The organism is Kaistia defluvii (assembly GCF_026343955.1).
In the GTDB taxonomy this organism is placed as follows: Bacteria; Pseudomonadota; Alphaproteobacteria; order Rhizobiales; family Kaistiaceae; genus Kaistia; species Kaistia defluvii.
Map to the genome: position 1 here is coordinate 1 of NZ_JAPKNI010000001.1, position 113504 is coordinate 113504.

The window sequence follows — 113504 nt, forward strand, 5'->3', positions numbered from 1 at the left end:
GTTGCGGCGAGGCACGCATGCACAGACGCAGATCCTATCTGACGACGGCACTCTCCGAACTTGGCGAGGTCGCGGATGCCGCCGCGCTCGAGCCGGGACGCTGGGCCGACTTCATCGACCTGCTTCGCCGGAAGACGCTGGATTCGAAGATCATTTTCCAGGTCCTCGACCATGAGGCGTCCAAGTGCCTGCCGATCCACAGCATCGGCTTCATGGACAGCACGCTTCGCAACTACACCAACTATTATGCCGGGATATCGCCCTGGCGCGACCTGATGATCCGCTCTACCGTCAAGCGCGCCGTCTGGTCCGACCACCTGTTGCCACAGGACGAACTCCGCAAGACCGAGTTCTACAACGACCTGCTGCGCCCGGAAGGGCAGATGGATGGCGCCACCGGCATTTCCCTGATCAGCGAGGGAAGCCGCGCGGCCGTGCTGGCAGTGCATTACGACGGAAGATTCGGTCAGGAGATGCACAGCTTTGTCGGGTCGATCCTGCAGGGCATCGCCGGACGAATGCGTCAATCGCTGGATGTGAACCGGGTGATCGCGCAGGCGACGCCCCGCTTCAGGGGGGATGTTTCCTTGCTGCACGCACTTGAAACGCCCGCCCTGATCGTCACGGCCAGCGGCAGGGTCATGGCGTCGAACCAGGCGCTGGCCGACATCCTGGGCCGCAACGACGCCGTCGCCATCGGCAGTGGCGACCTGCTGCGCTTCGGGCTGCCCGAGGTCCAGGCGCTGTTTCTCGAAAGGCTGCGCCACCGCGCCGACGGCCTGCGCTATCAACCGCCGCCCGACGACCTGGTGCTCAACCATCCCGAGACGCCGATGACGATCTCGATCCTGCCGATCGCCGGCCCTGTTCCCGATACAAGCGGCGTGGCCGTGCTCTTCCCCTCACCCGCCAGCTTCCTGGTCGTGCTGCGCCCTTACGGCAAGGCCGATTCCGTCGACGAGGCGCGCAGGCGGCTGGTGTCGGACTTCCGACTCACCCAGGCCGAAATCCGTCTCGTGCTGGCGCTGGAACGGGGCGACAGCCTCGGCGCCTTCGCCGAAGCGAACAACCTGTCGCTCCACACCGTGCGGACGCATCTGAAGTCCATCTTCTCCAAGACGAACACGCATCGCCAGCATGAACTCGTGGCGCTGACGGGTCGCCTCCGGCGATAGGGCCGGCAGGGCCGCCTGCGACCCGAAGGGCGGCGATACGACCCAGCCCGACATTTGACCTTCAAATCCCCTCCCTCCCGCTGCTACATCGGCATGGGGGAATCGTGGCACCACGACGGCTCGCCCAAGCTTTGCAAGTCGAGCCATAAAGGGTGCTCCCATGACCGATCCCGTTTCGCATCGCCAGGCCCTGGCGATGGAACCTTTTGCTGTCCTGAGCCGCGTGCCGGCCCTCGGCAATCTCATTCTCGGCGTGCGCGCGGATGGCGCCTTGCTGGAAGGCATCGGCGCGATCGATACCGCCACGCTGGAGGATGGCTACGCCGTGCTGCGCGGACCCGGCCGCGAAACGCGGCTCCAACTGGCCGCCATCGCCCAGATCATCACCGACCAGATGGTGATGAAGAACGTCCTGCCCTTCCTCGAAATCCTCGATGGCGGGGGCAACACGATCGCGAAGCTGACCGCGCTCGACGGGCTGGAGGGCTTCGACGCCGCGCTCGATGGCCTTGCGCGCACGCCGCTCGACGCCGCCCCGACCGCCCCGCGCCCCGGCCCGGGCGATGAGCCGGCCGATGGTCCGCTCAAGGCCGCGGAAGCCGCCGGCAAGCCGGTCACGCTCCAGGCCGTGAAGACCGGCATCGTCCACCGCTGGACCGGCATCCTGACCAGCGTTTCTTTCAGCCATGGCTTCCTGAATGCCATGCAGCCCGACATGCACCTGCATATCCGCGCCGGGGCGATCGCCGCGTGGAACAAGGAAAGCATCGACGGATCCGACGTGTTCAGCGCCATCGACGACGCGGGCAAGGCGATCGGCCTGACGCTGACGGCCGAGGCCGGCGCGCTCGCCGGCTAGCCGACATCAGGCGGCGCGCGCCAGGCCTTCCCGTTCGCAAAAGGCGATGACGAGGTCGGCCAGGTCCCGCACGGGACGGCGCGCGCCGGATGCCACCCGCAGCGCGAGCTCGGTGGGCGGCACGGGCGGAAAGCCGTCGCCCGACAGCACCGCATAGGCAGCACGCACCGCCCGCGCCTCGACCAGCGCGACGCCGAGACCGCCTGCGATTGCCGCCTCGATGCCGATCAGGCTGGCGCTTTCATAGGCCAGCCGCCAGCGCCGGCCGGACGATTCCAGCGCGTGCACGGCGCGGTCGCGATAGCGGCAGCCCTGCGGAAAGACGATCAGCGGCACCGGATCGGCGCGTTTCCAGTCGAGATCGCGTGCGCCGACCCAGACCAGCCGCTCGGGCCAAACGCCTTCGGCCGGGCCGCCGCCGGCATCGCGCTTCATCAGCACGATATCGAGATCGCCGCGTTCCAGCCCGCGCTCCAGTTCCGCGGAAAGGTCGCAGCGAACGTCGAGCCGGCAGTCCGGGCGGAGCCGCGCGAATTGCGCCACCAGCCCGGTCAGTTCGGCCACCGCGAAATCCTCGGTCAGGCCGAGGCGGACATGCTCGGACGCCAGCGAGGCGCCGACGACGCTGCGCGCCTCGTCCGACAACGCCAGGATTCGGCGGGCGTAGCCGACCAGCCGCTCGCCTTCGCGCGTGAGCGTCACGCCCCGTCCCTCGCGCAGCAGGAGCGGCGTTCCCGCGAGGTCCTCGAGCTTGCGGATCTGCTGGCTGATCGTCGACTGCGTCCGGTGCACCCGCTCGCCGGCGCGGGTGAAGCCGCCGGCATCGACCACCGAGACGAAGGTTTTCAGGAGATCGAGATCGAACATGGCGCACCTCGAAGCAGGCATTCGATTATCGAATGCATAGCATCCGAACATTGAATTTCCAAATGATCCGCCACGCGCCTATTCCATGCCTTGCCCGGCTCCGGCCGGATGTTGAAACAGCAGGCAGGCGAAAATGACGGATCGAGTGACGATGGCAGCGGCAACGCCGGGGGCGCGAGTGGAGCGGGGCAACAGCCTGGCCGATCTCGGACTCATCGCGCTGTTCTGCCTGATCTGGAGCTCGGCTTTCGCGGCGGCGAAGTTCGCGCTGCCGGATTGTCCGCCGCTGATCCTGCTGTCGAGCCGCTTCCTGGCGGCCGGGGCAATCCTGCTCCTCCTGGCCAAGGTCGCCTGCCGACTCGAACGGCTGGATCGGCGCACGGTCGCGCGTTGGGCCATCCTCGGCGCCTTCAACAGCGCGCTCTATCTCGGGCTCAGCTATTCCGGCATGGCGACGGTGTCCTCCGCCTTCACGGCCGTGCTGATCAGCGCCAACCCGCTGCTCACCGCCCTGGTCGCGGCGCCGGTGCTGGGCGAAAAGCTTTCCGCGCTCAAGCTGGGCGGGCTGATGCTCGGCATGCTCGGCGTCGCCATCCTGCTGCGCTCGCGGCTCTCGGGCGGCATCGAGGACGGACACGGCACGCTTCTGGTCCTGGCAGGCCTGGTCGCGCTGGTCGCCGGCACCATCCTGTTCAAGAAGCTCAAGCCCGGCGGCGACCTGTGGACCGGAACGGCGATCCAGTCGCTGGCAGCGGGCATCCTGCTGCTGCCCGTTGCGCTCGCGACCGAGAGCCTCGCCGACCTGCGCCTGACGCCGGCGCTCATCGGCGGCTGGAGCTATCTGGTGGTCGCCGCCTCGATCGGCGGCTATCTGCTCTGGTTCCGCCTGCTGCAGAAGAAGACGGCGACGGAAGCCTCGTCGCTGCATTTCCTGATGCCGCCGCTCGGCCTCTTCTTCGGCTGGCTGATCTTTCGCGAGCCGGTCAGCCTCGTCGATTGCCTTGGGATCGTGCCGATCGCCATCGGGATCGCCATGGTGACGCGCGGCTAACCCGCAAAAAGAAAAGGCGGCGGCCCCGAGGGGAGCCGCCACCCTGATCTAGCAGCGGGTTCAGCGCCGGTCAGGCGTTGGGCTCGCCGCCCTCTTCGCGCGAAGCCTTGACCTCGGCGATGAAGTCCTCGGCGTCCTGCTTGGCCGAACGGGCGTGTTCCTCGGCGTCCTTGTTGAAGCGGTCGAGCTCCATCTTCAGGCCGCTGACCGACGGTTTCTCGACGCTGTTGGCATAGGCGATCATGCGCAGCGAGACGGCGAGATCGAGCACCATGGCGGCGAGCAGGCCGTCATCGAGCTGCTTGTCGTCGGCATAGTCCGAGATCAGGTCGTAGAGGGCGTCGCGGTGTTCCTCATATTCCTCGGCAAAAGCCTCGAAATCCTCGTCGTCGACGGGCGGGTTCGGATCGGTCATTTCGCTGTCTCCTGAGCGTGTTCGAACGAAGGGCGTGCAGTTCGCGTGAAGAAGACGCGACCGGTCGCGCTTCTAGCCGACGATCGGCGGTTGGAAGGTGAGACCCATGTCCCAGGGGAAATAGATCCACGTATCCTGTGACACTTCGGTGATGAAGGTATCGACGATCGGGCGCCCCATGGGCTTCGAATAGAGCGTGGCATAATGCGCCTTCGGCAGCATTTCACGCACCAGCCGGGCCGTGCGGCCGGTGTCGACGAGATCGTCGATCACGAGCACGCCGGCGCCCTCGCCGCCGCCGAGATCGATGATCTCCTGGCTGACTGGCTTCAGGACCTTGAGCGAGCCCTGATCCTTGTAGTTGTGATAGGAGGCGACGCAGATCGTCTCGATCATGCGGATGCCGAGCTCCCGCGCCACGATCGCCGCCGGCACCAGGCCGCCGCGGGTCACGCAGACAATGGCCTGCCACTTCTGGTCGCCGGAGAGGCGCCAGGTCAGCGCCCGCGCATCCCGATGGAACTGGTCCCAGGATACGGGAAACGCCTTGTCGCTGCGAGCGTCCACCATCAAAGTCTCCTGCGCGTGTTGGAAGGCGAACCCTTGGGATGCGGCTCCGCGCCTGGCAATCCGCACATCGGGCGATCCACAGAAATTCCGGTCATGTCAGCCATTCGCCTGCATCATGCCTGCCACCATCGCCTCGACGGCGCGGGCGGCCTCGTCGAGCCGGGCTTCGTCGCGCGAACGCAGCACGATGTCGGTGGCGAAGGCTCCGTCGAGCATCTTGGGATAGCTGCCGATCGAGACATCCGGGTAATCGAGCTGGATCTCGCCGAGCTGCCTGGCGATGCGGCCCTCGCCCATGCCGACCGGCACGGTGCGCGACAGCATCTTGGCGCCCGTCGGGATCTTGGCGGCCACCTCGTCGAACATCGCCTGCATGATCGACGGCACGCCGGCCATCACATGCACGTTGCCGAGCGTGAAGCCGGGCGCCTTCGACACCTTGTTCAGGATCAGGTCGGCGCCGGCCGGAATGCGCGCCATGCGCATCCGCGCCTCGTTCAGCTGGCCGGTCGCATAGTGGTCGGTCAGGATGGCGACGGCGCGCGGATCATGGTCGATCGTCACGCCGAAGGCCTTGGCCATCGAATCCGCGGTGATGTCGTCATGCGTCGGCCCGATGCCGCCAGTCGAAAAGACGTGGTCGTAGCGGGCGCGTAACGCGTTGACCGCAGCGACGATTTCATCCTCGATGTCCGGCACGATCCGCACTTCGCGGATGTCGACGCCGATCTGGGTGCAGTATTCGGCGATGTAGCCGATGTTCTTGTCCTTGGTCCGCCCCGAAAGGATCTCGTCGCCGATGACGAGGATCGCTGCGGTGACGACGACAGGCGCCGCTTCAGTGGCAGTTTCGGCCATTCACAAACTCCATCGGTCTGGAATGGGTTTAGCCTTCCCGCGCCGGGCGCTCAAGGGCGAGAGCACGATGCCGGCCAGGACTGCCTTCCAAATTCGATCATCATCCTGAGGTGCCCGGCGTAGCCGGGCCTCGAAGGAGGGTTCAGGAACTTGCTTGCAGGAAAGCATCAGCCTGCTGGATGCTCTTCGAGGCTTCGCTCCGCGAAGCGCCTCAGGATGATGACAGAGGGTGGCACGTCGCCCGGACGGTGTGGCACTGAGGCCGCCTGACGCGAATCCTCTTGTAACTCGCGGCCCGATACGCCAGATCGGGGGCAAATCTCATATTCAGGCTTGTCCCCGCGTCCACTCGATGATGTGCTGGCGGGGCACGGAGTACACTCATGGTCACTTATGTCGATGCCGATGCCACCCCGCTGAAGAACACCGGGCAGATCCGTCTCTACGGCCCGGAAGCCTTCGCGGCGATGCGGCGCGCCGGCCAACTGGCGGCGGCCTGCCTCGACGGCCTCGCCGACATCGTCAAGCCGGGCATCGCCACCGACGAGATCGACCGCTTCGTCTACGAATTCGGCGCCGACCATGGCGCGCTGCCGGCGACGCTTGGCTATCGCGGCTATACCAAGTCGACCTGCACCTCGATCAATCATGTGGTCTGCCACGGCATTCCCGACGACAAGCCGCTCAAGGATGGCGACATCGTCAATGTCGACGTCACCTATATCGTCGATGGCTGGTATGGCGATTCCAGCCGGATGTATCTGGTCGGCGACGTCAAGCGCGCTGCCGTCCGTCTGGTCGAGGTCACCTATGAATCGCTGATGCGCGGCATCGCGGCGGTGAAGCCCGGCAACACCACCGGAGACATCGGCTACGCGATCCAGTCCTATGCCGAAGCCGAGCGCTGCAGCGTCGTGCGCGATTTCTGCGGCCATGGCGTCGGCAAGGTGTTCCACGACACGCCGAACATCCTGCATTACGGCAATCCCGGGGAAGGCGTCGAACTGCGCGCCGGCATGATCTTCACCATCGAGCCGATGATCAATCTCGGCCGGCCGCATGTGAAGGTGCTGCGCGACGGCTGGACCGCCGTCACCCGCGACCGCTCGCTCTCGGCCCAGTTCGAGCACACGGTCGGCGTCACCGACACGGGCTGCGAGATCTTCACCCTGTCGCCGCGCGGCTATACCTGCCCGCCCTATCCGACCGGGGAATGAGCGGGTTCGACGAGAACCTCGAAAATGTACCCCACTATGCGGGGCATCGGGAGCGGCTGAAGGCGCGCTTCCGCGAAAGCGGCCCCGAGGCCGTCGCCGACTACGAGCTGCTGGAACTGATCCTGTTCCAGGTCGTGCCCCGCCGCGACACCAAGCCGATCGCCAAGGCGCTGCTTAGCCGCTTCGGCACGTTTTCCGACGTGCTGGCGGCGCCGGAAGCCCGGCTGGTCGAAATTTCCGGCGTCGGCGCCTCGGTCGCGACCCATCTGAAACTCGTCCATGCCGCCGCGACCCGCTACGCCCGGGGCGCGGTGCGCCAGCGCCCGTTGCTCGGCTCCTGGAGCTCGGTGATCGATTATTGCCGCGCCGCCATGGCCTATGAGGAAAAGGAGCAGTTCCGCATCCTGTTCCTCGACCGCAAGAACGTGCTGATCGCCGACGAAGTACAGCAGGTCGGCACCGTCGACCACACGCCGGTCTATCCGCGCGAAGTGGTCAAGCGCGCGCTGGAGCTGTCGGCCACGGCCATCGTCTTGGCGCATAACCATCCTTCCGGCGACCCGACGCCCTCGCGCGCCGATATCGAGATGACCAAGACCATCGTCGACATCGCCGGCCCGCTCGGCATCGCCGTGCATGATCACATCATCGTCGGACGCAACGGCCACGCCAGCTTTCGCGGCCTCAAGCTGATCTGACGGCGGCTTTCGGATCGGTCGGCCTCGACGCGATGGCGTCGCCATGCCGGTCCTCAAGGCTTGCCGCGCCGCCCAGTTCCTCGACCAGCCATGCCGTCACCAGCGCGCCGGCGAGGCTGACCACCGCCACCAGCAACAACACGGCTTCAAGCCCGTATTCGGCGCGGATGATCGGCAGCAGGAATGCGCCGAGCGCCGCGCCGACCTTGGCGGCCGCCGATGCGAAGCCGGAGCCGGCCCCGCGCAGCTGGGTCGGAAAAAGCTCGGCCGGCAGCGCAAAGGTCGTCGAATGCGGCCCGATGTTCATGGCGAGGTTGAACAGGACGAAGCCGAGGAACACCGCCATAGCGCCGGGTCCCGCCGTTCCGCTGGTCCACAGCACGCCGACCAGCACCAGCATGCCGACCGCCATGCCGAGGAAGCCCAGCACCTGCGGGCGAATGTGGCCATAGCGCGGGACGACCCAGAACGCGACCAGGAAGCCGATCAGCAGGAACAGATCGATCAGCGACGAGCCGCTGATATCGGAGAAGTCCGCCGCAACGGGGCCGCGCGCAGCCTTGCCGAAATGCAGCTCGGCCAAGAGCAGCGGCGTGAACAGGCCGATGCCGTAGGACGCGATATCCATCAGGAACCAGGGCACGCAGGCCAGCGTCGTGCGACGGCGATAGCTGCGCCCGAACAAGGCGCCCATGCCCTGCGCCTTCACCGCCTCCGCGTCCTTGGCGACGAGATGCACGTTGGCGGCGGCGGCCTTGCCAAGCGCCTCCAGCTTCGCCCTGTCGGCGACAACCACGGCGCCGATGGCCCGGGCCGCGTCCAGATTGCGCCCCTTGCCCATCAGCCAGCGCGGGCTTTCCTTCAGCGGCAGGCGCAACACGAGATAGAGGAGCGGCAGCGCCGCCAGCGCCAGCATGAAGCCGCGCCACGCCGAATCGCTTTCGACCCACCACAGCACCGAGCCGGTCATCGCCGCCGCCAGGACGAAGCCGACCGCCTGGAATGCGATGGTCGCGACCATCATCCGGCTGCGCGCCTCGATCGGCATCCATTCGGCGACATAGGCGCTGCCGACCGGATAATCGATGCCGACGCCGACGCCGAAAATGAACAGCCCGACCAGCAGCATGTCCGCGCTGCCGGCAAAGACGCAGATCAGCGCGCCCAGCGTGATCAGCGCCATGTCGAGGATCATCAGCGGCTTGCGGCCGAAACGGTCGGCCAGCGGTCCGCCGAGCAGCGAGCCGGGCACGGCGCCGAACAGGAGGGCTGCGCCCAGCAGGCCCTGCATGGTCGCGTCGATGACGAAGGTCTGCATCAGAAGCGGCAGCGCGACCCCGAGCGTGAAGACCGAGAAGCCGCCCAGCGTGGTGCCGCCGGTCGACAGCAGCCAATACCAGCGCTGCGCAAATCCCATCGGCGCGCGATCGAGCACAGCCAGCATCGCCTGCTGCTCTGGCGTCTGAAGCATATTCCCGGATCCCTGTTTTCCGCCTGCGAAACGGCGTGTCGCCGGACCGAGAGTGTCGCCCCGGAGCGGCCTTTGCAACCGCCGGGTGGCCTCTATCCCGTCTTGCCGCCGCGCCGTGCGGGCGAACGCCAGGAGATTCCGGCACGGCTCGCTTCCGAAGTCCAATTTTGAGAATGAGTTGCAATTGCGATCCGGCCATGACAGCTTATTGCGAGTAAGTCGCAATTGCATAGACAGGATCCCGTCATGTTCGACCGCCCCCGCCGCCGCTTCCTTGTCGCCCTTTCGGGAGCGCTGCTGGCCGCGTCGATATCGACGGCAGCCTGTGCGGGCGACGCCGAGAAGAAGTTCAAGGCCGTCACGACCTTCACCATCCTGGCCGACATGGCGCAGAACGTCGCCGGCGACGCCGCGATCGTGCAATCGATCACCAAGCCCGGCGCCGAGATCCACAATTACCAGCCGACGCCGCGCGACATCGTCAAGGCGCAGGACGCGCAGTTGATCCTCTGGAACGGGCTCGGCCTCGAACTCTGGTTCGAGAAGTTTTTCGCCAATTTGGACGGCGTCCCGCAGGCGACCGTCTCGGCCGGCGTGACGCCGATCGGCATTGGCGAGGGTCCCTATTCGGGCAAGCCGAACCCGCATGCCTGGATGTCGCCCGCCGCCGCCCTCACCTATGTCGACAACATCCGCGACGCCTTTGCCGAGCACGACCCGGCCAACGCCGCGACCTATGCCGCGAATGCCGAGGCCTACAAGGCCAAGATCACCGGCATCGTGGCACCGATTCGCGCATCGCTCGACGCGGTCCCGCCCGAGACGCGCTGGCTGGTGTCGAGTGAAGGCGCGTTCAGCTATCTCGCGCGCGATTTCGGCCTGAAGGAACTCTATCTCTGGCCGATCAACGCCGACCAGCAGGGCACGCCGCAGCAGGTGCGGAAGGTAATCGACGCGGTGCGCGCCAACGCCATCCCGGCCGTGTTCAGCGAAAGCACGATTTCGGCCAATCCGGCCAAGCAGGTGGCGCGCGAAACCGGCGCGGCGTATGGCGGCGTCCTCTATGTCGACAGCCTCAGCGAGGCCGGCGGGCCGGTGCCGACCTATCTCGACCTGCTGCGCGTCACGTCGGAGACGATCGCCAGGGGCATCGAACGGCCGGAGGCGGCCACGGAATGAACGCCCCCATCCCCGCCCACGCCCGGCTCGCCGGCGGCATCTCGGTCGCCAACGCCACCGTCACCTACCGCAACGGCCACACCGCGCTGCGCGACGCCAGCTTCCACATCCCGACCGGCACGATCACCGCGCTGGTCGGCGTCAATGGCAGCGGCAAGTCGACCCTGTTCAAGGCGATCATGGGCTTCGTCCGCATCTCGCGCGGCGAGATCACCATTCTCGGCCAGCCCGTCGAAAAGGCGCTGAAGCAGAACCTCGTCGCCTATGTGCCGCAGAGCGAGGATGTCGACTGGAACTTTCCCGTCCTGGTCGAGGACGTCGTCATGATGGGCCGATATGGCCACATGAATTTCATGCGTATCGCCTCGGCGCGCGATCAAGCGGCGGTCGACAAGGCGTTGGAGCGGGTCGGCATGAGCGCCATGCGCAAGCGCCAGATCGGCGAGCTTTCCGGCGGCCAGCGCAAGCGCGTCTTCCTCGCCCGCGCTCTGGCGCAGGATGGCCGCGTCATCCTGCTCGACGAACCCTTCACCGGCGTCGACGTGCAGACGGAAGGCGCGATCATCGAGCTGCTGCGCGGGCTTCGCGACGAAGGCCGGGTAATGCTGGTCTCGACCCACAATCTCGGCAGCGTGCCGGAATTCTGCGATCGCGCCGTACTGCTGAACCGCACGGTGCTGGCCTATGGCCCGACGCGCGAAACCTTCACCCGCGCCAATCTCGAAAAGACCTTTGGTGGCGTGCTGCGCCATATCGTTCTCGATCCGGCCGTCGATGGCGGAAAGATCGACATCATCAGCGACGACGAGAGCCCTCTGCTGCTGGACACCACCCCGGACGTCCACGCCCCCGACGAGAACCGGGAGGCCAGGCGCTGATGGCCCTGCTGCTCGAACCCTTCGGCTACAGCTACATGCTCAATGCCATGTGGGTCAGCGCGCTGGTCGGCGGGGTCTGCGCCTTCCTCTCCGCCTATCTGATGCTGAAAGGCTGGTCGCTGATCGGCGACGCGCTCTCCCACTCGATCGTGCCCGGGGTCGCCGGCGCCTACATGCTCGGCCTGCCCTTTTCCATCGGCGCCTTCTTCTCCGGCGGCCTCGCCGCCGCCGCCATGCTGTTCCTCAACCAGCGCACCAGGCTGAAGGAAGATGCGATCATCGGGCTGATCTTCACCGGCTTCTTCGGCCTCGGCCTGTTCATGGTGTCGCTGTCACCGACCGCGGTTAATATCCAGACGATCGTGCTCGGCAACATCCTGGCCATCACACCGGAGGACACGCTGCAGCTCGCCATCATCGGCTTCGTCTCGCTCGCGATCCTCATGGTCAAATGGAAAGACCTGATGGTGACCTTCTTCGACGAGAGCCACGCCCGCTCGATCGGCCTCAATCCCACCGCGCTGAAGGTCCTGTTCTTCACCCTGCTGTCGGCCTGCACCGTCGCGGCGCTGCAGACCGTCGGCGCCTTCCTGGTCATCGCCATGGTGGTGACCCCGGGCGCCACCGCCTATCTGCTCACCGATCGCTTCCCGCGACTGCTGGCGATCAGCGTTACCGTCGGCGCGATGACCAGCCTGGTCGGCGCTTATGCCAGCTATTTCCTCGATGGCGCCACCGGCGGAATCATCGTGATGCTCCAGACGATGATCTTCCTTGGCGCCTTCGTCTTCGCCCCAAAGCACGGCCTGCTCGCCGCCCGCCGCCGCGCCGCCGAAGCGCTGGAGACATCCGCATGACGCTCGTCGAAACGCTGCTCCAGCCCCTGCAGTTCGAGTTCATGCGCAACGCGCTGATCATCTCGGCGCTGGTCGCCGTGCCGACCGCCCTGCTCTCCTGCTATCTCGTGCTCAAGGGCTGGTCGCTGATGGGCGACGCCATCTCGCATGCCGTGCTGCCGGGTGTCGTCATCGCCTATATCGTCGGCGCCCCGCTCGCCGTCGGCGCCTTTGTCGCCGGCATGGGCTGCGCGCTCGCCAGCGGCTATCTCAAGGCGAACAGCCGCATCAAGCAGGATACGGTGATGGGCATCGTGTTCTCCGGCATGTTCGGCCTCGGTATCGTGCTCTACACCAAGATCGAGACCGACGTTCACCTCGACCACATCCTGTTCGGCGACATGCTGGGCGTCGGATGGCGCGACATCGCCGAGACGGGGATCATCGCGCTGGTCATCACCGGTATCCTCGCCCTCAAATGGCGGGATCTGCTGCTGCACAGCTTCGATCCGGTGCAGGCCAGGGTCGTGGGCCTGCGCGTCAACTGGCTGCATTACGGGCTGCTGGCGATCCTGTCTCTCGCCATCGTCGGCGCGCTGAAGGCGGTTGGCATCATCCTGGCCATCGCCATGCTGGTGTCGCCGGGCGCGATCGCCTTCCTGCTGACGCGAAAGTTCAGCACCATGCTGTGGCTCGCCACCGCGATCGCAGTAGTCGCCTCACTTTCCGGGGTCTATCTGAGCTTCTTCCTCGACAGCGCCCCGGCGCCGACCATCGTGCTGCTGCTGACGGCGAGCTTCATCGCCGCGTTCATCGTCTCGACGCGGCGCGCCGCGCGCACCGAGACGAAGGAAGTTGGGCTACCGTAGCGAAGTCCCGCCGCGCCACATCGTCGATCGCCGCAAGGCTACGCCCTCACCAGGCCAGGGCCTTGCCATCGAGGGCGGCGAGCAGCTTGGCGTCCTGGCCGTAAATATCCTTGCGGAAATTGACGCCGTCCTCGTCCACCCAGGCGGTCAGGTAGGTCAAGTGGATGGGAAGCGGCGTGGCCAGCTTGACGACAGTGTTCTTCTCCGTCGCCACCACCTTGTTGATCCGGTCCATGTTCCATCCGGTGACCCCGCCGGCAGTCAGCACCTGCAGGGCCAGCTCGAGCGGCCGGCTCAGGCGGATGCAGCCATGGCTGAAGGCGCGCTCGGCCTTCGAAAAGGCGGCGCGCGACGGCGTATCGTGCAGATAGACATCGTGCTGGTTGGGGAACATGAACTTGACGCGGCCGAGCGCATTCTTCGGCCCCGGCTGCTGGCGCAGCTGGAACGGAAAATTGCCTGGCCCGTAATTCGCCCAATTGATCGAGGTGAGGTCGTAGACGTCCTTGCCGCGGACGGCCTGGAAGCCCTGCGCGGCGAGCCCGCCGGGGTTGGAGCGCAGTTTGCCGAGCTGTTCCTTGACGGCGATGCCGGACGGCACCGTCCAGTAGGGATTGATCTCGATGTAGCGGACCTGGTCGCTGAAGACCGGCGTGCGGCTATAGGGCTTGCCGACGACGACCGACATGCGCTCCTCGGCGCGGCCGTCCTTGACGCGGCGCAGTTCGAAGCCGGCGATGTTGACCATCAGGTACTGTTCGCCGAGGTCACGCGGCATCCAGCGCCAGCGCTCCATGGCCAGCTCGATCTCGGCAATGCGATCTTCGATCGGCACGTTCATCGCGACCAGCGCCGCCGGCCCGACCACGCCGTCGACATCGAGACCGTGACGGGCCTGGAAACGTTCAACCGCCTTCACCAGTTCGGCGTCGTAGACTTCCGCGCCGCCGGCCGGCGCCGGATCGGCGCCATCGGTCGTTGCCAGCCGCTCGCGAATGTCGGCGACGCGCGGATCGCTCATGCCCGGCTTCAGCGTCGGGCCGAGGGGAACGAGGTCCCACCCGCCCTCCACCGCGAGTTCGCGGTACTGCGCCAGCGCGCCGCGCAGGGACGCGTAATAGGTGGTCGGCGGCTGCAAGGCGTCGAAGAACTCGACGAGATCATCGGCCTTGGCGACCTCCTGCAGGGCCGCCGCCTGATCGAAGGTGCGGGTCTTCAGGAAGAAATTCGGGTCGACCTTCGCCGGCAGGAAGCGTCCGACCGACAGATCGCCGCTATATTCGAGAAAGGCGGCCGAGAAGAACAGCTCGATCAGGGCAAGACCGCGAACGTCTTCCGGATCGGTGTTCTGCATCAGCGACATCAGCTGGCGCGTCGGATAGTCGTCCGGCCGCAAGCCGTCCGAGCCGGCATCGTTGAGGATGGCGACCAGCGCCTCGGCGCGGTCGTCGCGCAGCCAGAGCAGGTCTCCGGCCTGCTCCTCGTAATAGGCGCGCAGCACCTCGCGGCGCTGCTGGATCGGCAGGGGCAGACGCTTCTCGCGCGCCAGGAGGTCGATCGCATTGATGCGGATGACGGCGAGGTTGCGCTGCTGTTCCTGCACCGTGGCGGCCTCGGCGGCGGCAAGGGACGGCAACAGGGAAGCGAACGCCAGAAAGGCCCCCGCGCAGAGGCGGATCGAGACCTGACGGATCGGGGCGTTACTGAATGGGCGGCGCATAGAGGATCCCGCCTTGTGTCCAGAGTGCGTTGATGCCACGGCTCAATTGCATCGGCGTGTCCTCGCCGAGATTGCGCTCGAAAATCTCGCCCATATTGCCGACCCCGCCCAGCACCTGGGTGAGCCAGCCATCCGGCAAGCCGAGGGACGGCCCGCTCAGCGAACCGAGCATGGCCGCCTGCTGCGCCTTGTCGGCGGCGATGGAATCGGACGTCAGCCCGACCTCCTCCGCGTCGATCAGGCCGAACAGCACCCAGCGCACGAGGTTGACCCATTTCGGATCGTCATCGCGCACCACGGGTCCGAGCGGCTCCTTCGAGATGACATCCTTGAGAATCACATGGTCGTCCGGCTTCGGCAGGTCGGCCCGCTCGCCGGCGAGCGCCGAGCGATCGGCGGTATAGGCGTCGCACTTGCCGTCCGCATAGGCCTTGCGCGCATCCTGCCGCTCGGCGAAGGGCAGGAACGAAACCTTGAGTCCGGCCCGCTCGAAATAGGCGCTGGCGTTGTCCTGGGTCGTCGTTCCGCTGACCACGCAGATGGTGGCCCCGTTCAGTTGCAGCGGGCTGGTCGCGCCATAGAGCGCCGGCACCATGAAGCCCTGGCCGTCGAAATAGCTGACCCCGACGAATTCCAGCGACTGTCCGGCATCGCGCGAAAGCGTCCAGGTGCTGTTGCGGGAGAGCAGGTCCACCTTTCGGTCCGTCAGCGCCTGGAAGCGGTCGGATGCCGACAACGGCACATAGTCGACCTTGCCGGCGTCGGCGAAGATGGCGAGCGCGACCGCCTTGCAGAAGTCGACGTCGAAGCCGCGCCAGGTTCCCTGCTCGTCCTTCTCCGAGAAGCCGCCGAGCCCCTCGCTGACGCCACACACCAGCGTGCCGCGCGCCTTGACGTCCTCCAGCGTTCCCGCCGTGGCGGCGGAGCCGGCGGCCAGCAGCAGGCCGAGGGCCGTGGCGCACGCCGACAGGCGCGGGAAAAGGATTGGCAACTTCATCGACGGACCCCGGATATCGCTACGGCAGTGCGGCCATGATACATCCCCGCGCGCGCTCAACAAGGCCACAACCAAAGATGTCGGCGGCGCGGCGTTTCCCGCCCGGAACGTACATGGCCGGGACAAGCCCGGCCATGCAGCCATCATCGCGTCGGTCGGGCGGACTGGTCCGCCTAGTAGCGGGCCGGCGCCGCCGGCTTGTTGCCGAGAATCGCGTCGATCTTGTCGAGCACCTCGGGCGTCAGCTTGTCGCGGCTGTCGAGGGCGGCGAGATTGTCCTGCAGCTGGCTCTTCTTCGATGCGCCGAGGATGACGGTCGAGACATTCTTGTTGGCGAGGCACCAGAGCAGCGCCATGTGGTGGATCGGCAGGCCGATCTCCTCGGCCAGCGCCGCCAGCTTCTCGACCTGGGCGATGCGCTGCTTGCCCTTTTCGCCCTGCCACAGTTCCTTGAGCCACTCATAGCCCGGCAGGTCCAGGCGGCTGCCGGCCGGAATGCCCTTGTTGTACTTGCCGGTCAGGATGCCGGAAGCGAGCGGCGACCAGATGGTCGTGCCGAGACCCATCAGCTCATAGAGCGGGCGATAGTCGCCCTCGACCTTGTCGCGCTCGAACAGATTGTACTGCGGCTGCTCCATGGTCGGCGGCGTGATCTTCAGATCCTTCGCCACGGCCCAGGCCTCGGTCAGCTGCTGCGCCGACCATTCCGACGTGCCCCAGTAGAGCACCTTGCCCTGCTGCACGAGGTCGTGCATGGCGCGCACCGTTTCCTCGATCGGGGTATCGATGTCGGGGCGATGGCAGAAATAGAGGTCGAGATACTCGACCTGCAGGCGCTTCAGCGCCGCATGGCAGGCGTCGGTGACGTGCTTGCGCGAAAGGCCGCGCTGCGTCGGCTTCGAGCCGCCCCAGAACACCTTGCTGGAGACGATGTAGGAATCGCGGCTCCAGGCGAGCTTGGCGAGCGCCTCGCCCATCAGCGTCTCGGAGACGCCGGCCTCATAGCCCTCGGCATTGTCGAAGAAGTTGATTCCGCTGTCATAGGCCAGCGTCATGATGTCGAGCGCGTCGCGCTGGTCGACCTGCTTGCCGAACGTGACCCAGGAGCCGAGCGAAAACTCGCTGACCTGCAGGCCCGACTTGCCCAAACGGCGATACTGCATCTTGAATCCGATCTTTCTGGAAATCTTTGTGCGGCGCACGCGCCGCGACTGCAAACTAGTGGAGTTGCTCGCGCCGCGCCACCATCCGCCCCATGAGGGACGTCACGACTCGACCGGCTGGCCCGCGAAGGCCTGCTCCAGCGTCGCAATGTCGATCTTGGTCATTTTCAGCAACGCCTCCATGACGCGCTGCGATTTCCGGGCATCCGGATCGGTCAGCATCGGCGTGAGCGTGCTGGGCACGATCTGCCAGGAAATGCCGAACCGGTCCGTGACCCAGCCACAGCGCCTTTCCTGTCCATCCTCGGAGAGCCGCTCCCAGAGATCGTCCAGTTCCGCCTGCTCCTCGCATTTGACCACGAAGGAGATCGCCTCGTTGAACTGGAAGTGGGGACCACCGTTCAGAGCCGTGAACTCCAGCCCCTCCAGTTCGAAGGACGCGGCCATGACGCTACCCTTGGGGCCGGGGCCCGCCTCGCCATAGCGAGCGACCTTGCCGACCTTCGCACTCTTGAAGATCGAGACGTAGAAGATGATCGCCTCTTCGACCTGGTTGTCGAACCAAAGAAAAGGAGTGATCTTTTGCATGGCGATATCCTCTTTTCCGATCGGGCTGTTCCAAGGGTCCGCGTCCAAGGGTCCGCGCCGAGCCGGCCGCACTTCGGCGCGCGATGACTGGCTAGGTCGGCCCGGCGGGGCGTGTCCCGAGATCGACGCGGCAAGGTCGCCCTGGCGAGAAACCGGAAAACGCCATCACCGCCTTTGCGTTCCCTGCGAGGCAAGGCGGCCTCTCGCCCCGGCCGCCTGCCTTCTAATTAGGCAAATGGTGCCTTCCGCGCCGCGTCAATGCGGAACTGCCGAATTTGGCAGATAGCCCCTAGCCAAGAATGCCCGGCTCATATGCAATGGTGCTCGCGCTCCCATGCTGGATGCGCCGTGGCACCCGGGAGAATTCCTGTTGGCACGGGGCTTGCGGTTGGGGAGTGACGGCAACCAAAGGGGGATAGCGCGCAATGGTCGTCGCCTTCGATGAGATGAGCGCGAGCCGCGAAAGCTGCCGGCCCGGCTACGAGATCCTCAAGCGCTGGCTGGATGCGACGCCGCCGGATCTCCTTTCGACCCGCCGCGCCGAGGCGGAACTCCTGTTCCGCCGCATCGGCATCACCTTCGCCGTCTATGGCGACAATGATGGCGAGGAGCGGATCATTCCGTTCGACATCATTCCGCGCATCATCACCGCGCCGGAATGGACCAAGCTTTCGAAGGGACTGGAACAGCGGGTCAAGGCGCTCAACGCCTTCCTGACCGACATCTATTCCAAGGGAGACATCCTGCGCGCCGGCATCGTGCCGCAGGACCTGATCTACCAGAACCCCTACTACCAGCCGGAAATGGCCGGGGTGAAGCTGGCGCATGACATCTATGTGATGATCGCCGGCATCGACATCGTCCGCGTCGACCCCGACACCTTCTACGTGCTCGAGGACAATGCCCGCACGCCTTCCGGAGTCTCCTACATGCTGGAGAACCGGGAAGTGATGATGAAGCTGTTCCCGGACCTGTTCGCCGAGCACCGCATCGCCCCGGTCGAGAATTATCCGGACGCGCTGCTCGCCACGCTGAAATCGGTCGCGCCGCGCTCGGCGCCGGGCGACCCGACGGTGGCCCTGCTCACGCCCGGCCCGTTCAATTCGGCCTTCTACGAGCACTCGTTCCTGGCCGACAAGCTCGGCATCGAACTGGTCGAGGGTCGCGATCTCCAGGTTCGCGACAATGTCGTCTACATGCGCACGACCGAGGGGCCGAAGCGCGTCGACGTGCTCTATCGCCGCCTCGACGACGACTTCCTCGATCCCCTCACCTTCCGCCCCGATTCGATCCTCGGCGTGCCGGGGCTGATGAACGCCTACCGCGCCGGCAACATCACGCTGTCCAACGCCGTCGGCACCGGCGTCGCCGACGACAAGGCGGTCTACTCCTACATGCCGGAGATCGTCCGCTTCTATCTCGGCGAGGAGCCGATCCTGAAGAACGTGCCGACCTGGCGCTGCCGCGAGCCCGACGCGCTGAAATACGTCCTCGAGCATCTCGATACCATGGTGGTCAAGGAGGTGGCGGGCTCCGGCGGCTATGGCATGCTGATCGGCCCGGCCGCCGACAAGAAGACCCGCGAGGAATTCGGCGCCAAGCTGCGCGCCAATCCGGACGACTTCATTGCCCAGCCGACGCTGGCGCTCTCCACCTCGCCGACCTTCGTCGATGCCGGCATCGCGCCCCGCCATGTCGACCTGCGTCCCTTCGTGCTTTCGGGCAAGGACAAGGTCCGCATCGTTCCCGGCGGCTTGACCCGCGTCGCCCTCAAGGAGGGCTCGCTGGTGGTCAATTCGAGCCAGGGCGGCGGCACCAAGGACACGTGGGTGCTCGATGCCTGAACTGGATAGCCCCCGGCCCCATCCCTTCTCCCGTCATCGGGCGAGGCATGCGGCGCGCGGGCTGGATCGACTTGCGACAGCCGCTCCCTCCCTCCCCCTCGCGGGGCGGGATCGGAGCGAGGGTCTTACCATCCGGAGTTGTTTTCCGTGCTGAGCCGTACCGCCGATAATCTGTTCTGGCTTGCCCGCTATGTGGAGCGCGCCGAAAACACCGCCCGCATCATCGACGCCGCGAACCGCCTCGCCGCCATGCCGATCGCCTATGCCGGCGGTTCGAACGAATGGGAATCCGCCGTCGCCGCCACCGGCGCGCTCGGCCTCTTCAAATCGCTGAACCGCGAGCCGACGGCCGAGAACATCATCGATTTCCTCGCCTTCTCGCCGGAAAACCCCTCTTCCATCCGATCCTGCCTTGAGCGCGCCCGCGTCAATGCGCGGACCGTGCGAACGGCGCTGACATCGGAAATGTGGGACGCGATCAACGGCGCCTGGCTCGGACTGCGCGATTTCAACGGCGCCTCGCGCGACCGGATGAAGCTCAACGAATTCCTCGTCTATGTGAAGGAAGCCTCGCTGCGCTTCGATGGTTCGGCCTACCGCACCATGATCCGCAATGACGTCTATTTCTTCTCCAGCCTCGGCACCTTCATCGAGCGGGCCGACAACACGGCGCGCATTCTCGACGTCAAATACCATCTGCTGCTGCCGGCGGAGGAAAGCGTCGGCGGCGGCCTCGACTTCTTCCAGTGGTCGTCGATCCTGCGCTCGGTCTCGGCCAACACCGCCTATCACTGGGTCTATCGCGAGAGCCTGAAGCCCTGGCTGGTCGCCGATCTCCTGGTGCTGAACGACCAACTGCCGCGCTCGCTCGCCTCCTGCTACGACAATATCTGCGCCTTTCTCGACGAGCTCTCGCTCGCCTACGGCCGGCAGGGCCAGGCCCAGCGCGTCGCGCGCTCGACCCGAAACCGGCTGCAGAACGCCAGTATCGACGACGTGTTCAGCGGCGGCCTGCATGAGTTCCTGACCGAGTTCATCGCCGATAACGGTCGTCTTGGACAGGCGATCACCGACCAGTATCTGGCCTGACGGGAACGGTTCATGCGCCTCCGGATCGTTCACGAGACCGCCTACAGCTTCGATCCGCCCGCCCTGGGCGCCATCCAGACGCTTCGGCTGACGCCGCGTGGCCATGACGGCCAGTTCGTCGTCAACTGGCGCATCGAGGTCGATCACGACTGCCGGCTCGATACCGCTACCGACCCGTTCGGCAATGTCGTGCAGTCCTTCACCACCCAGGGAAAGCTCGACGGGTTGGTCATCACCGCGCTCGGCGATGTGGAGACCCATGACATGGCCGGCATGGTGCGCGGCCAGACCGAGCGCTTTCCGGTTGGCGTCTTCCTGCGCAGCACGCCGCTGACGGTGCCCGACGCCGGGATCCGCGCCTTTGCCGAGGATGTCGCCGCCTCCGCGCCAACCGACCGGCTGTCGCGCCTGCACTGGCTGATGAACAGCCTGCACGAGCGGATCCTGCCCGGCGAGACGGCCGATGACAGCGCCAGGGCCACATTCGCCGCCGGCAAGGGCGACGCCCGCGCGATGGCGCATGTCATGATCGCCGCCGCCCGTCATCTCGGTATTCCGGCGCGCTATGCGAGCGGCTATCTGTTCCGGCCCGACGCAGAGACGCCGGCGACCCACGAGCATGGCTGGGCGGAGGCCCATCTCGACGGTGTCGGCTGGGTCGGATTCGATGTGGCAACGAATCTCTGTCCGACCGATACTCACGTCAGGCTGGCCATCGGTCTGGACCGAATCGGTTCCTCTCCGGTGCGCGGGGCGGCCTATGGCGACGGGGTGACCGCGCCCACGGTCTCGATCAGCGTATCGGAAGCGCGCTCGGCCCGAAGTTAGTCCGGCGTCGATTTTTCACTTGCACCTCAATTTTTGCGGCCTAAAACTCCGGCCGGGGTGGGGCAGGATAAAGAGTCTATGACTTATTGCGTTGGAATCCTGGTTCGCGAAGGCCTTGTGATGTTGGCCGATACGCGCACCAATGCCGGCCTCGACAACATTGCGACGTACCGCAAGCTGCACCTCTACCAGACCGAGGGCGAGCGCGTGATCGCGATCGCCACGGCGGGCAACCTTGCCGTCAGCCAGTCGGTTCTGAACGTCCTGACCGAAGGCCTGGAAAACCCGGAAACGGGCAAGATCGACACGATCCACACCATCCCGACGATGTTCAAGGTGGCGCAGTTCGTCGGGCGGGCGATCCGCGAGGTCTACCGCATCCATGGCAAGTCGATGGAGCAGCAGGCCGCCAGCTTCGACGTCACCATGCTGCTCGCCGGCCAGGTCAAGGGCGGGCGTCTGCGTCTGTTCATGGTCTACTCCGCCGGCAATTTCATCGAGGCGACGACCGACACGCCCTATCTGCAGATCGGCGAGCACAAATACGGCAAGCCGATCCTGGACCGCGCCGTCACCGCCGACACGCCGATTTCCGAAGCGCTGAAGCTCGGGCTGGTGTCGATGGATTCGACGCTGCGCTCCAATCTCGGCGTCGGCATGCCGATCGACGTCGTGGTCGTCCGTCGCGACGAGCTGAAGATCTCGATCTCGCACCGCATCGATGACAACGACGCCTATTTCGCGGGCCTGCGCGAACGCTGGTCGGCAGCGCTGCGCGCCGCGCACCAGGCAATCCCCGATCCGCCATACGGCCCGATCTAGCGGCGGGCCGCGCTCCGGCCCCGGAATCGCCTCCCCTGCCGGGCCGAGGCGCCCCGGCGGCTTCGATTGACAGGCGGGGTGGCGGCATCGATACCAGCGTCGAGGGCGGCGCCGTTCGGCCGTCCCGACGATTTCGTGGAGCACCCATCATCATGACCGACAAGCCCAGCCTGACGCTGAAGCGCCAGTTGAAGGCGTCGCCCGCCCGGATCTTCAAGGCCTGGACCGACCCTGCCAAGCTCGTCCATTGGTGGGGCCCGCATGATACCGAGGAAGGCAGCGTCGAGGCCGAGACGGATCTCCGCGTCGGCGGCGCCTTCCGCATTCGCCTCAAGACGTCCGACGGCCGGTCGCACGAGGCCAGCGGCACCTACCAGGAGATCGCCCCCAACGAGGGGCTGGTGATGACCTGGCTTGCCTCGGCCGACGCGCCCGGCCTCGTCACCGTGACGTTCCGCGGTGAAGCAGGCGGCACCATGCTGACGCTGACCCATGACGGCCTTGCCGACGAGGCAAGCCGCGCCAGCCACCAGGCCATCTGGGCCGGCGCGATCGAACGGCTCGAACGGTTCGTCACCCGCGGCGGCAAGAAATAGCGGCGGCCTGCCGCCCGCGATCACCAGCGCGCGCGACGTTCTGTACCGTTTCCTCGGGCTTTAGGAGGCCCGGGGGAGATCGGGTTGGCAGGATGGCCCGATCGATCCAGCCTCTTGGCCGAACCAGTTCGCTTATATAGGCTGGCGCCAGCACGGCTCTTGTCAGGAGCGTGCCGCCATCCTGCGGGCCGACCCGATCCGCTGGCAAGTTCGACGGGGTTTCTCATGCCACTGATCGCTATGGACGATCGCATCCGACTGAATGTCGAGGCAGATCCGGACAATGGCAAACCACCACTCCTCCTGACCAACGCCCTCGGCACCAATCTCGGCATGTGGGAGCCGCAGCTCCCGGCGCTGCGCGAGCATTTCCGCGTGATCCGCTTCGACGACCGGGGCCATGGCGGGTCGGACGTGCCCGATACGCCCTACACGATCGACCGGCTCGGGCGCGACGCGCGCGGCGTGCTCGACGCGGTCGAGGTCGAGACCGCGCATGTCGTGGGCCTGTCCAAGGGCGGCATGGTCGCGGCCTGGCTCGCGGCCAACAAGCCGGATTATGTCGAGAAGCTCGTGATCTGCGCCTCGGCGCCGCATCTGCCGCCGCGCGACATGTGGGAAGGCCGGGCCAAGACGGCGCGCAGCGAGGGCCTGTCGGCGCTCGTCGACGCCGTGATCGGCCGCTGGTTCCAGGAAGGTTTTCGCGCCGCCCACCCGGAGACGGTAGCCCGTATCCGCGAGATGATTCTCGATACGCCGGCCGAGGGCTACGCCGCCTGCTGCGAGGCGCTGGGCGAGATGGACCTGCGCGAGGACATCGCCCTGATCCAGACGCCGACGCTGGTGATCTGCGCCGACCATGATGCGACGGTTCAACCGGCCAAGGCGCGGGAATGGGTGGCGCATATCGACGGCGCCCGGATGGAGGTCATCCGGAACGCCGCGCATCTTTGCAATGTCGAGCAGCCGGAAGCGTTCAACCGCGTCCTGCTCGACTTCCTGCTGGCCTGATCAGGCGCGCTCGCGCTTCAGCAGCGCGTCGACGCTCCAGCGGCCGGGGCCGGCGAAGACCAGATACAGGAAGATGAAGCAATAGAGGATGGCGGCGTCGCCGCCGTTCAGCACCGGGTAGACGCTCCGCGGCGCGTGGGCCAGCCAGTAGGCGAAGGCCATCAGGCCGGACAGCACGAAGGCGACCGGGCGCGAGAACAGGCCGATCAGCAGCAGGAAACCGCCGACCAGTTCCAGCATGCCCGCGGTCCAGGAAAGACTGAACATCGCCGGCGCTTTATCCGAGGCCGGGAAACCGAGAATTTTCTGCGTTCCATGCGCCATGAAGATCAACGAAGAAACGATGCGCAACAACCCAAGCGTATAAGGCTGAAACTTAGAAACCTTCTCAAATAGCACTGTCAACATCTCCATGTGATCGGTGCGGCCCTGCTAACACAGCATCAGGGATCGCGCCTAGCACAGGGCGACATCGAGACGGGGACAGAAGATAAACTTATGATCACGCAAACGTGATCACATATTGGGGTAGTTGGGTCCCCCGGCGCCCTCGGGCGTCGTCCAGTTGATGTTCTGGTTCGGGTCCTTGATATCGCAGGTCTTGCAGTGGACGCAGTTCTGCGCGTTGATCACGAAGCGCGGCCCGCCCGGCTCTTCGACCCATTCATAGACACCGGCCGGGCAATAGCGGGCCGAGGGACCGGCATAGACGTCATGCTCGGACGTCTTCTGCAGCGCGGGGTCCAGCACCTTCAGATGGATCGGCTGGTCCTCCTCATGGTTGGTGTTCGACAGGAACACCGAGGAAAGGCGATCGAAGGTCAGCACGCCGTCCGGCTTCGGATAGGCGATCTTCTGGCACTCGGCCGCCGGACGGGTCGCGGCGAAATCCGGCTTGCCGTGCTTCAGAGTGCCGAAGATCGTGAAGCCGAGCGTGTTAGCCCACATGTCGATCCCGCCGGCGAGAATGCCGCCCAGCGTGCCGAGCTTCGACCAGAGCGGCTTGACGTTGCGCACCTTCTTCAGGTCGCGGCCGATCGGCCCCTTGCGCCAGTTCGCCTCATAGCCCAGCAACTCGTCGCCCGAGCGGCCGGCCGCCAGCGCTTCGGCGACGTTCTCCGCCGCCTCCATGCCGGAGAGCATGGCGTTGTGGCTGCCCTTGATGCGGGGCAGGTTGACGAAACCGGCCGAGCAGCCGATCAGCGCGCCGCCGGGGAAAACCAGCTTCGGAACCGACTGGTAGCCGCCCTCGGTGATCGCGCGCGCGCCATAGGACAGCCGCTTGCCACCGGCGAAAACGGGCGCAATCGCGGGGTGCGTCTTGAAGCGCTGGAATTCCTCGAAGGGCGACAGATAAGGGTTCTTGTAGTTCAGGTGGACGACGAAGCCGACGACGACCTGGTTGTCCTCGAGGTGATAGAGGAACGAGCCGCCGCCGGTCGAGAAATCGAGCGGCCAGCCGAAGGAATGCTGGACCAGACCCGGCTTGTGCAGCTTCGGATCGACCTGCCAGAGCTCCTTGATGCCGAGGCCGTATTTCTGCGGCTCGCGGCCTTCCGCCAGGCCGAACGAGCCGATCAGCTGCTTGGCGAGCGATCCGCGCGCGCCCTCGCCGATCAGCGTGTACTTGCCGCGCAGCTCCATGCCGCGCTGAAAATTGGGGCCCGGCTCGCCATCGCGGCCGACGCCCATGTCGCCGGTCGCGACACCGGCGACGGCGCCCTTCTCGTCGAAAAGCAGTTCCGCGGCGGCGAAGCCCGGATAGATCTCGACGCCCAGCGCCTCGGCCTTGGCCGCCAGCCAGCGGCAGACATTGCCGAGCGAGACGACATAATTGCCGTGATTCGACATCAGCGGCGGCATCATAAAGTTCGGCAGCCGAACCGATCCGCCGGGCCCCAGAAACAGGAACTGGTCCTCGATCACCGGCGTCTTCAGCGGCGTGTCGCTCTCCTGCCGCCATTCCGGCAGCAGCTTGTCGAGCGCGATCGGATCGATCACGGCGCCGGACAGGATGTGCGCGCCGACTTCCGAACCCTTCTCGACCACGACGACCGAGACGTCCGGATCGAGCTGCTTCAAACGGATGGCCGCCGCGAGCCCGGCCGGACCGGCGCCCACGATCACAACGTCAAATTCCATCGCTTCGCGATCGGGAAGCTCTGCCGAGATTGCCATGCGTGCCCATCCGGTTCGGTTGTCGGCCCCTCTTTAGAAGAGCAGCAAACCTCAGGCAATGCCGAAAATATAGTGAAGCGAAGGACTTGATGAGCCTCGTGCATCAACATGATGCCCATCGGACAAGGTTCGCTCCTGCCTGCCGGCGGCCGGCCCAGCACTCGCGGCAGGCGTCGAATTATTTCACCTTCCGAACCCGCCACACCGATCCATTGGCGTCTTCCGAGACATAGAGCGCGCCGTCCTTGCCGGTGGTAACGCCAACCGGGCGGCCCCACAGGCTGTGATCGGAGAGAACGAAGCCGGTCATGAAGTCCTCGTAGGCGCCTGTCGGCTTGCCATCCTTCATGAGCAGGCGGACTACCTTGTAGCCTGTGGGCTTGCCGCGATTCCACGAGCCATGCAGGGCGACGAAACCGTCGCCGCGATAATCCTGAGGAAAGGCCTCGCCCTCATAGAAGGTGATGCCGAGCGGCGCCGAATGCGGCTGGATCAGCACGTCCGGCACGGTCACCCGCGCGCCCAGATCGGCGCGCGCGCCGTCATGCCGCGGGTCCTGGTTGGCGCCGATATAGAACCAGGGCCAGCCATAGAAAGCGCCCTCCTCGACGCTCGTCGCATAGTCGGGCGGAAGATTGTCGCCGAGGCCGTCGCGCTCGTTGGTGGCGCACCACAGCGCCCCGCTGGCAGGCTCGATCGCGAGCCCGGAGCAATTGCGGATGCCGGTCGCGAAGCTGCGGAGATTCGCGCCATCGGGATCGGCGGTCAGGACGGCGGCGCGCCCGGCCTCCGGCCCCCAGGCGGCGCCCATTCCGTGCCGTGCCTCCCATTCGGCGATCGCCGGCTTGTCCTTCTGCCCCATCCGTTCGCCGGCATTGGAGGCCGAGCCGACGGAAACGAACAGCTTGCTGCCATCCGGCGAAAAAGCGATGTCGCGCGTCCAGTGCGAGCCGCCATTCGGCAATCCCTTCACGATGACCGCGCTCTTGCCGCGCGCCTGCCGGTCGCCGGCCCCATAAGGGAAGCGCACCACCTTGTCGGTCTCGGCGACATAGACGAAGTGCGGGTCCGGACCGGGCGGGTAGAAAGCGATGCCGAAGGGCCGGTTGAGGCCGCTGGCGAAGACGGCGGGCTCGCCGCCCCCGGCCGGCAGAACCCGTATCTGCCCGGCGCCGCTTTCGGCCAGGAAGATATCGCCGTTCGGCGCCGTGCGCAGGACGCGCGGGATCCTGAGCCCTTCCGCGACCCGTTCCGCCACGAAACCGGGGGGAACCTGCGGCACCCGGTTCTTCGGCCGCGCCACGACATCGGGCTGGGTGGCGACCGATTCCGTCGCATAGGGGGCCGGCAGGTCTCCGGGGCGGATCCAGCGCTGCGCGCCGGGGCGGTCGGCTCGCCAGTCGCCAAAGGCTGCCGCTCCCGTCTTTGGCGCATCGGCAAGGGCCATGGCGGGAACGAGGATAAGGGCGGCGGCCCACAGGCGTCGGATCACGGCGGCATCTCCTTGAAACATGCTATGCTGAGGCGGCTCCCCAGGGTCGACATCGGCGACGGATACGCCTACTCAAGAACGATATGATGGCTCCCGAGTTGCAATCCCCGTCCCCCGAAGCGCTGGCGGCGCTGCTGGATTGGTACGTCGCCAATGATGTCGACGTGGCGATCGAGGAGGAGCCTGTCAATCGCCTGGTGGCGAGGCTAGCCGAGGAACCCGCGCCGGAGCCGGCTCATCGCCCCCTGCCAACCTTCGAGCCCGCCGCCCGCCCCCACCCGCAACCGACCGTCGCCACGGCGATTGCCACCGCCCCGTCGCCGGAGGCGGACGCGCTCGCCGCCCGGGAAGCCGCAGCCAGCGCGGATACGCTGGAAGCGCTCAAGGACGTGCTGACGCGATTCGAGGGCTGCGCGCTGAAGACGACGGCGAAGTCGCTGGTCTTTGCCAGCGGCAACCCCGCCGCCCGGGTCATGCTGGTGGGCGATCCGCCCGGCCGCGACGAGGACCTGCAGGGCGAGCCCTTCGTCGGGCCGCCGGGCCCCCTGCTCGACCGCATGCTGACGGCGATCGGCCTGTCGCGGGCCGAGGTCTGCCTGACCAACATCGTTCCGTGGCGGCCGCCGGGAAACCGGGCGCCGACCCCGCAGGAGACCGCCATCTGCCGGCCGTTCCTCGACCGCCAGATCGAACTCGTCGATCCGGACTATCTGATCTGCCTCGGGCCGATGGCCGCCAAGGAATTGCTGCCGACGAATGAAGGTCTTTTGCGGGTCCGAGGCCAATGGTTCCCCTACGACACCGGAAAGCGCAAGATCCAGGCGATGGCAACGCTGCATCCGTCCTATCTGCTGCTGCAACCGCTGCAGAAGCGTCTGGTCTGGCGGGATCTTCTGGTTTTGAAGGCTGCTTTGGCCACCGCTCCAGTCTAAAGATCTGGCGCAACGCAGGTTTTTCATTCTGTAAACCTGATATTCACCATAGAGTGCCATCTTTTGGACATGCGGGCGGCTGACAAAGTCAGTCGTCACCTCAAATCGAATTGGCCGCAATTCGGCGCCCCCGGTCAAAATGGCATCCCAGCTCCTTCCTGTCGCCGCGCTCCTCATCGGATCGGCACTTCTCCTCATCGCAGGCGGAATCCACGGCCTGCTCCTCCCGATCCGGGGAGCGATCGAAGGGTTCTCGACCACGGAACTGGGCCTGATCGGCACGGGCTGGGCGGTCGGTTTCGTGCTGGGCTGCATCATCGTCCCGCGCATCGTGCGCCGGGTCGGCCATGTCCGCGCCTATGGCGTCATGGCCTCGATCGCCGGCGTCGTCATCCTGATCAACCTGCTGTGGATCTCGCCCTGGGCCTGGATCGGGCTGCGCGCCTTTTCCGGATTCTGCTTCGCCGGCGCCCAGATGATCGTGGAAAGCTGGCTCAACGAACGCGCCACCCGCGAGAACCGGGGCACGATCTTTTCCGTCTACCAGATGGTGAATTTCGCCGCCTCGACAGCGGGCCAGCTGCTGCTCGCCACCGCCCCCGCCGAGGGCTTCTTCTTCTTCGTGCTGGGCGCCATCTTCTACTGCCTGGCGATCCTGCCTTCCGCGCTCTCGACGGCGCAGACGCCGCGCCCGCTGAAGACCACCTCGCTCGATCTGCGCGGCCTGTTTCGCAATTCACCCGTCTCGGCGGTCGGCTGCTTCCTGATCGGCCTCGTCAATGGCGCCTTCGGCACGCTCGGCGCCGTCTATGGCCAGAAAATCGGCCTTCCGACAGCGGTGATAGCCTTCTTCATGAGCGCGGCCGTCCTCGGCGGCGCCATCACGCAGGTGCCGCTCGGCAAGCTGTCCGACAAGATCGATCGCCGCCTCGTTCTGATCGGCGTCGCCGTGGCGGCGATCGTCATGAGCCTCGCCATCGCCTTTGTCAGCCCGACCCAGCCCACCGTCATCATCGGGATGATCGCCCTGTTCGGCGGCATGATCTATCCGATGTACGGCCTCACCGTCGCGCATGCCAACGACTACGCCGCGCCGGACGACTTCGTGAAGGTGGCGAGCGGGCTGCTGCTGATGTCCGGCTTCGGCACCATGATCGGCCCGATCATCGGCGCGCTCGCCATGACGCATCTCGGCCCCTCCGGTCTGTTTTCCTTCTTCTCGATCGTCCATGTCGTGCTGATCGGCTACACCGCCTATCGCATGTCGCGCCGTCCGGCGCCGCGCGACGTGCCCCGCGACGCGTTCCAGTCGATGCCGCTGTTGAAGAACGCCACGCCGGAGACCATCGCGCTCGATCCGCGCGCCGAGGAAACGAAGCCCGCCCCGACGGTGGCCCCGCCCACCGCGCCCCTGCCGGTCTTGCCGCCGGCAGCCTGAAGGGACACCGGCCTCGCGGCCGGCGAGCCCCGCGCAGGCTTCAGACCCGGTGGTAGCTGCGGTCGAGATAGACCAGCGCGCTGTCATGCGGCCCCACCCGGACCGCCTCGACGAGACCGAACAGCACGGAATGCGACCCCTGCTCGATCACTTCGGTCAGGCGGCAATCGAAGCTGGCGCGGGCCGATTCCAGCACCGGGGCGCCGGTTGCCAGCGTCACCCAGGAGCCGAGCGCGAAGCGCTCCGGCATGGTCAGGCCCGTGCGGCCGGCAAACGCCTCGGCCAGGCCCTGCTGGGTTCCGTCGAGCGTATTGATGCAGAAGCTGCCATTCAGCTTGAAGGCGGCATTGGTCAGGCTCTTGCGGTTGACGCAGACCAGCACGATCGGCGGACGGTCCGAAACGGATGTCACGGCCGAAGCCGTCAGCCCGCAGGCGCCGCCCTCGCCGGACGTGGTCACCACGTGGACCGGAGCGACAAGGCGACTCATCGCCTCGCGGAACATTGCCGGATCGACCAGATCCGTGAGCGTATCCATGCCTGTATCTATCCCAATCCTGCTGGCGCCGTCACGTCTGGTCGTATCGGGTCGGGCCGGTGACGACAAGCCAGACGGCGCTTGGCCCGGCAAAAATCGGCCGACCATTTTATATGGATGACTTACTGTTTCGACCGCGTCGCCGACAGTGTTCGGCGATGGCTTGTTGTTTTGTTCGGTTCGTGTACCTAATCGAGGTTCAATGAGAGGCTGGTCTACGGACACAACCTCCGGGAACAATAAAGCACTGCGCTGCACGCGGGGATCCACGAGATGGAAGTTTTCCTACAACAACTGATCAATGGCATCACGCTTGGGTCCATATACGGCCTGATTGCGATCGGATACACGATGGTGTTCGGCATCATCGGAATGGTGAACTTCGCGCATGGCGACGTCTTCATGACGTCCGCGTTTATCGCGCTGATTTTCCTGCTGGTGCTGACCACAGTTCTCGGCATGTCATCGATGATACTGGCGCTGATCATCGTCATGGTCATTGCCATGGTTCTGACGAGCCTGATGAGCTGGGCGATCGAGCGGGTCGCCTACCGGCCGCTTCGCGGCTCGTTCCGCCTCGCGCCGCTGATTTCGGCCATCGGCATGTCGATCGTGCTGTCCAACTTCGTGCAGGTCGCCCAGGGCCCGCGCAACAAGCCGATCCCGCCCATGCTCAGCGGCGGCATCGAGGTGATGAACTCCAACAATTTCGCGGTCACGCTCTCCTACAAGCAGATCCTGATCTGGGTCGTCACCGCCGTGCTGCTGGCCGGCTTCTGGTATCTCGTGCAGAAGACCTCGCTCGGCCGCGCCCAGCGCGCCTGCGAGCAGGACCGCAAGATGGCGGCGCTGCTCGGCGTCAATGTCGACCGCACGATCTCGCTGACCTTCGTGATGGGCGCCGCGCTCGCCGCCGTCGCCGGCACGCTGTTCCTCGCCTATTACGGCGTCGTCAACTTCTCGGACGGCTTCGTGCCGGGCGTCAAGGCGTTCACCGCCGCGGTTCTGGGCGGCATCGGCTCGCTGCCGGGCGCCGTGATCGGCGGGCTGCTGATCGGCCTGATCGAGACCTTCTGGTCCGGCTATTTCTCGATCGACTACAAGGACGTCGCCGCCTTCTCGATCCTGGCGATCGTGCTGATCTTCATGCCGCAGGGCCTGCTCGGACGACCTGAAGTCGAGAAGGTGTGACATGGCAGACGCTATCGCGAAAAGACATGGCCCGGATATGTCCGCGGCCGTGAAGGATGCCCTGTTGTCCGGGCTGATCGCCCTCGGCCTGTTCGGGCCGCTGGTCGGGCTCAGGACCGAACAGAACATGCGCAACGAGCTGGTGGTGCAGGGACGCTGGGGCCTGCTTGCCTCCGTCATCGGCGTGATCGTCGTCGGCCGCTTCCTGCTGCTGACGCTGGTGTGGCCGGCCATGGCGGCCCGCAAGGAGCGGGCGGGCCCCGCCTCCGAGACGCCCTCCGCCGTCCGCCAGGCCGTCTCCCGCTGGTTCGCGCCGACCTCGCTGGTCTTCCTGTTCCTCTATCCGGTGATCATCGTCAGCCTGCTCGGCTTCCAGGGCTCGCTGAAATGGGTCGACAATTTCGGCATCCAGATCCTGATCTACGTCATGCTGGGCTGGGGCCTGAACATCGTCGTCGGCCTCGCCGGCCTGCTCGACCTCGGCTATGTCGCCTTCTACGCCGTGGGCGCCTATTCCTATGCGCTGCTGTCGAGCCATTTCGGCCTGTCGTTCTGGATCCTGCTGCCCATGGCCGGCATCTTCGCCGCGCTCTGGGGCATCCTGCTGGGTTTCCCGGTGCTGCGCCTGCGCGGCGACTATCTGGCCATCGTCACGCTCGCCTTCGGCGAGATCATCCGCCTCGTGCTGATCAACTGGCGCGAACTCACCAACGGCTCCTCCGGCATCAGCTCGATCCCGAAGATCACGCTGTTCGGCATCAAGTTCGACGCCTCGCCGGACGGGTTCGCCAAGATCATGGATCTGCCGATCTCCTCGGCCTACTACAAGATCTTCCTCTACTACCTGATCCTGCTGCTGGCGCTGCTCACCGCCTTCGTCACGATCCGGCTGCGCAAGCTGCCGGTCGGCCGCGCCTGGGAAGCGCTGCGCGAGGATGAGATCGCCTGCCGCTCTCTGGGCATCAACACCACCAACACCAAGCTGACCGCCTTCGCGCTCGGCGCGATGTTCGCGGGCTTCGCCGGGTCGTTCTTCGCCGCGCGCCAGGGCTTCGTCAGCCCCGAATCCTTCACCTTCATGGAATCGGCGATCATCGTGGCGATCGTCGTTCTGGGCGGCATGGGATCGATGGTGGGCGTGGCGCTCGCCGCCGTGGCCATGATCGGTGGCACGGAACTGCTGCGCGAACTCGCCTTCCTCAAGACGATCTTCGGCGACAATTTCAACCCCGACCAGTTCCGCATGCTGATCTTCGGCCTCGCCATGGTTGGCATCATGATCTGGAAGCCGCGCGGCTTCGTGTCCTCGCGGGAGCCGACGATCTTCCTGGCAGAGCGCAAGACGATCTCCGGCTCGCTCGTCAAAGAGGGGCATGGCTGATGAGCGAAACCCTCACCATGACCCGTGACGCGCCGATGCCGTGGGAGAACCGCCCGGTGCTGAAGGTCGAGCATGTGTTCATGCGCTTCGGCGGCCTGATCGCCGTCAACGACCTGTCCTTCAGCGTCGGCCGCGGCGACATCACGGCGCTGATCGGCCCGAACGGCGCCGGCAAGACCACGGTGTTCAACTGCATCACCGGCTTCTACAAGCCGACGCAGGGAATGCTGCGGCTGGAGCACGCCGACGGCTCGACCTTCCTGCTTGAGCGCATGCCCGACTTCAAGATCTCGGCCAAGGCCAAGGTGGCGCGGACGTTCCAGAACATCCGCCTGTTCTCCGGCATGACCTTGCTCGAAAACCTGCTGGTCGCGCAGCACAACACGCTGATGCTCGCCTCCGGCATGACGATCCTCGGCGTGCTCGGCCTGCCGGGCTATCGCAATGCCGAGAGAAAGGCCGTCGAAAAGGCGAAGTACTGGTTGGAAAAGACCGGCCTGACGGCACGCGCCGACGACCCGGCCGGCGACCTGCCCTATGGCGCCCAGCGCCGGCTCGAAATCGCCCGCGCCATGTGCACGGAGCCGGAGCTGCTCTGCCTGGATGAGCCGGCCGCGGGCCTCAATCCGCGCGAATCGGCGGAGCTGAACGCCCTGCTGCTCGGCATCCGCGAAACCGAGAAGACCTCGATCCTGCTGATCGAGCACGACATGTCGGTGGTCATGGAGATTTCCGACCATGTCATCGTGCTCGAATACGGCACCAAGATCGCCGACGGCTCGCCGACCGAGGTGCGCAACGATCCGCGCGTGATCGCGGCCTATCTCGGCGTCGATGACGAAGAGGTGGAGGTCGTCGAGGAGACGCTGGACGAGATCATCGAGGGAGCGGCGACATGACCGGTCAGAACGGGACGCCGCTGCTGTCCGTGCAGGGCGCCAAGACCTACTACGGAAAGATCATCGCGCTGAAGGGCGTCGACGTCGACGTCCACCAGGGCGAGATCGTCACGCTGATCGGCGCCAACGGCGCCGGCAAGTCGACGCTGATGATGACCATCTGCGGTAATCCGCGGGCCCGCGAGGGCAGGATCCTCTTCGAGGGCCGCGACATCACCCAGATGCCGACGCATGAAATCGCCCGGCTGCGCATCGCCCAGTCGCCGGAAGGCCGGCGCATCTTCCCGCGCATGACGGTGCTGGAAAACCTGCAGATGGGCGCGGCGCTCGACAAGCTCGCCCATTTCGACGAGGACGTGGAGCGGATGTTCACGCTGTTCCCGCGCCTGAAGGAGCGCGTCGCCCAGCGCGGCGGCACGCTTTCGGGCGGCGAGCAGCAGATGCTGGCGATCGCCCGCGCGCTGATGGCGCGGCCGAAGCTGCTGATGCTGGACGAGCCCTCGCTCGGCCTCGCCCCGCTGATCGTCAAGCAGATCTTCGACGTGATCGGCGAGCTGAACCGCACGGAAGGCCTCACCGTCTTCCTGGTCGAGCAGAACGCCTATCACGCGCTGAAGCTCGCCCATCGCGGCTATGTGCTGGTCAACGGTCTCGTGACCATGTCCGGCACGGGCAAGGAATTGCTGCAGAAGCCGGAAATCCGCGCTGCCTACCTGGAAGGCGGTGCCCATTGATCCCCTCCCCGTCCTGCACGCCAAGGAGGCATTCCTGATGTCGGGCATCCTCTACGAAGAAGCCTCGCTGGCAACCTTTCTGTTCGTCACCGTCATCCTGGGCGGCGCCGGCGCCTGGATGACCGGGCGGGCCTGCGCCATGACATGGCGGCCCTTCTACCTGCTGCTCTTCTACCTGCTGCTGCTGTCGTTGGGCGTGCGCTTCATCCACTTCTCGCTGTTCCAGGCGACGCTGCTGTCGGTGCACTACTGGATCGTCGACGCGATCTTCGTGCTCGCCGTCGGATCGATCGCCTATCGCTACACCCGCACCAACCAGATGGTGTCGCAATATTACTGGCTTTACGCAAAGTCGGGGCCGTTTGCCTGGCGATCGATCTGACGATCGCCTGTCCCTTGCACAATTGCGCAAAGTTGAGCCAAGATTGAATTTCGAATCCGGATGACAGACCTAATGAAATCGGCAAGATAACCGACCAAGGCGACCCGTCATCCGCCGATAGGGCAGCAAGCCCACCTTCCAGATCAACCGGGAGACTTAAGAATGAAGAAGACCCTCATTTCAGGCCTGGCGCTCGCCGCGGGCCTGACACTGGCCGGACTGGCCCATGCCGACGATATCAAGATCGCCGCCGCGGGCCCGCTGACCGGTCCGAACGCCGCCTTCGGCGCCCAGATCCAGAAGGGCACCGAGCAGGCCATCGCCGATCTCAATGCCGCCGGCGGCATCAATGGCAACAAGTTCGTCCTGACGCTGGGCGACGACGTTTCCGATCCGAAGCAGGGCGTCTCGGTCGCCAACAAGTTCGTCGGCGACGGCGTGACCTTCGTTGTCGGCCACTTCAACTCGGGCGTGTCGATCCCGGCCTCGGAAGTCTATGCCGAGAACGGCATCCTCCAGATCTCGCCGGCCTCGACCAATCCGAAATTCACCGAGCGGGACCTCTGGAACACCTTCCGTACCTGCGGTCGTGACGACCAGCAGGGCGCGGTGGCCGGCCAGTACATCATCGACCACCTGAAGGACAAGAAGCTCGCCATCATCCACGACAAGACCCCCTATGGTCAGGGCCTTGCCGACGAGACCAAGAAGACCGCCAATGCCGGTGGCGTGACCGAGGTCGTCTATGAAGGCATCAATGTCGGCGACAAGGACTTCTCCGCCCTCATCTCCAAGATGAAGTCGGCCGGCGTCGAGGTCATCTATTACGGCGGCCTGCATCAGGAAGCCGGCCTCATCGTCCGCCAGGCGGCCGAGCAGGGCCTGAAGGCCGTGCTCTTCTCCGGCGACGGCATCACCGACCGCGAATTCGCGGCGATCGCCGGCCCGGCTGCCGACGGCACGCTGATGACCTTCGGTCCCGATCCGCGCCTGAACCCCGACGCCAAGGAAGTGGTGGAACGCTTCCGTGCCTCGGGCTTCGAGCCGGAAGCCTACACGCTCTACTCCTATGCCAGCGTGCAGGTCATCGCCCAGGCGATCGAGAAGGCCGGCACGACCGATCCGCAGAAGGTCGCGGAAGTCATCAAGTCCGGCGGCCCGTGGAAGACGGTTCTCGGCCCGCTCTCCTATGACGCCAAGGGCGACCGCACCACGGCCGACTATGTCGTCTACTCCTGGGTCAAGGACGCCGACGGCAAGCTGGACTACAAGCAGCTCTAAGCCGATCGCCGTTTGAATGCGAAGCGCCCGCCTCTCTCGCAGATGCGGGCGTTTTCTTTTGCGCCGCCGCCGGGCATGATCGCGCCAAGCCCGAAAAGGACCTCTGATGTTGCGCGTCAATTGCCTGCCCGCCTGCCTCGCCATTCTGCTCGCCACCACTGCCGGCCCGGCGCTGGCCGATATCCGCATCCTGGCGGTCGGCCCCATGACCGGCCCCTACCAGGCGCTTGGCAAGCAGATCCGCGCCGGCGTCGAAACGGCCGTCGATGCGCTCAATGCGAAGGGCGGCATCAACGGCGAACGGATCAGCGTCGACATCGAGGACGATGCCTGCAAGCCGGACGCGGCGGTGGCCGCCGCCAACCGCGCGGTCGGACGCGGCGACCAGCTCGTGGTCGGCCATGTCTGCGCCGAAGCAGCGATTGCGGCCGCCAGCGTCTATGCCGACAACAAGCTGCTCGCCATCACGCCGGCCGTCACCGCCAACCGCTACACCGACCAGCGCGCGGGACCGACGATCTTCCGCCTCGCCACGCGCGACGACGCGCAGGCGCCCACGGCCGGATCATTTCTGGCCGAGCGCTTCGGCAACAAGCGCATCGCCGTGTTGAATGACGGTTCGCCCTATGGCAAGCCGCTCACAGAGGCCACCCGGCAGGCGATGAACGAAGCCGGCAAGCGCGAGGCCCGGCTCGACACGTTCGACCCCGGCGCCAAGGAATATAACGCGCTTGCCGACCGCCTGGTCGCCGATGCGATCGACGTCGTCTTCGTCGGCGGCGATCCGGGCGACATCGCGCTCATCCTGAAGGCGCTGCGCGCCAAGGGCTCGCCGGCGATCGTCATGGGCGGCGATTCGCTTGCCACCAGCGAGTTCGTCAGCGCCGCGGGCGATGCCGCCAACGGCACGCTGCTGACCTTCTTCACCGACTGGCGCCTGCAGCCCCCGGCCGAGGCGGCCAACGCCGCCCTGCGCCGCGCCGGCGTCGAGCCGCAGGGCTACGTCCTGCCGGCCTATGCCGCCGTCCAGCTCTGGGCCGCCGCGCGCCAGTCGAGCGGATCGGACGCTGGCGAGACACTGGCCGCGACGCTCTCGGCCGCCTCGACCCCGACGGTCCTGGGCACCGTCGCCTTCGACGGCAAGGGCGACGCCCAGCTTGCCGGCTTCTCGGTCTACCGCTGGAAGGACGGCCTGCTGGTGCCGGAGACGGGTCAGTAAGCGTCGGATCCTTCAAGTGGGATGAGCCGACCACGATGAACTGCTTGAAGGGCAAGAGGCTCTCTTCACCTCTCCCTGAGGGAGAGGTGAGAAGTCAGCCAAACCGCGTCGCGCTGAACGGGGCCGGGTCGACGAACGGCATCTCGCGGGTGATCAGTTCGGCCAGCAGCCTGCCGGTGGCGGGCCCCAGCGTGAAGCCGAGATGGCCATGGCCGATATTCAGCCACAGGCCGGGATGATGCGGCGCCGGCCCGACGATCGGCATCGAATCCGGCAGACAGGGCCGCGAACCCATCCATGGAGCTTCCTCGATCGGCTCGCCGAGCGGAAACAGCGCCTTGACCTGCGGCAGGATCTTGGCGATCTGCACCGGGGTCGGCGGCGCATCGCGCGCGTCGAACTCGATGCCCGAGGTAATCCGGTATCCCTGCCGCATCGGCGTCAGCGCATAGCCATGCGCGACGTCGACGACCGGCCGCTCGAGGACGGCGTCGCCGCGCGGCTTGAAATGCAGGTGATAGCCGCGCTTGACGGCGAACGGGTAGCGGTAGCCGAGCGGCTTGAGCAGGTCCATCGCCCAGGGCCCCAGCGCGACGACGACATCCGGCGCGGTCGCCTTGCGGCCGTCCATGTCGACCACCCAGAGATCGTTCTCGCGCCGCAGCGACATCGCGTCGCCATGCGCGAAGGTGCCGCCCATCGCCTCGAAAAGCCGCGCATAGGCCTTGGTGACGCCGCCGGGGCTCGCTACCGAGACGGTGTCGGGCCAGAACACGGCGCGGGCGAACACCGGCGCGAGGTCGGGTTCGAGATCCGTGATCTCGTGATTGTCGAGGATCTCGTAGCGCACGCCGAAACGCTTGGCCAAGGCCAGTTGGGCCTTGGTGTCGGCCTCGAAGGCGGCGATGCTGCGATAGCCCTTGAGCCATCCCGTGCCGCGGAAGAACTCGACCGCCCTGCCCTTGCCGGCCAGCACGCCATGCTCGCTCGCCGCATGCGCCAGGATCGGGTTCATCGCCTCGGCATAGGCGTCGATGGCGCGCGGCGAGGATTCGGCCCTGAGTTTCAGCAGCCAGGGCGCGATCTTCGGCAGGAAGCGGCGATTGTAGTGCAGCGCGGTTTCGTCGTTGCGGCCATATTTCCACAGCGCCCCGAGCTGGCGCGGAAACACGATCGGATAGAAACCCTCGCGTTCGATCACGCCGGCATTGCCATAGGACGTGGCCTCGCCCGGATCACGCCGGTCGATCAGGACCACGTTGCGGTTGCGCTTCTGCAGGTTGAGCGCGGCCGAGACGCCGACGATGCCTGCGCCGAGCACGATCGCGTCGAAACGCTCCATTTCCTGGGTGCCGAAATCCGGTTGATTCGCGGGAATCGCTTTGATCCTCTCCTGGGCCGGCCTGAGTTTGCCCGTCCCGGGGCAGGCCGGCAATTGCCGAGGCCCGATTGCCGTGTTACGGCCGAACGAACCCCGTCCCGCCCCGCTGATCGAGGGGCTCGAAGCTGAAAGCTGATACCATGGCCGCACCCCTGCTGATCTCGCCATCCATCCTCGCTTCGGACTTTTCCCGTCTCGGCGAGGAAGTGCGCGCGGTCGAGGCGGCGGGTGCCGACTGGATCCATCTCGACATCATGGACGGGCATTTCGTCCCCAACATCACCTTCGGCCCGCCGGTCGTGCGCGCGCTGCGGCCGCTGACCGATGCCGTGTTCGACGTGCATCTGATGATCGCGCCGGCCGATCCCTACCTAGCCGAGTTCGCCGAAGCCGGCGCCGATCTGATCACGGTGCATGCCGAGGCCGGCCCGCATCTGCACCGCTCGCTGCAGACCATCCGCCATCTCGGCAAGAAGGCCGGCGTCGCGCTCAATCCCTCGACGCCGGAAAGCGCCATCGCCTATGTCCTCGACATGATCGACCTGGTGCTGGTGATGAGCGTCAATCCGGGCTTCGGGGGCCAGAGCTTCATCCCGGAATCGGTCGACAAGGTCGCCCGCATCAAGGCGATGATCGGCGACCGTCCGGTCCATATCGAAGTGGATGGCGGCGTCGCCCCGGATACCGCCCCGGCGCTGGTAAAGGCGGGCGCCGACGTGCTCGTGGCCGGCTCCTCGATCTTCAAGGGCGGCAGCAACGCCTTTGCCGGCAACATTTCCGCCATCCGTGACGCGGTCGCCCGGGGCTGATCCCCGCGCGCGCCCGAAGCCAAAGGAGAGATAAGTCCATGCGCATCCTTGCCAGGTTTTTCGCGGCAGGTGTCCTCGCCGGCGCGCCCACCCTCGCCATGGCCGGCGATTTCGCCGAGCGTTCGATCCTCGGCTTCTCGCCGGACGGCAGCCGTTTCGCCTTCGAGGAGTTCGGCATCCAGGACGGCTCCGGCTTCCCCTATTCCAACCTCTTCGTGCTCGACACGCAGAAGGACGCCTGGGTCGCCGGCACGCCGGTGCGCGTCCGGCTGGACGACGAGACCGCCGGCATCGCCGCGGCCCGCGCTGCCGCCCGCAAGCAGGCCGGCGACAAGCTGAACGGCCTCGACCAGCCCGGCACGCTGCTCGCCTCCAACCCGATCACCGAAAGCGGCCGCGATCCCTATTCGGTCACTTTCCGTCGCCATCCGGTCCAGCAACTCGAGGGGCCGGAACTTACCGTCTCGCTACAGACGATCCCGCTCGACGCCCCGAACAACGACGACCCGGATTACAAGACCCAGGGCTTCCGCCTCGTGCTCAAGGACGAGCGCGGCGAGACGGTCCTGCATGAGGACAAGGCGCTGCCGGCGAGCCGCGGCACCGCGCTCGACTACCGCATCAACGACGTCATCATCCAGCAGCGCTTCGGCCAGCCGGCGACCCTCGTCGTGCTGGTCATGGTGCTGACGCGCGGTTTCGAGGGCCCCGATGGCCGCTACCTGGCGGTGACGGCGCAACTACCCTGATCGCCCGCCCGCGCCGGCCGATCATCCTGGGAACGCCTCTGCCTGCCCACCGTTGAAGCTCGGGGCAGACAAGAGGATCATTCCATGACATTGCATCCGAACCACCGCGGTTTGGCATCGAGACCGGCGTGGCTCTCAGCCCTGGCCGTCGTCGCCTGCACGGTTGGCGCGCTGGCGGTGCCATCCGCCGCTTCGGCCGGAAACATCGTGCTGGCCGAAGACATCGAAGTGCCACCGCCCCCTTCCGTTCGCGACGAGCCGCCCCCGCCGCCGCCGGGCTGCAGCCAGACGACGATCGAGACACAGGACGAAACCGGCACGACCACCGAACGCCGCACCGACTGCAGGACCCCGCCCCCGCTGCCCCCGGATGGCTATATGGATCCGGACGAGCCGCCGCCGCCCCCGCCGCTCGATTAGGCACCGCATCGGGTTGTTCGGGCCCTCCTGGTCTGGTATTGGCCGGGCGAAACCAAGAGGGCCCGCCTATGATCCCGCGCTACTCGCGCCCCGAAATGACGGCGATCTGGTCGCCGGAGACCAAGTTCCGCATCTGGTTCGAGATCGAGGCGCATGCGCTTGACGCGCTCGCCGAAATCGGGACCGTGCCGAAATCGGCCGCCGCGACTGTCTGGGAGAAGGGCGGCGCCGCAACCTTCGACATCGACAAGATCGACGAGATCGAGCGCGTCACCAAGCATGACGTCATCGCCTTCCTGACGCATCTGGCCGAGATCGTCGGCGAGGACGCCCGCTTCGTGCACCAGGGCATGACCTCCTCCGACGTGCTCGACACCTGCTTCAACGTCCAGCTGGTGCGTGCGGCCGATCTGCTGATCGCCGATGTCGACAAGCTGCTCGCCGCCCTGAAGCGCCGCGCCTTCGAGCACAAGAACACCGTCACCATCGGTCGCAGCCACGGCATCCATGCCGAGCCGATCACCTTCGGCATGAAGCTGGCCCAGGCTTATGCCGAGTTCGACCGCAACCGCGCCCGCCTGGTCGCGGCCCGCGCCGAAGTCGCCACCTGCGCCATTTCCGGCGCCGTCGGCTCGTTTGCCAACATCGACCCGCGCGTCGAAGAGCATGTGGCGGAGAAGCTCGGCCTGGTGCCGGAGCCGGTATCGACCCAGGTCATCCCGCGCGACCGCCATGCCATGTATTTCGCGACGCTCGGCGTCGTCGCCTCGTCGATCGAGCGCCTCGCCACCGAGATCCGCCATCTGCAGCGCACCGAAGTGCTCGAAGCCGAGGAGTATTTCTCCCCCGGCCAGAAGGGCTCGTCGGCGATGCCGCACAAGCGCAATCCCGTCCTGACCGAGAACCTGACCGGCCTCGCCCGTCTGGTGCGCGGCATGGCCTTGCCGGCGATGGAAAACGTTGCGCTGTGGCACGAGCGCGACATCTCGCACTCCTCGGTCGAGCGCATGATCGGCCCCGACGCGACGGTGACGCTCGATTTCGCGCTTGCCCGCATGACCAGCGTCATCGACAAGCTGCTGGTCTATCCCGACAACATGCAGAAGAACCTCGACCGCCTCGGCGGCCTGGTGCATTCGCAGCGCGTGCTGCTCGCCCTGACGCAGAAGGGCGCCTCCCGCGAGGACGCCTACAGCCTGGTCCAGCGCAACGCGATGAAGGTCTGGGAACAGGGCGCCGACTTCCTGACCGAGCTGAAGGCCGACCCCGACGTGACGGCGCTTCTGTCGGACGCCGAGATCGAAGAGAAGTTCGACCTCGGCTATCACACCAAGCACATCGACACGATCTTCCGCCGCGTCTTCGGCGAAGCATAGGCATTCGTCCGCTTTTCCAATCTTCGGCCGGTCTGGTAGGATCGGCCGAAGCTGCGGCGGGAGCGTGCGATGCAGGATCTCGATCGGATTACCCAGATTCCCGGCCTTATGGGCGGCAAGGCGACGATCCGCGGATTGCGGGTCTCCGTGGGCATGATTGTGGAGCAGATCGCGGCGGGCAGAAGCATCGAGGCGCTGCTGGCGGACTATCCCTACCTTGAGCGGGAAGACATCCTTCAGGCCCTGCGTTACGCCGCATGGCGCGCCGAAGAGCGTGAAATCGCCCTCGCGCGGTGAAGATTCTCATCGACATGAACCTATCGCCGCGATGGCGCGGCACGTTGGAAAGCTCCGGCTACGCGGCGGTTCATTGGTCCGATCTTGGCGACCCGGCAGCCTTCGATTCAGTCATCATGGACTACGCGGCGGCGCATGATTTCGTCGTCTTGACGAGCGACCTCGATTTCAGCGCCATCCTTGCCGCGACGGGCGGAAGAAGCCCAAGCGTCGTCCAGATACGATCGGGCAATCTAGACCCCGACAGCATCGCCGACCGAATCCTTTCGGCACTCGCTCAATCCGCAGAAGCGCTCCGCAACGGTGCGCTCGTCACCATTGACGCCGATCGCGCGCGGCTACGTTTGCTGCCGCTGCATCGCTCTTCGTCCTGATCCCTTTACGACGGTTGCGTATTCGTTTCCGCCCCATATCTTCGATATTCTTCCCTGCCATCAGACCGCGAGATCCCAGCATGTCCTCCCCGCTCTACGACATTCCCGTCAACCGCATCGACGGCAGCCAGGCTTCGCTTGGCGACTATGCCGGGCGCGTCCTGCTCGTCGTCAACGTCGCCTCGAAATGCGGACTGACGCCGCAATATGACGGGCTGGAAGCGCTCTATCGCACCTACAAGGACAAGGGACTGACGGTCGTCGGCTTCCCGGCCAACAACTTCATGGGCCAGGAGCCGGGCACCAATGCAGAGATCCAGGACTTCTGCCGGCTGACCTATGGCGTCGACTTCCCGATGTTCGCCAAGATCTCGGTCAAGGGCGACGACCGCCACCCGCTCTATGACGCGCTGGCCGGCGACGAGGATATCTCGTGGAACTTCGAAAAGTTCCTGATCGGCCGCGATGGCAAGGTCGTCGCGCGTTTTGCGCCCAAGACCGAGCCGCAGGATCCGGCCGTCGTCGAAGCGATCGAGACGGAACTGTTGAAGGGCTGAAGACAAGGGAAAGCCCGCCAAAGGCGGGCTTGTTCTTCTTTCGGGACGTCGAGGGGCCGGCTTCGACCGGCCCCTTTGCTTGGCCTCGAAGGCGCTACGCCGCGTCGCCGTGATAGAGAATGCCCGCCTTGTAGACGAAGCCCGCCAGGGCCGCGCCGATGAGCGGCGCCACGATGAACAGCCAGAGCTGCGACAGCGCCGCGCCGCCGCCGAACAGGGCCGGGCCGAGGCTGCGGGCCGGATTGACCGACACGCCGGTGACGTTGATGCCGACGATGTGGATCATGACCAGCGTCAGGCCGATGGCGAGACCCGCGAAGTGGTGCGGCACCAGCTTGTGCGTGACGCCGAGGATGACGACCAGGAAGATGAAGGTCGCGACCACTTCGAAGATGAACGCCGAGACGACGTTGTATTCGCCGAGATAGCCGGGGCCCCAGCCATTGGTTCCCATGCCGCCATCCCAGCCGGATGCCTTGCCCTTCATGATGATGAAGAGAACCAGTGCGCCGACGATGGCGCCCGCCACCTGGGCGATGACGTAGGTGATGAAATCGCCGGCATTCATGCGGCCGGCGATGAGAGCGCCGAGGCTGACGGCGGGATTGACGTGGCAACCGGAAATCGGGCCGATCGCATAGGCCATCGCGACGATCGCCAGGCCAAAGGAGAATGCAATGCCCAGCACACCGACCGTATTGGCGGCAGCGATCGAGGGCCCCGCGATAACGGCCGCTCCGCAGCCGAACAGAACGAGTGTAAAAGTTCCGATAAACTCTGCGATGGCTTTTTGCATGTGTATCTTCCCCGAAAAACAGCGAATCACTGCTCGGAAAAGGTACGCCTGATCTTGAACTTGTAAAATAGTGCCGGTTTAGTCGGCGCGCGCTTCTGCAAGCATCGTAGAGGCACCCAGGTGGAAATACATGCCATCGGTGCCCAGCGCGATGAAATCGTAGCCGAGCGAACGATAAAGACGGCCCTGCTCGCCGGTAATGGCAAAGATGCCGACCAGCTTGCCGGCCTTGCGGGCCCGGGCCAGGATATCGGCTGCGGCGGCCTGGTTGTCGGGGCGCATCGGATTGACGTCGGCACCGTCCGAAAGAGCGATCGAGAGATCGGACGGGCCGATGAAGACCGCGTCGATGCCGGGCACGGCGAGAATGTCGTCGAGGGCGGCGAGCGCCGCGCGCGTCTCGATCATCGCGAATGTCAGCGTCTCGGCATTGGTGTCGCGCAGGAAGGCCGCGCCGTCCGTGGCACCGGCGAGTTGCATGGCCCGCACGGGCCCCCAGCTCCGCTCGCCAAGCGGCTGGTACTTGGTCGCGGCGGCGAAGGCACGCGCATCCTCGGCCGAATTGATCATCGGCGCGATGATGGCGCTAGCGCCCATGTCGAGCGCGCGGCTCGCCATGGCGAAATCACCGACAGGAATGCGGACGATCGCCGGGACACCGCCAAGCGCGATCGCGCCGATGCCCCGCATGATGCTGCCCGGATCATGCAGGCCGTGCTGCATGTCGAGCGTGACGCAATCGAAGCCGGCCCGCGCCGCGCTCTCGGCGATCAGCGGCTCGGGACTGGCCAGCCATGCGGTGAGGCAGCTGCCGCGTGAACGGAGCACCGAAACCAGGGAAATAGACGCCATTTTTCGGTGCTCCGAAGGATCTGGGAAAGGCTCAGCCTTCGGACTTGATCTGCTCGACGGCCTGGGCCAGCAGTTCAGCCATGGTGCGGCGGATCTGGTGGTCCGACTGCTGAACGCCGGCGGCGTCGAAATCGGCGCGGATCTTGCGGAACACGTCCTCGTCGCCGGCCTCCTCGAAATCGGCGGCGATCACTTCGGAGGCGTAGGTTTCGGCGTCGACGCCGGACTTGCCCAGAAGCGCCGCGGCCCAGATACCGAGCTGCTTGTTCCGCCGCGAGACGGCCTTGAACTGAAGCGCCGCATCAAGGGCAAAACGGTTCTCGAAAGCGTCCTTGCGCTGGTCGAACGTCGTCATTCGCAGTCTCTCCACTCGGTCAACTTGTTGGCCACGGCCATGATATGGGCCTTGCATATCTTCCTCGCCACCCCAAATCAACGATGGTACCGAAAGGGAACTCGTTGCTCGAAGGTGCTCAAAGCGCCGCATTTATCCGTCATTGTGAATTGGCGAGTGATCGAGTAGGTTCACGCCGCGCAAGCGACCCTCTTGAAGAGTCGTTTGCCTGAAGCTTCGCCGCGGCGAATCCCTGACATTGGAACCCCGGCTCTATGGATTTCCTCAAACCACGGTATGTGCCCATGAACCGTCGTCGGCGCATCTATGAAGGCAAAGGCAAGATCCTTTTCGAAGGACCGGAGCCTGGGACGCTGATCCAGTTCTTCAAAGACGATGCGACTGCCTTCAACAACAAGAAGCATGAGGTTGTTGACGGAAAGGGCGTGTTGAACAACCGCATTTCCGAGCACATTTTCACGCATCTGAACCGGATGGGCATCCCGACGCATTTCATCCGTCGGTTGAACATGCGCGAACAGCTGATCCGCGAAGTCGAGATCATCCCGCTCGAAATCGTCGTCCGCAACGTCGCGGCCGGCTCGCTTGCCAAGCGCCTTGGCCTCGAGGAAGGCACGGTCCTGCCGCGCTCGATCATCGAGTTCTACTACAAGGCGGACGCGCTCGACGACCCGATGGTCTCGGAAGAGCACATCACGGCATTCGGCTGGGCCACGCCGCAGGAAATCGACGACATCATGGCGCTTGCCATCCGCGTCAACGACTTCCTGTCCGGCCTCTTCCTGGGCGCCGGCATCCAGCTCGTCGATTTCAAGATCGAGTGCGGACGCCTCTGGGAAGCCGACATGATGCGGATCGTCGTCGCCGACGAGATCTCGCCCGATTCGTGCCGGCTCTGGGACGTTCAGACCCAGAACAAGCTCGACAAGGACCGCTTCCGCCGCGACATGGGCGGCCTCGTCGAGGCCTACCAGGAAGTCGCGCGCCGTCTCGGCATCCTGACCGAAGAGCAGGAGCGGCCGCAGGGCGGCGGGCCTGTCCTCGTTCAGTAGTCACCCGTTCATGGCAACGGCCGCCGCGAGGCGGCCGTTTGCATTTCTGGATCTCTCGACTTTCCCTACCCCGACTTGGAGTTATCGATGAAGGCCCGCGTCACCGTCACCCTGAAGAACGGCGTTCTGGACCCCCAGGGCAAGGCAATCGAAGGCGCCCTCGGCGCGTTGGGCTTTGCCGGCGTCGGCAGCGTCCGCCAGGGCAAGGTGTTCGACATCGAGGTCGAATCGACCGATGCCGCCAAGGCCAAGACCGAGCTCGAAGCCATGGCCGCCAAGCTTCTGGCCAATACGGTCATCGAGAACTATCGTGTGGAGATCGTGGACTGAGCTTTTGCCGCAAAAGGAAGCCATCATGGTCGACGCATCCCTCGAGCCCATGCTCGAAATTCTGAAGTCCGTTCAGGAACGTCAGATCAAGACAGATGCCAAGATCGATGAGCTCCGCGGCGAAATGCAGGCCTATCGCGGCCACATGATCTCGCTGCAGCAGGACGTCCACAACATCTACGGCATCCTTGCGCGGTACGAGACTCGATTTGATCGCATCGAGCGGCGGCTGGAGCTCTCCTCCCCCGCCCAGCCCTGAGCAACTTTGATTTGGGATCGCCCATGAAATCCGCTGTCGTCGTCTTCCCCGGATCCAATCGCGAGCGCGACATGGTCGCGGCGATCGAGAAGATCACCGGCCACCGGCCCGTCACCGTCTGGCACGGGGACCATGACCTGCCCAAGGTCGACCTGATCGTCATCCCCGGCGGCTTCTCCTATGGCGACTATCTGCGCTCCGGCGCGATCGCCGCGCGCGAGCCGATCATGGGCGCCATCGCCCGCGAGGCCGAACGCGGCGTCGCCGTTCTCGGCGTCTGCAACGGCTTCCAGATCCTGTGCGAGGCGGGCCTGCTGCCGGGCGTGCTGATGCGCAATGCCGGGCTCAAGTTCATCTGCAAGGAAGTCGAGCTGCGCGTCGAGACGACGGCGAGCCAGTTCACGCGCGGCTACGCCAAGGGCCAGGTGATCCGCTCGCCGGTCGCGCATGGCGACGGCAACTACCGCACCGACGACGAGACGCTGGCCCGCCTGAAGGGCGAGGATCGCATCGCCTTCCGCTATGTCGCCAATCCCAACGGGTCGGTTGACGACATTGCCGGCGTCCTTTCGGAGAAGCGCAACATCCTCGGCATGATGCCGCATCCCGAAAACCTGATCGAGCCGCTGAATGGCGGCACCGACGGCCGGCCGCTGTTCGAGGCAGCGCTTTCCGCCGTCGCCTGACTTTCGCCCGACTGATCCCGACAGCCAAGATCCCGACCGCCCGCCGGTCCGCGACCCGATTGCCCCTGAGGTTTCCGTGCTCCAGAACGACACGCCGATCACGCCCGAACTCGTCGCCAGCCATGGCCTCAAGCCCGACGAATATCAGCGCATCCTCGATCTGATCGGCCGCGTGCCGACGCTCACCGAACTCGGCATCTTCTCGGCGATGTGGAACGAGCATTGCTCCTACAAATCGTCCAAGAAGTGGCTGCGCACCCTGCCGACCACCGGCCCGCGCGTCATCTGCGGCCCCGGCGAGAATGCCGGCGTGGTCGACATCGATGACGGCCAGGCGATCATCTTCAAGATGGAGAGCCACAACCACCCCTCCTTCATCGAGCCCTACCAGGGCGCGGCGACGGGCGTCGGCGGCATCCTGCGCGACGTCTTCACCATGGGCGCGCGCCCGGTCGCGGCGATGAACGCGCTGCGCTTCGGTTCGCCGGATCATCCCAAGACCCGCCATCTCGTTTCCGGCGTCGTCTCCGGCGTCGGCGGCTATGGCAATTCCTTCGGCGTGCCGACGGTCGGCGGCGAAGTGAACTTCCACGAGCGCTACAACGGCAACATCCTGGTCAATGCCTTTGCCGCCGGCCTCGCCGACGCGGACAAGATCTTCTATTCGAAGGCGGAAGGCGTCGGCCTCCCCGTCGTCTATCTCGGCTCGAAGACCGGCCGCGACGGCGTCGGCGGCGCGACCATGGCCTCGGCCGAGTTCGACGAGTCGATCGAGGAGAAGCGCCCGACCGTGCAGGTCGGCGACCCCTTCGGCGAGAAGCTGCTGCTGGAAGCCTGCCTCGAACTGATGAAGACCGGTGCGGTCATCGCCATCCAGGACATGGGCGCCGCCGGCCTCACCTGCTCGGCCGTCGAGATGGGCGCCAAGGGCGACCTCGGCATCGAGCTCGACCTCGACAAGGTCCCCTGCCGCGAAGCCAACATGACGGCCTACGAGATGATGCTCTCGGAAAGCCAGGAGCGCATGCTGATGGTGCTGCGCCCCGAGCAGGAGAAGGAAGCCGAGGCGATCTTCCACAAATGGGGGCTCGACTTCGCCATCGTCGGCTGGACCACGGACGACCTGCGCTTCCGCATCCTGCACAAGGGCGCCGTCGTCGCCGACCTGCCGATCAAGGAACTGGGCGACGAAGCGCCGGAATATGACCGCCCCTTCGTCCGCCGCCCGGTTCCCGCCGTGCTCAAGGCCGAGGACGTCGCCGAGCCGAACGATTATGCCGAGGCGCTGCTGAAGCTGGTCTCCTCCCCCGACATGGCCTCGCGCCGCTGGGTCTGGGAGCAGTATGACCACCTGATCCAGGGCAACACCGCGCAGAAGCCGGGCGGCGACGCCGCCGTCATCCGCGTCGAGGGCCACGACAGGAAGGGCCTCGCCTTCACGCTCGACGTGTCCCCGCGCTATTGCGAGGCGGATCCGTTCGAAGGCGGCAAGCAGGCGATCGCCGAATGCTGGCGCAACCTGTCGGCCGTCGGTGCCGAACCGCTCGCCGCCACCGACAACCTCAATTTCGGCAATCCGGAAAAGCCCGAGATCATGGGCCAACTGGTCGGCGCGATCGAGGGCATCGGCGCTGCGTGCCGCGCGCTCGACTTCCCGATCGTCTCCGGCAATGTCTCGCTCTACAACGAGACCAATGGCGTCGGCATCCTGCCGACTCCGGCAATCGGCGGCGTCGGCCTGCTGCCGGATATCGACGTCATGGCGACGGTCGCCTTCAAGCATGCCGGCGACGTCATCGTCCAGATCGGCCGCGACGGCCACCATCTCGGCCAGTCGGTCTATCTGCGCGAGATCCTCGGCCGCGAGGAAGGCGCCCCGCCGCCGGTCGACCTCGCCGAGGAACGCCGCACCGGTGATTTCGTGCGCGGCATCATCCGCAGCCGTCTCGTCACCGCCTGCCACGACATTTCCGATGGCGGCCTGCTGGTCGCCCTCGCCGAAATGGCGATGGCGCGCGGCCTCGGCGCTTCGGTCAAGGTGCCGGAAAGCGCTGCGACTCCGCATGGCTTCCTGTTCGGCGAGGACCAGGCCCGCTATGTCGTGACCGTCGACCCGTCGGTGCTCGATGCGGTGACGGCAGCGGCGGCGGAAGCCGGTGTCGAAGCCCGGGTTCTGGGCACGGTCGGCGGCGAGGTGTTGGATGTCGCTGACATCGCCACCATATCTGTTGCAAAGCTGAAGCAGGGCCATGAGAATTGGTTCCCTGAATTCATGGCCGCCGCCGAGTGATCGGCAGACCTACCATACCGACGGCTGAGGGGATTGACTGATGGCAATGGACGCACGCGACATTGAGGCTCTGATCAAGGAGGCTCTCCCGGACGCGACGGTCACGATCCGCGATCTCGCGGGTGACGGTGACCATTATGCTGCCGAAGTTGTGTCCGAGGCTTTTCGCGGAAAGAACCGCGTACAGCAGCACCAGATGATCTACGCTGCGCTCAAGGGAAACATGGGCGGCGTCCTCCACGCGCTCGCCCTGCAGACCAGCGCTCCGGATTGAGATCGGCCAGCGGCCGGCAAAAAGGAAATAGTTGAGATGAGCGATATCCACGCCCTTATCCAGAACGAAGTCAGCTCCAACGATGTCGTGCTCTTCCTGAAGGGCACGCCGGCCTTCCCGCAGTGCGGTTTTTCCGGCCAGGTCGTCCAGATCCTCGATTTCCTCGGCGTCGACTACAAGGGCATCAACGTGCTCGCCGACCCGGAAATCCGCCAGGGCATCAAGGACTTCTCCAACTGGCCGACCATTCCGCAGCTCTACGTCAAGGGCGAGTTCGTCGGCGGCTGCGACATCATCCGCGAGATGTTCCAGGCCGGTGAAATGCAGACCTTCCTGACGGAAAAGGGCATCACGGTCGCCAAGTCGGCCTGATCCTTTTCTTTCCGCGACCCCATTAAACCGCGCGTGACGCCGTCCCGCGCGGTTTTTCTTTGCGCCGCGTTCCGTCCCGATGCCCCCGCGCGGGGTTTCCCGTAGCCGGACTGAAATAATCTCCCGCGTCACAAGGAATGTTCGACGGAAGGAACTATCTCCTGCGTTCAACGTTGGTAAGTCATCCAATGGACCGTCTGTCTTTGATGCCAACCGTGTGTCGATCCTGCCCACGGTCCTTCACTCGACCTTTGAGGAGCGATCCAATGCTGACGAAGATGAAGAATGTTCTGAAGGCGAGCCTGATTGCATCGGTTGTTGCTACGTCTTTCCTGGCCGTGCCGGCAACGGCGCAGGCTCAGTCGAGCGTGAGGTCTGACGGATCCTTCCAGGTCGCGGACCACAGGGGCTGGCATGGTGGCAAGGATTGGCGCCGTCATCGCGGTGGCCACTGGCGCGGCCACCATGGCTACCGCAACGACCGTCGCTACTATGGCAACCGCGGCTACTATTACCGCGACAACAACAATTGGGGCGGCGCTGCGGCTGCCGGCATCATCGGCCTGGCGGCCGGCGCCATGATCGCCAATTCGGCCAATCAGCCGCGCTATTATGCCGGCGACGACTACATCGCCTACTGCTCGAACCGCTACCGGTCGTTCAATCCGCGTACCGGCACCTATACCGGCTATGACGGCCGGCAGCATCGTTGCGTGATGCGCTGACCGACACGAAGATCTCGCGAAAGCGGCGCACGTTGCGCCGCTTTTTTTGTCGGCTCGGCTCAGCGACGGGCGATCGCGAGGGTGACGATGACGAAGTGGCGCCGGGCCGACTGATCCACGACGATGGACGCGCCGAGGCGATCGGCCCGGCTGGCCTCCGCCGCCTCCGCATGGGTCTCGAGCCCGGCTCAAGACGGGAGCGAAAGTGCGCAACGCCGCATGGAAGCGCCGCTGTGGATATGGCACAAGCGTGCGGGCGACGGCGGAAGCCGCCTCCCGACAACCGTTTCCCCGCCAAGCACGAGACCTGACCATGGGTGCGCCCGTCGCCATCTGGAGCATTGCCGCCATCTCTCTCGGGGGCGTCCTGGTGCGTCCCTGGAACCTGCCGGAGGCGATCTGGGCGTTTGGCGGCGCCGCCCTGCTGGTGCTGTTCGGGCTGATGCCGCTCTCGGCCGCGCTGGAAGGCATCGGCCGCGGCAGCGACGTCTATCTCTTCCTGATCGGCATGATGCTTCTGGCCGAGCTGGCGCGGAAGGAAGGTCTGTTCGACTGGCTGGCAACGCTGGCGGTCCGCCAAGCGCGCGGCTCGGGCACGCGCCTGTTCTGGCTGATCTATGTCGTCGGCATCGTCGTCACGGTCTTCCTGTCGAACGACGCCACCGCCGTCGTGCTGACGCCGGCCGTCTATGCCGCCGCCCGCGCCGCCGACGCCGAGCCGCTGCCCTACCTGTTCATCTGCGCCTTCATCGCCAATGCCGCGAGCTTCGTGCTGCCAATCTCCAACCCGGCCAATCTGGTGATCTTCGGCAGCCAGATGCCGCCGCTCACCTCTTGGCTCGCGACCTTCACCCTGCCCTCGATCGCCGCGATCGGCCTGACCTATCTGATGCTGCGACTGACGCTGCGCCGGTCCATCCCGGACAGGCTGAGAACGGACATCCCGCCCGTCGTCCTGACCTTCGGCGGCAAGCTCGCGGCCGGCGGCATCGGCGCGACGGCGCTCGTGCTGCTGGTCGCTTCCGCGCTCGACTGGCAGCTCGGCCTGCCGACCTTCATCGCCGGAACGCTGACCGCCGCCGGCATCCTGCTCGGCAGCCGGCAGTCGCCCTGGCCGGTGCTGCGGGACATTTCCTGGGGCGTGCTGCCGCTGGTGGCGGGCCTGTTCGTGCTGGTCGAGGCGCTGCAATTGACCGGCGTCATCGACGCGCTGGCACGCTTGGCCCAGCAATGGGCGGCGCATTCGATCGGCTGGGCCGCGACGGGCGCCGGCATCATCGTCGCCATCGCCAGCAATCTGCTCAACAACCTGCCGACCGGCCTGATCGCCGGTGCGACCATCGAGGCGGCGCAGCTGCCGCATTCGGTCACCAGCGCGGTACTGGTCGGCGTCGATCTCGGACCGAACCTTTCGATCACCGGTTCGCTGGCGACGATCCTTTGGTTGGTCGCGCTGCGGCGCGAGGGCCAGCGCGTCGGCGCCTGGACCTTCCTGAAGCTCGGCATCCTCGTCATGCCGCCGGCCCTGATCGGCGCGCTTCTGGCGCTCTGGCTGACGACGGCGGGATAGGCGCGCGGCTGCTGGCTACCCCTTGCCGACCAGGCTTTCGAAGTCGAACAGGTTGCGGTCGAGCAGATGCGACGGGTTCGCCTTGCCGAGCGCCCGCAGCATGATTTCCTTGCGGCCGGGCGTCTGCTTTTCCCAGTCGGCCAGCATCTGCTTGACGACATTGCGCTGCAGGCCCTCCTGCGAGCCGCAGAGGTCGCAGGGAATGATCGGAAACTGCATCGCCGTGGCGAAGCGGGCAATGTCGTCCTCAGCCGCATAGGCGAGCGGCCGCAGCACCAGCCGGTCGCCCTCCTCGTTCAGCAGCTTCGGCGGCATGGAGGCGAGCTTGCCGCCATGGAACAGGTTGAGGAAGAACGTCTCGAGAATGTCCTCGCGGTGATGGCCGAGCACCACGGCCTGGCACCCCTCCTCCCGCGCGATCCGGTAGAGATGACCGCGCCGCAGCCGGGAGCAGAGCGCGCAATAAGTCTTGCCGGGCTCGATCTTGGACGTGACGATCGAATAGGTGTCCTGCCGCTCGATCCGGTGCGGCACGCCGAGGTCGGTCAGGTAATTGGGCAGGATCTCGGCCGGAAATCCGGGCTGCGCCTGGTCGAGATTGCAGGCGAGCAGGTCGACCGGCAGCATGCCGCGCCATTTCAGATCGAGCAGCAGCGCCAGCAGCGTGTAGGAATCCTTGCCGCCGGAGAGGCAGACCAGCCAGCGATCGCCCGGCCGCACCATGGCGAAATCGTCCAGCGCCTGCCGCACCTGCCGGATCAGCCGCTTGCGCAGCTTGCCGAACTCGACGCTGTCCGGCCCCTTGCGGAACATCGGATGGCACGCGTCGCTGCTCTCCGCCTCCAGCGGGTCCGAGGCCGCGATGCGGCGGGCGATGTCGAGCAGTTCGGTCATGGTGTGTGGGTTCCGGCTGTTGTCGCCTTGATGCCGCTTCGCGAGCCGCCCGGCAAGCCCAAACGCCCGCGACCCTATCGCCGGCGGACGAGATTGACGATGACGACGCCGCCGATCGCCATGGCGCCGCCGAGCAGGCTGATGAGCGACGGCACTTCGCCGAGCCACAGATAGCCGATCAGCGTCGCAGTCGGGGCGATGCAGTAAAGGAAGTTGGAGGCGCGCGAGGCCGGGAAGCGCTTCAGCGCGATCGCCCAGGTCAGGTAGCCGATGACGGTGGGCAGCACGACGAGATAGGCGATCGACCAGAGGACGGCGGGGGGCGCCAGTTTCAGCGCGGCCAGCGTGTCGGGGATCGCCGGGGTTAACGGAAGGCTACCAAGAAGCAGCACCCAGGCGGTGACAGCCAGCGCCGGCATGCGCGCCAAGAGCGGCTTCTGCAGGATGGTCGAGACCGAGGTGCAAAGCGCCGCGCCGAGGATCAGCAGCGCCCCGATATTCAGCCCGAGCCCGTCGCCGCTGCCATAGGCGATCAGCCCGACGCCCAGGAACGACACCAGCGTGCCGACCCAACCGCCGAGCCCGAAGCGCTCGCCGAGCAGCGGCATCGCGATCAGCGCCACGATGATCGGATTGATCTGGATGATGAACGAGGCGGGCCCTGCCGCAATCGTCTGCTCGCCGGTGTTGAGCAGCACCGCATAGGCGGCGATGAACAGCACGCCGATGACGATCAGGCGCAGGAAATCCCGGAGCGAAGGCAGCGGTGGCCGGGCGACGAGCAGATAGAGGGCGGCCGGAACGGCGGCGGCGAGATAGCGCGCGGCGGCCAGTTCGACCGGCGTCAGCGCGGTAAGACCCACGCGGATGGCCGCGAAGGCCGATGCCCAGCCGATGATCGTCGTGGCGATGGCCGCGAAGCCGACGAGATCGCCCCCGCGCCGCGTCTCGATCCCGATTTCGGTCATGTCGCACCCTCTCGGCCGGATTCGTCCTTGATACGCCGCCCAACCGCCAATCCGAAGGTCGGAAATGTCGATCGAGACGGCCGCAAAAAGAAAAGGCCGCCCGAAGGCGGCCTTTTCCAGAACTCGATAACGCTGACGGATCAGCGCGAATAGAATTCGACGACCAGGTTCGGTTCCATGTGAACCGGATACGGCACGTCGGCCAGAGCCGGCACGCGCGAGAACTTGGCGCTCATCTTGTGATGATCGACTTCGATGTAGTCGGGAACGTCACGCTCAGCGAGCTGGGTCGCCTCGAGGACGATCGTCAGCTGACGCGAAGCTTCCTTGACCTCGATCACATCGCCGACCTTCGCCTGGAAGGACGGAATGTTGACGCGGCGGCCGTTGACCTTGATGTGACCGTGCGAGATGAACTGGCGCGCGGCGAACACGGTCGGGACGAACTTGGCGCGATAGACGATCGCGTCCAGACGGCACTCGAGGAGGCCGATCAGGTTCTCCGACGAATCGCCCTTGCGACGGGTCGCATCGGCATAGATCTTCCGGAACTGCTTCTCGGAGATGTTGCCGTAGTAGCCCTTGAGCTTCTGCTTGGCGCGGAGCTGGGTACCGTAATCGGAAACCTTGCCCTTGCGGCGCTGGCCATGCTGGCCGGGGCCGTATTCGCGCTTGTTGACCGGAGACTTGGGGCGACCCCAGAGGTTTTCGCCAAGACGGCGGTCAATCTTGTGTTTAGACGAAGCACGCTTCGACATCGCATATCCCTTGGATACGAGTTACAGGGACACGTGCCCTCCTCTGCCGGTCTTTTGGGCCGGCCGACAGGAAACGAAGAACGTTTCCGCGGGTGCGTGAAATACCACGCCGGCCCGAACGAGCCGACGCGATGGGCCGGGGTGTAGAGGAGAAGCCCCGAGGAGTCAAATGTCGGAGACGGTTCGCCGCCTCAGGTAGCCGACATCAGCAATCCGCCTTCAACCCGCAGCGCCGCGCCATTCGTGACCGCCCCGAGCGGGCTCGCGACATAGGCGACCAGCGCGGCGATCTCCTTGGGATCGATCATCCGCTGCAGCAGCGACGACGACCGATACTGCCGGAAGAATTCCTTCTCCAGTTCCGCCTCGCTGCCGGGATTTCCCGGGAAGACGGAACGCAGGAAATCGCCGATTCCGGCCGAACGCGTCGGCCCCGGCAAAACGGAATTGACCGTTACGGCGGTGCCCTTGGTGAGCTCGGCCAAACCGCGCGCCACGGAAAGCTGCGCCGTCTTGGTCATGCCGTAGTGGATCATGTCCGGCGGCACCTGCAGCGCCGATTCGCTGGAGACGAAGATGATCCGGCCCCAGTTGCGCTCGAGCATGGCCGGGAAATAGTGCCGCGCCAGCCGGATGCCGGAGAGCACGTTGACATCGAAGAAATGCAGCCAGTCCGCGTCGGTGATCTCGGCGAAGGGCTTCACTTCGTAGATGCCGAGATTGTTGACGAGAATATCGATCGAGGGCACGGCACTGGTCAGCGCGGCGGCGCCTTCGGCCGTGGCGGGATCGGCGACGATGCCGCGCGCCGCGCCAATCTCCTGCACGGTCCTCTCGACCGACTCGGCCGAGCGGCCGGTGACGATGACGGCCGCGCCTTCCTCGGCCAGGGTCCTGGCAATCGCCAGCCCGATCCCGCCGGTCGAGCCGGTCACCAGCGCCGTCTTGTTCGACAGTTTGAGGTCCATTGCAATCTCCTGAGGGTTGCGGCCGCGCCGCGTCAAAAAGCTCGTGAAAGGCTTGAGATTGGGCAGCGCCGACGCTTCAGGCGAAGGCGCTGCGGATATCCGCCTCCCACTCGGTCAGCATCTCCATGATCTCGATCGAGTCCGCCGGTCTCGGCGAAGGCCGGTCCGCGACCCTCGAGCCAGCGGCAAGGCTGCGCTCGACCATTCGCACCTGATGCAGGAAAGCGTCCGCATCGCTGTCGACCCGGATCTCCTCGATGATGCCATCGAAGCCGGTGAACAGCAGCCGGCTGGTGCCCGCCTGCGGCAGCCAGGGATTGTCGAGGAAGCGCAGGCTGCCCTTGTCGCCGACGACGATGAAATCCGGATGCATGCCATAGGTCTCGGCGGTCTGGACGGTCGCCAGAATGCCGTTGCCGAAGCGAACCGCCAGCGCCGCCTCGCTCACATTGCCGTCATGGGAGGAGATCGAGCCGGTGCCGGTCTGGCGGCGATCCCGGAACGCCCCCTCGCCGGCCACGGTCTGCACCGCGAGTTGCAGCAGCGAGACCGGATAGCAGCCAAGATTGTACAGCGTGCCCCGGCCTTGCGGATTGACGACCTGCCGAATATCGGCCGCGTAGCTGGCGTGGATCGACTTCACGGTCCCGAGCCTGCCATCCCTCAGAATATCGACGAAACGCGCGATCAGCGGGTGGGCGAGATACATCAGCCCCTCGACGAAGAAGACGTCGTTCGCCGCGACCGCATCGACCAGCGCGCGGCTCCTTTCCATGTCGATCGAGAGCGACTTTTCGCTGAGGACCGCCTTGCCGGCCGCGGCCGCCTCGGCGACGGAGCCGTGGTGCAGATGGTTCGGCAGGCCGACATAGACGATGTCGACGGCGGGATCGGCGAGCAATTCGGTGACATCGCCATAGGCGCGGTTCCCGCCGAAGCGGGCGCGGAAGTCTTCGGTGCGGGCGACATCGCGACCGGCAACGGCGGCAAGCCGAGACCCCGGGCTTTTGCCGATCGCGTCCGCGACGGTATCGGAGATGAACCCCGTGCCCAGAATGCCCCAACCGATCATCGCCAGATCCCTTGCCTGCCCGCCATGCCTTCAGCGTCGCACAGACGCCGCGAAAAGGGGCACAGAATTATGTACTGATCAATACAAAAAATTTCGTTGCCCGCCCTTCCCGATCCGGCCACGGCTTCCCACATGGAAGTCACATTTGCCCCACCGGATCGATCCATGCCCCAGCCATCCCCCATTCCGCTCTCCGTCCTCGACCTCGCGCCGGTTCGCCAGAACGGCACCGTCGCCGCTGCGCTGAACAACTCGCTCGATCTGGCGCGCCATGTCGAAAAGCTTGGCTACAATCGCTTCTGGGTGGCCGAGCACCACAACATGCCGGGCATCGCCAGTTCGGCGACGTCGGTGCTGATCGGCTATCTCGCCGGCGGCACCTCGACGATCCGCGTCGGCTCCGGCGGCGTGATGCTGCCGAACCATGCGCCGCTCGTCATCGCCGAGCAGTTCGGCACGCTGGAAGCGCTCTATCCCGGGCGCATCGACCTCGGCCTCGGCCGCGCGCCAGGTGGTGACCCGATGACGATGCGGGCGCTCCGCCGCGACATGACCGACGACGACAATGCGTTTCCGCAGAATGTGCAGGAGCTCCTGGCGCTGCTGGGGCCCGCCGCCGAGGGCCAGAAGCTTCGCGCCGTTCCCGGCGAGGGTTCCAACGTACCTGTCTGGCTGCTCGGATCCTCGACCTTCAGCGCCCAACTCGCTGCGCTGCTCGGCCTGCCCTTCTCCTTCGCCAGCCATTTCGCGCCGCAGCGGCTGATGGAGGCGCTGGAGACCTACCGCCACTTCTTCCGCCCGTCCGAATATCTGGAGAAGCCCTATGTGATGGTCGGGTTGCCCGTCATTGCCGCCGAAACCGACGAGGCAGCGAATTACCAGGTGACGACGCAGTACCAGCGCCTGGTCAATCTCGTGCGCGGCCAGCCGACCGTGCTGATGCCGCCGGTCGACAGCATGGAAGGCCGCTGGGAGCCGCGCGAAGAAGCCTATGTCCGCTCGCATCTCGGCGTCGCGATCATCGGCGGCCCGGAGACGGTGAAGCAGAAGCTCGCGGCCGTGATCGAGCAGACCGGTGCCGACGAACTGATCGTCACGACGGACTTCTACGATCCGGCCGACCGCAAGCGTTCCTTCGAGATCCTGATGGACGCCCATCGCGGCTGACGCGCCCGGGCGCGGCGAGCCCGCGCTCGTTTCAGTCCAGGATCGCGCCGGTCAGGCCGAACTGCGACAGCAGGCGCAATTGGGCAGGCGCCCAGGCCTTGCCCGAGGTGAGGAAGGCCTGCCCCTCCGCCATCGGCGCGCCCGGCGGCTCGGCCGTCAGGGACAGGACCGACAGGACCCGGCGCGCGATCGCCTCGGCGGGGTCGATCCAGGTCACCGGCCAGGGCGCCACGGCTTCCATCCGGTCGATCAGGAAGGGATAATGCGTGCAGGCGAGTACGATCGTATCGGTTCGCCTGCCCTCGACCTCGATGAAGGCCGGCTCGATCTCGGTGCGAAGGGCGGCATCGTCGACGGGGTCGCCGCGCATCGCCGCTTCCGCCAACGGCGCCAGCTCCGACGAGCCGACGAGCCGGACGTGGCAATCCCGCGCGAAGCTGCGTATCAGGTCGCGCGTGTAATCCCGCTTCATCGTTCCGGGAGTCGCCAGCACCCCGACGACATGACTGCCGGAACGCTCCGCCGCCGGCTTGATCGCGGGAACCGTGCCGATGAAGGGGATCGCATGCAGCGCCCGCAGGGGCGGCAGCACCAGCGTCGAGGCCGTATTGCAGGCGATCACCACCGCATCTGGCCCAAAGCGCTCGATCAACCGCCCCATCAGAGCGACGATATGATCGGAAAGCGGACCGGCCTCCCAGTCGCCGTAGGGAAAGGCGGCATCATCCGCGACATAAGTGATGTCGGCCGACGGCAATTGGCGACGGATCTCGCGCAGAACCGAGAGGCCCCCTATGCCCGAATCGAAGACCAGCAGCCTGGCGCTCAATCCTCGGCCTCGCGGCTGGTGGTTTCCGTGCCATCGGCGCGGCGGCGCGGCCGGGTCGGCCGGTTTTCCAGCGCCGCGACGACGCCGCGCAGCGTGCGGATATCGGCCTCGGTGAACTGGGCCTTCTGCAGCATGGCCCGCAAGGTCTGCACCACGACGGGCCGCTTCTCGACCGGGCGGAAGAAGGTGACTGCGTCGAGCGCGCCTTCCAGATGCTCGAACAGGCCGATCAATTCCTGCTTGGTCGCCGGGCGGCTGTCGTTCGGCGTGGTGAAGCGAAGCCCTGCCTCCTCCGTCTCGAGCCCGCTGCGCCGCCATTCATAGGCGAGGATCAGCACGGCCTGGGCGATGTTGAGCGAGGCGAATTGCGGATCGATCGGCAGCGTCACGATCTCGTCGGCGAGCGAGATCTCCTCATTGGTGAGGCCGATGCGCTCGCGTCCGAACAGGATGCCGGTCTTCACCCCGCCGGCCATGTGCCCGCGCATGATGCCGGCCGCGGCGGCGGGGCCGCGCACCGCCTTGGCGAGCTCGCGCGAACGGGCCGTGGTCGCGACGAGATAACCGAGATCGGCGACGGCTTCCTCGACCGTCTGGAACAGGCGGATGCGGTCGAAGACATGGTCGGCGCGGCTGGCGGCGCGGCGCGCGCTCTCGCTCGGCCAGCCGTCGCGCGGATTGACGATGCGCAGATCGCGCAGACCGAAATTCGCCATGGCGCGGGCGGCGGTGCCGATGTTCTCGCCAAGCTGCGGTTCGACGAGAATGACGGCGGGCCCGTCGACGAGAAGTTCAGAAGCGACCATTGCGTCCGTGCATCATGTTGATTTCGCCCTCTCCTAGCCCATAGAGAGCTCTCACGCTATATTCGCACTGCGTGAAGCAGGTTGCAGGACTTAACCGAGTCGCAACCTTGGGAACTGGGATCGTTCAAGGGGAGGACGCGAAATGCCCGCGGATCTGACAGCCAGCAAGAGCTTTTCGGCGAGCGTACGAGAAAAGTGGGGCTGGTTCCTGTTTCTCGGCATCGTGTTCGTGATCGGCGGCATCTGCGCCATCGCCATGCCGCTGATTTCCAGCGTCACCGTCACGATCTTCCTCGCGGTCGTGCTGGTCATCGCCGGGGCGGTCCAGATCTTCCAGTCGTTCAGCGTCCAGGGCTGGGGCGGCTTCCTTTGGCAACTGGTCGTCGGCATCGTCATTCTGATCGGCGGCGTCGCCATCTACATGTCGCCGGTTGTCGGCAGCGTTGCGCTCACCCTGATCATCGCGTCCGTCTTCATGGCCAAGGGCATTTTCCAGATCGCCCTTTCGATGCGGGTCCGGCCGATGGACGGCTGGGGCTGGATCCTCGCCGCCGGCATCATCGCCTTCCTGGCCGGCCTCTTCATCCTGCTTCAGTATCCGTTCTCCGGCCTCTGGGTCCCCGGCACGCTGGCTGGCATCTCGCTGCTCTTCACCGGCTGGAGCTACATCGCGCTGGCCCTGGCCGCGCGTCGCATCCTTGCATGAACGAGGCGGAGTGGCGCCAGACCTACGGCGTGAGCGGCAGCGAAAACCTGCCGCTCGTGACGATCATCGCCATCAACTGGAACTATGCCACCTATCTTCTGACCGCGCTTCGATCCGCAGTGGCGCAAGATTATCCGCGGCTGGAGATCATCGTCCTCGACAATGGTTCGCAGGACGACAGCCCCTCGCTGATCAGCGCCTTTGTCGAGCAGCATCCGCAGGTCCGCTTCATTCAACTGATGCGCAATATCGGCCAGTTTGGCGCCGCGCACCACATTCTCACGCAGCATCGGGTTGCGGGTGACTTCGCCTCCTTCCTCGACACCGACGATTTCCTGTTTCCGCATTTCATCAGCCATCACATTCGGGCGCATCTGCTGCTGAACAACGGCGCCGACGTCTCGACCGGCGACACGTTGCAGATCGACCAAAACGGGACGATCGTCGCGGGCAACATGCCGCATTGGTGGAAGAAGCCGGCAGCGGATCGGCCTGGCTGGGTCGAGACGCGGGTCTCGACCCACCATGATACCCCTCGGCAGCTCTCCCTGACGCTGATCCCGCCGAGCCAGCGGCGCTGGTTCTGGCATCCGGGAACCTCGATCGTCTACCGCCGGCAGAAGATCGAGCGCCTGATGCAGGCGATCCGCGATCCGATCGAGGTCAAATTCGCGCTCGACGCCTCAGCGGCCCCCTTCTGCCACACCGAAGGCGGGAGCATCATGCTGAATGAGCCCCTGTCCGGTTACCGGATCCATGGCAGGAACTCGAGTGTGACCGCGCCCCAGCTGCAGCATCTCGACTCCGGCCGCGCTTCGTTCGTGAAGGGCAACAAGAGGCAGGAACGCTGGTTCCGCAAGAACTTCCGCAAACAGCGAACGGCATGACACGAGCGGCCCGGTGGGCAAGCCAGTCTGAATCCGACCAGGTCTCACCATCCGACCAGGTCTCACCGGATCGAAAGCGCCATGGATAGATCCGATTTCTTCATTCAGAACCGCGGCGAATCGGCCCTTGCCCACCCGGGCGCGATCCAGGTGCCTCTGGTTTCCTTTGTCCTCACGGGGAAGCCTGACGACGACTTCGCCCAGGTCATCGAGGCGGTGCGGAAGCAGAGCTACCCGCGTTTCGAGGCGATCCTTGTCGACGCAAGCGCAACGGCTTCCAGTCACGCCGCCCTCGAGCGCCAGATCGCCGGCGATCGCCGCTTCCAGATCGTATCCGTGGACACGGATCCGGGGCCGTTTGGCCGAGCGTCTCTTGGGCTTGCCGCCGCCGAAGGAGAGTTCATCACCTTCCTGGAGGCGACGGAACTTCCCCTGCCGAACTTCGCCGCCATCCATATCCAGACCCATCTCGCGAGCCGTCACAGCGTCGCCTTCACCGCTTCGCCGTTCTTCACGGCCAGACCGGAGCGCGACGGCCCGCCCTCGCCGCTGTCCGAACCATCCGCCGCCTGGCCGCAACCGGGGACGCCGGTCCTGCGGCTCGCCTGTATCGACGACAGTGCTTTCGCGGACCTGGCATCGCGCGTGGCGCTGATCGAACCGACGAGGCAGGGCTGGACGACGTCTCCCGATGCCGCAAAGATGTATCGGCGCTTCATCCTCGATCTTCTGGATCCGCAGGCCGTCGCCGCGACGGAACAGCCATCCTCGGCGTCCACGCACTATGCGCCGCTGTGCCAAATGCTGGGCGGGTCGGCGTCGATCGGGATCCCGCTTTCGAGCCCACGGCTCACCGCCCTTCCCGAGCCGACAGCCAGCCGCGAGGCCGGATCGCGGACGGCCATCGACGAGCGGAACACGCTTCGCGTCTGGGCGGCCAACGGCTCGGACTTTGTCCGTCGCATCGGTTCGCAACGCTACTGGAACGGGCTGGCTCTGCTGCTGGTCGGCCCGCAGCCGGGCCCGAGCCAGATGCCAGGCCCCGCGCAGATCGCGGCGCGGGCGGACGGCCTGCTGCCTCTGCTATCCAGCGCCTTTGGCGAGCGCCAAGCGATTCACCAGCTCGATGAACGGCTGCCGCGCCCGGCCGTCCTGGCCGTGCTCAAGGAGCAATACGGGAGTCGCCTGCCCCTCCACGTGCAGATCGCTCTGCGCACGACCGTCCTCCGTCGGATGCGTGAGGCCGTACGCCAGTATCTCCGCGCGCGCAAAGCCAGGGGCCGCAAACGTCGGGCGATGCGAGGATAGTCCTGGATGAACCAGGCCGGCGCGCCGGGTTCGGTCACGATCGGTTGGTTGAGATCGACCCCGGCGCCGTTGATGTCGATAGCGAGGTGGAGCGCTTGGATCGGGCCCAACCCGCTCGCAGCGCCGACGAAGGGAATTCAGGTCCCTGCCGAATGGCAAATCAGGCGCTGCATTCCGGGGGATCGCGCATCGGTAGGGTCTGCTGATCGACTATACTGGATGAATTCCAATCCAGTCATTGCGTCCCGCCCGGCACGTGCATACCAATGGGCGGCTACCGGGCAACCGCCACGCAGTCGCCCGATGGCGGCTCTATTCAGCGGCAGCCTCTCAAGTCGACAGAGATCGGCACCCAGAAAAAGGCCTACCTCAAGCCATGCAAGACCGCCTGGAAGTCTCAGGTTCCGGGAATCTGCCGCCCCCGAGCGATGCCGGCGGCGAAGATCTGACGATCGGCGGTATCGCGGCTTCCAGGCTGGCGATCGCCGGAGAAGCGCGGCTTCCCAAGGTCTCTTTCATCGTTCGAAACTGGAACTATGGCCGGTATATCGGGCGCACGATCGACTCGATCCTGAGGCAGGATTATCCGGACTTCGAGGTCGTGATCGTCGACAATGCCTCGACGGATGAAAGCCGGGACGTCATCGCGCGTCACGTCGGCGACGACCCGCACTTTCGCATCCGTCATGCCGAGGTCAACCTGGGTTCCTTGGGCGCCGGCTTGCTCGGACTGGAACAGGCATCAGGCGAATTCGTTGCGTTCATCGATTCGGACGATACGCTCCTGTCGAACTTTGCCTCGGTGCATATCCAGGTCCATCTGGCCAGTCGCCACAACATTGCGTTCACCTCCAGTGCCGCCCTGGAGACGGGACCGGACGGCGGCCTGTTCAGTGGCTCGCGCAGCCGGGAGAGCGTCCACGAAATAGCGACACCGGGCGGATTGCGCTCCGCCGACGTGGTACCCCGGCTCGGAAGCATCGACGGCAAGCTCTATGACCTGCTCGGCAAGCACACGTTCCTGCTGCCGCCAACGCCCCTGACCTGGCCCTGGTCTCCCGGCACGTCGAACGTCTACCGTCGCCACATCCTCGATATTCTCCGGCCGCAATGCGCCCCGGACGACATGGCGAAACTCTCGGCGGATGGTCACTTCAACCGCCTCGCACATTGCCTCGGGGGCTCGGCTCTGATCGAGCTTCCCCTCTCGACCTATCGAATCCATGGCGACAACTTCGCAGCCTCGGCGCCGAGTCTGGCCGCCATGGGGGGCGATGGCGGTCCGGCGACAAAGTTTCACAGGGTACGCGCCCGCGAGATGGCCAGAGTCCTGGTCGCCAACGCATCGGACTTCTCGAACCGGATCGGCGAGAAGCGGTACTGGAGTTCCCTGGCTTTCCTGTTCCAGCTCGGCGGCCTCACGACACCGGGCGATCTCGCGGAATGGAACCGGGACGGGTTCTTCGACGAACAGGTCCGGCAACTGGCGGTGGCGTTCGGTGAACGCAAGGCCATTCGCAAGCTGGCGGCGTTCATTCCACGACCGCTGCTGCGATGCGGGGTCGCGGCGCTCCATGCCGGCAAATGGCCTGTCCATGCGCATCTGGAACTGCATCTGAGCGCGACGCGGCGCCTGCACGCCCGGATCAAGCGCGCCATCCGCAAGCGGCGCCGCCCCCTGTCGACCAGCCCATTCTGACGCGCTTCCAATCCGAAGCCATCCGATCCCGCCCTCCCCCCGCCGCGGCAACATTCTCCTGCCCGCCCGCCTTTGCGCGTTTTGAGTGCGATGCTATAGGGGAGCCCGCACCATCCTCGGCGCTGCCTTGCCGCCCGCGACCTCCTTCCGCCGGCAAGCCGAGCCGTACAACCCCGAAGCGAGGTTCTCATCCATGGCGAAGATCAAGGTAGCCAATCCCGTCGTTGAGCTCGACGGCGACGAGATGACCCGGATCATCTGGCAGAACATCAAGGACAAGCTGATCCACCCCTACCTCGATCTCGACCTCCAGTATTTCGACCTGGGCATCGAGCATCGCGACGCCACCAACGACATGGTGACGATCGAGGCGGCCGAAGCGATCAAGAAGGTGGGCGTCGGCGTCAAGTGCGCCACCATCACGCCGGACGAAGCCCGCGTGAAGGAGTTCAACCTCAAGGAGATGTGGAAGTCGCCGAACGGCACGATCCGCAACATCCTCGGCGGGGTGATCTTCCGCGAGCCGATCATCTGCCAGAACGTGCCGCGCCTGGTTCCCGGCTGGACCCAGCCGATCATCGTCGGCCGTCATGCCTTTGGCGACCAGTACAAGGCCACCGATTTCCTCGTCCCCGGCAAGGGCCGGATGACGATCAAGTTCGAGGGCGAAGACGGCACCGTCATCGAGAAGGAAGTCTTCAAGTTCCCGGGCGCCGGCGTCGCCATGGCGATGTACAACCTCGACGAATCGATCCGCGACTTCGCGCGCGCTTCGCTGAACTACGGCCTGATGCGCAAGTATCCGGTCTATCTCTCGACCAAGAACACCATCCTCAAGGCCTATGACGGCCGCTTCAAGGATCTGTTCCAGGAAGTGTTCGACGCCGAATTCGCCGCCGCCTTCAAGGCCGCCGGCATCACCTACGAGCACCGCCTGATCGACGACATGGTCGCTTCGGCCCTGAAGTGGTCCGGCGGTTATGTCTGGGCGTGCAAGAACTACGACGGCGACGTGCAGTCCGACACGGTCGCCCAGGGCTTCGGTTCGCTCGGCCTGATGACCTCCGTGCTGCTGACGCCCGACGGCAAGACCGTCGAAGCGGAAGCTGCCCACGGCACCGTGACGCGCCACTACCGCCAGCACCAGCAGGGCAAGGAGACCTCGACCAACTCGATCGCCTCGATCTTCGCCTGGACGCGTGGCCTCGCCCATCGCGCCAAGCTCGACGACAACGCCGAACTCGCAAAGTTCGCGCTGACGCTCGAGAAGGTCTGCGTCGATACGGTCGAGGCCGGCGACATGACAAAGGATCTGGCGCTGCTCGTCGGTCCGGACCAGAAGTGGCTGTCGACCACGGGCTTCCTCGACAAGGTCAGCGAGAACCTGACCAAGGCGATGGCATAAGCCAAACTCCCCTAGCGGAACACGAACGGCGCGGGCTCATCCCCGCGCCGTTTTTGTTTGGGCCTCGCCGCGTCGGCGATCGACGGAAGAGACCCCGCACAAACGGGCGACCATCGCGCCGAGTTGCCGAGCTCCTGACGCACAGGGCAACATTACGATTGCGTCAGTTGAAAACATCTCGGTGTACTACCGCAAAATTATCGATAGTTTACAAGTATTCCTACCTTCGAATTGTCGACGATCACGGCTTTGTTGCATCGCAACAAACACACAGACTCCCGTGTTATTTGAAATTCTCCCCGGTAGTTGGTTGACCCTGGTCTATAACTTTTCATATGATCAATTACTTTGCGCGATAGGACGCGTTCACGGACAGAGGGAGAAGCTGTCTTTGACAATCTGGCCGAGTTCACACTGCGCATTGTGCGAGGAATGAGGCTGTCCCTGGAGCGGCGACGTGCGAAGGCCCGGTTTTTCCGTCAGCCCATCGACACAACGGTCGGAGCAACCAGACCGACGCCAGCGGCAGGGACCCTGCCCTGCGACAACGCGGGTCCTGCGCGGACGCCGGGCCGGCGTATGGGGCGCGGATGGCGATAGTCTCTCGCGACACTGCCCGTACAGGCGGAATGCACAGGACCGTCTCGCGTGACGGGCCGTCGATGCGTGCGGGGAAGGCATCGCGCCCCAGCCGCCCGGCATCAACGACCAGAACCAATCGCGCGATTTAAACAATCACCGCCAGGATTCAGCCGAAGGCGGCACTAACATAAAGTTCCGGGAGGACGTGCATGGCGTCAGTAGAGTTCGTAAATGTAAAGAAGTCCTTCGGCGCTCAACCCATCATCCGGGGCGTTGACGTGCAGATCGATGATGGCGAGTTCGTCATCCTTGTCGGCCCGTCCGGCTGTGGCAAGTCGACCCTGCTGCGGATGTTGGCAGGATTGGAGAACATCACCGCTGGCGAGATCCGCATCGGCGACAAGGTCGTCAATCGCGTACCGCCGAAGGAACGCGACATCGCGATGGTCTTCCAGAATTATGCGCTCTATCCGCATATGACGGTCGCCGCCAACATGGCGTTCTCGCTCACGCTGAAAGGCGCGAGCAAGGCAACGATCGACGAGCGCGTCCGCCCGGCCGCCGAGATCCTCGGATTGACCCATCTTCTGGAACGCTACCCGCGCCAGCTCTCCGGTGGCCAGCGCCAGCGCGTCGCGATGGGACGGGCGATCGTCCGCGATCCGCAGGTGTTCCTGTTCGACGAGCCGCTTTCCAATCTCGACGCCAAGCTGCGCGTCGCCATGCGCGCCGAAATCAAGGAATTGCACCAGCGCCTGAAGACCACGACGGTCTATGTGACGCACGACCAGATCGAGGCCATGACCATGGCCGACAAGATCGTCGTCATGCAGGATGGCCGCGTCGAGCAGATCGGGGCGCCGCTGGACCTCTATGACCGGCCGGTCAATCTCTTTGTGGCCGGCTTCATCGGTTCGCCCTCGATGAACATGATCAAGGGGCGCCTGGACCCGAACGATGCGGGCCGCTTCCTGGCCACCGACGGAACCGTGCTCCCGGTCCACCGGGAGATCGAGGCCGCCAAGGGCCAGGATCTCGTCTACGGCCTGCGGCCTGAGGCGATGCGGCTCGATCCGGCCGGCATCCCCGCTACGGTGCTGGTGACAGAGCCCACCGGCTCGGAAACGCAGATCATCGCCAGGCTCGCCGGCACCGAGGTGACTTGCGTGTTCCGCGAACGCGTCGCCGCCAAGCCGGGCGAGACCTTGAACATCGGCATCGACACGACTTCGACGCATATCTTCAATGCCGCCACGGGACTTCGCCTTTAGGCCAATTCCCTGACGAAGCGCCGCTTCGGGACGGCGCCTGCCTGCCAGGCAAATCCCGCAAAAGCAGGAGGAGGAGGAACCCCATGACTTTGAACAGACGCCATTTTCTGACCACGTCCGCAGGACTCGTCGCAGCCACCGGCTTGAGCGGCCTGGGTATCAACCCGGCATTCGCGCAGGCGGCCGCGCCCACCTTCAAGCCGGAGGAAGGCGCATCGCTGCGACTCTTGCGCTGGGTCCCGTTCGTCCCGGGGGAAGAAGCCGCCTGGCTCGCCAACACGAAGAAATTCACCGACGCGACCGGCGTCCCGGTTCGCATCGACAAGGAAAGCTGGGAAGACGTCCGCCCGAAGGCTGCCGTCGCCGCCAATATCGGCTCGGGCCCCGACATGGTGATGAGCTGGTTCGACGACCCGCAGCAATATCCCGACAAGTTGGTCGACTTGACGGAACTCGGCGAATATCTGGGCAGCGCCCATGGTGGCTGGTATCCGGGCCTCGAGGGCTACGCCAAGCGCGACGGCAAGTTCATCGCCCTGCCCCTTTGCGCCATCGGCAACGCCGTCGTCTATCGCGACAGCCACATGAAGGCGGCCGGCTTCAGCGAATTCCCCAAGGACACGGCCGGCTTCCTCGAACTCTGCAAGGCCATGCAGGCGAAAGGCACCCCGGCAGGCTTCCCGCACGGCAAGGCGGTCGGCGACGGCAACAACTATGCCCACTGGCTGCTGTGGAGCCATGGCGGCAAGATGGTCGACGAGAGCGGCAATGTCGTCCTCAATAGCCCGGAGACGCTGGCTTCGGTCAAATATGCGCAGGAGCTCTACAAGACCTTCATTCCGGGAACCGAGAGCTGGCAGGACGTCAACAACAACCGCGCCTTCCTGGCCGGCCAGATATCGCTGACCGCCAATGGCGTCTCGATCTACTACGCCGCCATCAAGGATCCTTCGATGAAGGAAATCGCGGAGGACATGCGTTCGGTCAATCTGCCGATCGGCCCGGTGGGTGAGTCCGTCGAGCTGCACCAGGCCTCGACCCTCTCCGTGTTCAAGCACACGAAGTATCCGGAAGCCGCCAAGGCCTATCTGCAGTTCATGTATCAGGCCGACAACATGAATAACTGGATCGAAGGCGCCAGCGCCTATTGCTGCCAGCCGCTCAAGGCCTTCGCCGACAACCCCGTCTGGACCAGCAATCCGATCCATGCCGCCTATGCCAAGGCATCGGGTTCCCTGCGTCCCAACGGCTATGCCGGCCCGCTCGGCACCGCCTCCGCCGCGACGATGGCGGATTATGTGCTGGTCGACATGTATGCGACCGCGGTCACCGGCCAGATGTCGCCGGAAGACGCGATCGCTCAGGCCGAGCGCCGGGCCCAGCGCTACTACCGCGTCTAGTCGGCGCCTTCCTTTCCCGCCGCGCAAGCGGCGGGAAACACCCTGATTCCTTGCTGGGCGCGGAGATGTCCATGAGTGCCTACCCCACCCCAAAGCCGCCATCGCGCATAGCAGATATGTTCCAGAGCCGGAATGCGATGGGACTGATGTTCATGCTGCCGGCGGCGGTGTTCCTGATCTGCTTCCTGACCTATCCGCTCGGCCTCGGCGTCTGGCTTGGTTTCACCGATGCGAAGATCGGCCGTGACGGCGTCTTCATCGGCCTCGAGAACTATCGCTATCTCTGGGATGACCCGGTCTTCTGGACCTCCGTCTTCAACACGGTCGTCTACACCTTCGTCGCCTCGGTCCTCAAATTCGCGCTCGGCCTCTGGCTGGCGATGATCCTGAACGAGCAACTGCCGTTCAAATCCTTCTTCCGCGCCATCGTCCTTCTGCCCTGGGTCGTGCCGACGGTTCTCTCCGCGCTGGCCTTCTGGTGGATCTTCGACGCGCAGTTTTCCATCATCTCCTGGTCGCTGATGCAGATCGGCTGGATCGACGGCCCGATCAATTTCCTCGGGGACCCGACCAACGCCCGCATCTCCGTCATCGCCGCCAATGTCTGGCGCGGCATTCCTTTCGTCGCCATCTCGCTGCTGGCCGGCTTGCAGACGATCTCCCCGTCGTTGCAGGAAGCGGCATCCCTGGACGGCGCCACCAGCTGGCAGCGCTTCCGCCTCGTGACGCTACCCATGCTGAGCCCGATCATTGCCGTGGTGATGACGTTCTCGGTCCTGTTCACCTTCACCGACTTCCAGCTGATCTATGTTCTGACCAAGGGCGGCCCGGTGAACGCGACCCACCTGATGGCGACGCTTTCGTTCCAGCGCGGCATCCCCGGAGGCCAGCTTGGCGAGGGTGCGGCGATCGCCGTCGCGATGATCCCCTTCCTGCTCGCAGCGATCCTGTTCAGCTTCTTCGGCCTGCAACGGCGGAAGTGGCAGCAGGGCGGACAGGACTAGGAGAAATACCATGGCAATGACCGCCCAGAACGACCCGACCCTCAACGACGACGCGGAGGGCATGAGCTATCTGAACCGCCTGCCCCGCCGGATCGTGACGGTCTATCTTCCGCTCGCCGTCTTCGTCTTCGTCCTGATCTTCCCGTTCTACTGGATGGCGATCACGGCGGTGAAGCCCAACCACCAGCTCACCAATTACGAGCAATACAGCCCGTTCTGGGTGGTGGAGCCGACGCTCGACCACATCAAGTACCTGCTGTTCGAGACCTCCTATCCCGGCTGGCTCTGGAACACGATGCTGGTCGCCTTCGGCTCGACGGTGCTCTCCCTGGCGGCGTCCGTCTTCGCCGCCTACGCGATCGAACGGGTGCGGTTCACCGGTTCGCGACCGGCGGGGCTGCTGATCTTCCTCGCCTATCTGGTTCCGCCCTCGATCCTGTTCATCCCGCTCGCCGTCATCGTCTTCCAGTTCGGAATCTATGACACCAAGCTGGCGCTGATCTTCACCTATCCGACCTTCCTGATTCCGTTCTGCACCTGGCTGCTGATGGGCTATTTCCGCTCGATTCCCTTCGAACTCGAGGAAAGCGCCCTGGTCGACGGCGCGACGCGCTGGCAGATCCTGATCAAGGTCATCCTGCCGCTCGCCGTGCCGGGGCTGATCTCGGCCGGCATCTTCGCCTTCACCCTGTCGTGGAACGAATTCATCTACGCGCTGACCTTCATCCAGTCGTCCGAGAACAAGACGATCCCGGTCGGCGTGCTGACGGAACTGGTGCGCGGCGACGTGTTCGAATGGGGAGCGCTGATGGCGGGCGCCCTGTTCGGCTCGCTTCCCGTCGTCATCCTCTATTCGTTCTTCGTCGACTCCTACGTCTCGTCGATGACGGGCGCGGTCAAGGAATAGAGGGCCTTCCAGCCAAGCATCGGAAACGGCGCGGGCCCTCCCGCGCCGTTTTTCGTTGGCGGCGGTCAGACGGGCTGCGACAGCCGCTGCGGATCGAGCGCCGAGAGGTCGCGCAGCCTGGCGGCGTCGCGCGCCGGTGGCTCGCCGAACAGGCGGCTATATTCACGGCTGAACTGCGACTGGCTCTCATAGCCGACCGCGAAGCCGATGCTGCCGGCGTCGGCGCGCTGCACGAGCAGCAGGCGGCGGGCCTCCTGCAATCGGATCTGCTTCTGGAACTGCAGCGGGCTCATCGAGGTAACGGCCTTGAAATGGCGGTGGAACGACGATCCGCTCATGCCGGCGATCTCGGCCAGCGCCTCGACGCGCATCGTCTCGCTGTAATTGTGCTTGATCCAGTCGATGGCGCGGCTGATGCAGGATAGCCGGCTGTCGGAAAGCGCGATCTGCCGCAGCATGCGCCCCTGCGCCCCGGTCAGCAGGCGATAGAGGATTTCGCGCTCGATCAGCGGGGATAGAATCGCCAGGTCGCGGGGACGGTCCAGCAGGCGCAGCAGACGGACGACAGGATCGAGCAATTCCGCGTCGATCGGGCTGACGGCCATGCCCGCCGAGGGCGCCCCATCATCCTCGATGCTCGCCAGTTCGAGCAGCAGCGAGGCGAGCGCGCCGCGGTCGAGCCGCATGCTGAAGGCGAGATAGGGCTCGGTGGCGCTGGCATCCAGGATCGACCCGCTGGCCGGAAGGTCGACCGAGACCACCAGATATTTGGCCGTGTCGTAGATCAGCATCTTGTCGCCGACCATCACCTGCTTGCGGCCCTGGGCCACGACGCAGAATAGCGGCTCGTAGAGCACGCGGGCCGGCCCGGTCTGGGTGCAGGAGCGCAACAGGGTGACGCGCGGGATCGCCGTCTCGAAACGGGTCGAGACGCAATGCCGTTCGATCAGCGCGCGGAGTTCGTTCATCGCTTCCATGATGGCCCGATAAGACATCCGGCTGTCGCCTCGCGCAAGCGCGGTCGCAGCCCGGATCGGCACTCTGAGAGGATCAGGCAAGAAGCTGGTAGCTTCCTGGTAACGGTTCGTTACCCCACGCCCCATCTTCCTCCTGCAATCGAAGGAGTTCGACATGAGCAAGATCTGGTTCGTCACCGGCTCGACGCGCGGCATCGGCGCCGAGATCGTCAAGGCAGCACTCCAGGGCGGCGACAGCGTCGTCGCCACCGGCCGCGACCCCGACAAGATCCGCACGGGCTTTGCCGCGGATGCCGACCGCGTCCTGGCGCTGGCGCTCGACGTCACCGACCCCGCCGCGATCCCGGCCGCCGTCGAAGCCGCCGTCCATAAGTTCGGCCGCATCGACGTGCTGGTCAACAATGCCGGCTATGGCCATCTCGGCCTGTTCGAGGAATCGGCGCCCGACGACGCGGAACGCCAGTTCGCGACCAACGTGTTCGGCCTGTTCAACGTCACCCGCGCGGTCCTGCCGGTGATGCGCCGGCAGCGCGCCGGCCATATCTTCAACATCTCCTCGATCGCCGGCATCCGCGGCGGGCTCGGCGGCTCGCTCTATTGCGCCAGCAAGTTCGCCATCGAGGGCTTCTCGGAATCGCTAGCCCAGGAAGTCGAGCCCTTCGGCATCCATGTGACGGTGGTCGAGCCCGGCTTCTTCCGGACCGATTTCCTGGACGAAAGCTCGGTGCGCTTCGGCGCCAGGCCGATCGAGGACTATGCCGATGTCTCGGCCCAGATCCGCGCCGGCTATCGCGATCGCAACCACCAGCAGGCGGGCGACCCGGCCAAGCTCGCGGCCGTGCTCGTCGAACTCGCCGCCCGCGAGAAGCCGCTGTTCCGCTACGCCGCCGGTTCCGATTCCGCCGGCGTGTTCGCCGCCAAGATCGAGCGGCTCCAATCCGAACTCGAAGCGACCCGTCCGCTGTCCGCGACCACGGACGGCAGCTTCTAGCCATTCCAGCCTGTACCCGGACCGCCCCTGGCGCGTCCGGCCCCCTGCCCTATCTCCCGGTTGGCGCCCCCGGCGCCCCTCACCAGAACGGATCTCACTTATGCGCACCAAGACACTCGGCGGCACCGGACTTCTCGTTTCCGAAATCTGCCTCGGCACCATGACCTTCGGCGGTCGCGGCTTCTGGACGGCGATCGGCCAGCTCGACCAGTCGGTCGCCGACAACATCGTCGCCCGCGCGCTCGATGCCGGCGTCAACTTCATCGACACGGCTGACGTCTATTCGGAAGGCGTTTCGGAGGAAGTCACCGGCCGCGCCATGGTCAATTCCGGCCGCAAGCGCTCGGACATCGTGCTCGCCACCAAGGCGCTCGGCCAGACCGGCCCGGGTCCGAACGATCGCGGCGCCTCGCGCGGCCACATCATGGACGCCGTCAAGGCGAGCCTGAAGCGGCTCGGCACCGACTATATCGACCTCTACCAGATCCACGGCTTCGATCCGCTGACCCCGATCGAGGAAACCGTGCGGGCGCTCGACGATCTCGTCCGCCAGGGCCATGTCCGCTATGTCGGCGTCTCCAACTGGGCGTCGTGGCAGATCATGAAGGCACTGGGGATCGCCGACCACAAGGACTGGGCCCGCTTCGCCTCGCTGCAGGCCTATTACACCATCGCCGGCCGCGACCTGGAGCGCGACATCGCGCCGATGCTGCGCGACCAGAAGGTCGGCCTGATGGTGTGGAGCCCGCTCGCCGGCGGCTTCCTCTCCGGCAAGTATGATCGCGACGGCAAGGGGCCGGATGGCGCCCGCCGCGCCAGCTTCGACTTCCCGCCGATCAACAAGGATCGCGCCTTCGACGTCATCGACGTGATGCGCGAGATCGGCGACGCCAGGGGCGTCTCGGTCGCCCGCATCGCGCTCGCCTGGCTGCTGCACCAGCCGGTCGTGACCTCGGTCATCATCGGCGCCAAGAGCGTGGAACAGTTGAACGACAATCTCGCCGCGACGAGCGTTACGCTCTCGGCCGAGGAGTTGAAGCGCCTCGATGAAGTGAGCGCGCTGCCGGCGGAATATCCCGGCTGGATGATCGAACGCCAGAGCGCCAACCGCCGCCCGGACTGACGCTCGACGGGAGCCCCAGAAGATGCAAGGCGGAGCGAGCCATCATCCGCCTTGCATCACGACCCCACGCACGCCGCATGACGCTTCTGTCCACGCCCCCTCCGGGCGAAGCGCGGTGCTCTCGCCCGCTGGCGCGTGGCTTCATCGTGCGCAGCCCCTGACAATCTGGGGACGATTATCGGATGCGATCAACCCCATGGCCTTTTCGCTAGGGTTCGGGCTAGTTTCGCTCAACCATATCGGGAGGAAATCCATGACTGAATTCAAGGGCAAGCGCATCCTGGTCACCGGCGCCGGCAAGGGCATCGGCCGCGCCACGGCGCTGCTGCTGGCCGAATATGGCGCCACCGTCGTGGCGCTTTCGCGCGATCCGAAGGATCTGGAGACGCTGGCGGCCGAGATCGGCTGCGAGACCTATGCCGTCGACCTCGCCGACCCGGTCGCGACGCGGGAGGCCGCCCGCGCCGCCCAGCCGATCGACCTGCTGGTCAATTGCGCCGGCACCACCACGCTGGAGCCGTTCCTCGACGCCAAGGTCGAGAGCTTCCAGCATCTCTACAACGTCAACGTGATCGCCGCGGCGGTCGTCGCCCAGGAAACCGCGCGCAACATGATCGAGCGCGGCGTCAAGGGCGCGATCGTGAACGTCTCCTCGCTCTCGTCCTGGATCGGCTTCGAGGACCACGCCGCCTATTGCGCCTCCAAGGGCGGGCTGGACGGGCTCACCACGGTGATGGCCAACGAGCTCGGCCGCAAGGGCATCCGCGTCAATGCCGTCAATCCCTGCGTGACGCTGACCCCGATGGCGGTCAAGGCCTGGAGCGACCCGGCCAAGGCCGACCCGATGCTGGCGCGCATCCCGCTCGGCCGCTTCATCGAGCCGCGCGAGGTCGCCGAGACGATCGCCTATCTGCTCTCCGACCGCGCCTCGATGATCAACGGCGTGGCGCTGCCGGTCGATGGCGGCTTCCTGGTGAACTGACGAGACCACCGGCTGACCCGCCATCGCGGCGGGTCAGTCGTCGCCGGGCCGCGTCGCGGCGCCGGCCGCCACCCTGGAGTCGGTCGGGTAAGGCTCTTCCTCGCTCAACCTCGCCTCGACGACGGCGCGCACGACCGCCAGTCGGTTGGCGATCACCTCCGTAGGCAGGCCGATCGACGCCAGCAATTCCCCGCTCAGCTGCAGGCTGCCTTCGAAGGCCTCCGGCACGACATGGGTGGCCCCAAGATCGAGCAGTTCGCGCGCATGCGCCACGCTGCGCGCGCGGGCATGGATCGTGGCGTGCGGCCAGCGGGAGCGGATCGCCTCGACCATGCGCTTCGCCATGTCGCCGCCATCGGCCGTCACGACGAAGGCCAGCGCCTTTTCCGCGCCCAGCCGCGTCAGGATCTCGGCGCGCGTCGCATCGCCGTAAAACACCGGCAACCCGTCCTTCTTCGCGCGCTCGACATGCACCACATCGAGATCCAGCGCGACGAAGGGAATGCCCTCGGCGCGGAGCAGGCCGCCGACCATGCCCCCGACGCGACCATAGCCGCCGATGATGACGTGGTCGGAGAATGCCTCGTCGGCGTGGAAACCGTGTTTCGCCATATGGGTCCGGCCTTCGATCGCCTTCGCGATGCGCCCGCCTACCATGCCCAGCGCCGGGGTGAACATCATGGAGAGCGCGGCCACCGTGGTCGCGAAATGGGCGACATCGGCGGTGATGACGTTGTCGCGGAACGCCAGCGCGAACATGACGAAGGCAAACTCGCCGGCGCCGGCGAGCAGGAAGGCCATCTCGATCGCCACCGGCCGCTCGACGCGGACCAGACGCGCGGCGACATAGGCCGTCACCAACTTGACCGCCAGCATCAGCACGAGCGCCAGAAGCACCATCGTCCATTGCAGATAGACGATATCGAGATCGATCGTCATGCCGACCGTCATGAAGAACAGGCCGAGCAGCAGATCCCGGAACGGCTCCACATCGACATCGAGCTGATGGCGATATTCGCTTTCGCTGAGCAGCAGGCCGGCCAGGAACGCGCCAAGCGCCGAGGAGAGCCCCGCCGCCGAGGTCAACGCCCCGGCGCCGATGATGATCAGCAGCGTGATCGCGATCAGCAGGGTGCGATTCCCGGTGGCCCCCGCCAGTTGCATGAACGGCTTGATCAGGAAACGGCCGAGGGCGAGCACGGCGATGACGACGGCGACCGCGATGCCGATGCCCTGGACCAGCGCGAGACCGACGCTGCTGCCGGCCGTCGCCCCGGCCGTGCCCAGGATGCCGACGACGATAACGACCGGCACCACCGTCAGATCCTGCAGGATCAGCACGCCCAGCGTCGTCCGGCCCACCGGCGCCACGAGACGCTTCCGCTCGATCAGCGACTGGGTGACGATCGCGGTCGAGGACAGCGCGAACGCCATGCCGAGCACCAGCGAATCGTCGAACTGGAACCCGGCCATCGCGGCGAGCGCGTAGATGGCGCCGGTGGCCAGGATGACCTGAAGGCCGCCGACCTGAACCATCATCTTGCCGATCGCGGCAAGCCGCGACAGCGACAGCTCCAGGCCGATGGTGAACAGCAGGAACAGCACGCCGAGATCGCCCAGCGTCTGCAGACGGGTCACGTCGGTGATGGCGGCATAGCCGAAGATCGGCAGGGTCTGGGCCAGATGCCCGAAGCCGCCCGGGCCCACCGCCACGCCGGCGATGAGAAAACCCAGCACGACGCCAAGCCGCATATACTGGAACAGCGGAACGACAATGCCCGCGGCGACCAGGAAGATCAGAAGTTCCCTGCCCGCCGCGAGATGTTCCACAGCGTTATCCTTTGCTGGGGCGTCGCCCCGCCGGAACTAGCCTGCCAGTACCGCTTCGATCGCCGCCAGCGCATCGTCGGCCTTGGCGCCATCGGGGCCACCGGCCTGCGCCATGTCCGGCCGGCCGCCGCCGCCCTTGCCGCCCAGCGCATCCGAACCGGCCCGAACCAGATCGATGGCGCTGTACTGGCCGACCAGATCCTCGCTGACGCCGACGACCAGACCGGCCTTGCCGTCATCCGAGACGCCGACGATCGCGACAATGCCGGAACCGACCGACTTCTTGGCGTCGTCGACGAGCCCCTTCAGGTCCTTCGGCGAAATGCCCGACACCACGCGGCCAAGGTAGCGCACGGAGCCGACCTCGCGAACGCCGTCGCCGGCCGCCTGGCCGCCACCGCCGCCCAGCGCCAGCTTCTTCCTGGCCTCGGCAAGCTCGCGCTCCAGGCGACGCTTGTCCTCGACCAGCGACTGGACCCGGTCCGCCGCCTCGTCGGGACGCACCTTGAGCGCCGCCGCGACCGCCTTCAGGCGCTTGTCCTGCAGCTCCAGATGCTCGCGCGCCGCCTTGCCGGTCAGCGCTTCGACGCGGCGCACGCCGGCCGCGACCGCGCTCTCGCCGACAAAGGTGACCAGCCCGATCTCGCCGGTGCGGCCGACATGAGTGCCGCCGCAAAGCTCGACCGAATAAGGCTTGCCGTTCTCCTCGCCCATGGTGACGACGCGTACCTCATCGCCATACTTCTCGCCGAACAGCGCCATCGCGCCGGAATGCATCGCCTCGTCGCGATCCATCAGGCGGGTGACGACCGGCGCGTCCTGCAGCACGATCTGGTTGGCGATCTCCTCGACGGCGGCGAGTTCGGCCTCGTCGATCGGCTTCGGATGGCTGAAATCGAAACGCAGGCGTTCCGGCGCGACCAGCGAGCCCTTCTGGGCGACGTGATCGCCGAGCACGCGGCGGAGTGCGGCGTGCAGCAGATGGGTCGCCGAATGGTTGGAACGGATGGTGCCGCGGCGGCCATGATCCACGACCAGCCGCACGGCGTCACCGGTCTTGACCGAACCGCTCTCGACCTGCCCGACATGCACGAACAGGCCATCGGCGCGCTTCTGCGTGTCCTCGATCCGGATGACGGCGCCGCCCTCGGTCTCGATCCGGCCGGCATCGCCGACCTGGCCGCCCGATTCGGCGTAGAACGGCGTCTGGTTGACGACGATCGACACCGGCTCGCCGGCCTTAGCCTCGGCGATCTCGGCGCCGTCGCGAACGAGGGCCAGCACCTTGCCTTCGGCCGCTTCCGCCGAATAGCCGAGGAACTCGGTCGCGCCGAGCTTGTCGCGCAGCGAGAACCAGACCGTCTCGGTCGCGGTATCACCCGAACCCGCCCAATTGGCGCGGGCCTCGGCCTTCTGCCGCTCCATCGCCGTCTGGAACGCGTCGATATCGACGCCGATGCCGCGGGCGCGCAGCGCGTCCTGCGTCAGGTCGAGCGGGAAGCCATAGGTGTCGTACAGCTTGAACGCGGTCTCGCCATCGAGCGTCGCGCCGCTGGTGAGCGTGCCCGTCGCGTCGTCGAGCAGCGTCAGGCCGCGTGCCAGCGTGCGGCGGAAGCGGATTTCCTCCAGCCGCAGCGTCTCGGTGATCAGCGCTTCGGCGCGCAGCAGTTCCGGATAGGCCTGGCCCATTTCGCGGACCAGCGCCGGCACCAGGCGCCACATCAGCGGCTCGGCCGCGCCCAGCAAATGCGCGTGGCGCATGGCGCGTCGCATGATGCGGCGCAGCACATAGCCGCGGCCTTCGTTGGACGGCAGGACGCCGTCGGCGATCAGGAAGGAGGTGGCGCGCAGATGGTCGGCGATGATGCGGTGGCTGGCGCGGTTGGCGCCTTCGGCCGGCACGCCGGTCGCCTCGACCGAGGCGCGGATCAGCGCCTTGAACAGGTCGATGTCGTAATTGTCATGCACGCCCTGCATGACCGCGGCGACGCGCTCGAGGCCCATGCCGGTATCGATCGACGGACGCGGCAGCGGCACGCGGTTGCCCGGCGCGGTCTGCTCGAACTGCATGAAGACGAGATTCCAGATCTCGATGAAGCGGTCGCCATCCTCGTCCGGGCTGCCGGGCGGGCCGCCGGGGATGTGGTCGCCATGGTCGAAGAAGATCTCCGAGCACGGGCCGCACGGGCCGGTATCGCCCATCTGCCAGAAATTGTCCGACGTCGCGATGCGGATGATCCGGTCTTCCGACAGGCCGGCGATCTTCTTCCAGAGACCGAAGGCTTCCTCGTCGTCATGATAGACGGTGACGAGCAGCTTCTCGCGCGCCAGGCCGAATTCCCTGGTGACCAGCGTCCAGGCCAGCTCGATCGCGCGTTCCTTGAAATAGTCGCCGAACGAGAAATTGCCGAGCATCTCGAAGAAGGTGTGATGTCGGGCGGTGTAGCCGACATTGTCGAGATCATTGTGCTTGCCGCCGGCGCGGACGCATTTCTGCGACGTCGTGGCGCGCGGATAGGGCGCGGCGGACCGGCCGGTGAAATAGTCCTTGAACTGGACCATGCCGGCATTGGTGAACATCAGCGTCGGATCGTTGCGCGGCACGAGCGGGCTCGACGCGACGATCTCGTGACCGTTCTTCTGATAGAAGCCGAGATACGCCGACCGGATGTCGTTGACGCTGCTCATGGAAACTGACCCGCCTGCTACAGAGGGGGGCGCGCAAGAGCGTACCCCGCCGAAGGAATTGTGCGGGCGTTTGTAGCGACCGGTCGCCGGACTGTCCAGAAAACGCGTGAGCCGTCCTTAACGCCGCGTCGATCCACCGGGACGAAGGGCCGCCCCGGTCGCGCCGGAGCTTGCCTGCCGCCGATCGGACGGGCCGGCGCCACCGGTCCCGCCGCCGCGCGGCATCCGCCCCCAAGGCGAAGGAAGGACGCCGACCGTCCTTCCTGTCCTCGATCCTATGCCTCGAGCGCGTCGTCCTCGCCGTCATCCGACTCGGGCTCGCCCTTGGTCAGCTGCTCGGCGATCAGGCCTGCATTCTGGCGGATCGCCAGCTCGATCGCGGCGGCTGCCTTGGGATTGTCGCGCAGGAAGCCCTTGGCGTTCTCGCGGCCCTGGCCGAGGCGCTGGCTGTCATAGGAGAACCAGGCGCCCGACTTCTCGACGATGCCGGCCTTGACGCCGAGATCGACCAGCTCGCCCATCTTGGAGATGCCTTCGCCATACATGATGTCGAATTCGACCTGCTTGAACGGCGGCGCCAGCTTGTTCTTGACCACCTTGACGCGGGTCTGGTTGCCGACGACGTCGTCGCGCTCCTTGATCGCGCCGATGCGGCGGATGTCGAGGCGGACCGACGCGTAGAACTTCAGCGCATTGCCGCCGGTCGTGGTCTCGGGATTGCCGAACATCACGCCGATCTTCATGCGGATCTGGTTGATGAAGATCACCATGGTGTTCGACTTCGAGATCGACGCGGTGAGCTTGCGCAGCGCCTGGCTCATCAGGCGGGCCTGCAGGCCCGGCAGGCTGTCGCCCATCTCGCCTTCGATTTCGGCGCGCGGCGTCAGCGCCGCGACCGAATCGACCACGAGCACGTCGACGGCGCCGGACCGCACCAGCGTGTCGGTGATCTCAAGGGCCTGCTCGCCCGTATCGGGCTGCGAGATCAGGAGATCGTCGAGATTGACGCCGAGCTTGCGGGCATAGATCGGATCGAGCGCATGCTCCGCGTCGACGAAGGCGCAGATGCCGCCATTCTTCTGCGCTTCGGCGATGGTCTGCAGCGCCAGCGTGGTCTTGCCCGACGATTCCGGACCGTACACCTCGACGATTCGGCCGCGCGGCAGGCCGCCAATGCCGAGCGCGATATCGAGCCCGATCGAGCCGGTGGAAACGGTTCCGATCTCGACGGCCTTGTTCTGGCCGAGGCGCATTATCGAGCCCTTGCCAAAGGCCCGTTCGATCTGGGAGAGCGCTGCATCCAGCGCCTTCGACTTGTCCATTGTGGCCCCTTCGACGAGACGGAGAGAAGATTGAGACATTCCGGCGCTCCTTATTCCACACCGCTCGGACGTGAGCAAACAGGGACAATGTACACGTTTTGTTCTCGTCTTCAAGCGGCAATGCCGCGACCTCGGTCCTCTTTTTTGAGCCGCGGGGCGCGGGGCGGGCTAGAGTGGCGGCGAGGAAGGCACGGACGCCGCCATTGCGAGCCGCAAGCCGGACCTCCAGGAGACCGCATGATGTCGCTCTCGCCTGCCCCGATTCCAGCTCCGTCCCCTCTCTGCGCCCTGCCCCGTCGCCTGGCCGCCCTCGTCGCCCTGGGCCTGGGCGGCGCAATGACACTGCTCCCCTCTGCCCGCGCCGAGGAGGCGATCCCGATGACAGCGCAGCAATCGGATCCCGCGACGCTGGGCTGGATGGTCGGCGCGCCGCCGCCGGCCGACAAGATCATCCGCTTCAGCGATGGCGACTATTTCACCTTTCCCAAGCTGCGCTGGACGGTCTGCCATTTCCGCCAGCTGATGCCGACGATCGGCGTCGGGCGCGGCCTGGGGCCGCTGCGCTTCTTCGAGCGGAGGATCGACAATTCGATCGAGGGCCTGAGCTTCATGCCGCTCGGCGGCACCAAGCCGATGACGTTCGGCGAGGCGTTCGACGTCAACTATACCGATGGCCTCGTCATCCTGCACAAGGGCGTGCTGGTCTATGAGCGCTATGCCGGCTGCCTGGACGAGACCGGGCAGCATGCCGCGATGTCGGTAACCAAGTCGCTGACCGGCCTGCTGGGCGAAATACTCGTCGCCGAGGGGACGATCGACGACAAGGCCAAGGTGGCGACGCTGGTGCCGGAACTCGCCGGTAGCGCCTTCGGCGACGCGACCGTGCGCCAGGTACTCGATATGACCACCGGGCTTCACTACAGCGAAGACTATTCGGATCCGAACGCCGATGTCTGGATCTATTCGGCCGCCGGCAATCCGCTGCCGAAGCCCGCCGACTACAAGGGTCCGCGCAGCTATTTCGACTACCTGAAGACGGTGCGCAAGGAAGGCGAGCATGGCGCCGCCTTCGGCTACAAGACGATCAATTCCGATGCGCTCGGCTGGATCATCGCCCGTGTCACCGGCAAGTCGGTGGCCACGCTGCTGTCGGAACGGATCTGGAGTCGGATGGGCGCCGAACTGGACGCCTATTACACGGTCGATTCGATCGGCACGCCGTTTGCCGGCGGCGGGTTCAATGCCGGCCTGCGCGACCTCGCGCGGATCGGCCAACTGATGCTGGGCGGCGGAACGATGAATGGCGAGCGCCTGATCCCGGAGGCCGCGATCGCCCATATCCGCGCCGGCGGCGACCCGGCCAAATTCGCCAAGGCCGACTACCCGCTGCTCAAGGGCTGGAGCTATACCGGCATGTGGTGGATCACCAACAATCCGAACGGCGCCTTCATGGCGCGCGGCGTGCACGGCCAGGCGATCTATGTCGATCCGGCCGCGCATATGGTGATTGCCCGCTTCGCCTCGAACCCGGTCACCAGCAACGCGGCCAACGACCCGACGAGCCTGCCGGCCTATGCCGCCGTGGCGGACTACCTGAAGGACAAGTAGCCCCGCCCGCGCGACGGATCAGGATGTCAGGCCGCCATCGACGGTGATCGTCTGGCCGGTGACATAGCGCGCCAGCGGCGAGACGAGATAGGCGACGGCGCTGGCAAGCTCGGCGACTTCGCCATAGCGGCCGGCCGGGATGCGGGCGATCCGCTCGGCCGTGCTGGGCAGCGAATCGATAAAGCCGGGCGCGACGGCGTTGATGGTGATGCCATCCTTGGCGAGCGTGCGCGCCGCCACCGCGACATAGGCGGAAAGCCCGGCGCGCAGCACCGAGGACGAGGCGAAATCGCCATCCGGCCGGGCGGCGGCGAAGCTCGACATGGCGACGAAGGCCCCCTTCGAGGCTTCCAGATCGGCGCGCGCCGCCCGCAACAGCCGGACGGTCGGCATCAGGAACATGTCCTGCGCGGCGCGCCAGTCGTCGTCGTCGAGATCGAGCAGCTTCTTCTTGGCGGCATGGCCGCTATTGGCGACGATGGCGTCGATCCGCCCCGTCTCCGCCCGGGCGCGCTCGACCAGCGCCTGCAGATCCCCGGCATTCGTCACATCGCCGCGCACGGCGAAGCCGCCCAGTTCCCGGGCCAGCGCCTCGACGCCTTCCGAGCGGCCGAGCAGGCCGACCCGGTAGCCGTCGGCGGCCAGGCGGCGGGCGATCCCCGCGCCGATTCCCTTGCTGGCGGCGGTGACGAGAGCGGTCTTCGACATGCTGGAGGCCTCTTGCTGCCGGCCAAGGCCGGATTGGGTCGATCGAGCGCCGATAAGAACCGCAAACGGCTCGGCCTGCAATCGACCGGCGCGACATGTGCGCCGGGCATGGCCGACCGGCGCGGACAAGGCTTGCCGAGAACGGGGGCGATCGGCCATGGTCCGCCTTTTCGCGGATGCGCTTCGCCGAACCGGTGCCGGTCCGCCCCCTCAGAATGGTGATCCACAGAATGTACGAGTCCGATCTCATCATCCTTTCCGACGAAGTCGCGGCGGCCAAGGCCGAAGGCAAGCCGCTGGTCGCGCTGGAAACGACGATCGTCACCCATGGCATGCCCTATCCCGACAACATCGCGACGGCGCGCGCCGTCGAGGACATCGTGCGGGCCAATGGCGCGGTGCCGGCGACCATCGCCATCATGGACGGCAAGATCCGGGTCGGCCTGACGGCGGACGAGCTGGAGCGCCTCGCCGGCCTCAAGGACGTGATGAAGGTGTCGCGCGCCGATCTCGCCTTCGCGCTGTCGACCGGCCGCCCGGGCGCCACGACGGTGGCGGCCACCATGATCACCGCCCATCTCGCCGGCGTCCGCGTGTTCGCGACGGGCGGAATCGGCGGCGTGCATCGCGGCGCCGAGACGACCTATGACGTTTCGGCCGACCTCTACGAATTCGCCAAGACCCCGGTGACGGTCGTCTGCGCCGGCGCCAAGGCGTTGCTCGACATCCCGAAGACGCTGGAAGTGCTGGAAACGCTGGGCGTGCCGGTCGTCACCGTCGGCCAGGACGAACTGCCGGCCTTCTGGTCGCGCCAGAGCGGCCTGCCCACGCCGCTGCGCCTCGACGCGCCGCGAGAGATCGCAGCCTTCATCGCCAAGCGCGCCGAGATTGGCCTCGAGGGCGGCATGCTGGTCGCCAATCCGGTGCCGCTCGCCGACGAGATCCCGGCCGAGGAAATGCGCGGCTATATCGACACCGCAATCGCGGATGCCGATCGCCACGGCATCCGCGCCAAGCAGGTCACGCCCTATGTGCTCGGCCGCATGCTGGAACTCACAGCCGGTCGCAGCCTGGTCACCAACATCGCCCTGGTGAAGAACAACGCCAGGCTCGCCGCCGAGATCGCCGCGGCCCTGGTCTGAGACCCTTCCGAGCCCCGGGCCTTGCGCGCCCGGGGCCCGAACCTGGAACGTGAAGCATGCGCATTCTCCACCTCCCCCTCGGGGAGAGGTGACAGGCCGATTCCTTCCATGGGAATCTGGCTCCCGTTGCCAGCGGGCCGCGCATCCGGCCCCCGCTAGGGGGACGGAGCTGCCGGAGCCTTGATCGCCGCGACGACATGGCCGACCGCGGCCCGGTCCAGCGCGGAGGGCCCGCCAAGATAGAGCTGCCCCAGTTCCGGACCGGTGCGATCCTCGATCGACGAGAAGCCGAGGCCGGCCAGACGGCCCGCCAGGTCATCGGGCTTGAAGAAGGTGACGAAAGGTTCGCCAAGGCTGGCCGTGCGGCCGGAAAGCGTCGTGAAAGCCAGCCGCTGCAGCAGGGTGAGCTTGTCCGGAATCTCGGCATAATCGAACACGACTTCGCTTCCGCCGGGGCGTGCCGCGATGATGCCGAGCGTCGAGAAGATCGCCGCCTCGGTCAGGTAAGGCGCGACGCCGAGCCAGGAGAAGAAGGTCGGCTCGGCCGGGTCGAGCCCGGCGGCAAGCAGTTGCTCGTCCAGCCTGTCGACCGAGAAATCGACCGGCACGAAACGCACGCCCTCCGGCACCGGAATGCCGGTCGCGGCCAGACGATCCCGCTTCCAGGCCTGGGTGGCCGGGTGGTCGACCTCGAAAACGACAACGCCGTTGTCGGCGAAGGGATTGCGATAGGCGAAGGTGTCGAGACCGGCGCCGAGCACGACGACATGGCGCACGCCACGTGCGACGGCGGCGGCGAGCCGGTCCTCGGCAAAGCGGCTGCGCGCCGCGAGGAAGGCGCGGATCGTCTCGCCGCCCGGCGAATCGGCGCGGGAGAGTTCGTCGCGCGCCAGAACGGAGCCGCGATCGCCCCCGACGATGGTGAGAGCGAGCGGATCCTCGAATATCAAAGGCTTATCGAGGAGCTGGTGGGCCGCGCGACGCATGGCGACGCGAAAGGCTGTTGCGCTGGGCTGACCTTCAATCATGGCGGGGTTTTACTCCACACGGCCCGGATTGGTAAGCAGCCTTGTCCCGCTTTCCTCGCCCGCCAGCCAGCAGACAGGCTCTGGCAACGGCGACGACGCAGGGGCAGGCCGCGGCACGGCCCGGTCCATCAAACGTCCCATGCCAGCCGCAGCCCGTCGAGGCCGTGGAAATGATAGGCGTCGCGGTAGCTGGGCGGGGCGGCGAAACGCAATCCCTTCAGCCGCTCGAACAGGATCGGCAGCGCGACCTGCATTTCCAGCCGCGCCAGCGGCGCGCCGATGCAGAAATGGATGCCGAGACCGAAGGAGACATGCGGCTTCAGCTCGCGCGTCGTGTCGAAGCGATCGGCCATGGCATAGCGGTTGGGATCTCGATTGGCGGCGCCAAGCATCAGCCCGACCTGCTGGCCCTTCTTCAGCACGATGCCGCCATACTCCAGATCTTCCAGCGCATAGCGCGTGAACATGTGCAGCGGCGGGTCGTAGCGCAGGCATTCCTCGACCGTCGCGGCCGTCGATTCGGGCGTCGCGAACAGAGCGGACGGCTCCGCGCCGGAACGCAGGATCGCCCGCACGCCATTGCCCAGCGCATGCACCGTCGCCTCGTGGCCGGCATTGAGCAACAGGATGCAGGTGGTGATCAGTTCGTCCTCGGAGAGCTTTTCGCCCTTCTCCTCGGCCGATATCAGCTGGCTGATCAGGTCGTCGCCGGGCTTGCCGCGCCGCTCCTGCACATAGCCCCGGAGAAAGGCCGAGAAGGCGAGCGTCGCGGCGACGGCGGCGTCCTCCATCGCGGGGGTGCGGCCAAGCTGGTACATGCCGACCATGGCATGCGACCAGGCCAGCAGATCGGGCGCGCGCTCGACCGGCACGCCGAGAATCTCGGCGATCACGGTGATCGGGATCGGCGTCGCATAGGCTTCGATCAGGTCGATCTCGCCTTTGGCGGCGAAGCCGTCGATCAACTCGTTGCAAAGCGCCTCGATGCGCGGGCGAAGCCGCTCGATCTGCCGGGACACGAAGGCCCGGTTGACCAGCGTGCGCAGCCGAGTGTGGACCGGGGGCTCGCGCTCCAGCATCGACAGGCCGTCGACATCGTAGAATGGCTTCAGACGCGCCGGGATCTCAGGAATGCCAAGTTCCTCGCGCGTTGCCACATGAAGAATCTCCCGGCCGAAACGGCGGTCGCGATAGAGCGCGTTGACGTCATCGGCGGCGAGGAAACACCAGACGCCCTGTTCCTCCCAGAAGAACACCGGCGAGATGGCCCGGATCGCCTCGAACACCGGATAGGGATCCTGGAAGAAGGCGGGATCGCTGGCATCGATCGACACGCGGCGCGTCACCGGATCGATCCGGAAAGGCAGGGCCGTGGTCGCCGCTTCGATGGCGGGCGCGGTTCGATCGTTCATGAACATCATTCCAGTTGGAAACGGACTGGCATTCTCCGCAGGCGGCCGCGGCTTGGCAAGCGCGGTATGCGGCGGCGCCCGCGCCCGGCCTAATGGCCGAGCGTTTCCTTGACGGCGGTCGCCAGCTGCTTGAGCGAGAACGGCTTCGGCAGGAAATTGAAGGTCTCGCCATCCGGCAGGTTCTTGGCGAAGGCGTCCTCGGCATAGCCGGAGACGAAGATGATCTTCAGCCCCGGACGCTCCTTGCGCAGCTCGCGCAGCAGCGACGGGCCGTCGAGTTCCGGCATGACGACGTCGGAGACAACGAGATCGATCGTGCCGCCGGTCTCGCGCATGATTTCCAGCGCCTCGATTCCGGAGGCGGCCTCGTGCACGGTGTAGCCGCGCGAGGCGAGCGCCCGGGCGGCGAAGGCCCGCACGGCCTCCTCGTCCTCGACCAGCAGGATGCTGGCGCTGCCGGTGAGATCGGCGATCTCGGGCGCCTTCTCGGCGATGATCTCGGGCTTGGACGAAACAAGCGGAACGTGGCGCGGCACGAAGATGCGAAAGGTCGTGCCGACATCCGTCTCGCTGTCGAAGAAGATATGCGCGCCGGTCTGCTTGACGATGCCGTAGACGGTCGAGAGGCCGAGGCCCGTGCCCTTGCCGACATCCTTGGTCGAGAAGAACGGCTCGAAGATCTTCGACTGCACTTCGGGCGGAATGCCGGTGCCAGTATCCGCCACTTCGATCAGCACATAGTCGGCAGGCGGCAGCGGCTTGTAGCTGAACTCCGCCACCTCCTCCGGCGTGACGTTGCGCGTGCGGATGGTCAGCGTGCCGCCCTTCGGCATGGCGTCGCGGGCATTGACGGCGAGATTGATGACCACCTGCTCGAACTGATTGAGGTCGGCCTTGATCGGCCAGACATCGCGGCCATGCACCAGTTGCAGCTTGACCTTCTCGCCGAGCAGCCGCTCCAGCAGGATCGAGAGATCGGACAGCACGTCGCCCATCGCCAGCACCTGCGGGCGCAGGGTCTGGCGGCGCGAGAAGGCCAGCAACTGGCGGACGAGTCCGGCCGCGCGGTTGGCGTTCTGCTTGATGTTCATGATGTCCTGGAAGGACGGATCGCTCGGCCGATGGTTGGCGAGCAGCAGGTCGGAGAAGCCGATGATCGCCGTCAGCACGTTGTTGAAATCGTGCGCGACGCCGCCGGCCAGCTGGCCGATCGCCTGCATCTTCTGGCTCTGCGCGAACTGCAGCTCCAGCGCCCGCTGCTCCGTCGTCTCGAGCGCATAGACGGTGGCGATCTCGCGCTCGTTCGCGTCCTCGTCGACGGCCGTCACGTAGAAGCGCACGCTGCGCTCGCCCTGGCCGAGAATGGTGGTGTCGACGGGCGGGATTTCGCTGCGGCCGCCGGCGGCGCTCTCCAGCGCGGCCTCCAGCGCCGGGCGCTCGCTCTCGGCGATCACGTCGATCAGGCGGGCGCGGCTGCCGCCATCCGACTTGATCGGCCCGAACAGGCGCGCGAAGGGCGCGTTGGTGCGGCCGATCCGGCCGGACTTGTCGATCGAGGCGATGGCGAAGGGCGTGTGATTGAAGAAGCGGGTGAAGCGCACTTCCGCCGCGCGCAACGCCTCGGATGTCTCCTCCCCGGGGCCGCGATTGAGCACGATGGTCCGGGTCGCGCCCGGCGCGCCGTCGCCGGCGAAGGGAACGCGATGCAGCAGCCGCACAGGCAGGCTCTGGCCGTTCTGCTTGACGAGATCGAGATCGATCGTCTGCGGCCGCATCTCGCCGGAATTCTCGCGGTCGACCGAGAGCAGCGCCGCGCCGTCGCCGCGCACGATATCGCCGAGCGTGAGGGCGCCGGCCTTGAAATAGGTCAGGTCGATGCCGAGCCAGTCGGCGAGCGTCGCGTTCAGATAGACGATGCGGCCATCCGGCTCGGCCGAGAAGAAGCCGGCCGGCGCATGGTCGAGATAGTCGATGGCGTGCTGCAGGTCCTGGAACACGGTTTCCTGCTGGGCGCGGTCATGCGTGACATCGGCGACCTGCCAGGCCGTCAGCAGGCGGCCGTCATCCTTGCCGGCCTTCACAGGGCGGACCCGGATGCGATACCAGCGCGGCGTGCCGTTGGCGGGGCCGGCCAGGGGGGTCGGCATGCGCACTTCCTCGACGGCGGCGCGACCTTCGCGGATCGACTGCGACAGGCGGTAGATCGCCTCGCTCGCGGCCTGGTCGCCGGAGAAGACGCGCTCCACGACGCGCACATCCTTGCCCTCGTCCGCGCCGACCAGGTCGGCATAGGCGGCGTTGGCGTAGAGGATGCGGCTGTCGCGATCCGTGATGATCAGGCCTTCGGCCATGCTGTCGATGAAGCCACGGCCGAGATCATCGCGCGGCGAGCGCCCGGTGAAGCGCATCAGCCCGATCGCGGCGGCGAACAGCGTGAAGACGCCGACGACCGCAAGAAGCCCGAGCAGCGCGAAGATGAAGGGTTCGGCCGCCCGGGGGGGCAGCAGGGCAAAAGCGAGCGCCGCGCCGACGAGGCAGCCGGCGAGCACCAGCAGTCGCCCGATCCCGCCGGGGCGATCGGAGCGATCGACCAGCGCGCGGCGAGGCGTTTTCTGGTTGCTGTCGTCGGTCATGCCGCTACGCGGCTCGACTTGTGCGGCATGAACCCCTGCACCCCGGTCTGCCCATCTGTTCATAGATCCTTGCGAACGCTTGTTGACGGCGAAGAATCGCTGTTCGCTTCTAACAGGGAGAATGCGGAGGATTGCTTGTTAATTCAACGCGGACCGGCGGAAATCGGCGCAGGATGGCAGGCTCTCCCCTGAAGAGGGAGCCTCGCCCCGCGCCCGCAGGATCGAGAATCACCGGCGACACGAAGGCGGCTGAGCCCTGACAAGGCCACTTTTCCCGGAACAATGACCCGTTCAACGCGCATGGACATGCGAATCCACTGGATTCTGCCACAGCCATGGTCAATGAATTCTTAACGCCGCCAAGGGATTGTTGGCGGCGGCTGGTGTCGCGGGGCCATTGCGGGCCTAGCGCCCGGGAAAGACGTGGAATAAGCAAGGAATCGAGCCGGGGCGCATGATGGCGCCAGGTCGATCCGTTTCATGGCCTGCATGCGGGCAGCACCGGAATCGGAAGTCGGGAGAGTAAGATGCACGATTATCTGGCGCCAATGTTCGGCGACACAGGCGCGACCATTGCCCAGTTCGTGATCACGCTCGTCGTGGTTCTCCTGGTCATCCTGCTGGTCTTCTGGCTGATCCGCCTGTTCACCAATGGCAAGCTCGGGTCCAATCCGGCACGCGGCCGCCAGCCGCGCCTCGCGGTTCTCGACGCCCTGCCGCTCGACCAGCGCCGCCGGCTGATCCTGGTGCGCCGCGACAATGTCGAGCATCTGATCCTGATCGGCGGGCCCAGCGACGTGGTGGTCGAGCCCGGCATCCAGCGTCCGCAGCAGCAGACCCGACGCCTGGAGCCGATCCGGCAGGATCCGATCCGACAGGAGCCCATCCGCCCGGAGCCACAGCGCACGGAGCCGATTCCCGCCCGAGCCGAAGCCGCGCCGGCGCGGCCGACGCCGCAGGCCGCCCGCGCCGTCCCGCCCGTTGCGGAAGCTGTCGCACGCCCGGCGGAAACGCGCCGCCCGGATCTGGCGCAGCCGGCAGACATTCAGCCGGTCGAAGCCCCCTTGCCCGCCGAGGCGCCCGCTCGCCGCGCGGCTCCGGCTTTCGACGACGAAGCCGCCCCCATCGAGGCCCGCGTCGTGGAGACGGACTCCGCACCGGCCGAGCCCGAGGCGAGCTTCGAGCCCCCGCAGCGTGCGGCCCCGCCCGTGGCCGCTGCCCCGCCGCAGCGCCCGGCGCCCGAGCCGCGCACCGGCCGGGGCTTCCCGAGCTTCCTGTCCGGCAATCGTCCGCGCCACACGCCGACCACCGTCGAGATCCCGCCGGAATCGGTTCCCGTGCCGCGCCCGATGCCGGCGGCATCGCCCTCCGAGCCGAATGAGGGTCGTCCGACCGGCCAGCGTCCCCGCCCCTACGATCCGCGCCCGCTGCTCGGCTCGCAGCAGACGCCGGTAGCCCCGAACGCCGCGCCGGCGCCCTCGGTCGATCCCGCCCGCGCTGCCCCGCGCCGGCCGATCATTCCGCCCGCGCCTCCGGTCGTCGACGAAGCGGACCCCTTCGCCGGGATGGAAGAGGAAGCGGATCGCCTGGCGCGCTTCGAGCCGATCTTCGATCTTGGGCCGGAGTCGGCGGGTGCCGATGACGCGCATCTCTATGGCACACCGCCCCGCTCGTCGGCCCCCTCGGTCGAACCGCCACAACCGGAAGATGCCCCGGTCGCGATTGCCGAGGATTTCATCGAGGCGCCGCAGCCGGAATCGGCCGAGAGCTCCGAGACCTCCTCGTCGGTCGGCGATCTCGAAAAGGAAATGGCGCGCCTGCTGGGCGAGATTTCCAACGCCCGCAAGAGCTAGGCGGAGGTCTGGGCCGCGGCTCGCCAAGGCGAGTTGCGCCCGCCCGGCGGCTCCGCCGACGCAACAAAAAGGGCGCGGAACCATGGTTCCGCGCCCTTTTCAATTCTTCGGAGAACGATCGCGCTATTCGTCGCGATAGACGCGTTCGCGCCGCTCGTGGCGCTCCTGTGCCTCGATCGACAGCGTGGCGATGGGCCGGGCGTCCAGACGCTTGAGGCTGATCGGCTCGCCGGTTTCCTCGCAGTAGCCGTAGCTGCCATCTTCGATCCGCTGCAGGGCGGCATCGATCTTGGCAATCAGCTTGCGCTGCCGATCCCGGGCCCTGAGCTCGATCGCGCGATCCGTCTCCGACGATGCGCGGTCGGCAAGATCCGGATGGTTTACGTTCTCGTCCTGCAAATGCTGAAGCGTTTCCCGGGACTCCCGGAGAATATCGTCTTTCCAGGCGAGGAGCTTCTTGCGGAAGTACTCCCGTTGCCGCTCGTTCATGAAGGGTTCGGCTTCCGAAGGCCGATACGCTTCAAGGGTATCTAGCGTCATGAATGACCCCTTGTCGATGGCATTTCGGCGCGGAATATAGCGATGCGACTTGCCTAGGACAACCGTTAGCGAGCGGGATAATGAGAGGCCCGAAAAAAGCACTTTCGAAGCCGGCTATATCGGCTGCCGAAGTTTCGCGTTTTTCTACAACCCATTGAATATACTTGAAAGAATCGTGCCGCCGCCATGCGGAAAGAGTGTCTCGCTGCAGCGCAAACCGGCGATGGCGAGCGTGACATTGCCGCAACGGAAGGTAAAACTTCGTTAATATTACCAATGTTTGAATGGGCTTTGCGGCCAGAGCTGCCGGCCCAGCCCCGGACAAGCTTCCGCCCGTATCGCGTTCGCCGCGCTCGACCAGGGAAGATCTCCGTGACTGAAGCACGATCCCATCCCGCCTCCCGCCGCCGCCCGACCGCGCAGCCCCCCGACGCGAGACACCACGAGGCAGCGACCGCGCTGACCGGCATCGAGGCGACGATGGACGCTCTGCTGCAACTGATAGAGGCCGAGGCAGAGCTGCTGCGCGCCGGCAAGATCTTCGCCGCCCGCGAGCTTGGCCAGCGCAAGAGCCATTATGCCAAGCGCTACATGGACGAACTCGCCGTGCTCGGCGCCATCGGGCAAAGCCTGGAGGACCTCGATCCCGGCCAGGTCGCCCGGCTGCGCCAGCGGCACGAAGAGTTCCGCTCGGTGCTGCAGATCAACCTTGCCGCCTTGGCGACCGCCCGCGCCGTCTCCGACAGCGCGCTCCAGGCCGTGGTCGACAATTCGCGCAATCTGCGCCGTCCGGAGCCCCACGCGGAGGAAGTACGTCCCAATCCGCGCTTCGGCCGCCACGCGGGCTGACGCCCCCCCCGTGTGCCGATCGGCGCGCCTTCTCGCCTCGCGGCCGGATTGAGTTCGGAAGCAAGCCATGACAGCGTATTCATCAGAACGCGCGCGGCTGCCTCGATTGAGGTAGAATTCGCGGCCGAACCGGGAACGAAACGACCAACATGCGTCTTCTTCTGCTCCGCCACGCCAAGTCCGCCTGGGATGTCGCCGGCCTCGCCGATTTCGATCGACCGCTGGCCCCTCGCGGACGGCGCGCGGCCACGATGATCGGCGAGCATCTCGCGGCCCATCGCCTGATCCCGGACCGCATTCTCTGCTCTTCGGCACGGCGCACGCGCGAGACGCTGATGGGGCTGATGCCGATGATCAGCACCGACCTGGAGATCCGCATCACGCGCGGCCTCTACGAAGTCGGCGCCGACGCCTATGTCGATACGATCGGCGCGCTGGGCGGCAATGCGCGCAACCTGATGATGATCGGCCACAACCCGACCATGCAGGACACCGCCATCGAACTGATCGGCAACGGCAATCCCGCGCTGCGCGAGGAGATCGCCGACAAGTTCCCGACCGCGGGCCTGGCGGTGATCGACTTCGACATCCACAAATGGTCGGAGCTCCGGCCCCGGACCGGCCGGGTCGTCGCCTTCTTCCGCCCGCGCGAGCTGGAGCTGGTCGGCTCGGAACCGATCGCCGACGACGAATAGATCTTTTGCCGCCCGCCGGCCGTGCCTACATGGGACAGCGGCCGGCTCTTCGGCCGAGACGCGAGCGGCCGCACTCCACCGGCCAGGAACGGGACCCTTGAAGCTGACCACGCTGACCGACGAAGCGCGCCTCGCGCTCGCAACGCTTGGAGATCGCGCGGCGGATCTCGTCTCGCCGACCGTTCGCCTGGGGGTCACGGGACTGGCGCGCGCCGGCAAGACGGTCTTCATCACGGCGCTGGTGCACAATCTTGTCCATGGCGGCCGCCTGCCGCTGTTCCGAGCCTATTCGACCGGTCGCGTCACCGGGGCGAGGCTGGAACCGCAGCCCGACGACGACGTGCCGCGCTTCGATTACGAGGATCACGTGCGCGCGCTGGTCGATCAGCGCATCTGGCCGGATTCGACCTACCGGATCAGCGAACTGCGCCTGACCATCGCCTATGAATCCGCGTCCTACTTCAAGCACCGCTTCGGGCCGGGCAAGCTCAACCTCGACATCGTCGACTATCCCGGCGAGTGGCTGCTCGATCTCCCCCTGCTCGCCAAGGATTACGCCACCTGGTCGCGCGAGGCGCTCGGCATGGCCCGCAGCCCGGCGCGCATGGCCGCCGCCGCCCCTTGGCTGGCGCGGCTCGAGACCATCGATCCCGCGGCAGCAGAGGACGAAGCGGTGGCGCGCGAGCTGGCGGCGCTGTTCACCGGCTATCTGCGTGCCTGCCGCGCCGATGAAAACGCCATGTCGACCCTGCCGCCCGGCCGCTTCCTGATGCCGGGCGATCTCGAGGGCTCGCCTGCGCTGACCTTCTCGCCGCTTCCGGAATCGGCCGCGGCCTTGCCGCCCGGCTCGCTCGGCCGGATGATGGCGCGCCGCTACGAGGCCTACAAGTCCGTGGTGGTGAAGCCATTCTTCCGCGACCACTTCGCGCGGCTCGACCGCCAGATCGTGCTGGTCGACGCGCTGAACGCGCTGAATGCGGGCCCGGCCGCCGTGGCCGATCTCGGCGCCGCGCTGACCGAGATCCTCGGCTGCTACCGGCCCGGATCCGGCTCGTGGCTGGGCGGGCTGATGACGCGCCGCATCGACCGCATCCTGATCGGCGCCACCAAGGCCGACCACCTGCATCATGCCGACCACGACCGCCTGGAAGCGATCCTGTCGCGCCTGCTCGCGCCGGCGATCGAACGGGCCTCGGCAGCGGGCGCGCGCGTCGAGGTGGCGGCGCTCGCCTCGGTCCGCGCCACCCGCGAAGGCGTGGTCATCCAGGACTCGGAAAAGTTGCCGTCAATCATCGGAACGCCGCTCGCCGGCGAGACGATCGATGGCGAGACCTTCGACGGCAAAAGCGAAATCGCCTTCTTTCCCGGCGACTTGCCGAACAATCCTGATTCAGTTCTTTCAGGTGCTCACTCAACTTCTGAACTGGGCCAGACATCGCTGCGCTTCGTCCGTTTCCGCCCACCCGCACTGGAGCGGACGGCCGAGGGCATCACCCTGTCGCTGCCGCATATCCGCCTCGACCGGGCGCTGGAATTCCTGATCGGAGACCGGCTGGCATGACCGACATCCCGCGCAAGCCGACCGCTTTCCGGCTCGATCGCATCCGCGTCGTCGACGATCCCGATATCGCGCACCGCCCCGGCGACCGGCCGGTGGTGATCGCCGAGCCGGAGGAGCTGGAGCTTCCGGTTCCCGTTCTGCCGAAGCCGCGTCGCGGCCCGCGCTGGGCCAACATCCTCGTCTCCGCGCTCGGCATCCTGCTCTCGCTCGGCATCGGCCTCGCCGTCGACCAGCTGATCCGCGATCTGTTCCAGCGCGCCGAATGGCTCGGCTGGTTTGCGGTGGCGGTTGCCGCCACCGGTGGCGTGGCGCTGGTCGCCCTCGCCTTCCGCGAGATCGGCGGGCTCCTGCGGCTGCGGCGGATCACGCGGATTCGCGAGGCGGCCGAAGACGCCGCACGGCGCGACGACCGCATCGCCGCTCGAGCCTCGGTGCGCGACCTGACGGAACTCTATGGCGAGCGCCCGGACACGGCGCATGGCCGCGCCGCGCTGGCGCAGCATGCCGCCGAGATCATCGACGGGCGCGACCTCATCGGACTCTCCGAGCAGGAGTTGCTGCGCCCGCTCGACATCGCTGCCCAGACGCTGGTGCTGTCCGCCGCCAAGCGGGTGACGCTGGTGACCGCGATCTCGCCGCGCGCCCTGGTCGACCTACTGTTCGTGCTGGTGACCGCGCTGCGGCTGATCCGCCAGCTTGGCCAGCTCTATGGCGGCCGGCCCGGCACGCTGGGCTTCCTGCGCCTCGCCCGCACCGTCATCGCCCATCTCGCCGTCACCGGCGGCATGGCGGCGGGCGACTCGCTGGTGCAGCAGATTCTTGGCCACGGCATCGCCGCCCGCCTTTCGGCGCGGCTCGGCGAGGGCGTGATCAACGGCATCTTGACGGCGCGCGTCGGCATCGCCGCGATCGACGTCTGCCGCCCCCTGCCCTTCATCGCCGAGAAGCCGCCGGCGATGGCGGATTTCATCGCGGAACTGACCAAGATCGGCGGCAAGGGTGGAAAGAAGCCGGACTGACAGGACAGTCGCACAAATTTGACAATCTGATTGAGTTGGGATTACCCATCATTACGTAGGGGAAATCTCGAATGCAGCCAGACTATGCCTCGATTGTTGCTCGTCGCCGTTCACTGCGGATTGATGGATACATGACGCTGGCCGATGTTGGCTTCGACGGGGATTGGGTTACTCCATACCAGATGGCGTCCCGGTCAATGGACGGACCGGTGCTCGTTGCCCAACATTGGCTTGATGCGCAATCCATTGAGTTGCACCGAACAACGCTGGAGCAACTCGGCTACCTACCGCATATCCGGTTCAATCGGACCCTCGATATAGCCCTCGCGATAGCGGGCATGGCGAGATCGTCATTGTATATGACTCAAGCTTTTCAACTCATACCTCTCAGCAGCACGGAGCGCATTTCTCGTCGGGCAATGGATGAGTCATTCGACCAGGTTACAGTGCACGAACTGACTGACCGGCCAGTCATCGCATTGGGCGCACACGCTGTTCGCCTATGTACCCGCCATGGAATTGCACATGTTCCCTCACCGAACCCCAGCCGGAGAGGGCATTCAAACGCCGAAAATGCACGTGAGCTTGCACTGGCCTTGGCTCAAACCGCCTAGAGGCCGGAGCCGCAGCTAACGTCGCCAATGCGTCCGCAGCGGGCCGTTCTTGCCCTCGATCGGGTCTTCGCACGGCATCTCCAGCGCGCGGATCCGCGCCCGGACCGCGACGCCGTCGACGACGTCGTCATCGCGAATCAGATCCCAGCGCTGGCCGACGGGATAGGCGCCGACGACGAGCAGGTCGGGGCTGGAGCGGAGGCGCTTGTGGCCGACACCGGCCGGGATGAGCACGGCGTCGCCCGCCACCAGTTCCATCGCCTTGCCGGTTTCGCCACCGAGCTGGACCGTCACCGTCCCGGAAGCGATGCCCAGCACCTCATGCGCGGTCGAGTGGTAGTGGTGGAACGGATACATGCCGTTGCGCCAGGTGCCGCCCCAGCCATGCGACACGAACAGCCGCTCGAACGCGGAGGCGCGGTCCGTGCCGTCTTCCGCCAGCGCCTGGCGATAGAGGATCAGCGGCAGGGACGGGTTGTTGGGAATGACGCCGGCATCGGCGAATTCGTGCGTGCTGGATTTCATCGTCGTCTCCGACTCTGGATCATCGGAAAACGGGCCGCGCCGCCCGGAGTTCCGGCCCGGCGCGCTCGCCGGGCCATCGGGCGCGACGGGTCACGCGACGCCGAGCTTCTTCTGCAGGCTGGTCGACGAGGTCGTGTACTGGAACAGGATCTTCTTGTCCGGGAACACGATGCGGCTCGCGGCCTGCGCCATCAGCGCCGCCTCGTGGAAACCGGACAGGATCAGCTTCAGCTTGCCGGGATACCAGTTGATGTCGCCGATCGAGAAGATGCCGGGCTCCGAGGTCTGGAACTTCTCGGTATCGACCTTGATCAGGTTCTCATGCAGGTTGAGCCCCCAATTGGCGATCGGGCCGAGCTTCATCGTCAGGCCGAAGAAGGGCAGCAGCCGCGTCGTCGGCAGCTTGTGCTCGTTGTCGTCATTGTCCGCGATGACGGCATGCGTGATCTGCCCGTCGGCGCCCTCGAGCCCCGTGACCTGGCCGAACATCAGCTTCATCTCGCCCGCCTCGACCAGCGCGCGCATCTTGTTGACGCTGTCGGGCGCGGCGCGGAAGGCGTCGCGGCGATGCATCAGCGTGACGCTCCGGGCGATCGGCTGCAGGTTCAGCGTCCAGTCGAGCGCGGAATCGCCGCCGCCGACGATCAGGATGTCGTGGTCGCGGAACGCTTCCATCTTGCGGACGGAATAGAAGACCGACTTGCCCTCGAAATCCTCGATCGAGGGAACCGGCGGGCGCTTGGGCTGGAACGAGCCACCGCCGGCTGCGATCACGACCACCTTAGTGAGAAACACCTTGTCGGCATCGGTGGTGACGCGGAACGAACCGTCTTCCAGGCGCTCGATGCCGTTCACCTGCTCGCCGAGATGGAAGGTCGGATCGAACGGCTTGATCTGCGCCATCAGGTTTTCGGTCAGGCCGTCGCCGGTGATGATCGGAAACGCCGGAATGTCGTAGATCGGCTTTTCGGGATAGAGCTCCGCGCACTGGCCGCCGGGCTTGTCCAGGATATCGATCAGGTGGCAGCGAACGTCCAGCAGGCCCAGTTCGAAGACGGCAAACAGTCCGACAGGTCCAGCGCCGACGATGACGACATCGGCTTCGATGGTTTCGCTCATGATCATACCGTTAAAATAGTGAATGCGCGCGACGTTTAACCGCTGCGCGCACCGCTGCAAAGCATCAAAGTTCCGCGCAAACGCCTCCAGCGAGCAAAACCAACCTCACTCGCGGCCGCGTCGGGGCTTAGCCCTGGCGCTCGGGGATCCGGACGATCAGGCCATCCAGTTCGGGCTTGACGCGGATCTGGCAGGAAAGGCGGGAGTTCGGCTGCACGTCCTGCGCGAAGTCCAGCATGTCCTCTTCCATCGCTTCCGGCTCGCCGGTGATCGCGACCCAGGCTTCATCGACATAGACATGGCAGGTCGCGCAGGCGCAGGCCCCGCCACACTCCGCCTCGATACCGGGCACGGCGTTGCGCACGGCATTTTCCATGACGGTCGAACCATCACGGGCTTCAATCTCGTAGGGCGTACCGTCAAAGGCGATATAGGTGATCTTGGCCATGGCATCCGCGACGCTGCAAAAGACCGCCCCCTATAGGCGATATGCGGCTTGCGTGCCAAGGCCTGTGCGCCACCGCGGCCGCGACCGATTGGTCCACCAGCCGGACGCGGGAAAATCGGATGGGATGGTTAACGATCGATCGCCGGTCCTGCGGGCGCCAATTCTGCCCCGGATACGGGGCCTGCCGTAGACTTTCCGCTTCGTCATCCAGGAACCGGATCGTCTATCGCGCAATATTGGGCCGCGCTGCCAGCAATGGGATGGCGGGATCTCTCGCGAACAGCCATAAATGATGCGACCCATGCCAATTCGACAGGATCGCTGCTGGGAACAACATGTCTCGTGAGCCATCGCCCGAGAAAAACGGCGTCCGCAGGCGATACGGGGATGCAAACGGTCGTTCGCGCGGCTGCGAAGTCTTCCGCATCGGACATGTCTGTTCATGCCGGTCTCGCTGGGAGCCGGCACACACGCCGTCAATACCTTGTTAACAAATTGCTACCGAAAGCCGTACTTTCTTGTACCCCTGCCCCTAATGTGCCAAAAGGTGGGGCTACGGGCAAGGGTGTGAAGGCCGATCTGGATCGCGAGTATGGCGTCTCCGGGGGACAGGCTGATCTACGGGTTGTGGCGATCTCGGCGCACGTATCAAGCGCTAGCTGTGTCCTGGAAGCATCCTCGTGCTTTTGACGGGTTCCCGTCGAAGCGGCCGACAGAGTATCGAGTACGGACGCGAGGCTAAAAAATGGCGAATACCCCGAAGTCCAAGGACCCGGTGGATGCAGCGCTCACCGCCGTGGAGGAGGCGCTCCGGATCGATTTCGACGCTCCGACGACGGCGAGCCCCCGGGCACCCGCTGGCGGCGGTCCGCGCGATCGACGGCTTGAGCCCCCCAGACTTCAGGAGGCGCCCCGCAAGGGAGATGCGCCCCGCCGCGCGGATGCACCGCGCAAGGTAGAAGCCCCGGCAGCGGCTGCGAACCGCGCCCTGCCCTCGCCGACCCGCTCCGAAGAACCCGGCGCCTCGCCGCGCGGCCGCCAGTCCGGCCGCAACAGCCGCATGCCCGCCAATGACGACCGTCGCGTCGGCGGCGCCTCGCTGCCCGCGCGCCGTCCGTCGCGCCTGATCTACCCGCTTGCCTCGCTGTTCTCGATCGCCTGGGTCGGCGCCATTGCGGCCTATGTGAGCTCCGCCAATATCAGCCTGTTCTCCGGCGACAGCGCCGTGGGCTCGGCCCAGTTCACCAACATCGCGCTCGCCCTGGTGCTACCGGTCGGCATCGTGTGGGGCATCGCCATGATGGTGGCCCGCGCGCAGGAAATGCGCATCGCCGCGCGCTCGATCTCCGATGTCGCCGCCCGCCTGTCCGAGCCCGAGGACGCCGCTTCCGAAGCCGTCGTCACCGTCAGCCAGGCCATTCGCCGCGAAGTTGCCGCCATGGGCGACGGCATCGAGCGGGCGCTGGCCCGCGCCAGCGAGCTCGAACTGCTGGTGCACAACGAGGTCGCGGCGCTCGAACGCTCCTATTCCGACAATGAAGTCCGCATGCGCGGCCTGATCGACGACCTCGCCAACCAGCGCGAGGCGATCGTCATCAATTCCGAGCGCGTCCGCACCTCGATCGTGTCGGCGCAGGAATCGCTGTCGAAGGATCTGGGCGAGGCGAGCGAGCAGATCGCCGCCAACATCATCGGCTCCGGCGACCGCATCACCCAGGCCCTGGCCGGACGCGGCGAAAACATCACCACGGCGCTCGGCACGGCCGGCGACGAGATGATCAGCAAGCTGTCGCTGCGCGGCGAGGATCTGGTCAACCGCCTGACCAGCGCCGCAACCGACGTCACGGAATCCTTCTCGCGCACCAGCGTCGAAGTGACGGATGTGCTGCTGTCGCGCAGCGCCGACATCAACGAGACCCTCGAGACGACCGGCCGCGCCATGGCCGAAACCGTCGCCGAGCGCGGACGCGAGGTCAACGAGACCCTGGCCCGCGTCACCGAGGAACTGACGGAAGGCCTGGATCGGCGTACCGCCGACATGACCCGCTCGATCTCGGTCACCGGCAACCAGGTCGCCGAGACGATTTCGCTGCATACCCGCGAAGTGAACGCCGCGCTGAAGTCCAATGCCGACAGCCTGATTGTCGACCTGGCCCTGCGCGGCCAGGAGATCAACGACAAGCTCGACGAGACCGGCAACCGCATCGCCGACACCATTTCCGACCGCGGCGGCGACCTCGCCGACCGTCTGGCGCTCACCGGCGACCGGATCCAGGACGCCATCGCCATTGATGGCGGCGCGCTCGCCGAGCGGCTGACCTCGGCCGGCGACATCATGGCGACGCTGATCGAAGCCCGTACCGCGGCGCTGCGCGACACCATCGACGGCGCCTCCAACGCGGTCAACGAGACCTTCGACGCCCGCTCGGCCGAACTGACCGAACGTCTTGCGACGGTCGGCGGCGAAGTCGCCAAGGCGATCGCCGTGCGTGGCCTCAAGGTCAACGAGACGATCATCGCCTCCGGCAACGAGATTTCCGAGACCATCGCCTCGCGCGCCGGCCTGCTGCATGAGCGGATCGTCGAATCTGGCAAGCAGATCTCCGACACCATGGAGAGCCGCGGCACCGCCGTTTACGACCTGATCATCGAATCGAGCCAGCAGTTGGCCGATGCGATCGAGACGCGCGGCTCCGCCGTGCATCAGCGCATCCTGCATTCCGGCAACGAGATCGCCTCGACGATCGAGAGCCGCGGCACGGACATCCACGAGCGCATCCTCGCGTCCGGCAGCCGTTTTGCCGACGAGATCGCCAAACGCGCCGACAGCGCGCACCAGCAGATTCTGGCCTCCGGTACCGAACTGGCGGATGCGATCGAGAGCCGCGCCGGCGCCGTGCACCAGCGCATCCTCGCTTCCGGCACCGAACTCGCCGACACGATCGAGAGCCGCGCCGAAGCCGCGCACCAGCGCATCCTCGCTTCGGGCACCGAGCTGGCCGACACGATCGAGAACCGCGCCGAGACCGCGCACCAGCGCATTCTCACTTCGGGCACCGAACTGGCCGATACGATCGAGAGCCGCGCCGAGGCCGCGCATCAGCGCATCATCGCTTCCGGCACCAGTCTGGCTGGCGAGATCGAGACCCGCGCCGACGCGGTGCATGAGCGTATCCTGACCTCGGGCAGCAACCTGGTCGGCGAGATCGAGACGCGCGCCCAGGCGGCGCATGAGCGCATCCTGTCTTCCAGCGTCCATCTGGCCGGCGACATCGAGAGCCGTGCCGAGGCCGTGCACAAGCGGATCGTGGCTTCCGGCACCGAGCTCGCAGGCGAGATCGAGAACCGTGCCCAGACCGTGCACGAGCGCATCCTGTCGACCGGCACCGAACTGGCGCAGGATATCACCGACCGTGCCGATGCCGTGCACCAGAGCATCATCGCCTCCGGTACCGACATCTCCGGCGAGATCGAGCGTCGCGGCCTCGATGCGCAGCAGCGCATCGTCAGCTCCGGTTCCGAACTGGCCGATGAGCTGGCCAACCGCGCCACCACGATCCACGAGCGCATTCTTTCCTCGGGCAGCGCGATCGCGGCCGAGATCGAGAGCCGCGGCACCGATGTGCATCAGCGCATCGTCAGCTCCGGTTCCGAGCTCGCCAACGAGATCACCAGCCGCGCCGAAGCCGTGCACCAGCGCATCATCGTCTCCGGCAGCGAGATCGCCGACGAGATCGAGACCCGTGCCTCGACCGTGCATCAGCGCGTGATCGAGGCCGGATCCGGCCTGATCGAGGAGATCGAGACCCGCACCGGCGCGGTGCATGACCGCATCGTCTCGGCCGGCTCGGCCCTGGTCGGCGACATCGCCGGCCAGGCCAGCCTCGCGCAGGAGCAGATGCTGGAAGCGAGCGCCGGCCTTGCCGACCAGATCGCCAACCAGGCGCTCTCCGCGCATCGCCAGTTCCTCTCGTCCGGCAACACACTGATCGGGGAGCTGACCAGCCAGGCACGCGCCGCCCATGAGGAGATCGTCACCTCGGGTTCGGGCCTGATCGACCAGATCGCGAGCCATGCGCGCCTCGCCAACGATCAGATCGTTGCCTCCGGTTCGTCGCTCTCGGAAGAGATCGCAAACCAGGCCCGCGTCGCGCATGACCGCATCCTGACCTCCGGCTCCGAGCTCGCCAACGAGATCGAAGACCGCGCCAATGCCGTGCACCAGCGCATCGTCACCTCCGGCGCCAATCTGGCCAACGAGATCGAGGGCCGCGCCACGGCCGTGCACGAGCGCATCGTCGCCTCGGGCACCGACCTCGCCGGCGAGATCGAGAACCGCGCGACCTCCGTCCATGACCGGATCGTCGATACGTCCAGCCGCTTCGGCGACCTCATCAACGATCGCGGGCTCGCCATCGCGACCGGTCTCGACGAGCGCTTCGCGGCGCTGCGCGACATCATCGAGGTCCGGGGCCCCGAGCTGGTCACCCGCTTCGCCGACCGCGCCAACCTGATGGACACGACGCTGGCGGAGCGCCTCGAAGGCTTCGGCGACGCGATCGAATCCAAGATCGGCGCCGTCTCCGAGACGCTCGACAGCAATACCCGCCGCATTGACGAGGCCCTCGACGCCCGCTCGGCCCAGATCAACCAGACCCTGATCGAGCGCACGCGCCACATCGCCGAGGCCTTCTCCAATGGCCAGGCCGAAATCGGCGCGATCATCGACGACCGCCTTTCGGACGTGACCGGCCGTCTCTCCGATCGCACCCAGGCGCTTTCGGACATGCTGTCCGAGCGCTGGCAGTCGATCAACGAGACGCTGGGCGAAAAGGCCGTCGAGGCAGCCAACAGCTTCGATGCCCGCGCCGCCCAGATGGACCAGATTCTCTCGACGCGCCTCAGCGACATCAGCTCGACGCTCGGCCGTGAGTCGGTCCGCGCCGCCGAACAGATCGTCGGCTCGCTCTCGGACGCGACCGAGCAGCTGGTCGCCGCCTCGAATACGACCAGCGGCGCGCTGCGTGCCTCGGCGAGCGATGCCTCGCAGAGCCTGACCCAGTCGGCGGCCGACGCCACTCAGGTCTTCTCGCAATCGGCGGCCGAGGCCAGCCAGGCGCTGACCCAGTCGCTGGACGAAGCCTCCCGCAACCTCGCCCGTTCGGCTCTCAGCGTCTCCGAGACGGTCACGCTTTCGGCCAATCAGGCCTCCGAGGCGCTGTCGCAGGTGGCAAGCTCGACGGTCGAGCTTCTGTCGACCTCGAGCGCCGACGCGGCCGGTCACCTGTCGCGGGTGTCCGCCGAAGCGGCCGAGCAGATTTCGCGGGTTTCCCTCGAAGTCGAGCAGAGCCTCGGCGGGCGCGCGATGAACACGGCCAGCGCGCTGGAAGAACGGACCCGCGCCTTCAACGCGGTTCTCGAAACCCGCAGCGCGGAACTGGCCCAGTTGCTCGACGGCGAAGGCAACCGCCTCGTCGCGGCGATCGACCAGCGCGGCAACGACCTGACCAGCAGCGTCGCCACCGCCGGCGACACCATCGTCGACCTGTTGTCGTCGAAGGGCTCCGAGATTGTCTCGATGGTGCTGTCGCGCACCGACGAGGCGGCCCGCGCCCTGATCGACAGCGGCGAGACCGTGTCGCGGAGCTTCGGCTCCACCAACGAGCGGCTCCGCACCGATGTGGCCGGCATCGTCGACCGGCTGGCCCAGTCGAACGAGATGCTCAACGCGCTGCTGACCCGCACGACCGAGAACCTGAACCAGATCGAGACGGGTCTGGCGACGCGGACCGGCGAGTTCGCCCAGGCGATCGAGCAGGCGATCGGCGGCACGCAGAATTCCTCCACCCTGCTCGCTTCGCAGGTCGAGATGCTGCGCGACGTGTCGAAGGACGTGCTGGAAAATGTCGGCGCCATCGCCGGCCGCTTCGAGGACCAGGGCCGCTCGCTCAGCTTCGCCGCCAGCACGCTCACCTCGGCCAACAGCGAAATCGAAGGTTCGATCGAGCAGCGCCGCATCGCCCTCGACCAGCTTGCCCAGAGCCTCGCCGCCCGCTCGTCCGAGCTGGATGGCATGATGCGCACCTTCACGGAAACCGTCAGCACCTCGCTGAAGGATGCCGAGGAGCGCGCCGCCGAGGTCGCCCGGATGCTCGCCCGTTCGAGCGAGACCGCCGCCAAGGGCGTTCTCGAAAACCTCGAAGGCATGCAGGCCACCGCCAGCAGCCAGAGCCAGAAGGCCGCCGAGGCGGTCCGCGAGGCGAACCGCGCCCTGATGGACGACATGGCCGCGGTGGTCGCCCAGGCGACCAAGCAGTTCTCGGCCGCGACCGACGAAATGCGCTCGGCCGCCAAGGAGATGGCGCAGGATCTCGAAACCACCCGCACCGAACTGAAGCGCGGCGTGCTCGAACTCCCGGCCGAAACGCGCGAAAGCGCCGACGCCATGCGCCGGGTCGTCACCGACCAGCTGAAGGCCCTTTCCGAGCTCTCCGACATCGTCGGCAAGCATGGCAAGTCGCTCGACGTCTCGGTGCCCGGCACGCCGGCACCGGCGCCGCGCGGTCGCATTGCCGAGACGGCCCCGTCCTTCGCCCGGCCGCAGCCGGCCGCCGCCCAGGCTGTCCGCCAGGCGGCACCCGAGCCGGTTCGCGCCGCCACGGTTGCCCCGGCGACGTCCGCCCCGGCTGCCCAGCGCCCTGCCCCGGTTCGCCCGGCTCCGGTCGAGCCTGCCCGTCCGGCGGTTTCGGTCCGCCCGGCTCCGGCCCCGGCCCGCGCCGAGGCAAAGCCCGCTCCGGCGACGGAACAGGCCGAGCCGCGCGGCTGGGTCTCCGACCTGCTGCGCCGCGCCTCGCGCGACGAGGATCACAGCGCGGCTCCCGTCGAGCGTCGCGAGGCGGAAGCTCCGGCTGCCGCCGCCGGCAACGGCGCGTCGCTCGGCAATCTCTCGACCGACATTGCCCGCGCGATCGATCCGCGCGCGGCTGCCGAGCTCTGGGAACGTCACCATCGCGGCGAGAAGAACGTCTTCACCCGCCGCCTCTACACGCTGGCGGGCCAGCAGACCTTCGACGAGATCCGCCGCAAGTATCAGAGCGAGGCGGACTTCAAGGCAGCAGTCGATCGCTATGTCGGCGATTTCGAGCGCCTGCTGAAGGAAGTAGCCCGCAACGGCCAGGATACGGCGGGCAACAACGCCTACCTCGTGTCCGATACCGGCAAGGTCTACACGATGCTCGCCCATGCGAGCGGCCGTTTCGACTGATCCATACGGCACCGACACCTCAAGAGGGCGCAGCCAAGGCTGCGCCTTTTTTTTCGTTGAGGCCGGCTGGTTGCGACCAGAAGGTCACACGATCGGCCGCATTGCGACCCGATGGCTGTTCCGGATTGTCGCGGTCCCGGCGCGGGACTAGAGAGACGATCTGACCATCGCGCCGGGCGTCGCCTCGGCGCTCCCCGCATCAGAGGTCTGGACCTCCCACCCATGCCCGACACCAAGGCTGCGCACAGGCGCAAGAGCTTCGGCGCCTTCCAACATCGCGGCTTCCTGTTCTATTGGCTGTCCCGCCTCTGCGCGACCTTCGCCGTCAACATGGTGAGCGTCTCCGTCGGCTGGCAGGTCTATGACCTGACGCGCGATCCCTTCGACCTGGGCCTGATCGGGCTGGTGCAGTTCCTGCCGGCGCTGCTGCTCGTCCTGGTGACGGGCTCGGTCGCCGACCGCTTCAACCGCCGCATGATCATGGCGCTCTGCCTGGCCGGCGAAGCGTTTGCCGTGATGGCGCTGCTGGCCTTCACCATCTCGGGCAGCGAGATGGTCGTCATCGTCTTCGGCATCCTTCTGTTCTTCGGCATCGTCCGCGCCTTCATGGGCCCGGCCTCGCAATCGCTGGCGCCCAATCTCGTCCCGACGCAGGATCTCGCCAGCGCCATCGCCTGGAATTCCTCCGCCTGGCAGATCGCGACCATTGTCGGCCCCGTCGCCGGCGGCCTGCTCTATGGCATCTCGCCCGAGGCGCCCTATGCCGTGGCGCTGGCCATGATGATCATCGGCGCGATCCTGATCCTTTTGGTGCCGAAGCCGGCGCAGAAGATCCTCGGCGACAAGGCGAGCTGGGAGACGGTGATCGCCGGCTTCCGCTATGTCTGGAAGGAAAAGATCGTGCTCGGCGCGATCTCGCTCGACCTGTTCGCCGTCCTGCTCGGCGGCGCCACGGCGCTGATGCCGATCTTCGCTCGCGATATCCTGGATGTCGGCCCGTGGGGCCTCGGCCTGCTGCGCGCCGCGCCGGCCGTCGGCGCGCTGACCGTCGCCGCATGGCTCGCCTTCCATCCGATCCGCAACCATGCCGGCCTGCTGCTGTTCGCCTTCGTCACCATGTTCGGCCTGACCACTATCGTCTTCGGCCTGTCGACGCTGGTCTGGGTGTCCGTCGTCGCCCTTGTCCTGATGGGCGCCAGCGACATGGTGAGCGTCTATATCCGCGAAACCCTGATCCAGCTCTGGACGCCGGACGCGGTGCGCGGCCGGGTGAACGCGGTCAACATGGTGTTCGTCGGCGCCTCGAACGAGCTTGGCGAGTTCCGGGCCGGCATGTCGGCCGCCGTTTTCGGCGCCGTCAGCGCCGTGGTGATCGGCGGCGCCGGGACGGTTGCCGTGGCGGCGCTGTGGGCGCGCTTCTTCCCGGATCTGCGCCGCGCCCGCCATCTTGACGGACGGCCCTGATCCGCCACAGGAAGCGACAGACGCCGCCCTGCGCATGGAACCGAAACAGGCGCACCGCATTGAGCCTTATATGAGCCAATTCGGGGAGCTGACATGAGTACCATTCTTCTGATCATCATCGTGATCCTGGTGATCGCAGCATTGCCCAGTTGGCCGTACAGCTCCGGCTGGGGCTACTATCCGAGTGGCGGCCTCGGTCTGATCCTAATCATTCTGCTGATCCTGCTGCTGATGGGCAGGCTCTAGCCTGAGCCAGAAAATGGCCTCCCCCGGGAGGCCATTTTTCTTTGGCGCAACGCGGCGCCCGGCCCGCTCCTCGCGGCTAACCACGGGCGGATTGCATTCGAGCACTATCCCCGCGCCGCCCATTGCGGTAGCTGACGCATCCCTGCCTATGGATCGCGTCTCCCATGCAACACCCTGATTCCACCATCGACGAAGCCCGCACGCCGCGGGAACGCATGCTGGCCTGCCTGGTCGTCGTCATCGCCACCCTCTCGACCATGGTGTCGATCGACCTGGTGCTGCCGGCGATCCCGACCCTGCCCTCGTTGCTCGGCGGCGATCCGCAGGCGGCGCAATATGTACTCGCGACCTATATGGGCGGCTCCAGCATCGGCCTGATCCTGTTCGGCAGCATCGCCCATCGCTTCGACGCGCGAAAGCTGCTGGCCTGGTCGCTGCTGGCCTATGCGATCGTTTCGGCGCTGGCGGCGCTTTCGACCGATATCTGGACGCTCAACGCCATCCGCGTCGTCCAGGGCGCGACCTCGGCGGGCGCCGCGGTCCTCCCCGCCCCCATGCTGCGCCGGCTTTTCAGCGATACCGGCGCGGTGCGCGCCATTTCGGTCATCGGCAGCATCCAGTCGCTGGTGCCGGGCCTGGCGCCGCTGATCGGCGCGTGGCTGCTGCATGTCTCCGGCTGGCAGGCCTCGTTCATCGTGCCGGCCGTACTGGGCGGGCTCGTCTCCATCGTCATCTTGCTCAAGCCGTCGCTGCTGCCGGCCAATCCGCAGATGCAGGCCGGCCAGACGCGCGGCGGCTATTGGGCGCTGCTCCGCAATCGTCCCTATCTGCGCTATGCCCTCAGCCACTCGCTGATCCTCGGCGGCCTGATCACCTTCGTCTTCAGCGCACCCTACATCATGGTCGAGACCATGGGCGGCACGGTCGAGGGCTTCGTCCTGTTCCAGCTCCTGAGCGTCGCCATGTTCGTGGTGACCTCCAATCTGGCCGGCGTGTTCGTGCATCGCTGGGGTCCGGAGCGACTGGTCACCATCGGCACGCTTATGGTCGGCGCCTCGGCGATCGCCCTTCTGGCCTACGCCTTTGCCGGCGGCTCCAGCATCGTCGTGCTGCTGTTCATCATGCTGCCCGTCCCGGGCGGGCTGGGGCTTCGCGGCGGCGTCGGCTTCGTCAAGTCGCTGGCGGCTTCCGCTCCCGACGAGGGACGCGGTTCGGCGGCGCTGATGCTGGCGATCACGCTGCTGCCGACCATCGGCACCGCCCTCGTGGCGCCGTTCATCCAGTTCGGCCTGCCGGCCCTGGCCATCGCCTTCGCGGTCATCACCCTGCCGGCGATCGCCGCGATCTACCTGCTGCCGCGCTATGAGGGCGCGGCGACCAGCACGACGGCGGGGCATTTCGGCTAGCCGCCGCGCGCCGTGACAGCGTTCACAGCGCCCGGCCTGACGCTACGGTATCAACCCCTCGCCGACGAATAAACCGCCGGCCTTGCAGGGAGATACCATCATGAAGAACGCGCTCAACCTTCCGCGCTGGCTGCGTCGCCGCCAGGATCGCCGGATCCTGATGTCGATGGACGACCGCATGCTCGCCGATGTCGGCATCAGCCGGTCGCAGATCGACCTCTACATCTCCGGCGCGCGCGGCCGCTGAGATGACCGGGATCCGTCCCCAGCGTCAGGAACCGCCGGCAGCCATTGCCCGGCCGGCGGCGAGAATGGCGGCGTCAGCCCCCAGGGCTGTGGTGACGCTGCCGCCCTTCTCGCTATAGGGCGCGCCCTTGTAGCGCGGATCCCGCCACGGCCCCGTGGTGATGGTGATGCCGCGAAACACCAACTGGCCATTGACGCGTGACAGGTTCATGCCGCCGGACGAGGCGCCGGTCGCATCGCAATCCGTCCGGAAGAACGAGGTCGCCGCCGCCGAGCGCGACTTGTCGATGGCGCGCCGCACCTGGCACCCCTGCGCGACGGGAATATCGCGATCGACTTCCTTCTCCATCTCCGCCGGATGCGCGGTGATGACGATCAGCTTGTCGCCATTCTGCACCGGCACGTCCGGCGCAACCGGAAACGGCACGGCGCCCGCCAGCGGCTCGACCAGCCGCACGATCGCATAATCATTGTTCGAACCCGCCTTCGGCTTCTTCGAGCCAAAATGTGTCCGGTCGTCGACAATCAGGTCGATCATCGGCCCATCGACGCTCTGCGGGCGGAAGAAGCATTTCCAGCGCCGCTTGCCCGAGGGCTCGAAGAAGACATGCGCCGCGGTCAGAATCTGCTGGTTGGTCAGGAACAGCGCCGCCGATCCGACGGAGGGCGAAGGCGACAGGCAGCCGACATAGCCCGAGACGCTGCGGATGCGCGAAATCTCGCTGCGGGAGAGGCCAAGCGACGGCCCGATCTTCAGCAGCGAATCGCGGTCGTCCGTACCATCGATGATGTTTACGCGCTGCAGCAGCGGCGCCGACCGCCCCGACTGCACGTCGGCGAAGCCGATCCGCGTCGAGAGATCGATGGCCTGGGCAGCGGCGGGAAGCAGCAGGGCGAGGCAGAAAGTGAGGATGCGCATGGCCCGACCATGCCACGCCCATGCAATGCCGTCACCTGCCTACGGGGCGGCAAACGAGCCTCTCGAACATATTTGGTCGCACCCTTGGATCGCCACTTGTAGTCAAGCTGTTAAGCTGGCTCAATTCAAGGTGACGCTCCTGTAGACGTGTAATCCAGACTAGGTTGGCGAAATGCAGTTGAGACCCGTCACGTATTATTCCGACTTCGTCGTCTATCCAATCACCCTGGCCGGGCTGATCTTGGCGGTCGTGCTCTGGCAGGGACACATCAATCCTCTCGTCTGGATCGCCGCCTTTGGCGTCGGCCTGTGCGTGTGGACCTTCGCCGAGTATTGGATCCATCGCGGCATCCTGCACAACGTTGTCTATTTCCGCGATCTGCACGAGACGCACCACGCCGCGCCGACCGCGCTGATCGGCACGCCGATCTGGCTCTCCTTCTTCGTCATCGCCGCCGTCGTGTTCTGGCCGAGCTGGCATTTGTTCGGCTTCGGCGTCGCGAGCGGCTTCACGGCCGGCGTCACCACCGGCTATCTCAGCTACAGCTTCGTGCACCACGTGCTGCACCACTGGCACCCGCCGCACGATTCCTATCTGTACAAGGTGAAGCGCCGGCATGCCCTGCATCACCACAGCGCCGACGAGGGCAATTTCGGCGTCACGACGCTGTTCTGGGATCACGTCTTCGGAACCACGTTGCCGAAGGCCCGGTGAAGAGACCGGCAGAGCCCTCACCCTCGGAAAAGTCGGCTCTTACTTAGGGATCGCGGATAGCCGGCAGCCAGCGCAAGGGGGTGAGAAAGCCCCTCACCCAACCCTCTCCCGCAAGCGGGCGAGGGCTTCTGGCCAGCTTGGCGGCGCCCTCGAGACCGAACTGGCGGGCCTCGACCTGCTCCCTCTCCCGTCCACGGGAGAGGGCTGGGGTGAGGGTCTTTCGGCGTTTGGCCACAAATCTCAGTTGTCCGAAATCAACCTTCAGCCGTCATTCGCCGAGCTGAGTTCTTCCGGCCGCTTGCCCTCGTCGACCTGGCTGCGCTGGAGCCGCACGCCGGGCCCGCCCTCGAGCATCTGGCCCTCGTCCTCGAAGATGATGCCGGCAGCCTGCAGCGTGTCCCGCAGCGTCTCGTAGACGTGCGGCGGAACAACTTCACCGCCATCGAAGCGCAGCGCCGCATCCACCGGAACACCCGCGTGCCGCGCCAGATCCTCTACGCTCCAGCCAAGCCCCGCCAGCGCCATCCTGCATTGAAGGACATTCATCTCGGCTCACCACTCCTTGTTGTCGTCGAGCCAGTAGACCATCCGCCCGCCCGCTGGGCAATCAACCGCGCGGGCGCCGGGACGTTCCCGAAGCGGACCGAGAAGGCGGAGGGTATGGAAGGGGACCGAAACGAACAAGGCCGCCAGTCGGAGACTGGCGGCCTTGTCGAAGATGGTGGGTGCACTAGGGATCGAACCTAGGACAAGCTGATTAAGAGTCAGCTGCTCTACCAACTGAGCTATGCACCCATTCGCTGACATTACAGAGCGAAAACAAGAAGGCTCTGGAACCCGCGAACGGTCGGTAATTTGGTGGGTGCACTAGGGATCGAACCTAGGACAAGCTGATTAAGAGTCAGCTGCTCTACCAACTGAGCTATGCACCCATTCCGTGGCGGCCTCGAAGCCTTCGCCGCGACGCCCGGAACGAGGCGGTATGTAGCAAAGCGCTCCCGGCCTGTCCAGCCGCCCTTTCAATGGACTGTGGAAATCTTCGAAAGCCAGGCGGCAAGCCACGGGAAACTGTCATTCCCCCGTCATGCGCGGTGGGTCTATTGCCGGCAATCCTTGGCGCACCTCGCCCCGGACCTCTCTGAAATGATTGAGGAAACCATGCTCAAGCCGATCCTGCGCAGCGCGCTCGCAGCCAGCCTCCTGGCGGGCACCGCCCTCGCCTCCCATGCCGCGGAAAACTTCAACCGCATCGCGACCTTCCATGTCGTCGACAACCTGCCTGCCGATGCCGACGCGAAGAAGAAGACGGTCGCCGAGATCATCACCGCGACCGCCGACGGCAAGACGCTGGTCTATACCGACAGCCCCGGCGAGCGCATCGGCTTGATCGACATCACCGATCCGAAGGCCCCCAAGCCGGCCGGCACCGTCGCGCTCGGCGGCGAGCCGACCTCGACCGTCGTCGCCAATGGCTACGCCCTGGTCGGCGTCGTCACCTCCCAGTCGAAGAGCGAGCCCTCGGGCCATCTCGCCATCGTCGATCTCGCCACAAAGACGGTGAAGGCGACCTGCGATCTCGCCGGCCAGCCGGATTCGCTCGCCAGGAGCCCGGACGGCAAATTCCTCGCCGTCGCGATCGAGAACGAGCGCGACGAGGACATCAACGAAGGCGCCATCCCGCAGCTGCCGGGCGGCAACCTCACGAGCTTCGCGATTCAGCCCGATGGTTCCGTCGATTGCGCCAGCAAGACGGTCATCGACGTCACAGGCCTTGCCGAGATCGCGCCAACCGATCCGGAGCCGGAATTCGTCGACATCAACGAAAACAACCAGGTCGTCCTCACCCTGCAGGAGAACAACCACATCGTCATCGCCGACCTCGCCACCGGCAAGATCGTGAAGCATTTTTCGGCCGGCACCGTCGATCTCGACGGCATCGACGTGAAGAAGGACGGCGTGATCGACCTTTCCGGCAAGATGGAGAAGGTCGCCCGCGAGCCGGACGGCGTGCAGTGGATCGACAAGGAGCGGTTCTTCACCGCCAATGAGGGCGACTGGAAGGGCGGCTCGCGCGGCTTCTCGATCTTCAACATCGACGGCACGCTCGAATATGACTCGGGCACCGCGCTCGAATACGAGACCGTCCGCCTCGGCCA

106 protein-coding genes and 2 tRNA genes (1 of these 108 running past the window's edge) are annotated in these 113504 nt (G+C 66.0%); 68 read left to right on the top strand and 40 right to left on the bottom strand.

Features of this window, described 5'->3' with window-relative positions:
- Nucleotides 1-17 precede the first annotated feature (17 nt).
- A complete protein-coding gene (locus OSH10_RS00005; protein ID WP_266329394.1) occupies nt 18-1175 on the top strand; it encodes a helix-turn-helix transcriptional regulator in 1158 nt (385 codons plus the stop codon).
- A 160-nt stretch (nt 1176-1335) separates the two neighbouring features.
- Nucleotides 1336-2034, top strand: a complete 699-nt coding sequence (locus tag OSH10_RS00010; RefSeq protein WP_266329395.1) for a hypothetical protein — start codon at nt 1336-1338, stop codon at nt 2032-2034.
- Between the two features lie 6 nt (nt 2035-2040).
- Here the strand turns inward: OSH10_RS00010 and OSH10_RS00015 are convergent, their stop codons facing one another.
- Nucleotides 2041-2901, bottom strand: a complete 861-nt coding sequence (locus OSH10_RS00015; RefSeq protein WP_266329396.1) for a LysR substrate-binding domain-containing protein — start codon at nt 2899-2901, stop codon at nt 2041-2043.
- A 151-nt stretch (nt 2902-3052) separates the two neighbouring features.
- Between OSH10_RS00015 and OSH10_RS00020 the strand changes: the two genes are divergently transcribed.
- Entirely contained in the window at nt 3053-3952 is a 900-nt protein-coding gene (locus OSH10_RS00020; RefSeq protein WP_266329397.1) for a DMT family transporter, read from the top strand.
- A gap of 70 nt (nt 3953-4022) precedes the next feature.
- Here the strand turns inward: OSH10_RS00020 and OSH10_RS00025 are convergent, their stop codons facing one another.
- From OSH10_RS00025 to OSH10_RS00035, 3 genes are all read right to left on the bottom strand, one after another.
- The gene (locus tag OSH10_RS00025) at nt 4023-4367 is read right to left on the bottom strand and encodes a hypothetical protein (protein WP_266329398.1); all 345 of its coding nucleotides are present in this window, start codon (nt 4365-4367) and stop codon (nt 4023-4025) included.
- A 72-nt stretch (nt 4368-4439) separates the two neighbouring features.
- Complete coding sequence (gpt, locus tag OSH10_RS00030) at nt 4440-4937, bottom strand: xanthine phosphoribosyltransferase (RefSeq protein ID WP_266329399.1); 498 nt, start codon at nt 4935-4937, stop codon at nt 4440-4442.
- A 96-nt stretch (nt 4938-5033) separates the two neighbouring features.
- Nucleotides 5034-5795 carry a competence/damage-inducible protein A gene (locus OSH10_RS00035; protein WP_266329400.1) on the bottom strand — a complete coding sequence of 254 codons (762 nt, stop codon included), beginning with the start codon at nt 5793-5795 and terminating at the stop codon, nt 5034-5036.
- A 383-nt stretch (nt 5796-6178) separates the two neighbouring features.
- Between OSH10_RS00035 and map the strand changes: the two genes are divergently transcribed.
- Together map and radC are read left to right on the top strand one after the other, a co-directional pair.
- Entirely contained in the window at nt 6179-7012 is an 834-nt protein-coding gene (map, locus tag OSH10_RS00040; RefSeq protein ID WP_266329401.1) for a type I methionyl aminopeptidase, read from the top strand.
- Nucleotides 7009-7710: a RadC family protein gene (radC, locus tag OSH10_RS00045; protein ID WP_266329402.1), complete on the top strand. Its 702-nt coding sequence runs from the start codon at nt 7009-7011 to the stop codon at nt 7708-7710. Before map ends, radC begins: the two co-directional genes overlap by 4 nt.
- Here the strand turns inward: radC and OSH10_RS00050 are convergent.
- Complete coding sequence (locus OSH10_RS00050) at nt 7697-9181, bottom strand: MFS transporter (protein WP_266329403.1); 1485 nt, start codon at nt 9179-9181, stop codon at nt 7697-7699. The genes radC and OSH10_RS00050 overlap by 14 nt on opposite strands.
- Nucleotides 9182-9427: 246 nt before the next feature.
- On the opposite strand from OSH10_RS00050, the gene OSH10_RS00055 reads away from it, so the two are divergent.
- The 4 genes from OSH10_RS00055 to OSH10_RS00070 are packed head-to-tail and all read left to right on the top strand — an operon-like array spanning nt 9428 to nt 12943.
- Nucleotides 9428-10360 carry a metal ABC transporter substrate-binding protein gene (locus OSH10_RS00055; RefSeq protein WP_266329404.1) on the top strand — a complete coding sequence of 311 codons (933 nt, stop codon included), beginning with the start codon at nt 9428-9430 and terminating at the stop codon, nt 10358-10360.
- Complete coding sequence (locus OSH10_RS00060; protein WP_266329405.1) at nt 10357-11238, top strand: manganese/iron ABC transporter ATP-binding protein; 882 nt, start codon at nt 10357-10359, stop codon at nt 11236-11238. The genes OSH10_RS00055 and OSH10_RS00060 overlap by 4 nt, the downstream gene beginning before the upstream one ends.
- Nucleotides 11235-12095 carry a metal ABC transporter permease gene (locus tag OSH10_RS00065; RefSeq protein WP_323181548.1) on the top strand — a complete coding sequence of 287 codons (861 nt, stop codon included), beginning with the start codon at nt 11235-11237 and terminating at the stop codon, nt 12093-12095. The genes OSH10_RS00060 and OSH10_RS00065 overlap by 4 nt, the downstream gene beginning before the upstream one ends.
- Nucleotides 12092-12943, top strand: a complete 852-nt coding sequence (locus tag OSH10_RS00070) for a metal ABC transporter permease (protein WP_266329407.1) — start codon at nt 12092-12094, stop codon at nt 12941-12943. The genes OSH10_RS00065 and OSH10_RS00070 overlap by 4 nt, the downstream gene beginning before the upstream one ends.
- Before the next feature lie 46 nt (nt 12944-12989).
- On the opposite strand, the gene OSH10_RS00075 is transcribed toward OSH10_RS00070, so the two are convergent.
- From OSH10_RS00075 to OSH10_RS00090, 4 genes are all read right to left on the bottom strand, one after another.
- A complete protein-coding gene (locus OSH10_RS00075; RefSeq protein ID WP_266329408.1) occupies nt 12990-14663 on the bottom strand; it encodes a L,D-transpeptidase family protein in 1674 nt (557 codons plus the stop codon).
- Nucleotides 14644-15660: an amino acid ABC transporter substrate-binding protein gene (locus OSH10_RS00080; RefSeq protein WP_266329409.1), complete on the bottom strand. Its 1017-nt coding sequence runs from the start codon at nt 15658-15660 to the stop codon at nt 14644-14646. The genes OSH10_RS00075 and OSH10_RS00080 overlap by 20 nt, the downstream gene beginning before the upstream one ends.
- 173 nt (nt 15661-15833) lie before the next feature.
- On the bottom strand, nt 15834-16823 hold the full coding sequence (locus OSH10_RS00085) for a potassium channel beta subunit family protein (RefSeq protein WP_266329410.1): 990 nt from the start codon (nt 16821-16823) through the stop codon (nt 15834-15836).
- A gap of 102 nt (nt 16824-16925) precedes the next feature.
- On the bottom strand, nt 16926-17411 hold the full coding sequence (locus OSH10_RS00090) for a VOC family protein (RefSeq protein ID WP_266329411.1): 486 nt from the start codon (nt 17409-17411) through the stop codon (nt 16926-16928).
- Nucleotides 17412-17836: 425 nt separating this feature from the next.
- On the opposite strand from OSH10_RS00090, the gene OSH10_RS00095 reads away from it, so the two are divergent.
- From OSH10_RS00095 to pcaD, 6 genes are all read left to right on the top strand, one after another.
- Nucleotides 17837-19255: a circularly permuted type 2 ATP-grasp protein gene (locus OSH10_RS00095; RefSeq protein ID WP_266329412.1), complete on the top strand. Its 1419-nt coding sequence runs from the start codon at nt 17837-17839 to the stop codon at nt 19253-19255.
- 147 nt (nt 19256-19402) lie between these two features.
- Nucleotides 19403-20344, top strand: a complete 942-nt coding sequence (locus OSH10_RS00100) for an alpha-E domain-containing protein (RefSeq protein ID WP_266329413.1) — start codon at nt 19403-19405, stop codon at nt 20342-20344.
- A gap of 12 nt (nt 20345-20356) precedes the next feature.
- Entirely contained in the window at nt 20357-21172 is an 816-nt protein-coding gene (locus OSH10_RS00105; protein WP_266329414.1) for a transglutaminase family protein, read from the top strand.
- 78 nt (nt 21173-21250) lie between these two features.
- A complete protein-coding gene (locus tag OSH10_RS00110) occupies nt 21251-21994 on the top strand; it encodes a peptidase (RefSeq protein ID WP_266329415.1) in 744 nt (247 codons plus the stop codon).
- 152 nt (nt 21995-22146) lie between these two features.
- Nucleotides 22147-22590 (top strand): SRPBCC family protein, encoded by a 444-nt coding sequence (locus tag OSH10_RS00115; protein WP_266329416.1) that lies wholly within the window; start codon nt 22147-22149, stop codon nt 22588-22590.
- A gap of 225 nt (nt 22591-22815) precedes the next feature.
- Entirely contained in the window at nt 22816-23601 is a 786-nt protein-coding gene (pcaD, locus tag OSH10_RS00120) for a 3-oxoadipate enol-lactonase (protein WP_266329417.1), read from the top strand.
- Here the strand turns inward: pcaD and OSH10_RS00125 are convergent, their stop codons facing one another.
- From OSH10_RS00125 to OSH10_RS00135, 3 genes are all read right to left on the bottom strand, one after another.
- Nucleotides 23602-24015 carry a DoxX family protein gene (locus OSH10_RS00125; protein ID WP_266329418.1) on the bottom strand — a complete coding sequence of 138 codons (414 nt, stop codon included), beginning with the start codon at nt 24013-24015 and terminating at the stop codon, nt 23602-23604.
- A 102-nt stretch (nt 24016-24117) separates the two neighbouring features.
- Entirely contained in the window at nt 24118-25779 is a 1662-nt protein-coding gene (locus tag OSH10_RS00130) for an electron transfer flavoprotein-ubiquinone oxidoreductase (protein WP_266329419.1), read from the bottom strand.
- A 178-nt stretch (nt 25780-25957) separates the two neighbouring features.
- Entirely contained in the window at nt 25958-27271 is a 1314-nt protein-coding gene (locus tag OSH10_RS00135) for a PQQ-dependent sugar dehydrogenase (RefSeq protein WP_266329420.1), read from the bottom strand.
- Between the two features lie 86 nt (nt 27272-27357).
- Between OSH10_RS00135 and OSH10_RS00140 the strand changes: the two genes are divergently transcribed.
- Both OSH10_RS00140 and OSH10_RS00145 read left to right on the top strand, forming a co-directional pair.
- Nucleotides 27358-28203: a uracil-DNA glycosylase gene (locus OSH10_RS00140; protein ID WP_266330341.1), complete on the top strand. Its 846-nt coding sequence runs from the start codon at nt 27358-27360 to the stop codon at nt 28201-28203.
- 139 nt (nt 28204-28342) lie between these two features.
- Nucleotides 28343-29641, top strand: a complete 1299-nt coding sequence (locus OSH10_RS00145) for an MFS transporter (RefSeq protein ID WP_266329421.1) — start codon at nt 28343-28345, stop codon at nt 29639-29641.
- Between the two features lie 40 nt (nt 29642-29681).
- Here OSH10_RS00145 and OSH10_RS00150 read toward each other — a convergent pair whose 3' ends face one another.
- Nucleotides 29682-30179 (bottom strand): flavin reductase family protein, encoded by a 498-nt coding sequence (locus OSH10_RS00150; protein WP_266329422.1) that lies wholly within the window; start codon nt 30177-30179, stop codon nt 29682-29684.
- 273 nt (nt 30180-30452) lie between these two features.
- Here OSH10_RS00150 and OSH10_RS00155 point away from each other — a divergent pair, with 273 nt between their 5' ends.
- The 7 genes from OSH10_RS00155 to OSH10_RS00185 all read left to right on the top strand — a co-directional run bounded on the left by OSH10_RS00155 (nt 30453) and on the right by OSH10_RS00185 (nt 37266).
- Nucleotides 30453-31370: a branched-chain amino acid ABC transporter permease gene (locus OSH10_RS00155; RefSeq protein WP_266329423.1), complete on the top strand. Its 918-nt coding sequence runs from the start codon at nt 30453-30455 to the stop codon at nt 31368-31370.
- Nucleotides 31371-31407: 37 nt separating this feature from the next.
- Nucleotides 31408-32751 (top strand): high-affinity branched-chain amino acid ABC transporter permease LivM, encoded by a 1344-nt coding sequence (gene livM, locus OSH10_RS00160; RefSeq protein ID WP_407660660.1) that lies wholly within the window; start codon nt 31408-31410, stop codon nt 32749-32751.
- On the top strand, nt 32748-33650 hold the full coding sequence (locus OSH10_RS00165; RefSeq protein ID WP_407660661.1) for an ABC transporter ATP-binding protein: 903 nt from the start codon (nt 32748-32750) through the stop codon (nt 33648-33650). The genes livM and OSH10_RS00165 overlap by 4 nt, the downstream gene beginning before the upstream one ends.
- Nucleotides 33647-34384 (top strand): ABC transporter ATP-binding protein, encoded by a 738-nt coding sequence (locus OSH10_RS00170; protein WP_266329425.1) that lies wholly within the window; start codon nt 33647-33649, stop codon nt 34382-34384. Before OSH10_RS00165 ends, OSH10_RS00170 begins: the two co-directional genes overlap by 4 nt.
- Nucleotides 34385-34421: 37 nt before the next feature.
- The gene (locus tag OSH10_RS00175) at nt 34422-34766 is read left to right on the top strand and encodes a DUF6867 family protein (RefSeq protein WP_266329426.1); all 345 of its coding nucleotides are present in this window, start codon (nt 34422-34424) and stop codon (nt 34764-34766) included.
- Nucleotides 34767-34928: 162 nt separating this feature from the next.
- Complete coding sequence (locus OSH10_RS00180) at nt 34929-36047, top strand: branched-chain amino acid ABC transporter substrate-binding protein (protein WP_266329427.1); 1119 nt, start codon at nt 34929-34931, stop codon at nt 36045-36047.
- Nucleotides 36048-36153: 106 nt separating this feature from the next.
- On the top strand, nt 36154-37266 hold the full coding sequence (locus OSH10_RS00185; protein WP_266329428.1) for a branched-chain amino acid ABC transporter substrate-binding protein: 1113 nt from the start codon (nt 36154-36156) through the stop codon (nt 37264-37266).
- A 94-nt stretch (nt 37267-37360) separates the two neighbouring features.
- On the opposite strand, the gene OSH10_RS00190 is transcribed toward OSH10_RS00185, so the two are convergent.
- Nucleotides 37361-38608 (bottom strand): NAD(P)/FAD-dependent oxidoreductase, encoded by a 1248-nt coding sequence (locus tag OSH10_RS00190; RefSeq protein WP_266329429.1) that lies wholly within the window; start codon nt 38606-38608, stop codon nt 37361-37363.
- Between the two features lie 179 nt (nt 38609-38787).
- Here OSH10_RS00190 and rpe point away from each other — a divergent pair, with 179 nt between their 5' ends.
- The 7 genes from rpe (at nt 38788) to OSH10_RS00225 (ending at nt 43229) form a co-directional block, all read left to right on the top strand.
- Entirely contained in the window at nt 38788-39456 is a 669-nt protein-coding gene (gene rpe / locus OSH10_RS00195; RefSeq protein WP_266329430.1) for a ribulose-phosphate 3-epimerase, read from the top strand.
- A gap of 38 nt (nt 39457-39494) precedes the next feature.
- Complete coding sequence (locus OSH10_RS00200) at nt 39495-40205, top strand: DUF2259 domain-containing protein (RefSeq protein WP_266329431.1); 711 nt, start codon at nt 39495-39497, stop codon at nt 40203-40205.
- An 84-nt stretch (nt 40206-40289) separates the two neighbouring features.
- A complete protein-coding gene (locus OSH10_RS00205; RefSeq protein WP_266329432.1) occupies nt 40290-40625 on the top strand; it encodes a hypothetical protein in 336 nt (111 codons plus the stop codon).
- Nucleotides 40626-40693: 68 nt separating this feature from the next.
- The gene (purB, locus tag OSH10_RS00210) at nt 40694-42001 is read left to right on the top strand and encodes an adenylosuccinate lyase (RefSeq protein WP_266329433.1); all 1308 of its coding nucleotides are present in this window, start codon (nt 40694-40696) and stop codon (nt 41999-42001) included.
- Nucleotides 42002-42070: 69 nt separating this feature from the next.
- Nucleotides 42071-42298 (top strand): DUF433 domain-containing protein, encoded by a 228-nt coding sequence (locus tag OSH10_RS00215; RefSeq protein WP_266329434.1) that lies wholly within the window; start codon nt 42071-42073, stop codon nt 42296-42298.
- Nucleotides 42295-42672, top strand: a complete 378-nt coding sequence (locus tag OSH10_RS00220; protein ID WP_266329435.1) for a DUF5615 family PIN-like protein — start codon at nt 42295-42297, stop codon at nt 42670-42672. Before OSH10_RS00215 ends, OSH10_RS00220 begins: the two co-directional genes overlap by 4 nt.
- Before the next feature lie 80 nt (nt 42673-42752).
- Nucleotides 42753-43229 carry a glutathione peroxidase gene (locus OSH10_RS00225; RefSeq protein ID WP_266329436.1) on the top strand — a complete coding sequence of 159 codons (477 nt, stop codon included), beginning with the start codon at nt 42753-42755 and terminating at the stop codon, nt 43227-43229.
- A 94-nt stretch (nt 43230-43323) separates the two neighbouring features.
- Here the strand turns inward: OSH10_RS00225 and OSH10_RS00230 are convergent, their stop codons facing one another.
- The 3 genes from OSH10_RS00230 to OSH10_RS00240 form a co-directional block, all read right to left on the bottom strand.
- Entirely contained in the window at nt 43324-44025 is a 702-nt protein-coding gene (locus tag OSH10_RS00230) for an MIP family channel protein (protein WP_266329437.1), read from the bottom strand.
- Nucleotides 44026-44103: 78 nt separating this feature from the next.
- Nucleotides 44104-44877 carry an HpcH/HpaI aldolase family protein gene (locus tag OSH10_RS00235; protein WP_266329438.1) on the bottom strand — a complete coding sequence of 258 codons (774 nt, stop codon included), beginning with the start codon at nt 44875-44877 and terminating at the stop codon, nt 44104-44106.
- A 31-nt stretch (nt 44878-44908) separates the two neighbouring features.
- A complete protein-coding gene (locus tag OSH10_RS00240) occupies nt 44909-45232 on the bottom strand; it encodes a DUF1476 domain-containing protein (RefSeq protein WP_266329439.1) in 324 nt (107 codons plus the stop codon).
- 284 nt (nt 45233-45516) lie between these two features.
- Between OSH10_RS00240 and purC the strand changes: the two genes are divergently transcribed.
- From purC to OSH10_RS00285, 9 genes are all read left to right on the top strand, one after another.
- Nucleotides 45517-46284, top strand: a complete 768-nt coding sequence (purC, locus tag OSH10_RS00245; RefSeq protein WP_018185113.1) for a phosphoribosylaminoimidazolesuccinocarboxamide synthase — start codon at nt 45517-45519, stop codon at nt 46282-46284.
- A gap of 87 nt (nt 46285-46371) precedes the next feature.
- Complete coding sequence (gene purS / locus OSH10_RS00250; protein ID WP_266329440.1) at nt 46372-46614, top strand: phosphoribosylformylglycinamidine synthase subunit PurS; 243 nt, start codon at nt 46372-46374, stop codon at nt 46612-46614.
- A 25-nt stretch (nt 46615-46639) separates the two neighbouring features.
- On the top strand, nt 46640-46873 hold the full coding sequence (locus OSH10_RS00255; protein WP_266329441.1) for a hypothetical protein: 234 nt from the start codon (nt 46640-46642) through the stop codon (nt 46871-46873).
- Between the two features lie 23 nt (nt 46874-46896).
- Nucleotides 46897-47559: a phosphoribosylformylglycinamidine synthase subunit PurQ gene (gene purQ, locus OSH10_RS00260; RefSeq protein ID WP_266329442.1), complete on the top strand. Its 663-nt coding sequence runs from the start codon at nt 46897-46899 to the stop codon at nt 47557-47559.
- Between the two features lie 76 nt (nt 47560-47635).
- Entirely contained in the window at nt 47636-49849 is a 2214-nt protein-coding gene (gene purL, locus OSH10_RS00265) for a phosphoribosylformylglycinamidine synthase subunit PurL (RefSeq protein ID WP_266329443.1), read from the top strand.
- Between the two features lie 40 nt (nt 49850-49889).
- A complete protein-coding gene (locus OSH10_RS00270) occupies nt 49890-50123 on the top strand; it encodes a BolA family protein (RefSeq protein WP_266329444.1) in 234 nt (77 codons plus the stop codon).
- 36 nt (nt 50124-50159) lie between these two features.
- Nucleotides 50160-50495, top strand: a complete 336-nt coding sequence (grxD, locus tag OSH10_RS00275; RefSeq protein ID WP_266329445.1) for a Grx4 family monothiol glutaredoxin — start codon at nt 50160-50162, stop codon at nt 50493-50495.
- Between the two features lie 266 nt (nt 50496-50761).
- Complete coding sequence (locus OSH10_RS00280) at nt 50762-51220, top strand: BA14K family protein (protein WP_266329446.1); 459 nt, start codon at nt 50762-50764, stop codon at nt 51218-51220.
- 313 nt (nt 51221-51533) lie between these two features.
- Nucleotides 51534-52790 (top strand): arsenic transporter, encoded by a 1257-nt coding sequence (locus OSH10_RS00285; RefSeq protein WP_266329447.1) that lies wholly within the window; start codon nt 51534-51536, stop codon nt 52788-52790.
- 15 nt (nt 52791-52805) lie between these two features.
- Here OSH10_RS00285 and ttcA read toward each other — a convergent pair whose 3' ends face one another.
- From ttcA to OSH10_RS00310, 5 genes are all read right to left on the bottom strand, one after another.
- Nucleotides 52806-53603 carry a tRNA 2-thiocytidine(32) synthetase TtcA gene (gene ttcA / locus OSH10_RS00290; RefSeq protein WP_266330344.1) on the bottom strand — a complete coding sequence of 266 codons (798 nt, stop codon included), beginning with the start codon at nt 53601-53603 and terminating at the stop codon, nt 52806-52808.
- Nucleotides 53604-53758: 155 nt separating this feature from the next.
- Entirely contained in the window at nt 53759-54652 is an 894-nt protein-coding gene (locus tag OSH10_RS00295) for a DMT family transporter (protein WP_266329448.1), read from the bottom strand.
- A gap of 140 nt (nt 54653-54792) precedes the next feature.
- Nucleotides 54793-55410 carry a 30S ribosomal protein S4 gene (gene rpsD / locus OSH10_RS00300; protein ID WP_266329449.1) on the bottom strand — a complete coding sequence of 206 codons (618 nt, stop codon included), beginning with the start codon at nt 55408-55410 and terminating at the stop codon, nt 54793-54795.
- 191 nt (nt 55411-55601) lie between these two features.
- Nucleotides 55602-56378 (bottom strand): SDR family NAD(P)-dependent oxidoreductase, encoded by a 777-nt coding sequence (locus tag OSH10_RS00305; protein ID WP_266329450.1) that lies wholly within the window; start codon nt 56376-56378, stop codon nt 55602-55604.
- A 76-nt stretch (nt 56379-56454) separates the two neighbouring features.
- The gene (locus tag OSH10_RS00310) at nt 56455-57450 is read right to left on the bottom strand and encodes a Gfo/Idh/MocA family protein (protein WP_266329451.1); all 996 of its coding nucleotides are present in this window, start codon (nt 57448-57450) and stop codon (nt 56455-56457) included.
- A 165-nt stretch (nt 57451-57615) separates the two neighbouring features.
- Here OSH10_RS00310 and OSH10_RS00315 point away from each other — a divergent pair, with 165 nt between their 5' ends.
- Nucleotides 57616-58617, top strand: a complete 1002-nt coding sequence (locus tag OSH10_RS00315) for an LLM class flavin-dependent oxidoreductase (RefSeq protein ID WP_266329452.1) — start codon at nt 57616-57618, stop codon at nt 58615-58617.
- A gap of 31 nt (nt 58618-58648) precedes the next feature.
- Here the strand turns inward: OSH10_RS00315 and murI are convergent, their stop codons facing one another.
- Together murI and OSH10_RS00325 are read right to left on the bottom strand one after the other, a co-directional pair.
- Nucleotides 58649-59446, bottom strand: coding sequence for a glutamate racemase (murI, locus tag OSH10_RS00320; protein ID WP_266329453.1), 798 nt, complete (start codon nt 59444-59446; stop codon nt 58649-58651).
- On the bottom strand, nt 59443-60252 hold the full coding sequence (locus OSH10_RS00325; protein ID WP_266329454.1) for an RNA methyltransferase: 810 nt from the start codon (nt 60250-60252) through the stop codon (nt 59443-59445). Before OSH10_RS00325 ends, murI begins: the two co-directional genes overlap by 4 nt.
- Before the next feature lie 142 nt (nt 60253-60394).
- On the opposite strand from OSH10_RS00325, the gene OSH10_RS00330 reads away from it, so the two are divergent.
- The 9 genes from OSH10_RS00330 to OSH10_RS00370 all read left to right on the top strand — a co-directional run bounded on the left by OSH10_RS00330 (nt 60395) and on the right by OSH10_RS00370 (nt 71421).
- Complete coding sequence (locus OSH10_RS00330; RefSeq protein ID WP_266329456.1) at nt 60395-60958, top strand: HdeD family acid-resistance protein; 564 nt, start codon at nt 60395-60397, stop codon at nt 60956-60958.
- Nucleotides 60955-61845 (top strand): glycosyltransferase family 2 protein, encoded by an 891-nt coding sequence (locus OSH10_RS00335; protein WP_266329457.1) that lies wholly within the window; start codon nt 60955-60957, stop codon nt 61843-61845. The genes OSH10_RS00330 and OSH10_RS00335 overlap by 4 nt, the downstream gene beginning before the upstream one ends.
- A gap of 81 nt (nt 61846-61926) precedes the next feature.
- A complete protein-coding gene (locus OSH10_RS00340) occupies nt 61927-63153 on the top strand; it encodes a glycosyltransferase family A protein (RefSeq protein WP_266329458.1) in 1227 nt (408 codons plus the stop codon).
- 376 nt (nt 63154-63529) lie between these two features.
- Nucleotides 63530-64852 carry a glycosyltransferase family 2 protein gene (locus OSH10_RS00345; protein WP_266329459.1) on the top strand — a complete coding sequence of 441 codons (1323 nt, stop codon included), beginning with the start codon at nt 63530-63532 and terminating at the stop codon, nt 64850-64852.
- A gap of 193 nt (nt 64853-65045) precedes the next feature.
- Nucleotides 65046-66257 (top strand): NADP-dependent isocitrate dehydrogenase, encoded by a 1212-nt coding sequence (locus tag OSH10_RS00350; RefSeq protein WP_266329460.1) that lies wholly within the window; start codon nt 65046-65048, stop codon nt 66255-66257.
- 791 nt (nt 66258-67048) lie between these two features.
- The gene (locus OSH10_RS00355; RefSeq protein WP_266329461.1) at nt 67049-68110 is read left to right on the top strand and encodes an ABC transporter ATP-binding protein; all 1062 of its coding nucleotides are present in this window, start codon (nt 67049-67051) and stop codon (nt 68108-68110) included.
- Nucleotides 68111-68193: 83 nt separating this feature from the next.
- Nucleotides 68194-69510: an ABC transporter substrate-binding protein gene (locus tag OSH10_RS00360; RefSeq protein WP_266329462.1), complete on the top strand. Its 1317-nt coding sequence runs from the start codon at nt 68194-68196 to the stop codon at nt 69508-69510.
- A gap of 116 nt (nt 69511-69626) precedes the next feature.
- Nucleotides 69627-70514 carry a carbohydrate ABC transporter permease gene (locus tag OSH10_RS00365; RefSeq protein WP_407660641.1) on the top strand — a complete coding sequence of 296 codons (888 nt, stop codon included), beginning with the start codon at nt 69627-69629 and terminating at the stop codon, nt 70512-70514.
- A 10-nt stretch (nt 70515-70524) separates the two neighbouring features.
- The gene (locus tag OSH10_RS00370; RefSeq protein WP_266329464.1) at nt 70525-71421 is read left to right on the top strand and encodes a carbohydrate ABC transporter permease; all 897 of its coding nucleotides are present in this window, start codon (nt 70525-70527) and stop codon (nt 71419-71421) included.
- A 65-nt stretch (nt 71422-71486) separates the two neighbouring features.
- On the opposite strand, the gene OSH10_RS00375 is transcribed toward OSH10_RS00370, so the two are convergent.
- Nucleotides 71487-72389, bottom strand: coding sequence for an AraC family transcriptional regulator (locus tag OSH10_RS00375; protein WP_266329465.1), 903 nt, complete (start codon nt 72387-72389; stop codon nt 71487-71489).
- Between the two features lie 163 nt (nt 72390-72552).
- On the opposite strand from OSH10_RS00375, the gene OSH10_RS00380 reads away from it, so the two are divergent.
- The 3 genes from OSH10_RS00380 to OSH10_RS00390 all read left to right on the top strand — a co-directional run bounded on the left by OSH10_RS00380 (nt 72553) and on the right by OSH10_RS00390 (nt 75494).
- Entirely contained in the window at nt 72553-73389 is an 837-nt protein-coding gene (locus OSH10_RS00380; protein WP_266329466.1) for an oxidoreductase, read from the top strand.
- Nucleotides 73390-73489: 100 nt separating this feature from the next.
- A complete protein-coding gene (locus OSH10_RS00385; protein WP_266329467.1) occupies nt 73490-74512 on the top strand; it encodes an aldo/keto reductase in 1023 nt (340 codons plus the stop codon).
- Nucleotides 74513-74765: 253 nt separating this feature from the next.
- Nucleotides 74766-75494 carry an SDR family oxidoreductase gene (locus OSH10_RS00390; protein WP_266329468.1) on the top strand — a complete coding sequence of 243 codons (729 nt, stop codon included), beginning with the start codon at nt 74766-74768 and terminating at the stop codon, nt 75492-75494.
- A 33-nt stretch (nt 75495-75527) separates the two neighbouring features.
- Here OSH10_RS00390 and OSH10_RS00395 read toward each other — a convergent pair whose 3' ends face one another.
- The 3 genes from OSH10_RS00395 to recA all read right to left on the bottom strand — a co-directional run bounded on the left by OSH10_RS00395 (nt 75528) and on the right by recA (nt 81373).
- The gene (locus OSH10_RS00395) at nt 75528-77324 is read right to left on the bottom strand and encodes a cation:proton antiporter domain-containing protein (protein ID WP_266329469.1); all 1797 of its coding nucleotides are present in this window, start codon (nt 77322-77324) and stop codon (nt 75528-75530) included.
- Nucleotides 77325-77360: 36 nt separating this feature from the next.
- Complete coding sequence (gene alaS, locus OSH10_RS00400) at nt 77361-80012, bottom strand: alanine--tRNA ligase (protein ID WP_266329470.1); 2652 nt, start codon at nt 80010-80012, stop codon at nt 77361-77363.
- Between the two features lie 275 nt (nt 80013-80287).
- A complete protein-coding gene (gene recA / locus OSH10_RS00405) occupies nt 80288-81373 on the bottom strand; it encodes a recombinase RecA (RefSeq protein WP_266329471.1) in 1086 nt (361 codons plus the stop codon).
- A 339-nt stretch (nt 81374-81712) separates the two neighbouring features.
- Between recA and OSH10_RS00410 the strand changes: the two genes are divergently transcribed.
- Complete coding sequence (locus OSH10_RS00410; protein WP_266329472.1) at nt 81713-82942, top strand: serine hydrolase domain-containing protein; 1230 nt, start codon at nt 81713-81715, stop codon at nt 82940-82942.
- Between the two features lie 18 nt (nt 82943-82960).
- Here OSH10_RS00410 and OSH10_RS00415 read toward each other — a convergent pair whose 3' ends face one another.
- Nucleotides 82961-83650 (bottom strand): SDR family oxidoreductase, encoded by a 690-nt coding sequence (locus OSH10_RS00415; RefSeq protein ID WP_266329473.1) that lies wholly within the window; start codon nt 83648-83650, stop codon nt 82961-82963.
- A 230-nt stretch (nt 83651-83880) separates the two neighbouring features.
- On the opposite strand from OSH10_RS00415, the gene OSH10_RS00420 reads away from it, so the two are divergent.
- Nucleotides 83881-84792 carry a pseudouridine-5'-phosphate glycosidase gene (locus OSH10_RS00420; RefSeq protein WP_266329474.1) on the top strand — a complete coding sequence of 304 codons (912 nt, stop codon included), beginning with the start codon at nt 83881-83883 and terminating at the stop codon, nt 84790-84792.
- Between the two features lie 155 nt (nt 84793-84947).
- Here OSH10_RS00420 and OSH10_RS00425 read toward each other — a convergent pair whose 3' ends face one another.
- From OSH10_RS00425 to cckA, 3 genes are all read right to left on the bottom strand, one after another.
- Nucleotides 84948-85820, bottom strand: a complete 873-nt coding sequence (locus OSH10_RS00425; protein ID WP_266329475.1) for a class I SAM-dependent methyltransferase — start codon at nt 85818-85820, stop codon at nt 84948-84950.
- Nucleotides 85821-85948: 128 nt separating this feature from the next.
- Complete coding sequence (locus tag OSH10_RS00430; RefSeq protein WP_407660642.1) at nt 85949-87241, bottom strand: cytochrome P450; 1293 nt, start codon at nt 87239-87241, stop codon at nt 85949-85951.
- A gap of 80 nt (nt 87242-87321) precedes the next feature.
- Nucleotides 87322-89865, bottom strand: coding sequence for a cell cycle histidine kinase CckA (gene cckA / locus OSH10_RS00435; RefSeq protein WP_266329477.1), 2544 nt, complete (start codon nt 89863-89865; stop codon nt 87322-87324).
- A 527-nt stretch (nt 89866-90392) separates the two neighbouring features.
- On the opposite strand from cckA, the gene OSH10_RS00440 reads away from it, so the two are divergent.
- A complete protein-coding gene (locus OSH10_RS00440) occupies nt 90393-91718 on the top strand; it encodes a flagellar biosynthetic protein FliO (RefSeq protein ID WP_266329478.1) in 1326 nt (441 codons plus the stop codon).
- Between the two features lie 123 nt (nt 91719-91841).
- On the opposite strand, the gene dksA is transcribed toward OSH10_RS00440, so the two are convergent.
- Entirely contained in the window at nt 91842-92258 is a 417-nt protein-coding gene (gene dksA / locus OSH10_RS00445) for an RNA polymerase-binding protein DksA (protein ID WP_266329479.1), read from the bottom strand.
- A gap of 372 nt (nt 92259-92630) precedes the next feature.
- Between dksA and OSH10_RS00450 the strand changes: the two genes are divergently transcribed.
- The 5 genes from OSH10_RS00450 (at nt 92631) to OSH10_RS00470 (ending at nt 96996) form a co-directional block, all read left to right on the top strand.
- The gene (locus tag OSH10_RS00450) at nt 92631-93107 is read left to right on the top strand and encodes a hypothetical protein (protein WP_266329480.1); all 477 of its coding nucleotides are present in this window, start codon (nt 92631-92633) and stop codon (nt 93105-93107) included.
- 149 nt (nt 93108-93256) lie between these two features.
- Entirely contained in the window at nt 93257-93802 is a 546-nt protein-coding gene (locus OSH10_RS00455) for a SixA phosphatase family protein (protein WP_266329481.1), read from the top strand.
- Nucleotides 93803-93899: 97 nt separating this feature from the next.
- Nucleotides 93900-95363 carry a YcjX family GTP-binding protein gene (locus tag OSH10_RS00460; protein WP_266329482.1) on the top strand — a complete coding sequence of 488 codons (1464 nt, stop codon included), beginning with the start codon at nt 93900-93902 and terminating at the stop codon, nt 95361-95363.
- Nucleotides 95360-96382 carry a YcjF family protein gene (locus OSH10_RS00465; protein WP_266329483.1) on the top strand — a complete coding sequence of 341 codons (1023 nt, stop codon included), beginning with the start codon at nt 95360-95362 and terminating at the stop codon, nt 96380-96382. The genes OSH10_RS00460 and OSH10_RS00465 overlap by 4 nt, the downstream gene beginning before the upstream one ends.
- 71 nt (nt 96383-96453) lie before the next feature.
- Nucleotides 96454-96996 carry a hypothetical protein gene (locus OSH10_RS00470; protein ID WP_266329484.1) on the top strand — a complete coding sequence of 181 codons (543 nt, stop codon included), beginning with the start codon at nt 96454-96456 and terminating at the stop codon, nt 96994-96996.
- A gap of 15 nt (nt 96997-97011) precedes the next feature.
- Here OSH10_RS00470 and OSH10_RS00475 read toward each other — a convergent pair whose 3' ends face one another.
- The 3 genes from OSH10_RS00475 to OSH10_RS00485 all read right to left on the bottom strand — a co-directional run bounded on the left by OSH10_RS00475 (nt 97012) and on the right by OSH10_RS00485 (nt 99088).
- A complete protein-coding gene (locus tag OSH10_RS00475) occupies nt 97012-97521 on the bottom strand; it encodes a cupin domain-containing protein (RefSeq protein WP_266329485.1) in 510 nt (169 codons plus the stop codon).
- Nucleotides 97522-97611: 90 nt separating this feature from the next.
- Nucleotides 97612-98640, bottom strand: a complete 1029-nt coding sequence (locus OSH10_RS00480; RefSeq protein WP_266329486.1) for an NAD(P)/FAD-dependent oxidoreductase — start codon at nt 98638-98640, stop codon at nt 97612-97614.
- A 127-nt stretch (nt 98641-98767) separates the two neighbouring features.
- On the bottom strand, nt 98768-99088 hold the full coding sequence (locus OSH10_RS00485) for a 2Fe-2S iron-sulfur cluster-binding protein (protein ID WP_266329487.1): 321 nt from the start codon (nt 99086-99088) through the stop codon (nt 98768-98770).
- A gap of 745 nt (nt 99089-99833) precedes the next feature.
- Here OSH10_RS00485 and OSH10_RS00490 point away from each other — a divergent pair.
- The 5 genes from OSH10_RS00490 (at nt 99834) to OSH10_RS00510 (ending at nt 109715) form a co-directional block, all read left to right on the top strand.
- A complete protein-coding gene (locus OSH10_RS00490; protein ID WP_266329488.1) occupies nt 99834-106352 on the top strand; it encodes an apolipoprotein A-IV repeat region-like domain-containing protein in 6519 nt (2172 codons plus the stop codon).
- 222 nt (nt 106353-106574) lie between these two features.
- Entirely contained in the window at nt 106575-107816 is a 1242-nt protein-coding gene (locus tag OSH10_RS00495) for an MFS transporter (RefSeq protein ID WP_266329489.1), read from the top strand.
- A 93-nt stretch (nt 107817-107909) separates the two neighbouring features.
- The gene (locus OSH10_RS00500) at nt 107910-108062 is read left to right on the top strand and encodes a DUF3309 family protein (protein ID WP_266329490.1); all 153 of its coding nucleotides are present in this window, start codon (nt 107910-107912) and stop codon (nt 108060-108062) included.
- Nucleotides 108063-108226: 164 nt separating this feature from the next.
- Nucleotides 108227-109468, top strand: a complete 1242-nt coding sequence (locus OSH10_RS00505) for an MFS transporter (RefSeq protein WP_266329491.1) — start codon at nt 108227-108229, stop codon at nt 109466-109468.
- Between the two features lie 100 nt (nt 109469-109568).
- A complete protein-coding gene (locus tag OSH10_RS00510) occupies nt 109569-109715 on the top strand; it encodes a DUF1127 domain-containing protein (RefSeq protein WP_266329492.1) in 147 nt (48 codons plus the stop codon).
- 24 nt (nt 109716-109739) lie between these two features.
- On the opposite strand, the gene OSH10_RS00515 is transcribed toward OSH10_RS00510, so the two are convergent.
- Entirely contained in the window at nt 109740-110633 is an 894-nt protein-coding gene (locus OSH10_RS00515; protein ID WP_266329493.1) for a trypsin-like serine peptidase, read from the bottom strand.
- Nucleotides 110634-110805: 172 nt separating this feature from the next.
- Here OSH10_RS00515 and OSH10_RS00520 point away from each other — a divergent pair, with 172 nt between their 5' ends.
- Nucleotides 110806-111348, top strand: coding sequence for a sterol desaturase family protein (locus tag OSH10_RS00520; RefSeq protein WP_266329494.1), 543 nt, complete (start codon nt 110806-110808; stop codon nt 111346-111348).
- A 261-nt stretch (nt 111349-111609) separates the two neighbouring features.
- Here OSH10_RS00520 and OSH10_RS00525 read toward each other — a convergent pair whose 3' ends face one another.
- The 3 genes from OSH10_RS00525 to OSH10_RS00535 form a co-directional block, all read right to left on the bottom strand.
- On the bottom strand, nt 111610-111894 hold the full coding sequence (locus OSH10_RS00525) for a DNA-binding protein (protein ID WP_266329495.1): 285 nt from the start codon (nt 111892-111894) through the stop codon (nt 111610-111612).
- Nucleotides 111895-112067: 173 nt separating this feature from the next.
- Nucleotides 112068-112143: transfer RNA gene (locus OSH10_RS00530), tRNA-Lys, on the bottom strand.
- A 61-nt stretch (nt 112144-112204) separates the two neighbouring features.
- Nucleotides 112205-112280: transfer RNA gene (locus tag OSH10_RS00535), tRNA-Lys, on the bottom strand.
- 226 nt (nt 112281-112506) lie between these two features.
- Here OSH10_RS00535 and OSH10_RS00540 point away from each other — a divergent pair.
- Nucleotides 112507-113504, top strand: partial view of an esterase-like activity of phytase family protein gene (locus OSH10_RS00540; RefSeq protein ID WP_407660662.1) — the 5' portion only. The gene runs 1210 nt beyond the window's last position; 998 of the gene's 2208 nt are visible here — the first part of the coding sequence; it begins with the start codon at nt 112507-112509; its stop codon lies off the right edge, out of view.

Bases quoted from the DNA above. Each gene is read 5' to 3' on its own strand.
- OSH10_RS00005 (WP_266329394.1), top strand. From the start codon at position 18: ATGCACAGACGCAGATCCTATCTGACGACGGCACTCTCCGAACTTGGC.
- OSH10_RS00010 (WP_266329395.1), top strand. From the start codon at position 1,336: ATGACCGATCCCGTTTCGCATCGCCAGGCCCTGGCGATGGAACCTTTT.
- OSH10_RS00015 (WP_266329396.1), bottom strand. From the start codon at position 2,901: ATGTTCGATCTCGATCTCCTGAAAACCTTCGTCTCGGTGGTCGATGCC.
- OSH10_RS00020 (WP_266329397.1), top strand. From the start codon at position 3,053: ATGGCAGCGGCAACGCCGGGGGCGCGAGTGGAGCGGGGCAACAGCCTG.
- OSH10_RS00025 (WP_266329398.1), bottom strand. From the start codon at position 4,367: ATGACCGATCCGAACCCGCCCGTCGACGACGAGGATTTCGAGGCTTTT.
- gpt (WP_266329399.1), bottom strand. From the start codon at position 4,937: ATGGTGGACGCTCGCAGCGACAAGGCGTTTCCCGTATCCTGGGACCAG.
- OSH10_RS00035 (WP_266329400.1), bottom strand. From the start codon at position 5,795: ATGGCCGAAACTGCCACTGAAGCGGCGCCTGTCGTCGTCACCGCAGCG.
- map (WP_266329401.1), top strand. From the start codon at position 6,179: ATGGTCACTTATGTCGATGCCGATGCCACCCCGCTGAAGAACACCGGG.
- radC (WP_266329402.1), top strand. From the start codon at position 7,009: ATGAGCGGGTTCGACGAGAACCTCGAAAATGTACCCCACTATGCGGGG.
- OSH10_RS00050 (WP_266329403.1), bottom strand. From the start codon at position 9,181: ATGCTTCAGACGCCAGAGCAGCAGGCGATGCTGGCTGTGCTCGATCGC.
- OSH10_RS00055 (WP_266329404.1), top strand. From the start codon at position 9,428: ATGTTCGACCGCCCCCGCCGCCGCTTCCTTGTCGCCCTTTCGGGAGCG.
- OSH10_RS00060 (WP_266329405.1), top strand. From the start codon at position 10,357: ATGAACGCCCCCATCCCCGCCCACGCCCGGCTCGCCGGCGGCATCTCG.
- OSH10_RS00070 (WP_266329407.1), top strand. From the start codon at position 12,092: ATGACGCTCGTCGAAACGCTGCTCCAGCCCCTGCAGTTCGAGTTCATG.
- OSH10_RS00075 (WP_266329408.1), bottom strand. From the start codon at position 14,663: ATGCGCCGCCCATTCAGTAACGCCCCGATCCGTCAGGTCTCGATCCGC.
- OSH10_RS00080 (WP_266329409.1), bottom strand. From the start codon at position 15,660: ATGAAGTTGCCAATCCTTTTCCCGCGCCTGTCGGCGTGCGCCACGGCC.
- OSH10_RS00085 (WP_266329410.1), bottom strand. From the start codon at position 16,823: ATGCAGTATCGCCGTTTGGGCAAGTCGGGCCTGCAGGTCAGCGAGTTT.
- OSH10_RS00090 (WP_266329411.1), bottom strand. From the start codon at position 17,411: ATGCAAAAGATCACTCCTTTTCTTTGGTTCGACAACCAGGTCGAAGAG.
- OSH10_RS00095 (WP_266329412.1), top strand. From the start codon at position 17,837: ATGGTCGTCGCCTTCGATGAGATGAGCGCGAGCCGCGAAAGCTGCCGG.
- OSH10_RS00105 (WP_266329414.1), top strand. From the start codon at position 20,357: ATGCGCCTCCGGATCGTTCACGAGACCGCCTACAGCTTCGATCCGCCC.
- OSH10_RS00110 (WP_266329415.1), top strand. From the start codon at position 21,251: ATGACTTATTGCGTTGGAATCCTGGTTCGCGAAGGCCTTGTGATGTTG.
- OSH10_RS00115 (WP_266329416.1), top strand. From the start codon at position 22,147: ATGACCGACAAGCCCAGCCTGACGCTGAAGCGCCAGTTGAAGGCGTCG.
- pcaD (WP_266329417.1), top strand. From the start codon at position 22,816: ATGCCACTGATCGCTATGGACGATCGCATCCGACTGAATGTCGAGGCA.
- OSH10_RS00125 (WP_266329418.1), bottom strand. From the start codon at position 24,015: ATGGAGATGTTGACAGTGCTATTTGAGAAGGTTTCTAAGTTTCAGCCT.
- OSH10_RS00130 (WP_266329419.1), bottom strand. From the start codon at position 25,779: ATGGCAATCTCGGCAGAGCTTCCCGATCGCGAAGCGATGGAATTTGAC.
- OSH10_RS00140 (WP_266330341.1), top strand. From the start codon at position 27,358: ATGGCTCCCGAGTTGCAATCCCCGTCCCCCGAAGCGCTGGCGGCGCTG.
- OSH10_RS00145 (WP_266329421.1), top strand. From the start codon at position 28,343: ATGGCATCCCAGCTCCTTCCTGTCGCCGCGCTCCTCATCGGATCGGCA.
- OSH10_RS00150 (WP_266329422.1), bottom strand. From the start codon at position 30,179: ATGGATACGCTCACGGATCTGGTCGATCCGGCAATGTTCCGCGAGGCG.
- OSH10_RS00155 (WP_266329423.1), top strand. From the start codon at position 30,453: ATGGAAGTTTTCCTACAACAACTGATCAATGGCATCACGCTTGGGTCC.
- livM (WP_407660660.1), top strand. From the start codon at position 31,408: ATGTCCGCGGCCGTGAAGGATGCCCTGTTGTCCGGGCTGATCGCCCTC.
- OSH10_RS00170 (WP_266329425.1), top strand. From the start codon at position 33,647: ATGACCGGTCAGAACGGGACGCCGCTGCTGTCCGTGCAGGGCGCCAAG.
- OSH10_RS00175 (WP_266329426.1), top strand. From the start codon at position 34,422: ATGTCGGGCATCCTCTACGAAGAAGCCTCGCTGGCAACCTTTCTGTTC.
- OSH10_RS00180 (WP_266329427.1), top strand. From the start codon at position 34,929: ATGAAGAAGACCCTCATTTCAGGCCTGGCGCTCGCCGCGGGCCTGACA.
- OSH10_RS00185 (WP_266329428.1), top strand. From the start codon at position 36,154: ATGTTGCGCGTCAATTGCCTGCCCGCCTGCCTCGCCATTCTGCTCGCC.
- OSH10_RS00190 (WP_266329429.1), bottom strand. From the start codon at position 38,608: ATGGAGCGTTTCGACGCGATCGTGCTCGGCGCAGGCATCGTCGGCGTC.
- rpe (WP_266329430.1), top strand. From the start codon at position 38,788: ATGGCCGCACCCCTGCTGATCTCGCCATCCATCCTCGCTTCGGACTTT.
- OSH10_RS00200 (WP_266329431.1), top strand. From the start codon at position 39,495: ATGCGCATCCTTGCCAGGTTTTTCGCGGCAGGTGTCCTCGCCGGCGCG.
- OSH10_RS00205 (WP_266329432.1), top strand. From the start codon at position 40,290: ATGACATTGCATCCGAACCACCGCGGTTTGGCATCGAGACCGGCGTGG.
- purB (WP_266329433.1), top strand. From the start codon at position 40,694: ATGATCCCGCGCTACTCGCGCCCCGAAATGACGGCGATCTGGTCGCCG.
- OSH10_RS00215 (WP_266329434.1), top strand. From the start codon at position 42,071: ATGCAGGATCTCGATCGGATTACCCAGATTCCCGGCCTTATGGGCGGC.
- OSH10_RS00225 (WP_266329436.1), top strand. From the start codon at position 42,753: ATGTCCTCCCCGCTCTACGACATTCCCGTCAACCGCATCGACGGCAGC.
- OSH10_RS00230 (WP_266329437.1), bottom strand. From the start codon at position 44,025: ATGCAAAAAGCCATCGCAGAGTTTATCGGAACTTTTACACTCGTTCTG.
- OSH10_RS00235 (WP_266329438.1), bottom strand. From the start codon at position 44,877: ATGGCGTCTATTTCCCTGGTTTCGGTGCTCCGTTCACGCGGCAGCTGC.
- OSH10_RS00240 (WP_266329439.1), bottom strand. From the start codon at position 45,232: ATGACGACGTTCGACCAGCGCAAGGACGCTTTCGAGAACCGTTTTGCC.
- purC (WP_018185113.1), top strand. From the start codon at position 45,517: ATGAACCGTCGTCGGCGCATCTATGAAGGCAAAGGCAAGATCCTTTTC.
- purS (WP_266329440.1), top strand. From the start codon at position 46,372: ATGAAGGCCCGCGTCACCGTCACCCTGAAGAACGGCGTTCTGGACCCC.
- OSH10_RS00255 (WP_266329441.1), top strand. From the start codon at position 46,640: ATGGTCGACGCATCCCTCGAGCCCATGCTCGAAATTCTGAAGTCCGTT.
- purQ (WP_266329442.1), top strand. From the start codon at position 46,897: ATGAAATCCGCTGTCGTCGTCTTCCCCGGATCCAATCGCGAGCGCGAC.
- OSH10_RS00270 (WP_266329444.1), top strand. From the start codon at position 49,890: ATGGCAATGGACGCACGCGACATTGAGGCTCTGATCAAGGAGGCTCTC.
- grxD (WP_266329445.1), top strand. From the start codon at position 50,160: ATGAGCGATATCCACGCCCTTATCCAGAACGAAGTCAGCTCCAACGAT.
- OSH10_RS00280 (WP_266329446.1), top strand. From the start codon at position 50,762: ATGCTGACGAAGATGAAGAATGTTCTGAAGGCGAGCCTGATTGCATCG.
- OSH10_RS00285 (WP_266329447.1), top strand. From the start codon at position 51,534: ATGGGTGCGCCCGTCGCCATCTGGAGCATTGCCGCCATCTCTCTCGGG.
- ttcA (WP_266330344.1), bottom strand. From the start codon at position 53,603: ATGTTCCGCAAGGGGCCGGACAGCGTCGAGTTCGGCAAGCTGCGCAAG.
- OSH10_RS00295 (WP_266329448.1), bottom strand. From the start codon at position 54,652: ATGACCGAAATCGGGATCGAGACGCGGCGCGGGGGCGATCTCGTCGGC.
- rpsD (WP_266329449.1), bottom strand. From the start codon at position 55,410: ATGTCGAAGCGTGCTTCGTCTAAACACAAGATTGACCGCCGTCTTGGC.
- OSH10_RS00305 (WP_266329450.1), bottom strand. From the start codon at position 56,378: ATGGACCTCAAACTGTCGAACAAGACGGCGCTGGTGACCGGCTCGACC.
- OSH10_RS00310 (WP_266329451.1), bottom strand. From the start codon at position 57,450: ATGATCGGTTGGGGCATTCTGGGCACGGGGTTCATCTCCGATACCGTC.
- OSH10_RS00315 (WP_266329452.1), top strand. From the start codon at position 57,616: ATGCCCCAGCCATCCCCCATTCCGCTCTCCGTCCTCGACCTCGCGCCG.
- OSH10_RS00325 (WP_266329454.1), bottom strand. From the start codon at position 60,252: ATGGTCGCTTCTGAACTTCTCGTCGACGGGCCCGCCGTCATTCTCGTC.
- OSH10_RS00330 (WP_266329456.1), top strand. From the start codon at position 60,395: ATGCCCGCGGATCTGACAGCCAGCAAGAGCTTTTCGGCGAGCGTACGA.
- OSH10_RS00335 (WP_266329457.1), top strand. From the start codon at position 60,955: ATGAACGAGGCGGAGTGGCGCCAGACCTACGGCGTGAGCGGCAGCGAA.
- OSH10_RS00340 (WP_266329458.1), top strand. From the start codon at position 61,927: ATGGATAGATCCGATTTCTTCATTCAGAACCGCGGCGAATCGGCCCTT.
- OSH10_RS00345 (WP_266329459.1), top strand. From the start codon at position 63,530: ATGCAAGACCGCCTGGAAGTCTCAGGTTCCGGGAATCTGCCGCCCCCG.
- OSH10_RS00350 (WP_266329460.1), top strand. From the start codon at position 65,046: ATGGCGAAGATCAAGGTAGCCAATCCCGTCGTTGAGCTCGACGGCGAC.
- OSH10_RS00355 (WP_266329461.1), top strand. From the start codon at position 67,049: ATGGCGTCAGTAGAGTTCGTAAATGTAAAGAAGTCCTTCGGCGCTCAA.
- OSH10_RS00360 (WP_266329462.1), top strand. From the start codon at position 68,194: ATGACTTTGAACAGACGCCATTTTCTGACCACGTCCGCAGGACTCGTC.
- OSH10_RS00365 (WP_407660641.1), top strand. From the start codon at position 69,627: ATGTTCCAGAGCCGGAATGCGATGGGACTGATGTTCATGCTGCCGGCG.
- OSH10_RS00370 (WP_266329464.1), top strand. From the start codon at position 70,525: ATGGCAATGACCGCCCAGAACGACCCGACCCTCAACGACGACGCGGAG.
- OSH10_RS00375 (WP_266329465.1), bottom strand. From the start codon at position 72,389: ATGAACGAACTCCGCGCGCTGATCGAACGGCATTGCGTCTCGACCCGT.
- OSH10_RS00380 (WP_266329466.1), top strand. From the start codon at position 72,553: ATGAGCAAGATCTGGTTCGTCACCGGCTCGACGCGCGGCATCGGCGCC.
- OSH10_RS00385 (WP_266329467.1), top strand. From the start codon at position 73,490: ATGCGCACCAAGACACTCGGCGGCACCGGACTTCTCGTTTCCGAAATC.
- OSH10_RS00390 (WP_266329468.1), top strand. From the start codon at position 74,766: ATGACTGAATTCAAGGGCAAGCGCATCCTGGTCACCGGCGCCGGCAAG.
- alaS (WP_266329470.1), bottom strand. From the start codon at position 80,012: ATGAGCAGCGTCAACGACATCCGGTCGGCGTATCTCGGCTTCTATCAG.
- recA (WP_266329471.1), bottom strand. From the start codon at position 81,373: ATGTCTCAATCTTCTCTCCGTCTCGTCGAAGGGGCCACAATGGACAAG.
- OSH10_RS00410 (WP_266329472.1), top strand. From the start codon at position 81,713: ATGACAGCGCAGCAATCGGATCCCGCGACGCTGGGCTGGATGGTCGGC.
- OSH10_RS00415 (WP_266329473.1), bottom strand. From the start codon at position 83,650: ATGTCGAAGACCGCTCTCGTCACCGCCGCCAGCAAGGGAATCGGCGCG.
- OSH10_RS00420 (WP_266329474.1), top strand. From the start codon at position 83,881: ATGTACGAGTCCGATCTCATCATCCTTTCCGACGAAGTCGCGGCGGCC.
- OSH10_RS00425 (WP_266329475.1), bottom strand. From the start codon at position 85,820: ATGATTGAAGGTCAGCCCAGCGCAACAGCCTTTCGCGTCGCCATGCGT.
- OSH10_RS00430 (WP_407660642.1), bottom strand. From the start codon at position 87,241: ATGATGTTCATGAACGATCGAACCGCGCCCGCCATCGAAGCGGCGACC.
- cckA (WP_266329477.1), bottom strand. From the start codon at position 89,865: ATGACCGACGACAGCAACCAGAAAACGCCTCGCCGCGCGCTGGTCGAT.
- OSH10_RS00440 (WP_266329478.1), top strand. From the start codon at position 90,393: ATGCACGATTATCTGGCGCCAATGTTCGGCGACACAGGCGCGACCATT.
- dksA (WP_266329479.1), bottom strand. From the start codon at position 92,258: ATGACGCTAGATACCCTTGAAGCGTATCGGCCTTCGGAAGCCGAACCC.
- OSH10_RS00455 (WP_266329481.1), top strand. From the start codon at position 93,257: ATGCGTCTTCTTCTGCTCCGCCACGCCAAGTCCGCCTGGGATGTCGCC.
- OSH10_RS00465 (WP_266329483.1), top strand. From the start codon at position 95,360: ATGACCGACATCCCGCGCAAGCCGACCGCTTTCCGGCTCGATCGCATC.
- OSH10_RS00470 (WP_266329484.1), top strand. From the start codon at position 96,454: ATGCAGCCAGACTATGCCTCGATTGTTGCTCGTCGCCGTTCACTGCGG.
- OSH10_RS00475 (WP_266329485.1), bottom strand. From the start codon at position 97,521: ATGAAATCCAGCACGCACGAATTCGCCGATGCCGGCGTCATTCCCAAC.
- OSH10_RS00480 (WP_266329486.1), bottom strand. From the start codon at position 98,640: ATGAGCGAAACCATCGAAGCCGATGTCGTCATCGTCGGCGCTGGACCT.
- OSH10_RS00485 (WP_266329487.1), bottom strand. From the start codon at position 99,088: ATGGCCAAGATCACCTATATCGCCTTTGACGGTACGCCCTACGAGATT.
- OSH10_RS00490 (WP_266329488.1), top strand. From the start codon at position 99,834: ATGGCGAATACCCCGAAGTCCAAGGACCCGGTGGATGCAGCGCTCACC.
- OSH10_RS00495 (WP_266329489.1), top strand. From the start codon at position 106,575: ATGCCCGACACCAAGGCTGCGCACAGGCGCAAGAGCTTCGGCGCCTTC.
- OSH10_RS00500 (WP_266329490.1), top strand. From the start codon at position 107,910: ATGAGTACCATTCTTCTGATCATCATCGTGATCCTGGTGATCGCAGCA.
- OSH10_RS00505 (WP_266329491.1), top strand. From the start codon at position 108,227: ATGCAACACCCTGATTCCACCATCGACGAAGCCCGCACGCCGCGGGAA.
- OSH10_RS00510 (WP_266329492.1), top strand. From the start codon at position 109,569: ATGAAGAACGCGCTCAACCTTCCGCGCTGGCTGCGTCGCCGCCAGGAT.
- OSH10_RS00515 (WP_266329493.1), bottom strand. From the start codon at position 110,633: ATGCGCATCCTCACTTTCTGCCTCGCCCTGCTGCTTCCCGCCGCTGCC.
- OSH10_RS00520 (WP_266329494.1), top strand. From the start codon at position 110,806: ATGCAGTTGAGACCCGTCACGTATTATTCCGACTTCGTCGTCTATCCA.
- OSH10_RS00525 (WP_266329495.1), bottom strand. From the start codon at position 111,894: ATGAATGTCCTTCAATGCAGGATGGCGCTGGCGGGGCTTGGCTGGAGC.